This is a genomic window from Bacillus sp. z26, from assembly GCF_058313635.1.
Map to the genome: position 1 here is coordinate 592,508 of NZ_JBZFQM010000002.1, position 115,343 is coordinate 707,850.

100 protein-coding genes, 1 tRNA gene and 1 riboswitch (2 of these 102 running past the window's edge) are annotated in these 115,343 nt (G+C 37.8%); of the genes, 17 read left to right on the forward strand and 84 right to left on the reverse strand.

All coding sequences use genetic code 11. The features are described from left to right. The 5 genes from AC4G3K_RS08080 to AC4G3K_RS08100 form a co-directional block, all read right to left on the reverse strand. Nucleotides 1–204 carry the 5' portion of an ABC transporter ATP-binding protein gene (locus tag AC4G3K_RS08080; RefSeq protein ID WP_491132980.1) on the reverse strand. Its footprint begins 501 nt before the window's first position, so only the first 204 of its 705 coding nucleotides appear in the window; it begins with the start codon at nt 202–204; the stop codon falls past the left edge of the window. Beyond that, on the reverse strand, nt 201–1,013 hold the full coding sequence (locus AC4G3K_RS08085; RefSeq protein WP_491132981.1) for an ABC transporter permease: 813 nt from the start codon (nt 1,011–1,013) through the stop codon (nt 201–203). Before AC4G3K_RS08085 ends, AC4G3K_RS08080 begins: the two co-directional genes overlap by 4 nt. Nucleotides 1,014–1,075: 62 nt before the next feature. Next, nucleotides 1,076–1,582, reverse strand: coding sequence for a nitrous oxide reductase accessory protein NosL (locus AC4G3K_RS08090; RefSeq protein WP_491132982.1), 507 nt, complete (start codon nt 1,580–1,582; stop codon nt 1,076–1,078). After that, on the reverse strand, nt 1,579–2,856 hold the full coding sequence (locus AC4G3K_RS08095) for a right-handed parallel beta-helix repeat-containing protein (protein ID WP_491132983.1): 1,278 nt from the start codon (nt 2,854–2,856) through the stop codon (nt 1,579–1,581). The genes AC4G3K_RS08090 and AC4G3K_RS08095 overlap by 4 nt, the downstream gene beginning before the upstream one ends. A 491-nt stretch (nt 2,857–3,347) precedes the next feature. Beyond that, nucleotides 3,348–4,547 (reverse strand): helix-turn-helix domain-containing protein, encoded by a 1,200-nt coding sequence (locus AC4G3K_RS08100; RefSeq protein WP_491132984.1) that lies wholly within the window; start codon nt 4,545–4,547, stop codon nt 3,348–3,350. Between the two features lie 152 nt (nt 4,548–4,699). On the opposite strand from AC4G3K_RS08100, the gene AC4G3K_RS08105 reads away from it, so the two are divergent. Then, a complete protein-coding gene (locus tag AC4G3K_RS08105; protein WP_491132985.1) occupies nt 4,700–5,968 on the forward strand; it encodes an MFS transporter in 1,269 nt (422 codons plus the stop codon). Between the two features lie 398 nt (nt 5,969–6,366). Here the strand turns inward: AC4G3K_RS08105 and cdr are convergent, their stop codons facing one another. The 3 genes from cdr to gntK all read right to left on the reverse strand — a co-directional run bounded on the left by cdr (nt 6,367) and on the right by gntK (nt 11,681). After that, nucleotides 6,367–8,013 carry a CoA-disulfide reductase gene (gene cdr / locus AC4G3K_RS08110; protein WP_491132986.1) on the reverse strand — a complete coding sequence of 549 codons (1,647 nt, stop codon included), beginning with the start codon at nt 8,011–8,013 and terminating at the stop codon, nt 6,367–6,369. Between the two features lie 243 nt (nt 8,014–8,256). Continuing rightward, complete coding sequence (locus tag AC4G3K_RS08115; RefSeq protein ID WP_491076682.1) at nt 8,257–9,747, reverse strand: amino acid permease; 1,491 nt, start codon at nt 9,745–9,747, stop codon at nt 8,257–8,259. Between the two features lie 90 nt (nt 9,748–9,837). Further along, nucleotides 9,838–10,042, reverse strand: a riboswitch (Lysine riboswitch). A gap of 100 nt (nt 10,043–10,142) precedes the next feature. Continuing rightward, complete coding sequence (gntK, locus tag AC4G3K_RS08120) at nt 10,143–11,681, reverse strand: gluconokinase (RefSeq protein ID WP_491132987.1); 1,539 nt, start codon at nt 11,679–11,681, stop codon at nt 10,143–10,145. Nucleotides 11,682–11,854: 173 nt separating this feature from the next. On the opposite strand from gntK, the gene AC4G3K_RS08125 reads away from it, so the two are divergent. Both AC4G3K_RS08125 and AC4G3K_RS08130 read left to right on the forward strand, forming a co-directional pair. Further along, nucleotides 11,855–12,403 (forward strand): TlpA family protein disulfide reductase, encoded by a 549-nt coding sequence (locus tag AC4G3K_RS08125; RefSeq protein ID WP_491132988.1) that lies wholly within the window; start codon nt 11,855–11,857, stop codon nt 12,401–12,403. Nucleotides 12,404–12,531: 128 nt separating this feature from the next. After that, the gene (locus AC4G3K_RS08130) at nt 12,532–12,711 is read left to right on the forward strand and encodes a hypothetical protein (protein WP_491076679.1); all 180 of its coding nucleotides are present in this window, start codon (nt 12,532–12,534) and stop codon (nt 12,709–12,711) included. A 47-nt stretch (nt 12,712–12,758) separates the two neighbouring features. Here AC4G3K_RS08130 and AC4G3K_RS08135 read toward each other — a convergent pair whose 3' ends face one another. From AC4G3K_RS08135 to AC4G3K_RS08235, 21 genes are all read right to left on the reverse strand, one after another. Continuing rightward, complete coding sequence (locus tag AC4G3K_RS08135) at nt 12,759–13,823, reverse strand: lactonase family protein (RefSeq protein ID WP_491132989.1); 1,065 nt, start codon at nt 13,821–13,823, stop codon at nt 12,759–12,761. Between the two features lie 140 nt (nt 13,824–13,963). Next, nucleotides 13,964–15,634: a glycerol-3-phosphate dehydrogenase/oxidase gene (locus AC4G3K_RS08140; protein WP_491076677.1), complete on the reverse strand. Its 1,671-nt coding sequence runs from the start codon at nt 15,632–15,634 to the stop codon at nt 13,964–13,966. A gap of 168 nt (nt 15,635–15,802) precedes the next feature. After that, a complete protein-coding gene (gene glpK / locus AC4G3K_RS08145; RefSeq protein ID WP_491076676.1) occupies nt 15,803–17,296 on the reverse strand; it encodes a glycerol kinase GlpK in 1,494 nt (497 codons plus the stop codon). A gap of 60 nt (nt 17,297–17,356) precedes the next feature. Beyond that, entirely contained in the window at nt 17,357–18,196 is an 840-nt protein-coding gene (locus tag AC4G3K_RS08150) for an MIP/aquaporin family protein (RefSeq protein WP_491076675.1), read from the reverse strand. A gap of 185 nt (nt 18,197–18,381) precedes the next feature. Beyond that, nucleotides 18,382–18,933, reverse strand: a complete 552-nt coding sequence (locus AC4G3K_RS08155; RefSeq protein WP_491076674.1) for a glycerol-3-phosphate responsive antiterminator — start codon at nt 18,931–18,933, stop codon at nt 18,382–18,384. 102 nt (nt 18,934–19,035) lie between these two features. Continuing rightward, nucleotides 19,036–22,014, reverse strand: a complete 2,979-nt coding sequence (locus AC4G3K_RS08160; protein ID WP_491132990.1) for a YhgE/Pip family protein — start codon at nt 22,012–22,014, stop codon at nt 19,036–19,038. Between the two features lie 266 nt (nt 22,015–22,280). After that, entirely contained in the window at nt 22,281–22,895 is a 615-nt protein-coding gene (locus AC4G3K_RS08165; RefSeq protein WP_491076672.1) for a flavin reductase family protein, read from the reverse strand. 15 nt (nt 22,896–22,910) lie between these two features. Next, nucleotides 22,911–23,519: an alpha/beta hydrolase gene (locus AC4G3K_RS08170; protein ID WP_491132991.1), complete on the reverse strand. Its 609-nt coding sequence runs from the start codon at nt 23,517–23,519 to the stop codon at nt 22,911–22,913. Nucleotides 23,520–23,863: 344 nt separating this feature from the next. Beyond that, the gene (locus AC4G3K_RS08175) at nt 23,864–25,102 is read right to left on the reverse strand and encodes a cation:proton antiporter (RefSeq protein ID WP_491076670.1); all 1,239 of its coding nucleotides are present in this window, start codon (nt 25,100–25,102) and stop codon (nt 23,864–23,866) included. Continuing rightward, nucleotides 25,103–25,606, reverse strand: coding sequence for a cation:proton antiporter regulatory subunit (locus AC4G3K_RS08180; protein ID WP_491076669.1), 504 nt, complete (start codon nt 25,604–25,606; stop codon nt 25,103–25,105). A gap of 304 nt (nt 25,607–25,910) precedes the next feature. After that, nucleotides 25,911–26,831, reverse strand: a complete 921-nt coding sequence (locus AC4G3K_RS08185; RefSeq protein WP_491132992.1) for a C40 family peptidase — start codon at nt 26,829–26,831, stop codon at nt 25,911–25,913. Nucleotides 26,832–26,846: 15 nt separating this feature from the next. Then, a complete protein-coding gene (locus AC4G3K_RS08190) occupies nt 26,847–27,929 on the reverse strand; it encodes a mandelate racemase/muconate lactonizing enzyme family protein (RefSeq protein WP_491076667.1) in 1,083 nt (360 codons plus the stop codon). Beyond that, nucleotides 27,916–28,857 (reverse strand): S66 peptidase family protein, encoded by a 942-nt coding sequence (locus AC4G3K_RS08195; RefSeq protein WP_491132993.1) that lies wholly within the window; start codon nt 28,855–28,857, stop codon nt 27,916–27,918. The genes AC4G3K_RS08190 and AC4G3K_RS08195 overlap by 14 nt, the downstream gene beginning before the upstream one ends. 701 nt (nt 28,858–29,558) lie before the next feature. Then, a complete protein-coding gene (locus tag AC4G3K_RS08200; RefSeq protein ID WP_491132994.1) occupies nt 29,559–30,557 on the reverse strand; it encodes a glycosyltransferase family 2 protein in 999 nt (332 codons plus the stop codon). 14 nt (nt 30,558–30,571) lie between these two features. Continuing rightward, complete coding sequence (locus AC4G3K_RS08205) at nt 30,572–32,260, reverse strand: DUF6044 family protein (protein ID WP_491132995.1); 1,689 nt, start codon at nt 32,258–32,260, stop codon at nt 30,572–30,574. Nucleotides 32,261–32,609: 349 nt separating this feature from the next. Beyond that, nucleotides 32,610–33,398 carry an HAD family hydrolase gene (locus AC4G3K_RS08210; RefSeq protein WP_491076663.1) on the reverse strand — a complete coding sequence of 263 codons (789 nt, stop codon included), beginning with the start codon at nt 33,396–33,398 and terminating at the stop codon, nt 32,610–32,612. 123 nt (nt 33,399–33,521) lie between these two features. Continuing rightward, nucleotides 33,522–34,883 carry an aspartate kinase gene (locus tag AC4G3K_RS08215; RefSeq protein ID WP_491076662.1) on the reverse strand — a complete coding sequence of 454 codons (1,362 nt, stop codon included), beginning with the start codon at nt 34,881–34,883 and terminating at the stop codon, nt 33,522–33,524. Between the two features lie 490 nt (nt 34,884–35,373). Then, entirely contained in the window at nt 35,374–35,904 is a 531-nt protein-coding gene (locus tag AC4G3K_RS08220) for a tetratricopeptide repeat protein (RefSeq protein WP_491132996.1), read from the reverse strand. A gap of 321 nt (nt 35,905–36,225) precedes the next feature. Further along, a complete protein-coding gene (locus tag AC4G3K_RS08225; RefSeq protein ID WP_491132997.1) occupies nt 36,226–36,759 on the reverse strand; it encodes an RNA 2'-phosphotransferase in 534 nt (177 codons plus the stop codon). Between the two features lie 417 nt (nt 36,760–37,176). After that, nucleotides 37,177–37,464, reverse strand: a complete 288-nt coding sequence (locus AC4G3K_RS08230) for a hypothetical protein (RefSeq protein WP_491132998.1) — start codon at nt 37,462–37,464, stop codon at nt 37,177–37,179. Nucleotides 37,465–37,519: 55 nt separating this feature from the next. Then, the gene (locus AC4G3K_RS08235) at nt 37,520–37,699 is read right to left on the reverse strand and encodes a hypothetical protein (RefSeq protein ID WP_491132999.1); all 180 of its coding nucleotides are present in this window, start codon (nt 37,697–37,699) and stop codon (nt 37,520–37,522) included. 482 nt (nt 37,700–38,181) lie between these two features. On the opposite strand from AC4G3K_RS08235, the gene AC4G3K_RS08240 reads away from it, so the two are divergent. Further along, nucleotides 38,182–38,913, forward strand: a complete 732-nt coding sequence (locus AC4G3K_RS08240; protein ID WP_491133000.1) for an NAD-dependent protein deacylase — start codon at nt 38,182–38,184, stop codon at nt 38,911–38,913. 149 nt (nt 38,914–39,062) lie between these two features. On the opposite strand, the gene AC4G3K_RS08245 is transcribed toward AC4G3K_RS08240, so the two are convergent. From AC4G3K_RS08245 to AC4G3K_RS08260, 4 genes are all read right to left on the reverse strand, one after another. Next, on the reverse strand, nt 39,063–39,626 hold the full coding sequence (locus tag AC4G3K_RS08245; protein ID WP_491077179.1) for an NAD(P)/FAD-dependent oxidoreductase: 564 nt from the start codon (nt 39,624–39,626) through the stop codon (nt 39,063–39,065). Between the two features lie 443 nt (nt 39,627–40,069). Continuing rightward, on the reverse strand, nt 40,070–40,609 hold the full coding sequence (locus AC4G3K_RS08250; protein WP_491076658.1) for a helix-turn-helix transcriptional regulator: 540 nt from the start codon (nt 40,607–40,609) through the stop codon (nt 40,070–40,072). Next, complete coding sequence (locus AC4G3K_RS08255; protein ID WP_491076657.1) at nt 40,606–41,448, reverse strand: sialate O-acetylesterase; 843 nt, start codon at nt 41,446–41,448, stop codon at nt 40,606–40,608. Before AC4G3K_RS08255 ends, AC4G3K_RS08250 begins: the two co-directional genes overlap by 4 nt. 234 nt (nt 41,449–41,682) lie before the next feature. Then, the gene (locus tag AC4G3K_RS08260) at nt 41,683–42,876 is read right to left on the reverse strand and encodes an MFS transporter (protein ID WP_491076656.1); all 1,194 of its coding nucleotides are present in this window, start codon (nt 42,874–42,876) and stop codon (nt 41,683–41,685) included. Between the two features lie 1,003 nt (nt 42,877–43,879). On the opposite strand from AC4G3K_RS08260, the gene AC4G3K_RS08265 reads away from it, so the two are divergent. After that, the gene (locus AC4G3K_RS08265; protein ID WP_491133001.1) at nt 43,880–48,595 is read left to right on the forward strand and encodes an Ig-like domain-containing protein; all 4,716 of its coding nucleotides are present in this window, start codon (nt 43,880–43,882) and stop codon (nt 48,593–48,595) included. Nucleotides 48,596–48,742: 147 nt separating this feature from the next. Here AC4G3K_RS08265 and AC4G3K_RS08270 read toward each other — a convergent pair whose 3' ends face one another. Beyond that, nucleotides 48,743–49,810: a DUF3626 domain-containing protein gene (locus AC4G3K_RS08270; protein ID WP_491133002.1), complete on the reverse strand. Its 1,068-nt coding sequence runs from the start codon at nt 49,808–49,810 to the stop codon at nt 48,743–48,745. A 224-nt stretch (nt 49,811–50,034) separates the two neighbouring features. On the opposite strand from AC4G3K_RS08270, the gene AC4G3K_RS08275 reads away from it, so the two are divergent. After that, nucleotides 50,035–51,258, forward strand: a complete 1,224-nt coding sequence (locus AC4G3K_RS08275; protein ID WP_491076653.1) for a NupC/NupG family nucleoside CNT transporter — start codon at nt 50,035–50,037, stop codon at nt 51,256–51,258. A 308-nt stretch (nt 51,259–51,566) separates the two neighbouring features. Here the strand turns inward: AC4G3K_RS08275 and AC4G3K_RS08280 are convergent, their stop codons facing one another. Then, on the reverse strand, nt 51,567–52,856 hold the full coding sequence (locus tag AC4G3K_RS08280) for a C40 family peptidase (RefSeq protein ID WP_491076652.1): 1,290 nt from the start codon (nt 52,854–52,856) through the stop codon (nt 51,567–51,569). Nucleotides 52,857–53,399: 543 nt separating this feature from the next. Between AC4G3K_RS08280 and AC4G3K_RS08285 the strand changes: the two genes are divergently transcribed. Next, on the forward strand, nt 53,400–53,552 hold the full coding sequence (locus AC4G3K_RS08285) for a hypothetical protein (RefSeq protein WP_491076651.1): 153 nt from the start codon (nt 53,400–53,402) through the stop codon (nt 53,550–53,552). 365 nt (nt 53,553–53,917) lie between these two features. Here the strand turns inward: AC4G3K_RS08285 and AC4G3K_RS08290 are convergent, their stop codons facing one another. The 4 genes from AC4G3K_RS08290 to AC4G3K_RS08305 all read right to left on the reverse strand — a co-directional run bounded on the left by AC4G3K_RS08290 (nt 53,918) and on the right by AC4G3K_RS08305 (nt 57,835). Then, the gene (locus AC4G3K_RS08290) at nt 53,918–54,427 is read right to left on the reverse strand and encodes a DUF1643 domain-containing protein (protein ID WP_491133003.1); all 510 of its coding nucleotides are present in this window, start codon (nt 54,425–54,427) and stop codon (nt 53,918–53,920) included. A gap of 98 nt (nt 54,428–54,525) precedes the next feature. Beyond that, a complete protein-coding gene (locus tag AC4G3K_RS08295; protein WP_491133004.1) occupies nt 54,526–55,803 on the reverse strand; it encodes a DUF4179 domain-containing protein in 1,278 nt (425 codons plus the stop codon). Beyond that, on the reverse strand, nt 55,796–56,314 hold the full coding sequence (locus tag AC4G3K_RS08300) for a sigma-70 family RNA polymerase sigma factor (protein ID WP_491076648.1): 519 nt from the start codon (nt 56,312–56,314) through the stop codon (nt 55,796–55,798). The genes AC4G3K_RS08295 and AC4G3K_RS08300 overlap by 8 nt, the downstream gene beginning before the upstream one ends. A 618-nt stretch (nt 56,315–56,932) precedes the next feature. Continuing rightward, entirely contained in the window at nt 56,933–57,835 is a 903-nt protein-coding gene (locus AC4G3K_RS08305; protein ID WP_491133005.1) for an AEC family transporter, read from the reverse strand. Nucleotides 57,836–58,027: 192 nt separating this feature from the next. On the opposite strand from AC4G3K_RS08305, the gene AC4G3K_RS08310 reads away from it, so the two are divergent. After that, entirely contained in the window at nt 58,028–59,284 is a 1,257-nt protein-coding gene (locus AC4G3K_RS08310) for an MFS transporter (RefSeq protein ID WP_491133007.1), read from the forward strand. Between the two features lie 150 nt (nt 59,285–59,434). On the opposite strand, the gene AC4G3K_RS08315 is transcribed toward AC4G3K_RS08310, so the two are convergent. Further along, on the reverse strand, nt 59,435–59,746 hold the full coding sequence (locus AC4G3K_RS08315; protein WP_491133008.1) for a hypothetical protein: 312 nt from the start codon (nt 59,744–59,746) through the stop codon (nt 59,435–59,437). Between the two features lie 293 nt (nt 59,747–60,039). Here AC4G3K_RS08315 and AC4G3K_RS08320 point away from each other — a divergent pair, with 293 nt between their 5' ends. After that, nucleotides 60,040–60,804, forward strand: a complete 765-nt coding sequence (locus tag AC4G3K_RS08320) for a DUF4931 domain-containing protein (RefSeq protein WP_491133009.1) — start codon at nt 60,040–60,042, stop codon at nt 60,802–60,804. A gap of 122 nt (nt 60,805–60,926) precedes the next feature. On the opposite strand, the gene AC4G3K_RS08325 is transcribed toward AC4G3K_RS08320, so the two are convergent. From AC4G3K_RS08325 to AC4G3K_RS08435, 23 genes are all read right to left on the reverse strand, one after another. Continuing rightward, nucleotides 60,927–61,922 carry a glucosamine inositolphosphorylceramide transferase family protein gene (locus tag AC4G3K_RS08325; protein ID WP_491133010.1) on the reverse strand — a complete coding sequence of 332 codons (996 nt, stop codon included), beginning with the start codon at nt 61,920–61,922 and terminating at the stop codon, nt 60,927–60,929. Nucleotides 61,923–61,938: 16 nt separating this feature from the next. Continuing rightward, nucleotides 61,939–63,489, reverse strand: a complete 1,551-nt coding sequence (locus AC4G3K_RS08330) for a lipopolysaccharide biosynthesis protein (RefSeq protein ID WP_491133012.1) — start codon at nt 63,487–63,489, stop codon at nt 61,939–61,941. A 26-nt stretch (nt 63,490–63,515) separates the two neighbouring features. Next, complete coding sequence (locus tag AC4G3K_RS08335) at nt 63,516–64,709, reverse strand: glycosyltransferase (protein WP_491133013.1); 1,194 nt, start codon at nt 64,707–64,709, stop codon at nt 63,516–63,518. After that, nucleotides 64,706–65,767: a glycosyltransferase gene (locus tag AC4G3K_RS08340; RefSeq protein ID WP_491133014.1), complete on the reverse strand. Its 1,062-nt coding sequence runs from the start codon at nt 65,765–65,767 to the stop codon at nt 64,706–64,708. Before AC4G3K_RS08340 ends, AC4G3K_RS08335 begins: the two co-directional genes overlap by 4 nt. Before the next feature lie 39 nt (nt 65,768–65,806). Then, nucleotides 65,807–66,142, reverse strand: coding sequence for a helix-turn-helix domain-containing protein (locus tag AC4G3K_RS08345; RefSeq protein ID WP_491133015.1), 336 nt, complete (start codon nt 66,140–66,142; stop codon nt 65,807–65,809). 33 nt (nt 66,143–66,175) lie between these two features. Beyond that, the gene (locus AC4G3K_RS08350; protein ID WP_491076638.1) at nt 66,176–67,321 is read right to left on the reverse strand and encodes a DegT/DnrJ/EryC1/StrS family aminotransferase; all 1,146 of its coding nucleotides are present in this window, start codon (nt 67,319–67,321) and stop codon (nt 66,176–66,178) included. Further along, on the reverse strand, nt 67,302–67,964 hold the full coding sequence (locus tag AC4G3K_RS08355) for an acetyltransferase (protein ID WP_491076637.1): 663 nt from the start codon (nt 67,962–67,964) through the stop codon (nt 67,302–67,304). Before AC4G3K_RS08355 ends, AC4G3K_RS08350 begins: the two co-directional genes overlap by 20 nt. A 5-nt stretch (nt 67,965–67,969) precedes the next feature. Then, nucleotides 67,970–68,566, reverse strand: coding sequence for a sugar transferase (locus tag AC4G3K_RS08360; RefSeq protein ID WP_491076636.1), 597 nt, complete (start codon nt 68,564–68,566; stop codon nt 67,970–67,972). 161 nt (nt 68,567–68,727) lie between these two features. Further along, nucleotides 68,728–69,918 (reverse strand): glycosyltransferase, encoded by a 1,191-nt coding sequence (locus AC4G3K_RS08365; RefSeq protein WP_491133016.1) that lies wholly within the window; start codon nt 69,916–69,918, stop codon nt 68,728–68,730. Nucleotides 69,919–69,929: 11 nt separating this feature from the next. After that, the gene (locus AC4G3K_RS08370) at nt 69,930–71,045 is read right to left on the reverse strand and encodes a glycosyltransferase family 1 protein (RefSeq protein ID WP_491076634.1); all 1,116 of its coding nucleotides are present in this window, start codon (nt 71,043–71,045) and stop codon (nt 69,930–69,932) included. 5 nt (nt 71,046–71,050) lie between these two features. After that, nucleotides 71,051–72,118 (reverse strand): EpsG family protein, encoded by a 1,068-nt coding sequence (locus tag AC4G3K_RS08375; protein WP_491133017.1) that lies wholly within the window; start codon nt 72,116–72,118, stop codon nt 71,051–71,053. A gap of 36 nt (nt 72,119–72,154) precedes the next feature. Continuing rightward, on the reverse strand, nt 72,155–73,048 hold the full coding sequence (locus tag AC4G3K_RS08380) for a glycosyltransferase family 2 protein (RefSeq protein WP_491133018.1): 894 nt from the start codon (nt 73,046–73,048) through the stop codon (nt 72,155–72,157). Further along, a complete protein-coding gene (locus AC4G3K_RS08385; RefSeq protein WP_491076631.1) occupies nt 73,032–74,180 on the reverse strand; it encodes a glycosyltransferase family 1 protein in 1,149 nt (382 codons plus the stop codon). The genes AC4G3K_RS08380 and AC4G3K_RS08385 overlap by 17 nt, the downstream gene beginning before the upstream one ends. Continuing rightward, a complete protein-coding gene (locus AC4G3K_RS08390; protein WP_491133019.1) occupies nt 74,165–75,319 on the reverse strand; it encodes a glycosyltransferase family 4 protein in 1,155 nt (384 codons plus the stop codon). Before AC4G3K_RS08390 ends, AC4G3K_RS08385 begins: the two co-directional genes overlap by 16 nt. 4 nt (nt 75,320–75,323) lie before the next feature. Further along, the gene (locus AC4G3K_RS08395; RefSeq protein ID WP_491133020.1) at nt 75,324–77,150 is read right to left on the reverse strand and encodes a polysaccharide biosynthesis protein; all 1,827 of its coding nucleotides are present in this window, start codon (nt 77,148–77,150) and stop codon (nt 75,324–75,326) included. A gap of 354 nt (nt 77,151–77,504) precedes the next feature. Further along, nucleotides 77,505–78,149 (reverse strand): CpsD/CapB family tyrosine-protein kinase, encoded by a 645-nt coding sequence (locus AC4G3K_RS08400; RefSeq protein ID WP_491076628.1) that lies wholly within the window; start codon nt 78,147–78,149, stop codon nt 77,505–77,507. Further along, nucleotides 78,146–78,856 (reverse strand): YveK family protein, encoded by a 711-nt coding sequence (locus AC4G3K_RS08405; RefSeq protein WP_491076627.1) that lies wholly within the window; start codon nt 78,854–78,856, stop codon nt 78,146–78,148. Before AC4G3K_RS08405 ends, AC4G3K_RS08400 begins: the two co-directional genes overlap by 4 nt. A gap of 59 nt (nt 78,857–78,915) precedes the next feature. Beyond that, nucleotides 78,916–80,685, reverse strand: coding sequence for an ABC transporter ATP-binding protein (locus AC4G3K_RS08410; protein ID WP_491133021.1), 1,770 nt, complete (start codon nt 80,683–80,685; stop codon nt 78,916–78,918). A gap of 16 nt (nt 80,686–80,701) precedes the next feature. Beyond that, nucleotides 80,702–81,850, reverse strand: coding sequence for a nucleotidyltransferase domain-containing protein (locus AC4G3K_RS08415; RefSeq protein WP_491133022.1), 1,149 nt, complete (start codon nt 81,848–81,850; stop codon nt 80,702–80,704). Then, nucleotides 81,850–82,320: a lasso peptide biosynthesis B2 protein gene (locus tag AC4G3K_RS08420; protein WP_491133023.1), complete on the reverse strand. Its 471-nt coding sequence runs from the start codon at nt 82,318–82,320 to the stop codon at nt 81,850–81,852. The genes AC4G3K_RS08415 and AC4G3K_RS08420 overlap by 1 nt, the downstream gene beginning before the upstream one ends. Before the next feature lie 12 nt (nt 82,321–82,332). Beyond that, complete coding sequence (locus AC4G3K_RS08425; protein WP_491133024.1) at nt 82,333–82,632, reverse strand: lasso peptide biosynthesis PqqD family chaperone; 300 nt, start codon at nt 82,630–82,632, stop codon at nt 82,333–82,335. Beyond that, a complete protein-coding gene (locus AC4G3K_RS08430; protein ID WP_491133026.1) occupies nt 82,629–83,558 on the reverse strand; it encodes an aldolase in 930 nt (309 codons plus the stop codon). Before AC4G3K_RS08430 ends, AC4G3K_RS08425 begins: the two co-directional genes overlap by 4 nt. 75 nt (nt 83,559–83,633) lie before the next feature. After that, entirely contained in the window at nt 83,634–83,729 is a 96-nt protein-coding gene (locus AC4G3K_RS08435) for a paeninodin family lasso peptide (RefSeq protein ID WP_491076621.1), read from the reverse strand. Nucleotides 83,730–84,256: 527 nt separating this feature from the next. Between AC4G3K_RS08435 and AC4G3K_RS08440 the strand changes: the two genes are divergently transcribed. Next, a tRNA-Val gene (locus AC4G3K_RS08440) sits at nt 84,257–84,329 on the forward strand. 387 nt (nt 84,330–84,716) lie between these two features. On the opposite strand, the gene AC4G3K_RS08445 is transcribed toward AC4G3K_RS08440, so the two are convergent. Further along, nucleotides 84,717–84,917, reverse strand: coding sequence for a cold-shock protein (locus tag AC4G3K_RS08445; protein WP_491076348.1), 201 nt, complete (start codon nt 84,915–84,917; stop codon nt 84,717–84,719). A 486-nt stretch (nt 84,918–85,403) separates the two neighbouring features. On the opposite strand from AC4G3K_RS08445, the gene AC4G3K_RS08450 reads away from it, so the two are divergent. Continuing rightward, the gene (locus tag AC4G3K_RS08450; RefSeq protein WP_491133027.1) at nt 85,404–86,015 is read left to right on the forward strand and encodes a DUF6944 family repetitive protein; all 612 of its coding nucleotides are present in this window, start codon (nt 85,404–85,406) and stop codon (nt 86,013–86,015) included. Between the two features lie 636 nt (nt 86,016–86,651). Beyond that, nucleotides 86,652–87,143, forward strand: a complete 492-nt coding sequence (locus tag AC4G3K_RS08455; protein ID WP_491133028.1) for a hypothetical protein — start codon at nt 86,652–86,654, stop codon at nt 87,141–87,143. A gap of 200 nt (nt 87,144–87,343) precedes the next feature. Here the strand turns inward: AC4G3K_RS08455 and AC4G3K_RS08460 are convergent, their stop codons facing one another. The 3 genes from AC4G3K_RS08460 to AC4G3K_RS08470 all read right to left on the reverse strand — a co-directional run bounded on the left by AC4G3K_RS08460 (nt 87,344) and on the right by AC4G3K_RS08470 (nt 89,303). After that, nucleotides 87,344–88,207 (reverse strand): cation diffusion facilitator family transporter, encoded by an 864-nt coding sequence (locus AC4G3K_RS08460; protein ID WP_491133029.1) that lies wholly within the window; start codon nt 88,205–88,207, stop codon nt 87,344–87,346. Between the two features lie 271 nt (nt 88,208–88,478). Further along, nucleotides 88,479–88,679 carry a cold-shock protein gene (locus AC4G3K_RS08465; protein WP_491076348.1) on the reverse strand — a complete coding sequence of 67 codons (201 nt, stop codon included), beginning with the start codon at nt 88,677–88,679 and terminating at the stop codon, nt 88,479–88,481. A gap of 315 nt (nt 88,680–88,994) precedes the next feature. Then, on the reverse strand, nt 88,995–89,303 hold the full coding sequence (locus AC4G3K_RS08470; protein WP_491076612.1) for an HIRAN domain-containing protein: 309 nt from the start codon (nt 89,301–89,303) through the stop codon (nt 88,995–88,997). A 333-nt stretch (nt 89,304–89,636) separates the two neighbouring features. Here AC4G3K_RS08470 and AC4G3K_RS08475 point away from each other — a divergent pair, with 333 nt between their 5' ends. After that, nucleotides 89,637–90,236, forward strand: coding sequence for a hypothetical protein (locus tag AC4G3K_RS08475; RefSeq protein WP_491133030.1), 600 nt, complete (start codon nt 89,637–89,639; stop codon nt 90,234–90,236). A 318-nt stretch (nt 90,237–90,554) separates the two neighbouring features. Here AC4G3K_RS08475 and ulaA read toward each other — a convergent pair whose 3' ends face one another. From ulaA to licT, 6 genes are all read right to left on the reverse strand, one after another. Further along, a complete protein-coding gene (ulaA, locus tag AC4G3K_RS08480; RefSeq protein ID WP_491133031.1) occupies nt 90,555–91,811 on the reverse strand; it encodes a PTS ascorbate transporter subunit IIC in 1,257 nt (418 codons plus the stop codon). 1 nt (nt 91,812) lies between these two features. Further along, entirely contained in the window at nt 91,813–92,085 is a 273-nt protein-coding gene (locus tag AC4G3K_RS08485; protein WP_491133032.1) for a PTS sugar transporter subunit IIB, read from the reverse strand. Between the two features lie 11 nt (nt 92,086–92,096). Next, nucleotides 92,097–92,546, reverse strand: coding sequence for a PTS sugar transporter subunit IIA (locus tag AC4G3K_RS08490; RefSeq protein WP_491133033.1), 450 nt, complete (start codon nt 92,544–92,546; stop codon nt 92,097–92,099). Nucleotides 92,547–92,869: 323 nt separating this feature from the next. Further along, nucleotides 92,870–94,309 carry a glycoside hydrolase family 1 protein gene (locus AC4G3K_RS08495; RefSeq protein WP_491133034.1) on the reverse strand — a complete coding sequence of 480 codons (1,440 nt, stop codon included), beginning with the start codon at nt 94,307–94,309 and terminating at the stop codon, nt 92,870–92,872. Between the two features lie 159 nt (nt 94,310–94,468). Then, a complete protein-coding gene (locus tag AC4G3K_RS08500) occupies nt 94,469–96,382 on the reverse strand; it encodes a beta-glucoside-specific PTS transporter subunit IIABC (RefSeq protein WP_491133036.1) in 1,914 nt (637 codons plus the stop codon). A 220-nt stretch (nt 96,383–96,602) separates the two neighbouring features. Continuing rightward, nucleotides 96,603–97,463 carry a BglG family transcription antiterminator LicT gene (gene licT / locus AC4G3K_RS08505; RefSeq protein ID WP_491133037.1) on the reverse strand — a complete coding sequence of 287 codons (861 nt, stop codon included), beginning with the start codon at nt 97,461–97,463 and terminating at the stop codon, nt 96,603–96,605. A 531-nt stretch (nt 97,464–97,994) separates the two neighbouring features. Here licT and AC4G3K_RS08510 point away from each other — a divergent pair. Both AC4G3K_RS08510 and AC4G3K_RS08515 read left to right on the forward strand, forming a co-directional pair. After that, the gene (locus AC4G3K_RS08510; RefSeq protein ID WP_491076607.1) at nt 97,995–99,626 is read left to right on the forward strand and encodes an FAD-dependent oxidoreductase; all 1,632 of its coding nucleotides are present in this window, start codon (nt 97,995–97,997) and stop codon (nt 99,624–99,626) included. Between the two features lie 106 nt (nt 99,627–99,732). After that, nucleotides 99,733–100,185: an SRPBCC family protein gene (locus AC4G3K_RS08515; RefSeq protein WP_491076606.1), complete on the forward strand. Its 453-nt coding sequence runs from the start codon at nt 99,733–99,735 to the stop codon at nt 100,183–100,185. Nucleotides 100,186–100,260: 75 nt separating this feature from the next. Here AC4G3K_RS08515 and AC4G3K_RS08520 read toward each other — a convergent pair whose 3' ends face one another. From AC4G3K_RS08520 to AC4G3K_RS08545, 6 genes are all read right to left on the reverse strand, one after another. Further along, nucleotides 100,261–100,890, reverse strand: coding sequence for a TetR/AcrR family transcriptional regulator (locus AC4G3K_RS08520; RefSeq protein WP_491076605.1), 630 nt, complete (start codon nt 100,888–100,890; stop codon nt 100,261–100,263). Between the two features lie 295 nt (nt 100,891–101,185). Then, entirely contained in the window at nt 101,186–101,956 is a 771-nt protein-coding gene (locus AC4G3K_RS08525) for an ATP-binding cassette domain-containing protein (RefSeq protein ID WP_491133038.1), read from the reverse strand. Nucleotides 101,957–101,976: 20 nt separating this feature from the next. Then, nucleotides 101,977–102,744, reverse strand: a complete 768-nt coding sequence (locus AC4G3K_RS08530) for an ABC transporter permease subunit (protein ID WP_491133039.1) — start codon at nt 102,742–102,744, stop codon at nt 101,977–101,979. A gap of 16 nt (nt 102,745–102,760) precedes the next feature. Continuing rightward, complete coding sequence (locus AC4G3K_RS08535) at nt 102,761–103,738, reverse strand: aliphatic sulfonate ABC transporter substrate-binding protein (RefSeq protein ID WP_491133040.1); 978 nt, start codon at nt 103,736–103,738, stop codon at nt 102,761–102,763. A gap of 23 nt (nt 103,739–103,761) precedes the next feature. Then, nucleotides 103,762–104,571, reverse strand: a complete 810-nt coding sequence (locus tag AC4G3K_RS08540) for a VOC family protein (RefSeq protein WP_491133041.1) — start codon at nt 104,569–104,571, stop codon at nt 103,762–103,764. Then, a complete protein-coding gene (locus AC4G3K_RS08545; RefSeq protein WP_491076600.1) occupies nt 104,558–105,769 on the reverse strand; it encodes a M20 metallopeptidase family protein in 1,212 nt (403 codons plus the stop codon). The genes AC4G3K_RS08540 and AC4G3K_RS08545 overlap by 14 nt, the downstream gene beginning before the upstream one ends. 283 nt (nt 105,770–106,052) lie before the next feature. Here AC4G3K_RS08545 and AC4G3K_RS08550 point away from each other — a divergent pair, with 283 nt between their 5' ends. Next, a complete protein-coding gene (locus tag AC4G3K_RS08550) occupies nt 106,053–107,375 on the forward strand; it encodes a hypothetical protein (RefSeq protein ID WP_491133042.1) in 1,323 nt (440 codons plus the stop codon). A 137-nt stretch (nt 107,376–107,512) separates the two neighbouring features. On the opposite strand, the gene AC4G3K_RS08555 is transcribed toward AC4G3K_RS08550, so the two are convergent. The 5 genes from AC4G3K_RS08555 to AC4G3K_RS08575 form a co-directional block, all read right to left on the reverse strand. Further along, a complete protein-coding gene (locus tag AC4G3K_RS08555; protein ID WP_491133250.1) occupies nt 107,513–107,983 on the reverse strand; it encodes a CueP family metal-binding protein in 471 nt (156 codons plus the stop codon). A 275-nt stretch (nt 107,984–108,258) separates the two neighbouring features. Continuing rightward, the gene (locus AC4G3K_RS08560; RefSeq protein ID WP_491133043.1) at nt 108,259–109,626 is read right to left on the reverse strand and encodes a glycoside hydrolase family 3 protein; all 1,368 of its coding nucleotides are present in this window, start codon (nt 109,624–109,626) and stop codon (nt 108,259–108,261) included. Next, nucleotides 109,572–111,113 carry a TcaA 3rd/4th domain-containing protein gene (locus AC4G3K_RS08565; RefSeq protein WP_491133044.1) on the reverse strand — a complete coding sequence of 514 codons (1,542 nt, stop codon included), beginning with the start codon at nt 111,111–111,113 and terminating at the stop codon, nt 109,572–109,574. Before AC4G3K_RS08565 ends, AC4G3K_RS08560 begins: the two co-directional genes overlap by 55 nt. Before the next feature lie 232 nt (nt 111,114–111,345). Then, the gene (locus AC4G3K_RS08570) at nt 111,346–112,995 is read right to left on the reverse strand and encodes a catalase (RefSeq protein ID WP_491076596.1); all 1,650 of its coding nucleotides are present in this window, start codon (nt 112,993–112,995) and stop codon (nt 111,346–111,348) included. Between the two features lie 419 nt (nt 112,996–113,414). Further along, nucleotides 113,415–113,954, reverse strand: a complete 540-nt coding sequence (locus tag AC4G3K_RS08575; RefSeq protein ID WP_491076595.1) for a PadR family transcriptional regulator — start codon at nt 113,952–113,954, stop codon at nt 113,415–113,417. A 622-nt stretch (nt 113,955–114,576) separates the two neighbouring features. On the opposite strand from AC4G3K_RS08575, the gene AC4G3K_RS08580 reads away from it, so the two are divergent. Beyond that, nucleotides 114,577–115,343 carry the beginning of a multicopper oxidase family protein gene (locus AC4G3K_RS08580; protein ID WP_491076594.1) on the forward strand. 775 nt of this gene lie beyond the right edge of the window, so the window shows 767 of its 1,542 coding nt (coding positions 1–767); its start codon is at nt 114,577–114,579; its stop codon lies off the right edge, out of view.

Genomic DNA, 115,343 nt, shown 5'->3' on the forward strand with positions numbered 1-115,343 from the left:
TACCATATGAACCTCATCTAGAATAACTGAACCAGATGATGGCGAAGAAATACTCGCCAAAATATTCAGAATCGTACTTTTACCTGCTCCATTCCCGCCGCATAAGGCAATGCATTGCCCTTCCTGTACAGATAATGAAAATGGGTGCAGCGCTGTTTTCGTTTTATAATGTTTTGAAATATCAGTCACATCCAACTTTGTCATTGTGCTCTTCTCCTTTTCAAGAACCAAATAGAAATAAAACCGAGCGCAGCGATATACACAAAGGCATATAGAAAGAGCACTCCCCATACAATCCCTTCATTAAATAACGGAACCAGTCCATCATAGGATTGACCAAAGATTGATCCTCCGTCCAGCCTGATTACCAGGAAAAAGCGCAGAAACTCTGCCGGATTAACGATCATCGCTATTTTCATGATGGGACCAATCATCTCATAAGGTAAAGCTCCTAAAATAGCCATTAAGGCAGTCGGCCAGATCATGATCAGAAAAAACCACAGTGCAACAGATAAAGTAAGTGCCTGCCATCTCGTGCTTACAAGAGATCCTATGAATAGACCAAGTGTCAAAAAAAATAAGATTAACAGCATGCTAAATAAATATAAAACAAGCATCCATGTTAATGAAATATCAATCCCCGTCAGTAAACCAATGATCATACTAAGCCAGTACGCAAGTGAAAAGCAAACTGCCTGTGCAGTAAATTGGCCTCCAAGTTTCCCGAAAAAATAAGATACGCTGTCTAATGGATATGTACATAATAATCTCCACTGACCATTTTCCATTTCGTTGGCTATTGAAAATGAACCAAAAATCAACATAAACAGTGGCAATATATATAACATAATATTAACTACTGTACCGGTAATATTTGTATACCCTGAGATCGCTCCATTTGTGCGTTCTAAAGCCAGCAATAAAGAAATGACAATAATCCAGAGAATAGCAATCGAATAATAGGAACGGCCGCGTGCGGTCATTCTCCATTCAGAGCTCCATATGTTCCACATTTTCCTTCCCTCCTATATTGATATCTACATAAAAGGCAACCATGTTGGTTGCCCGTTTTACTTTACATTTCACTTTGTCCATGACTCTCTGTTTTTTCATGATTCATCTCTTTATGCTGTTTCCATTCATGTTTTTGCAAATCATCATAGGATAATAAATCTGCTCCTGATTCTTTTGCAAACTCTTCAGCACTAGATTGATCTTCAAAAGAAATAACATGATAAGACATTGGTGTTTTGATATCATCGCCATATACGAAATAAGAATCTTTCACATCTATCCATTCTTTGGAATGATAGTCACGTACAAAGGTCTTTTCGATTTCCTTATCTTCATTTTCATCTGTCCAATTAAACATACAGCCAATGTCGTCAAACACCATCGTTTTTCCATTAGTCAGGATAATTTCTGTTGCATGTTGATTATCCGCAACAGACATATTGCAATTCGCACATGTATCATTCTTTGGATCAATTTCTACAGGTTTAGCTTCATCTTTACTGCATGCAGACAAAAGCATGAGCGCCCCTATACCAACTAACGCTGTTTTCCATAATGGTCTTTTCATCCTTTTTTCCTCCCTTTGATAAACAAATATAAACTGCAAATGAATAACAATCCGCTGACAAGCCACACGATTAGATCAGCTTGATTCTTTTGTTTATTTGATTGGATGGGCTCCATTAAAGGAGCTGAATCCGTTAATAACCCTTCATCTGTGCTTTTCAGCATTTTTTGCAGAATCGTCATTCCCGGAGCTTGAAAAAAAAGTTGATAATCGGGAACTTCCTCTGTTAAAGCCAAAAAATAAGGATCTGCCGGGTAGATTAGTTCACTTCTTCCATCACCATCAGTATCTATCCTAGAAGATGCATCCCAGTAGTTTGCATCCACTTGATTCCTTTCACTATTGATGGCTTGAGCATCATTCACATTTCCGAGAAAATCATTGTGATAGATTAGATTATCCTCTGAATCTTTAAACTGCACGCCTACAAAATTGGATTGCAGATTGTTTTCTTTTACGGAATTGGAACTTGAGTTTTCTATAAATATACCGATTCGATTATTTTGAATCTCATTTTCTTCAACCACTACATTTCTTGAATCATAAAGTAATAATCCTTGAGAGTTCACATTTTCATTATTTTCAGCGAATGTATTCTTACGGACAATCGCCTCTTCTGCCCCCATGATCATTGCTCCGGTATAATTATTGACGGACTCATTTCCTTCAAGCAAACAGGAATTCGAATACATCAAATGCACGCCATAATGGGCAGCGCGAATATCATTTTGTTCAAATGTATTATGATGACTGTATTCTACGTAAAACCCATCCTGAACATTTTCAATTGAATTATTACTGAACGTGTTATGACTCGACTCCCATAAATTTATAGCATGACCTTCAGATGTCCCAGTAAATGAACTTTCTTTAACCAATACATAATTTGCTTCATCCAGCTTAATACCAGTTCCAACAGACTTTATCGTTAAACCGTTTAGTTCATGGTGGTTTCCAGATAGTACAATGGCAGCTTCATCTAGCGGTAAGCTGTTTGCTTTAATTTCAATATTTTTTATCTGGACCTTTTCACCTGCAATTGTTATAAAGGATTGCTCACCCGTATACGTCAAAATGGTATTCTCTGTTCCTTTAATCGTGATCGGCTTGTTAATTTTAATTTGCTCTTCATAAGAACCACTTTTAACAATTAAGGTTCCCCCAGCGGGTGTTTGGTCAATCTGCTGTTGAAGAGTAGAGTCTGCCAAAATACTCGGATTATGAATAATCCATAACACGATAAGTAATAAAACAATGCGTAAACCCTTCCTCATAAGACCACCCTTTTATCAATCATCATGTATTCAACCTAGTACAGTTGATGAATAATAACATGGATTTTATTTATATAATTATTTTACTTGAATAACAATTCTGAATTCCAGCAAAAAGGTACAACTATTTTTTCAAATAACTTAAAAGTCTGTTTTATAGGATTTTTTATGAGTGGAAATTTGATAGATCATAGATGGAGAGAAGAAACTTAGAAGGATGATGGAAGAGGGAGAAATACAAAAGCAATCGCTTTCGCAATAAAGAATGGATATGTTTAAATCAGTAGATAGGGGCTCATTCAACAACAGCAGAACAAAACTTGGATTGCTCTTAGGAGGATTATGGAAAGTTATTTCTATCTGAGAATCTTTAGAGTACTATTTTCTGTAAAATAATCACAGATGAATTATTCCTGTAAGAACAACTGGATAGAATCAAAACAAAAGGAACTGATTTTTAGAAAGGTTCATCAAATGATGGAATTCATTATTCAGTTCCCTTTTTCTTGTAACAATTTACTTCTAACCTCAACGGCTAATTTATAATAGACAGATTTCGGCATTCTCCTTAATAAATCACCTGTTCTATTAATTTGTTTCAAGGCTTCATCCTTATAACCCTGTTGATTCAAGCATAAAGCGATATATACCCCGGCGGAATGCACCATTGCTACATCAATTGGATGGACCAAAGCATTTGATAGCTTGCATTTACTCAGACTTTCCATAGCTTGATCTATTTTACCCAAGCCAAATAAAGCCTTTCCTTTCTCCAAATAATAGAGTTCTTCTACCTTTTCTGGCATACCTGCGTATTCTTCTATATAGTTTAACGCTGCTGCATAGTCCTTTGTTATTTCATTATGATAAACCGCATATAAAACTGGAAACATCATCAGAGCTATCCTATTCTCAGAAAATACCGCATATTGCTCAGACTTTTGTATTAGTCTAAGAAACTCCCTATCATCCTCCATCATAAGCGGATAATTGGCAGCAATCCTGTATATATCGTCCATACGATAATATACATTCGTATCATTTGATAATTTTATAGCTTCCTGCATCTTCAAATAGGCTTTTTCATATTCCTCCAATGCCATTAGGTCGATCCCCTCATCCAATAAAAGCTTTAACTGGAAAACAATATTTTCTTCCAAGCCATTACCAGTATATTGCTTTCTGATTTCATTCAAAATGGACAATGATTCATTCCATTTCCCATGCCACATACAATATTGATGATAGAACCATAAGGTTTCAGCACTGTCTAAGAATAAGGAGTTCTTCTGAAAATAGACAACAGCCATTTCCATATATTTTTGCATATTGGGTTTATCCATTTGGAGACCTGCCTCTGCATACAAGCTGTATAATTTCGCTTCCATTACACCCCGGGGCATATTATCGGAAACGACTTTTGATAATTTATTGTATATAGCTGAGTAGTTTTTTTTATTTAGATTATCCTTAATTTCATTCAGTAAGGGTAAATAATCCTCTTTTTCATTTAGAAGGTCTCCGGGCTCACAACCAAGTTTTTGAGCAATATAGGTAAGTACGCTCATTGAAGGAGTGGCTTTGTCGTTTTCAATTTGACTTAACATTCCTTTTGTCAATCGATCTCCAGCCAATTCAGATTGAGTAAGCCCCATCGCTTTCCGTAATGTTCTTATTTTATTTCCCAGCATGAATTCTCCCTCCTTATGGAAAGTATACGGTACTATATTCATATTCACAAATAAAAGTTTAATTATTTTAAACTTTCTATTGACTTACCAAAATATGTATTTATATAATAAGTTTAATAATATTAAACTTTTAAACCAAAGGAGAAAAGTCTATGAGTGTAGGTTATACGGAAGCAGAGCAAGATCGATTAAGCGCAAGAAATATCTTATTGTTTGTCTTAGGAAAATTCATCTCGCTGTTTGGTTCAAGTATCTATTCATTTGCCATTGGATTATATATTTTAAAAGTTACCGGTTCAGGTACGAGCTTTGCCCTTGCTCTTGTATTTGCGTCTGTACCCCGGATTATTTTCGGTCCGATTGCCGGAACACTTGCAGATCGCTTTAATCGAAAGACCATCGTCATTGCATCTGAGATTTCAAGTGGATTACTCATGTTTTTCATGCTTGGCTATTCTCATTTTTTTGGGCTTCCGCTTGCATTACTGTATAGCTCTGAAGTTCTGTTAGCCATCTTTTCTACCTTCTTCTCTGTGACTGCATCTTCAACCATTCCCTCGATGGCTGGGGACCATTCCATACAAAAAGCAGGTTCTTTAAATCAATCGGCTTCATCCCTTGCCGGCATTCTTGGTCCAATCATTGCCGGTATTCTATACGGTTTCATGCCTATTGAAGGAATTATTCTCCTAAATGGAATTACCTTTACCATCGCTGGTGTAATCGAGTTATTTATTATTTTCAACCTGTATGCCGAGAAAACGATAGAACAAGAAAAACAGCGATTTCTGAAAAGCATGACAGAAGGATTCTCCTATTTGAAGGAAAATGTTTTTTTATTCTCCCTGCTGAAAGTCTCTCTTTGGATTAACTTCTTCTTTGCAGGTATAAATGTAGCTATTCCCTACATACTTAACACTTCCCTGAATTTTTCCTCACAATCATATGGAATTGCAGCTTCAATGGTATCCGTCGGAGCACTCCTAACCTCTCTAATCATCTCACGACGTCCGGAAATAAAGGATAAATTAAAGAAAATCCGCCTAGGTTTAATCGGAATGGCTTTATTGGTTATTATGATAGGCATACCGCCTATGCTCGAAATAACTTCCGAAATGGCGAATGTCAGCTACTATATTCTCGTCCTTGGACTAATTGGTTCCATCATTATGGTTGTTAATATTCCGATTCAAGTATTAATCCAGCGCACAACCCCAAGCCACTATCTTGGACGTATATTTGGATTAGTCGAAACTATTGCATCCGCCATCTCCCCGCTTGGGATGATATTATTCGGCATCTTACTTGATCACATTCCATCCTATTTTATACCGCTCATTACCGGATTTTCATTGCTCTTAATTGTCTTCCTTGCCATGCCAAAAATAAAAGAACCAAAGGAAGTCGAATTAGCAGGTTAATGAGGAAAGAAAAGCACCCAGCTGAAGTTGTCCAGCTGGGTTATTTTTTATGCTTCCATATCCATATAAATATTTAATTATAAGGAGATTTTACCGATTTTCAAGATCCATACAGCAGATTTCATCCTTGAACCAGCTGAGTTCTCCCTTATTGATACAGATTAGAGTGGTCATTTAGCTTGAATCCAGCCGTACTCAGTCATAATCCAGCCAATCTAAGCCTTATTCCAGCCGTACTCTCTCTTAATCCAGCCGATCCGGGTCTTAATCCAGCCGATCTCTGAAGTTGGCTCTCTCTCCCTCCCTTTTTAACCTAATGAGTCTCTTCCAAAATAAAAAAGCTCCCTTCATGCCGCGAAATCACTAGCAAGAAGAGAGCCTTCACCTCTTATTTTTTATTATTTCTCAGGAAAAGCTTTAGAGTATAAATTGTACCCGCCATCAAGATTTTTAACTTTTATGCCATTCCCTTCAAGTATTCTGGTAGCTAAATAGCCTCTCATGCCAACTTGGCATGTAAGATACAAATCTTTATCAGCAGGAATCTCTGATAAACGATCTCTCAGCTCATCTACAGGAATATTAATCGATCCGGCAATCGCTCCTTTGGCAACCTCCTGTGGGGAACGAACATCAATTAAATAGCCTCCGTTTTCTACAATCTCATCAATTTCATGCCATTGTACGGTGCTGACCATTCCTTCTATAATGTTTGTTGCTGCATAACCAGCCATATTAACCGGATCTTTTGCGGAGGAATACGGAGGAGCATACGCTATCTCGATATCCGGAAGATCCAATGCTGTTAACCCACCTTTTATAGCTGTGGCAATGACATCAATTCGTTTATCTACACCGTCTTTTCCAACAGCCTGTGCTCCGTAAATCTTCCCTGTTTCTTTATCAAAGATCAGTTTTAAATGTAATTGGGAAGCACCTGGATAATAACCTGCATGGCTGCTTGGCGCTACATGGACAACTTCATAAGGGATATTTAAACGCTTCAAAGTCTTTTCATTGCTTCCGGTCGAAGCGACAGTTAACTCAAATACTTTTGCAATCGAAGTACCTAAAGTCCCGTTATAAACACTCTCTTTTCCATGAATATGATCGGCTACTAAACGACCTTGACGATTGGCTGGCCAAGCGAGAGGTACATAGGTATCCGTACCGTTAATGTAATCTTTTACTTCAATTACATCACCAACCGCATAAATCGAAGGATCTGAGGTTTGCAGATGCTTATTGACTTTAATCGCCTCACGTATTCCAAGCTCAAGACCGGCATCTTTCGCTATGGTACTTTCCGGTTGAACACCAATCGCCAAAAGAATCATATCAGTCTCAACTTCCTTGCCACTTTTCAAGCGAATGACACTGCCGTTCTTCTCAATAGCTGAAACACCATCTTCAAGGATTAACTCGACACCATTATCTCTCAGATGTGTATGGACGATTTGAGCCATTTCCAGGTCAATGGGCGTCATTACCTGATTGCCCATCTCAATGATTGTTACATCTATGCCGCGTTCCTTTAAATTTTCGGCCATTTCAAGTCCAATAAACCCACCGCCAATAACGACCGCCTTCTCTGGTTTTTCCTGATCCACTTTTTCTTTAATACGATCAGTATCGGGTACATTTCGAAGCGTATAAATAGATTTGGCCTCCTCAATACCCGGAATAGCTGGCCATATCGGTTTGGAACCCGGAGACAAAATTAGCACGTCGTAGGATTCCTCATATTCTTCTCCTGTTAAAACTTTCCTGGCTATTACAGTCTTATTCTCACGATTAATCTTGATGATTTCTGTCCAATTACGGATATCTAAATGATAACGCTGTCCCATTCCTTCAACCGTTTGAACCAGTAGTTTATTACGGTTTTGAATCACATCTCCTATATAATATGGAAGACCACAATTGGCAAATGATATATATTCACCTTTTTCAAACATGATGATTTCATCTTTCTCACTAAGACGACGAAGTCTCGCTGCTGCAGACGCTCCGCCTGCCACACCGCCAACAATCAAAATCTTCATTTTATATGACCTCCAGTCATTCATTGATTATGCTAATCGTAATATACCCTTTGGGGTATGTCAATTTTTCTATACCACATTGAACTAGATGATCCCACTTACAGTAGATAATTGGATTTATTTACCATTCCTTCTTTTCAACATGTATTGCTGCTTTACAGGATTCCACTAGATGACCCTAATAAAAAAGCAAACCCTATTCTTAATGAAAAGATAAAGGATTTGCCTCACCATGCATCATATTTAAAAAGCCTTTTTCAAATAATATTTTTCGTGTTGTTTAACTTCTTCCATATTTTTAGGAAGATAGCGATAGAAAAGGATTCCACTTGCAAGTAGGATAACTCCGAATATAAACGTTTTTAAATCAGCGGTTCCTTTGATAATCACCCAAATGGAGTAAGCTGTTGCCAATATAGCTATAGTGCCGTCAAAAATTCGGGATCGCATTTCTCCTGATTTATACGTCTCACCTGTCCAAACTAATTTTAACTGGAATGAGGAAGAGATTAAATAAGGGACTAAATAAGAAAGCGTCGCTATATAAATAATGAAGTCAAATGCATGGGCAATTGAATTTGAAATGGTTGAAAAGATAAATAATTGACCTAATCCATTAGAAACTACCATAGAAAAAACAGGGATATTATGCTTATTAATCTGCATGAATTTTGGTATAAATAATCCTTGTTTGGCTGCCTGATACGGTATTTCAGCACTTAATAATATCCAACCGATCGTTGAACCAAATAAACTGATTAGCCCAATCACAGCTAAAGCTTTTCCGCCAATCGGTCCCAATACCGTTTCGATAGCATCAATTAAAGGTTTTTCAGACTGAAGAAGCGCATCCTGTGTTAATAATCCCATAACAAGCGTACTAATTCCCATGTAAATGGCCAACGCAATCAATAGACCTAATATAGTCGCTCTCTTTACATCCGCTTTTTTCTTAGCCCTTGATGCGAATACAACTGCGGATTCTACACCGACAAATGCCCATAAAGTAGAAACAGCCGCAAAATTTACCTGACTAAGCAACCCTCTACTTTCCCCATCTATCACACGAGTTTCTGCAAAAGGTAGAATATTAGACTGCTCAAATGCGAACAGCCCTATGATAATGAATAATCCAAAGCCCACCACTTTGGCAGCAGTCGCAACAAAGTTTAGCTTACCTGCACTCTCCATGCCCTGCATGATAAAGAAGTGAACGCCCCAAAGCATGAGGGTACATACCAGGAATGTTAGAGCATTACCAACTTTCAGAGTAAAACTCCCTATTGTAAACAGTTCAGCTGTACTTGTCAGGCTTGGGAAAAAGGTGGATAAATAGCCAGCAAACGTAGTAATAATCGCAATATTACCAGCAAAATTACCAATCCAATAACCCCATGTTGACATAAAGCCTGATAATCTTGAAGCTAATGAATCTTCCTTAAACAATTCCTTTGCATAGATTTGCGGACCACCTGTTAAATGTGGTTTCCGTATAGCTAGATTACCAAATACTAAGGCAATCGTCAGTACACCTAAACCTGTTAATCCCCATGCCATGATTACTCCGGCAGGACTCGCTACTTCTGCTAATGTTCTCGGCAGCATAAAGATACCGGATCCCACCATATTGCCAACTACAAATGCCGTTAAAACCCATAAACCTAGTTCCTTCTTGTTGTCCACGATAATTCCCCTTCCAAAGCTGTCATAATACTCTCTCTTTGAATTATCCATTTCCGTGTCTCTTTCCGTGTAAGTAAACAAAATAAAAAACACACCTTATCATGAAGGTGTGCAACATTTATGTATAGCCACACCAGACAATAAACGGATAGTTCTCCATGGTATTCATACCCAGAGCGGTATGTCTATATTCCCATGACAGTCCTGCACCTGTTCGGATACAGTCCCAGCTGCTCTTTTCGGAAAAAAAAGAACGCTTCGGCAAATTTCCCTTTCAACCATAGTCAACAAGCTTTCCGGCTCTCTTTTTGGTTTACTAATAAAATCCGCGACCTCTACCTCATCTTGGTCTGATGAGGATTTATATTAAATTTATTCCTGTTTAAAGGATACAGGGAAAATTAGAATGTTGTCAACAAAAATCGACACGGCTATACTTTAGCGCATTATTTCTGCTCAATCCATTTATTCTGATATTCTGCGATGCTTTTGTATTCTTCCTCCAGTTTTCGATATATGCTGATGTAGATAGGGATTAACTCCTCATATCTTTCTACATTTGATTGGATTGGGCTGTGAACATATGTAGTTCCTACATATTCAGATACAATGGATAAATCATCAATTTCACCGAGTGCATACCTGCCGAGTACAACTGCCCCTAAGCATGAACTTTCAATGCTTTCAGGTACATCCACTTCCTGATTAAAAATATCCGCCAGCATTTGTCTCCACAAAGCTGAACGGGCAAATCCTCCAGTTGCTCTGATTTTTTTCGGTACTCCTATTAATTCCTCTAAAGCCAATAATACAGTGTAGAGATTATAAATGACTCCCTCAAGAACTGCTCTAATCATATGTTCCTTTTTATGATGAAGCCCCAGGCCAAAGAACGATCCCCTGGCATCAGGATTCCATAAAGGCGCTCTCTCTCCTGCTAAATATGGATGAAACAATAACCCGTCTGCTCCTGGCGCCACTTCCGATGCAATCTTAGTAAGTACATCATATGGGTCTATTCCAAGACGTTTAGCTGTTTCCACTTCAGCGGAAGCGAGTTCGTCCCTCAACCATCTGAATGTCATGCCTCCATTATTTACTGGTCCGCCAACCACCCAATGCTTATCTGTCAAAGCATAGCAAAAAGTTCTGCCCTTTTCATCCGTAATTGGTTTATCAGTCACCGTACGAATGGCTCCACTGGTTCCAATGGTAACTGCCACGATGCCCGGATCCATTGCATTTACGCCCAAGTTGGATAAGACGCCGTCACTGGCACCAATCACAAAAGGGGTATCCGGCAATACACCCATTTCCGAGGCATAACCAGTATCCATACCTGATAGATAATAAGTAGTTGGGACAGGCTTAGATAAATGGTCAGTTGTAATACCGGCAATCGAAAGAGCTTCCATATCCCATTCCAAATTCTCAAGATGGAACATGCCTGTTGCAGAGGCAAGCGAATAGTCTATTAAAAATTGTTTAAATAGCTTATAAAAGACATATTCCTTAATTGAAATGAATTTATAGGTCCGATTCTTTAATTCAGGATAATCGTTTGTCAGCCACGTAATTTTGCTCAGTGGGGACATCGGATGAATCGGTGTTCCTGTCCTATAATAAATCTCTAGTCCATTCTCTTCATTTTTTATATAGTCCGACCACTTTTTCGAACGGCTGTCAGCCCATGTAATACATTCCGTTAATGGGAGTCCATTTCGATCAACGGCAATCACGCTATGCATAGCCGAACTAAAAGATACTAATGATAGCTGGTCAGGACTTATCTTACTTTCGTCCATTACTCCTTTAATGACTTCCAGAACAGCATGAAAAATCTCATCCGGATTCTGCTCAGCGATAAGAGGAGTAGGACTGTTTAATGGGTACTCTCTATGATGGGTACTAATCACAGTTGAATTATCCGAAAATAAAACGGCCTTTGTACTGGTAGTGCCAATGTCCACACCTATATAAAACATATCTATCTTCCCTCATTTCCCTAAAAACTCAATACTAGATTCTTACCTTTAATCATATTTTTATAAACAATGTAACACGTTTTGATATTAATGATTATTTTTTTCATGACTAGTAAATACTTTCTACTAACTAAAACGAACATATAAACCATAAGGGGTAGGTGACGCTTACATTGAAAAAAAACCAACTAGTTTTCCTCTTACCATTCATTCTATTCATTGTCTTTTTTATTTACATTACGTTTCACAAAGAGCCTTTATCCGAGGAATCCATTACGGTAATGACTCAAACAGGCATCAAAGAAGGCCAATCTGCACCGAATTTTGAGTTAAAGACGATGGACGGTCAAAACGTTCGTCTCTCTGATTATCGCGGTCAAAAGATTCTGTTAAATTTTTGGGCATCCTGGTGTCCTCCCTGCAAATCTGAGATACCAGATCTAAATGGATTTTATAAGGAACATAAAAAAGAGAATATCACTGTATTGAGCATTAATATGACCCATGCAGAGAAAAACAATGAAGTCGTAAAATCTTTCCAAAATATGTATAAGATTAAATATCCTATATTACTTGACCAATCGGGTAATATCGCAAAAATATATGGGATTATGACCATCCCAACTAGTTATTTCATTGATACTAACGGTTTTATTCATAAACGCATCATTGGACCTTTAGAAAAGAAAAATATAGAAAACATGATCAAAACGATAAATTAATGTTCTAATTTATAAATATACTTAAAAAACACAAATAAGACAAAATTTTACTTATACTTCCAGAAAATGCATAGTATAATGAAATCTATATAAAGCTTAATTCTAAATCAAGGGGTGTTGTTTCACGAATGAAGGCATACAATATTTTAATTACATTGATGCTTGTCCTAATCAGCTTATTGTCTATTAAAAATCTGTATACGGGTCAATGGGACATACAATATTCCATGACAAACGGTGGAATGGCAATCATAGTTTTAGGAATCTTTACAGCCTATAGACAATCCATAAAAGAACAATCCAATTAAATAACAGCTGGTATGGACTAATCCAAACCAGCTTTTTTTATTGGGCATCATTCACTTTTTCTTACTATTGCCTGAACACAAACAGGTTTCGGTAAAGGTACGCTATTTCCTGTATAAGTTGGAATCCCATCCTTATTGATTTCAAATAATACTAATGAATCAGTTTGCTCATTTGCTACAATAATAACTTTCTCTTCAGCTATTAATGTAAAATTCCTAGGGCCTTCTCCCTCAGTATGTGTGAAAGCAATAATCTCCGGAATACCTGATTCTGATACTTTATATGTGACAATACTGTCATGTCCTCTATTCGTGGCATATAGGAATTGACCATCAGGGGTAATATGCAAATCAGCTGCCGTATTTTCATCTTTATAATCATCTGGCAAAGTAGTAATGACAGCTAACAAGGACTCCGGAATATACTGTTCATTTAGTTCAAATACAGCGACCGTATTACTTAATTCCTGGATGACATACATAATAGGCATTGTCGGGTGAAATGCAAAATGCCTTGGGCCTGATCCCGGAATAGTAGATATTTCCCCCATACTGGTAAAATCATTTGCATCATACATATAAAGTTTATCGGTACCTAAATCAGCTGCTACTACAACAGATGAATCCGGTACAGGTACGATAGAATGAGCATGTGCAGCATCCTGCCTATCTGCCCAAACCCCTGATCCGATATGTTGATTTGTTATAGTATGTTCTCCAAGTGATCCATCCTCCTGGATAGCTATCTTTGTTACTGTGCCGCCATAATTGCTGATGTATAAACAATCGTTGTTTTCATTAAGACTCACGAAACAAGGTGCCATACCATTAGTCGACTTTCGATTCAGCTCCCTTAGCTGATCTGTCTGCCGATTGATCGCGTAGGAAACAACCATTCCGTACTCTACTTCACTTACCGCATATAAATGTGTTTGAGCTTTATTTATAACCAAATATGAGGGGTTTTCTATCCCCGTATATTTCTCGATTAGATTCAGCTTATTTTCTTTTAGATTCAATTTGAATAAATGAATTCCGGCACTGCTTTCATCTGCATAGGAGCCCGTATAAATCATCCATTCCTGTTGAGAGTTTTTCTTTATATTACTCATCTTATCTGCCCCCGATTCATGATAATCCATCTATTAGTTTTCTGCTTCTTCTCTATTCCCTTTTTTCAAGATATTGAATCTCAAAAAAAATCCCCACAACCGATATTTCATGGATTGTGGGAATCTTGCTTGTATTCGCTTTAGTTCATAACTGGCTCAGATTCCGGATGAGCTGCATCATGCAGCTCAGTTTCAAGCTCTTCTGTATAAGCTTCTGTCTGCTGATCCGTCCAGTGCAGGACTTGTTTCATATAGGAAATCACTTGGTTTTTATATTCATGTACATGTGCAATATCGAATAAAATCATACTCGTTCTGCGATTAAAGAAATCAAGTGGTGTATACGCTAATTCATATTCAATCGCATAGCACAATTTTGTGAACACTGATAATGGCAAACCAATCTCTTTAGCTTTTTCTTTATTTTTGCGTGCTATTTCAAAAAGGAGTGGTGCATTGGATCCATATTTTGAAATAATCTCTCTTGCTTCCTCATCTGATAATCCAGTGCCGACTGCTTTTTCTTTTGTTTTGCTTATATAGGAATTAAATTTTGATGAACCGCCAACCCGGCCTCCGGATATTGGCATTTTTTCTGTATAACAGCTGCTGAAATGTTTATACCCTTCATCTCTGAATTGTTTAGCTACCAAATCTAATACCATTTCTGCCATTTTTCGATATCCTGTTAATTTGCCGCCTGCAATGGTAATTAATCCAGAATCAGATATCCAAGTTTCATCTTTCCTGGAAATTTCCGAAGCATCTTTTCCCTCTTCGCTGATTAAAGGACGAACACCAGCCCAGCTGGATTCAACATCCTCTTTGGTTACTTTAACGGAAGGGAACATATAGTTAATGGCATCCAATATATAATCCCTGTCTTGATCTGTCATTTTCGGGTTTATCGGATCTTGATCATAAAATGTATCTGTTGTTCCAACATAGGCTTTACCTTCACGTGGAATTGCGAAGACCATTCTTCCATCTGGTGTATCAAAATAAACCGCTTGTTTCAGTGGGAAACGGGACTGGTCAATGACTACATGTGCACCTTTAGTAAGCTGCAGTACTTTCCCTTTTTTCGAATGGTCTTTTTCACGTATAAAATCTACCCATGGACCAGTCGCATTAATAATTTTTCTCGCTTTAATCTGGAAGGTACCCCCGTCCATCATATCCTTTACATTCACACCAACAATCTTTCCATTTTCATAGATTAAATCCTCTACCTTGGCATAATTCAGCAAGCTGGCTCCTTGATCGAACGCTTCTTTCATAACTTCCATTGTCAGGCGGGCATCATCTGTTCTGTATTCAACATAATAGCCACCGCCCTTTAACCCTTCTCTTTTAACCAGTGGGGCTTTTTCAATCGTTTCTTCTTCTGTTAGCATCGTGCGGCGTTCTTCTTTTTTTACTCCAGCAAGAAGGTCATACATACGCAATCCAATGGAGGTAGTAAATTTACCAAATGTACCCCCTTCATGGAAAGGCAGTAACATCCATTCAGGTGTAGTCACATGAGGGCCGTTTTCATACACGATAGCTCTTTCTTTCCCAACCTCTGCCACTACTCCTACTTGCATTTGTTTTAGATAGCGCAATCCTCCGTGGACCAGCTTAGTCGAACGGCTTGATGTACCGGCTGCGAAATCCTGCATTTCAACGAGTCCAACCTTCATCCCTCTCGTAACGGCATCCAAAGCAATCCCTGCTCCGGTAATTCCTCCTCCGATAACAAGAACATCAAAATGTGTATTCTGTAATTTACTTTTATATTCATGTCTATTAAAACTATTTAAACCCATACCCTTATTCCTCCTCTGTTGATAAACCTATCTATATGTAAATAAAAGAGACCACAAAATACATTACCCTATTTTAAAGGAATGTACTCGTGGCCTCTCGATTTCTCTAACCAATTATTAACTTAACTTCAGTATATCATCTTTTGAAGAAAATTCTACTATATTAAATTATGATTTAAAGCTTCTTGTACTTGCAACCGCTCTTTCCCAACCATCAACCAGTTCAGAACGTTTCTCTTGGTCCATTTTAGGTTCAAATGATTTGTCGATAATCCATTGGGAAGCAATTTCGTCCTGGTTCTCCCAAAAACCAACAGCAAGTCCAGCTAAATAAGCAGCTCCAAGTGCAGTCGTTTCGTTAATTTTCGGTATTTCAACAGGTACATTTAAAATATCACTTTGGAATTCCATCAAGAACGAATTCTTAACTGCACCCCCATCGACACGCAATGTTTTCAACTCAATTCCAGATTCCTCTTCCATTGCATCAATGACAGCTTTTGTTTGATAGGCCAATGATTCGACGGTTGCTCTGATAAAGTGATCCTTTGTAGTCCCTCTTGTCAGACCGAAGACTGCTCCTCTTGCATCACTATCCCAATATGGAGTTCCGAGACCTACGAAGGCAGGAACTACATAGACTCCATCCGTAGAGTCCACTGCCCGGCAATAGGTCTCACTATCAGCAGCATCCTTAAGCATCCTTAATCCGTCGCGCAGCCATTGGATAGCGGAACCAGCTACAAAGATACTTCCTTCCAGTGCATATTCCACTTTACCATTTAATCCCCAGGCTAAAGTCGTCAATAATCCTTTTTCTGATTTAACTGGTTTTTCACCCGTATTCATCAGCATAAAACAGCCTGTTCCATACGTATTTTTAGCCATTCCTTTTTCAAAGCATGCTTGTCCAAACAATGCTGCCTGTTGGTCACCAGCAATACCTGCAATTGGGATACTCTTACCAAAGAAGTGATAATCAATCGTTTGTGCATATACTTCAGAGGACGGACGCACTTCTGGAAGCATGGATTTCGGAACATTCAATATCTCCAATAATTCATCATCCCACTCAAGGTCATAAATATTGTACATCATCGTTCTTGACGCATTTGAATAATCCGTTACGTGTGCTTTACCGCCGGATAGCTTCCAGATAAGCCAGGTATCGATTGTTCCGAATAATAATTTTCCTTCATTGGCTAAATCACGGGCCCCTTCCACATTATCCAGGATCCACTTAACCTTTGTCCCCGAAAAATAGGCGTCTATTAATAAGCCAGTTTTGGTATGAAAAAGATCATTATGGCCAGCATTTTTCAATTCCTCACATATATCTTTTGTTTGGCGGGATTGCCATACAATCGCATTATAAATAGGTTGACCTGTCTCTTTGTTCCAAACTACTGCTGTTTCACGCTGATTGGTAATTCCAATTCCTTCTATATCTGTGGCCTCTATACCTGATTCTGATAGACAGCCTGCAATTACAGCCAGCACTGAACCCCAAATTTCATTGGCATTATGCTCCACCCAGCCCGGCTTAGGAAAGTACTGCGTAAATTCCTTTTGAGCACTATGTACAATTTCCCCTTTTTTATTGAATAAAATAGCTCTGGAACTAGTTGTCCCCTGATCAATTGATAAAATATATTTCTCCATTTTTTTCATCTCCCATCTACTAATTTTTATATTATAATCGATTTCTATAAAGTTAGTAACTTATAACCTCGCTTTTGCAGGATTATTAGCCTGTCGTAATGCTAGTTCTGAATCTTTGTTAGTCATAAAATAAGCGATTACCAGGATAACCACAGTGCCAGCTAATACTGCCCAGAAAGCTCCTGTCAACGTATTATTGAAGACCGCTTTATGGAACAAAGCACCCAAGGATCCGCCAAGAATAGGCCCTACAACTGGAATCCATGCATACCCCCAATTAGACGGTCCCTTCCCGGCTATCGGAAGAATCGCATGTGCAATACGCGGACCCAAGTCACGTGCCGGATTGATGGCATACCCAGTTGTCCCCCCAAGAGCCATACCGATTCCTACGATTAAAAGACCGACTGCGAATGGATTTAAGCCTTCCGTAAAATCATTCGCTCCAATAAATTGCAGGCCAAGCAATAAGATAAATGTTCCTATTACCTCACTAAGTAAATTTGAAAATGTATGTGGAATAGCGGGACCAGTTGCGAAAACACCTAATTTTGTCCCTGGATCTTCAGTTACTTTCCAATGCGGTAAGTATTGTAAATAAATAAGTGTCGCTCCAATAATTGCCCCAATCATTTGCGCTAATATATAACCAGGTACATCTGCCCAAGCAAAATCTCCACTAAATGCAAGACCAATTGTAACAGCAGGATTTAAATGAGCACCGCTAATACCGCCGACCGCAAACACGCCTAATGTAACACCAAGACCCCAAGCTATGGTGATAACAATCCATCCAGCATCTTTTGCATAAGATTTAGTTAAGTTGGCTCCGGCACACACCCCTGCTCCAAAAACAATCAAAATTATTGTTCCTACTAATTCACCCCAGAATGGTGTCATTGCTTCCATCTCCCTTTTCATGAAATGAAGAAAAAAATGGAGATACAGCACTACCAAAATATTCCTAGCTATTAGGAATACGGCCACCTGTGTCTCCATGTCTTTCACATACTTATTAACTTAAACAAAGTGTAAATCTAATTGTAAACGCTGTCAAATAAAATGAAAAAAATAGGGAATATGACTTATTCCCCTGCAAAATACTGCCAAAGTTCTCTTTTGGACGAAGTTATAGACACAGCTCCAGCTGCAAGTGCTTCTTTCGCTTCTTCAACGGTTCTGATTAATCCCCCTGCAAAAATCGGCAAATTGATTTCTTTCGCCACTTCTTTAACCATGTTTGGAAGTGCACCCGGAAGAACTTCAATATAATCCGGCTGTGATTTTCTGACCATCCTATAACTGCGCTCGAGCGCATGGCTATCAATCATAAAGATTCGTTGTACAGCAATTGCCTGATGCTTTTTTGCCTCTTGAATAACCGCTGATTTTGTGGATATGACACCATATGGTTTAAATTCCTGACAAAGATACTGAGTACCATATTCATCACTTTTAAGTCCATTGATCAAATCAACATGAAAAAACAGTTGTTTATTAGCCATCTTGGCCATTTGCGTAATATGTTTGATTTGTCCAAGATGAGTATCTAAAATAACCCCTGTTTTAAATCCTGATTGTAAAAACTTTTCAAAGTCCTTCATAGTCGAAGTTGCCGGTAATATTTTTTGATTCATCTTATCTCTCCCGTCCGGACCCCTTATTCAAAAAAAATCCCATTCAATATAGAATACAATTAATTTTTGCATTCTTCTACTAAAAGGGATTAACATTATTATTTACAAGACTAATTCTGGATCATCTGCTGATTCATTCTTTTTGAAAAAAGATAGACCAGCAGAAAGACCAGCAAATAGAACCAGGAACACTACCAGTATTACTCCATTAGCAAACATCATACCGAAGTCATCGAGTGATACTAACGCACGGAAGCCCGCAATAGAATACGTCATCGGTAAGAAATTACTTAGATTACGCAAGTATTCAGGAAGCATATCGATTGGTAAGGCAGAGCCCGTCGTAGATAGCTGCATGACGAGAAGTGCCACACCTATAAATAAACCAATGTTGCCTGCAAGCATAGCCAGGAAGAATACAATCGACATAAATGATATACTCGCCAATACAGCAAACAAGATGAGGAACAGACTATTCGCAACCCCTGAATTTATAAAGAAAATGGTAAAGACGGAAAGGAGAATGGCTTGACCTGCCACCAATAAAGCGAGTAATCCATATCTTCTTGCATACCATGCGAAGCCAGACACAGCCGCAGCATCCGCCGGCTTTCTAACCCCAACAACTAATGTCATTAATAACACACCTACAAATAATGCTAATGATAAAATATATGGTGCATTTGCGTAACGATAATATGGGTAGCTGTTAATTTTTGAATCTACCAGTTCAACCGGAGAAGAGAACATTTTAATCGTATCATCGGTTGCATTGATGCCAGATGTTTTTTCGGCCCCATCACCTAAACCGCTTGACAATTCTAGGGACCCGTCTTTGATTTGACCGACACCGTTATCAATTTCAGTTACCCCATCTTTCATGGTTCCCCAGCCCGTATTTACAGTTGCATTTCCATCTGCCACTTGCTTAGAGCCATCATGTAACTGTTTGGATCCATCAACAGCTGTTTTCCAGCCTTCATTCACCGTGGCATTACCATCTGCTACTTGGATAGCACCATTATTCAACGTATTTAAAGATGTAGATAGCGTTCCCCACGCATTATTCACGGTTGCCGTACCTGCTGACACTTGCTTAGAACCATCATATAGCTGTTTGGATCCATCTACCGCAGTTTTCCAGCCAGCATTTACAGTAGCATTACCATCTGCCACTTGGACAGCACCATTATTCAACGTGCCTAAAGATGATGATAAAGTTCCCCAAGCGCTATTGACTGACCCAGTACCTGCTGATACTTGCTTGGATCCTTCATAAAGCTGTCTAGAACCGGTAACTGCTGTTTTCCAGCCATCGTTAACTGATTGATTTCCGGCAGCTACTGTGGTGAGGCCATTGTTTAATTTCCCAGCACCGTCCTTAAGCTCTCCCCATTTTGTATTAATTAGATTTGTTCCATCTTTAACTTTCTTTGCTCCGTCTACTAAATCTACTAACTTGTTAGAAAAATCTGTTTGGCCAACTACCAGACTATTTACTCCATTCAATAACCCAACTTCACCCTTAGACTTGTCTATAACTGCATCAGATAAACCTAATGATAAATCTTTAGCTCCAGCAGCTAATGCCGGAATTTGTTGATTCATCTTTGCTAAGCCATTAGATAGATTCTCAGAACCTTGAATTAATGCTTGGATATCTTTAGTTTCAGTAATACCAGGACGCAACTTTTCTAATTCTTGTACTAGCTCAGCAATACCATTTTTCAAATTTGTTGCACCATCAGAAAATTGTTGTGTGGCATTTTCCACACTGTCTAAATTAGTTGATAATTTTTCACTTCCCGGAAGAAGTTTATTTTCAATACCGCTTTGGACACCCTTTAAACCATTTAATATTGCATTTGACCCATCTTGTGTTGCTATTGTTCCATTATATAAAGTTTCGCTACCAACTGCTAATTCATTGATGCTATTAGTATTATCATCTATCGTATTATACAGAGTATTAGATCCAGCTTTTAGCTCTTGAGTCCCCTTTGCAAGTGCCTCAATATCCTTCGCCTTCCCACCAAATGTTCCTGATAAGGTCCCTAATCCATCTTCTATTGTCTTCGATCCATCTGCCAGCTGTTGAATTTCAGCTGACTTCCCACTTACTGTGGAATGAATTAAGCCGGATCCATCTCTGAGATCAGCTGCTCCATTCGCTAGTTTTGCAATATCAGCTGATTTCCCTGCCATTGTACTGTTTAACTGGCCCACACCATCTTCAACCTGCTTCGCCCCATCTGCAAGCGTATTAATATCACCGGTCTTACCACTTACGGATGAATAAATAAGGCCGGAGCCATTACTGACCTGGGCTGCTCCATCGGCTAATTTTGCGATATCAGCGGATTTCCCTGCCATTGTTCCATTCAATTGACCGAGCCCCTGTTCGACTTGCTTTGACCCGTCTGCCAGTTTTTGAATATCTCCTGTTTTTGTTGTTAATGAATCTAGTAGGGTTCCAGTACCTTCCTGAAGTTTAACAGAACCTTCATGGAGCTTTGTTGAACCTTCTGCGCCGGATTTAAATCCTTCCGCCACTTCACCAAGCTGGGCAAAAACTGTACTTGTATAGGTGGCTGTGATTGTATCAGCCAACTGCTCCTTAATTGTTCCTATAGCTGTTTTCGTTGCAGTTGCCGCTATAAAATGCAATCCTTCATTCTGGGTATACTTTAGTTCAGGTCTCACTGGATTTTCGTCCATTACCGTCGATACCTTTTGCGAAAAGTCTTCTGGAATTTCAATAACCATATAATATTCATTATCATTAAGTCCGCGTGTTGCTTGTTCCTTACTCACAAATCTCCATCCCAGATCATTTCCTGCTTTAAGTTTGGCAACCAAGTCTCTTCCTACATTTATTTCCTTACCATCTGTTACTGTACCTGCATCGTTATTCACAACTGCGACCGGTAAGTTTGATAGATTATCATATGGTCCCCAACTTGGTGTCAACATAATAAGACCATAAACTAATGGCACCAGTAAAACGGCAATTAATGCTACCCAAAAACCTCTCTTACGGCTTAATTCTGACATCCGATTCTTGTTACCTAAAGCGTTCATGTATTACCCCCACTTGTCCGATTTATTTATATAAAAGCGGTTATGTAAGCGCAACCACTCTTATATAGGTATATATTCTGAATATTTAGTCAAACTCCTTCTCATAATTTAAAAATTTTGTAAAATACCTAAATATATCGCACTATTTCTAATGTTAATAAGAAAAAAATTATGACGTTAATTAAAATAAACATATCGAGAGTGATTATTTTGAACCATAATACAAAAAAAACTTCCCTATTCGTAGTGGGAAGTTAAATCATCTATCATTTAGGTCTTTCTAAAACAAATTGTTCTCCGACCTTCATATATTTTTGTCCAGCAAGTCGCGAAACCGGCTTAAGTGATTCTGTATCGATCATACCATCCTTGTAAATAGATTCATCTATATGATAGAGAACGATATTTCCTATTAACAAATCACAACCAGCATCTTCAGCTGTATGCCCTCCTAGTGGAATGACTTTATGAATTGTACATTCCATCCGTATTTTAGCAGGAGTAAGGCCCGGAACTCTGACACTGACACTATCGATTATCTGAAAAGGTGACCCATCAAGCTCACTTTTTTCCGATGGCAATTCTGCAGCTGTCCAATTTGCGCCTTCCACATTATCCTCATCGGTTATATGAACGACAAATTCTCCTGAATCAATTGCATTCTTTGATGTATCCTTTCTTTCACCGTTCTTTCGCTGGATTGATACAGCAATCAGCGGAGGATTTGAACTGACAATAGTGAAATAACTAAAAGGTGCAATATTTATAGTTCCTTCGTTAGATATGGTAGATATAAGGGCAATAGGTCTTGGAATGATTGCTCCTGTTAAAAATGTATAATTCTCTCGTTCGCTCATTTCGGCTGGATTTAAAGATATCATTTTATCATCTCCATTTTATCGAAACTCTTGAGAAAACCACGACACTGCAGCATCTACTTCTGACTGTGTCAGCTGGTGTCCATTATATTCCCAGTGTACTGTTACATGGGCACCGGCAGCCCGCAGCATTTTATCTAATTCTTCAGTTTCTTTTGATGAACAAATCGGATCATTCTTTCCAGCACCAATAAAGATTGGGAGCTCTGTCATTTCGGGTAGCTTTAATCCTCTGATTGGAACCATTGGATGATGCAAAATGGCCCCCTTAAATGTATTTTGATAATGGAACAGCATACTGGCTGCTATATTAGCTCCATTAGAATAACCAACAGCTACAATGTTATCACGGTCAAAACCATATTTAACAGAAGCTTCATCTAAGTAATCACTTAGTTCCTTTGTGCGAAATCGTAAATCTTCTTCATCAAAGACACCTTCTGCCAATCTTCTAAAGAATCTTGGCATTCCGTTTTCTGAAACATTCCCCCGGACACTTAATATGGAGGATTCTGGTGAGATCATTTTTGCAATCGGCACCAAGTCGTTCTCTGTTCCACCTGTACCATGCAGCATAAAAAGTGTCGGTATTTTCGAATTAATCCCTTTAAAGAATAAGTCTCTCATGCTTAAATCCCCCCCAAATCATGATCATGAAGCGTCCGATTTTTTTCTCTATGAATCCATTTCATTCTTACACTAACAGGTTTAAAATTCCACAAAACAAAGATCGTTCTTAGAAGTATAACCATAAAAATTATCTTGAAACTAGTATATTATACAACTCAATTTATTACAAAATTAAAATAAATGATGGTGGCTTTAAAATATACGTTTCCATTTATTTCAATTTGTTTTTCTAACTATTTAATCATTGGATGGATCACTTGGAAATAACCAAGCAAAAGGTCCTGATCAACTTTTTAAATAACATTGATCAAGACCTTCTTCATGTAAAACCAGAATATGATTTACAAATTTTCATCTAAACCTTCTCTTAGTCTTTTTTTATCTTCTTTCGGTACAGTCCACTTAAATAGCTTATTTAGCTGTTTAAATATAGTTTTAGAGTTCTTGGTTAATATAGGACCAAGTATGGCCAATATTAATACATATAACGCCGAAAAAGGTTTTAACATATCAGAAAGCCCGCCGGCGATTCCGATATTGGCTAGTATAATAGAAAACTCACCTCTTGATACAATCGTCAAACCGATATTCGCAGAGGATTTATGTGATAGTCCCGATTTGCGGCCTGCAATCATACCGGCAATAAAGTTTCCGAGTACCGTTAAAATAACAGCACCGAGTGTAAACCAAACTGCTCCGCCAAGTGTATATGGATCTATACTTAATCCAAAACTAAAGAAAAAGATAGCTCCAAAGAAATCTCTGAATGGTACGACAAGCTTTTCAATACGATCACTTTGTTCAGTCTCAGAAAAAACTAAACCTAGAAGTAATGCCCCAATGGCTTCCGCAACGTGGATTGTCTCGGAAAATCCTGCAATAAAGAAGAGAGTAGCAAAAACGACAATGATAAAAATTTCATTCGAGGTTATATTTAATAGTTTGTTTAAAATAGGTGTAGCTTTTCTTGCCATGATAAAAAATAACAACATGTACCCAAAGGCAATTAAAACGGAGATTAATGTAGAACTGACAGAAGTGGAATCACCTAATACTAATCCTGAGATAATAGAAAGATAGACAGCCAGGAAGATATCTTCGAACATAATAATACCCAGAATCAATTCGGTCTCAGTGTTCCCTGTTCTTCTGAGATCAACAAGTACTTTAGCAACAATCGCACTTGATGATATGGTGATAATTCCTGCAATGATTAAGACATCCAAAATGGAAAATCCTGTAATAAATGCGTATAAGAAACCTAAAGTAAAGTTTATTAAAATATAGATGGTTCCGCCGACCACTATAGATTTACCTGATTTAATCAACTTGCCAACTGAGAATTCCAATCCAAGATAGAATAGCAAGAAAAGAATGCCCATTCTACCCATAAATTCGATTATCTCGGCACTTTCAATAAATCGCAAATCAATAATACCTATTTTTGGTGCTTGCGGTCCTACCAACATTCCTAAGATGATTAAGAAAGGAATAATAGAAAATTTCAGTCTACCCGCGAGGACAGCCGCAATAGCAACAAGCACCAGGGCTGTTCCAACTTCAAAAATCATATGATCCACTTATAACGACTCCCCTTCAGCAAAGAGAGCTTGCTTCATAAAGGCATTAACATCTTTACGGTCTCCTGATAATACAAGGGTGTCCCCGGCAGCTATAATAGAAGAAGGCCCTGGATTTAATATTTTCTTATTAGGTTTATGCAAAATAGCGATGATATTTACAGCAAACTCTTGTCTAATATTGCTTTCATCAATCGTTTTGCCTGCAAGCTTAGAATTCTTCTTAACTTTGACCCACTCTATTTTTAAATCGTCCAAAGCCAATTCAATGGATTCAATTGCTTGCGGTTTATAAACCATACCACCTAATATGGCCGCAATTTGTCTGGATTCAGCATCATCGAGCGTCACACTGGAAATACTTTCATCCAGATCATCAAAATCATAATGATACATATCCCTTCTTCCATCATCATGCACAATAATAACGATCTTCTCATCTTCCTTTGTCATGATTTCAAACTTCTGCCCTATACCCGGCAGGGCACTCTCGCGTATTCTCACTCTAATTCCCTCCTCCAATTTATAAAAAAAAGAGGCCTATTTTTATAGGTCTCTTCATTCATTTTCTATAATTAAATTGTATCTTTTTTCACAAATATTTTCAAATCATATGATTTATCAAACTAATCTATCTGTTCGGTAAATTGGGTATGAACCTGATAATTTACATGTTTCTAACCTAAAATGGGCTAACTATTTACTAAATTAATACGATTGTCACCGTCTAAATAACAGAATAGACATCCTCATTTGGTTCATTTTATTATTGCAACAGAGACTCCTTTTTACTATTCATTTATTGACATCACTCTGTCCAGTACCGTCTCGCCATACATAGCTCTTCTTCATATACAGTCCCTTCCATCTCGATGATTTCAATTGATTTTCCTGTATGCGGTGAGTGAAGAAGTCTGCCATTTCCATAGTAGATCCCCACATGATGAATGGCTCCTTGTCCTTTCTCGTATGCAAAGAAGAGTAAGTCACCCGGTTGCACTTCAATTACCGGAATCTCTTTCCCATACTTTGCCTGCTCTCTCGCATCACGCGGAATTAGATAACCGTTTGCCTTACACATTGTATAGACGAAACCAGAACAATCATAGCCATAACTGCTCATTCCGCCCCATAAGTAGGAGAGGTCAATAAATTGCTCTCCACATGTAACAATGTCCGTACCGCTTCCCAGTTTTCTTGTTTCATGTATGTTGAATAAAGTTGTATCATTCTTTTGTAAAAACCCAGTACCTAACGGGGTTCCCACCTGAATCTGTCCAGCTTTTTCACCTAAAAATGGCAATTTTGTTTGATAACTGAGCAATAGTGTTTCTTTTGATTTCTCGAATGAAAGGAAAGCTTTTTTACTCGTTATGACCGCAACGGTTTTAGTTGAAAATGGCACATCATTTTCTAATTGGCACAAAGGCACCCAACCCGGATATCCTCTCGAATCTTTTCCAGTGGACTGCTCGATAGCAATGATAGATCCCCAGTCATTTTTGCATTCCAGCAATAAAACTTGTTCCCCAAATAATAATTGAGTCTGAATTCTGTTCGATTCACATAAATCAAGCTGCTCGGCTTCGTTCATAGATAGAAGCCATTCTTCGAATCGTACCGGATGGCTAATGGCTGGTCTATCCACTAACGCTCTAAATGACTGGTTAGTAGTCCAAACGGTGGCTACTGCTACATTTACGCTCATTATTTTACCATCGTGTGCCACTATGAACCTCCACTCTTACTTCAACTGAACCTGCCCGATACCTAAGCCCGCCTTTTCCGGCAACGTAAATGTACTGCCGTTATATTGAATTCCCCCCTCAATCAGGGAACGGGATAGCATGAGAGGAGCATCAAAATCATAACGGGTAATGTTGCGTTTACTTGCAGCAAAATGGGCAGCTGCCGTTATCCCTAAATGCGTTTCAATCATACTGCCCATCATACATTCCATCCCAGCTGCTTCAGCTAATTGATTAATATGATGCGCGTAAAAAATTCCGCCTGTTTTCATCAATTTAATATTAATAAGGTCAGCGCTGCGCGTACGAATCACTTCTAATGCCTGTCTTGGAGTAAACACACTCTCATCTGCCATAATAAACGTATCCACATGATGGGTCACCTGTCTGAGCCCTTCCAAATCATCTGCTTTCACTGGTTGCTCCACCAATTCGATTTGTAAGCCCATATCCTCCATATGGTGAATCGCTTGAATCGCTTCTTTCGCTGTCCATCCCTGGTTTGCATCCAGTCGAATCGTAACTTCGTCCCCTACACATCTTCTGATTTCTCTCACCCTGGAAATATCCTCTTTTATGTCTCCGAGACCCACTTTAACTTTTAAAATAGAGAATCCGTTTTTTACATAACTCAAGGCCTCCTCACCCATTGTTCCAGGTGCATCCACACTTACCGTAAAATCCGTTTCAAGCCGAGAGCTGCTGCCACCTAAATACTGATATAATGGCAACTTACTATTTTGGGCCAGACAATCATAAATGGCCATGTCAATGGCTGCCCTCCCGCTAGAATTCCTAGTCATTAATAGGGATAGATCATGAAAGATCTCTTCAAAATTCAATATATCTTTCCCTACTAAATAAGGCTTAAAATACTCTTCGATGGCCGTATCTATTGAATGTAATGTATCCCCTGTAATAACGGCTGTCGCGGGGGCTTCTCCCCACCCAATCAATCCATTGTCACATTGAACTTTTACATAGATTGATTCGGCTGTGTTCACGACCCGCAATGCCGTTTTAAAGGGTTTTAATAAAGGAACTTGAATACGGAACGTTTCAATACTAGTAATTTTCATTTTCTAGCCCGCTCTCAATTATAAGTGTCTTCTCCACTGTATTCATCCTCGCATTCACACCAAGAGGTATTCCAACATGTGGGTTGCAATGGCCAATTTTAAATCCACTTATAGCAGGTTTATTGATTAGGTTAATATAATGGGACAATACCTCATCCAAAGTCAGTGTCTGCTTACTACTTGGCTCGCAATCCGCAAAATCACCAATAACCAAACCAGCAATTCCATTTAACTTTCCAGCCAACCATAATTGATTTAAATAGCGGTCAATATTCCTTGGCTCTTCATGAATATCTTCTATTAAAAGAATCTTTCCTTTTGTATCTATTTCATAGGGAGTCCCCAAGGCTGATGTTAGCAAGCATAGATTACCACCCACCAATTCTCCTTCCGCCTCTCCCTCGACAAATGTATGTAAAGGTGATATTTCCTCTGTATACATGACCTGACCTGCTTTAAATAATTGTTTAAAAGATTCTTTTGATCGTAAGTGGACATCGTCATTGCCTATATCAGATGCAAGCATAGGCCCGTGAAAGGTGACTAATCCCGTTTTCTGGCGGATTGCCGTATGCAGATATGTAATATCAGAGTATCCCCAAAAGATCTTTGGATTGTTTTTGATTACTTCATAATTAATGGCCTCTGCGATTCGCGCCGTCCCGTATCCCCCACAAGCACATATGATGGCTTTCACCTCTTCATCCTTAAACATCGCTTCAAGATCTTCCACTCGCTCCGCATCTTCTCCAGCAAGATAGCCATATTCTTTATAGAGGTGGTTGCCCATTTTTACAGATAGCCCTAAATCCTGTACCAAAAAAGATAGCCCTTTTTGAAGTGTTTCCTTATTTGGAGGACTTGCAGGAGCAATGACCCCGACCATATCTCCTTTTTGTATCCGTTTTGGTTTAAGTTGTTTCGGCATTCTTCTCACTCCCCCATAAATAAAGGATGCTCCATTGAACATCCTTTTAAAATTACTGTATGATTGATCCCTGATACCAATCTTTAACTATAAGAAACTATGTCTGTATCTTCATCATAAGGAACATCCTACAAATCATATGTATGTTAATTTAATCGATCCTATTCAATAAACAATCTACCTATAACTATACAATATTAACCTTAAGTTTTTTGAATTATCTAATAAATTAGGTTGTAATTTTTTTCTTTAAAAGTTCCCCAAATACTTGATTGCGCTATTCCTACTTAAGGATATCTTATCATTAGCAAGCAAAATGGTTAGAATCAATTGGTAAACTGATGCACAAGAGTATTCCGACTCAGATAGGTAATACTTTTGTTTAAACAACTTTGTACACCAAATAAATAAATGGATATCCCACCACAGGTAAATAACATCCAATATTGGCACCTAGCAGGGCCTCACTATTAAATCAGTTGAAATTAAAATTTTGCTCAGCAACAAAGGCACCATTTAAAATAATAAACATTTCTTCAGACGCAGGAATTCCTACAAATCCGTAAAATAAAATAATCACCCAATACCCATATAGCTGTAAATAATGTGTAACAACATACCGCCTCTTTTATTTTTCATCCTGCTTTCAAACCTATTTATACGTATATAGTCCGAAAAACGATGGCTCTTGAATCAGGAACTTAACGAGATTTATATTCATTTTCCTGTTCAGTTTCATTTTTTTGATCTTCCGTATAGTTGTCCACATCTATGGCGTAAATAGGCCTTTGTTTAACCTCTTTAAAAATTTTTCCAATATATTCTCCCACTATTCCAATACCGATCAACTGTAAGCCTCCAATAATCCACAGCGAAATCATGATGGAAGTCCAGCCAGATTGTGTATTCCCCAATGTTTTTTGAACCAGTGCATAGCTACCTGCGACCACACTGACAAACAGCGTCAGAAAGCCAATATAGGTAACACAGCGTATAGGTGCCACACTAAAGGATGTTAGACCGTCCAGCGCAAAAGATATCATTTTCTTTAGGGGGTATTTAGACTCCCCTGCTTCTCTTTCCTTCCGATCATATAATACTTCAGTAGAAGAAAAGCCAATCATAGGAATCATCCCTCTTAAGAATAAATTACGTTCCTTATATTTTAACAGTTCCCCCAATGCACGCTTGCTCATTAATCTGAAATCAGCATGATTGGGAATTAGTTTGATTCCCAATTTACCCATCATCCGATAAAAACTGCGTGCTGTCGTACGCTTGAATAAGGTATCCGTTTTCCGCTGACCTCTGACCCCATAGACAATATCGTATCCTTGATTATATTTTTCAACCATCTCTTTTATGACATGAATATCATCCTGTAAATCAGCATCAATGGAGATGACACAATCAGAATGCTTCCCAGCCGTTGCGAGACCAGCAAGCAATGCATTTTGATGACCCACATTGCCAGCTAATTTCAGACCTTTTACAAATCTATTCTGTATACTCTCCATTTGTATTAAATCCCAAGTATCATCTACACTGCCATCATCCACAAATAAAATCGCACTTCTATTTGAAATGGATCGGGAATTCAGTAACTCTTTTAAGATGGATGAAAGCTCTTCTGATGTTTTAGATAATACCTCCTGTTCATTGTAACAAGGTACAACGATCGTTAATACAGGCAGATTCATTATGATTAACTCCTTTACAAGACATGATAGAGATAGATCTTCCACGCTGAATCCTCATGCTCAAAGATATCCATCAATTCAAGGTTATTCTGATTTGCATTCAAAATAGGTACAGCTGAGATAATATATTGACCGCCCATTTCTTTCAGGACGTACGTATTCAACTCTAATTTTTTAATTGTTTTCGAAGAATCTTTCCTATAGTCATACTTCTTTCCAAGCTCATCCACGAAAATATAACAACGGCCGCCCCATTTATCAAAATATTTTTTTAGCTGGGCATTCTTATCAAGCTCTGCCGCAATAATTTCTCGGAACTGATGCTTGTATGCCAATGGATAGTAATTGTTATACGTATCCAAAGTATAGAAGCCATTATACTGAGCAATGGCTGGATGTAATCCGATGCTTACCACTCTGTATGTATCCTGAGGTTTGTCAATATAATCTTTGATTTCAGTAAATTGGTCAACAGCATAAAATTCTTTGAATGTCGGTGCATCAAGCCTTCCATAATACACCTCCGGATTGTACATAAATAAGACAATCAACTGAGCAACAATGGCCCCTTTAGATAAAAGCTTCCATCCCCCTCCATATTTCCAAAGAATACGGCAGGACAGAGCAAACAATACGTATAAAACCAACGGTCTCAGAAAATGAAAACGGGCAAAATTGAAATTATTTAAAAGTGAAATTTGTTCTTTCAAGGATGCCCATCCCTCATAAAACCAAAATGCATACCACGCTGACAAAATAAAATTCAAGATAAACAACTGCACATAATGTTTTTCACTTTTCCAAAGCTTGTTTCGATAAATAATCCATAAAGCTATAAATGATAGTGGTAAAATAATATATTGATGAAGCGTTAATACATGATTATGTCCAATTATGTAGTTTTTAAAAATGAGACGGGTTGATCGGGCAAATCCTAAAGCAGAACTGAAATATTCATCTCGGCTATTTGGCTCCTCAGGAAAAACCAAAGAATACACCAAGCGATATTCGATCAATAAGTAAATAAAAGTCATTAAGGCGATGCTGCCGAAAAATACCCAATTCGGATCTTTTTTCTTAATCCAATCATATAGCCACAGTAATCCCATAGCTGCCAGGAAGAAAAAGAATCCTAATACAAAGCTTGAATAGAACGGCAGAAGAATAAGAATAAGCCAATCTGTCCACCGACTATCTCTTCCTCTAATATTTAAAAATGCATACAAAGCTAGCGGATGGCCTAAGGTAGCCAGCATTCCCGATGGCCAAAATGGCGTCAAAGCAAAGGCCAGTGCAACAAACACACGGATAAAACCGTGCTCCTCTTTTCGAATAAAATGCTTTTTAAGTAAAAGATACATCCCTAGGAAGGCAAAGAATCTTGTGATGGTCTGGCTGATTGAATACGCAGTCATAGATGGCAATAAATAATGAAGCCACTCAATTCCGCTAAATTCAGTTCCAATCGAGTTCCTCGGCAAACCATTGATAATTTGAGGAATGGTCTCATTAATTGGGCCGAACAGCATTTGATTATCCTTCAGGACCTTATACCACGTAATGTTGGAATCTAAGTTGTCATGTACCCGTATATGCGAATTTTCACCAAGGATAAACATCGGGGACAAAAAAATGATCAGTAACACTAACGCAGCGGTCAATAATTTAGTTTCCCCAGTCCATTTATTTCTTAATTCCCCCACTGCTATACACCGACTTTTCAAGAAATATTTAAAATTAACCTACCAATAATTGTAAAATTATAACAATGTTTTTATGGTATCTGTTTAAATATTCATTGTCAAGGAATGGTTGGGATAATATGGATATTGAAATCCTCCCTCTTACAGGGGTCAGGCGTTATATAGCAAATATAGAGAGATGCACGAAAGCTCTACTTTCTCTCAGCTTTCCGCTACCTTTCGTAAACTTTCGTCAAAAGATAGGCACAAATTTAGCTGTTTGTTTCTATGACTCTAAAAAGTACACAAAAAAACCAGCTCATCAACTGAACTGGTTTTATAGTTTTGTTATCTTTTATATATATAAATCTTATGACTGGATTTCATTTAGCAGCTGAATTAAATCTGTCAGCTTTTTAATTTCATAAGCAGGCTTTACCTGATCGGTTGTTTTTTGATGGCGATTTATCCATACAGATTGAATACCTGCGCTATTGGCACCGAGTATATCTGTCATGAGATTATCCCCGACCATCAGAATATCCTTTTTTTCAACATCCATTAACTTAACAGCATGATCAAATAGTTCGGGAGCCGGTTTACCCTGTCCAAAATCTCCCGATATCACGATATGATTAAAATAGGGAGCTATTTCAGGTGTTATTTCAAGCTTGGTTGTTTGTAATTGCGGTGATCCATTTGTCAATAAAAGGAGTTTGTATTTTCCCTTCAAGTGGTCCAGCACTTCAAAGGTATCTTCATAAATGAATGGATGTTTTCTTCTTTCCTCGGGAAACGTATCTGCCAATATTTGTCCAAAATGCGCATCATCTATCCCTAATGCTTTCAGCCCATTCGTCCACACATCTTGTCGATAGACCGGCACAATTCGAGCCATCCTCTGGAATTGCTCATGGCTATCCTGAAAATCTCCCCATAATCCCTCAAAAGGATTAATTCCAATCATTTGTGTGAAAGGGAATGTTTCATACGAGCTGTACAATTTAATAGCTTCTTCCCTGACAGATGCCTCAAGCTGCTCTGGATCTATCCGATATCTTTCCTGAGCCAGTTTGCAGGTTGCATGGAAAGCTTCCTGCACGCTTTTCTGATCCCATAACAATGTATCATCGAGGTCAAACATGATTGCCTTTACCATTATCGATTCCTCCGACTTCCATCCATAACTTTTTCATTTATATCGCTTAATCCACTGCACTGGCTTTCTATTTGATTTTGGAATGAATACCCTTTATACCTGTACTAGATTTACCACTGTCCCTTATACAATAACACTGGTAAAAAATTCATTATAAAGAGCGGCTACTGCCTGTTTTTCCTGAATTTCTTTCACACCAAACATCATACTGACTTCAGAAGATCCCTGATTAATCATTTCGATATTGATATCAGCATTGGCTAAAGCCTTTGAAGCCCTGGCCACTGTACCAACATGGGAGCGCATTCCCTCTCCCACAATCATAATCAGGGATAAATTATGTTCTATTTTCACCTCGTCTGCCTGTAATTCTTCCTTAATCCGGCTGACAATAATCTCTTCAAGCCTGATGTCTAGTTGGTTCTGTCTTAATATAACAGTTATATCATCAATTCCTGAGGGAACATGTTCATAAGATAACTGTAACTCTTCAAGAATGAGAAGAAGTTTACGTCCAAAGCCTATTTCTCTGTTCATTAAATATTTACTCACATATATACTGCAGAAATCATTATCATTTGCAATCCCGACTACTGGCCCATTTACCAATTCTTTCTTACTGACAATCATGGTTCCAGGTGATGAAGGGTTATTCGTATTTTTAATATTTACCGGAATACCTGCTCTAAAGGCAGGAATCAATGCTTCGTCATGCAAAACACTAAATCCGGCATAGGAAAGCTCACGCATTTCCCGATAGGTCAATACACTGATTTCCTTTGGCTTATTCACAATCGTTGGATTAACTGAATATACAGCATCGACATCGGTATAATTTTCGTATAAATCAGCTTTAACTGCGTTAGCCAGAATAGCACCGGTGATATCCGAGCCGCTCCGCGGGAATGTCATCACTTTTCCTTCCTTTGTATAACCAAAGAACCCCGGAAAAATGACGATTCCTTGTTTGTTTCTTAAATGAAGCAGATTCTCGTATGATTCTGCTAATACTTGAGCGTTTCCAGGCTCATCGCTGACCATTAACCCCGCCTCACGGGGATTCATATATTCAGCTTCCACACCTCTGGCTTGGAAAAAAGCAGCCACCAATTTGGCGTTATTGTCTTCTCCACTGGCTTTAACCGCATCCATAAACTGATCCCTATCACTCATATCTCCATTGAGGATTTCCAATAAATCAGCTTTGATTGTATCCACGATTGGACCGATAATGGATAAATCTTCTGCTATAAGTCGATAGCGTTCAATAACCATATCAAATAAATATTCATCACAATTTCCCGTTAACCAGCTTTCTCCACATGCAATGAGCAAATCTGTCACTTTTGTATCAGAAGAAAATCTTTTACCTGGTGCAGAAACTACGACGATTTTACGTTGTGGGTCTGAAACTACAATCTCAAATACTTTATTCAGTTGTTCTCCAGATGCAAGAGAAGTTCCCCCAAATTTAACTACTTTCATTCTGCATATCCCCTATGTTTAATTTTCAGATAATATTAACTATTATCACTTCTCAGCACTAAAGTTTCAAGAGAAAATATGAAAATTTTCAAATAATATCCATTATGATTTCATAATTTTCCTTCTTAGAAAGCAAGTCTATCCACATAATCATTTAGGAAGGCCAGTTGGCTCATTTAATGAAAAACCAAGACAGGCCATTTCATACAGGTGGCAGATATTTTATCCAATCTAGTAACTTTGTTAAAAGAATCTAATTACACAATCGTACACAGAAGTGCTGGAGTATATAGAGAGCATTTCTAAACGACGCTTTTCTTTCACTTATTGAAACATTAAGGAGCCTCCGTCTTTGGAGACTCCTTTGATTTGCGAAATTAGAATCATTATTCAAAAAAACTCGGCTGCATATAGATTCTTTGGTGGACTTCAAAGTAAAAAGATTAAATAAAGTTAGCTTATTCAATGAACAGGATGGGTTAATTCCGATTTAAGGATTGTCTAAATCTACAATTTCATCAAGGTGCTGGGCATAGTAAGTAATACCACGCTTAAAGAATTGTAGTGGTTCATCATTTGTAGTTTCCATTAAATTCATTAAGACGATTTCCATTGCCCTTTTATATTCCCCTGTATTATATAAAGCCATAGAATAAAAGACTTGTAGGGCTCGATGTTCAGGGAATTCGGTCACACCACGGTGAAGGATGCTAACTGCTTCTTTATAATGCCCCAAAATCCGGTAACTGCTTCCGAGACCAAGGAAACATCTTTGTAGATCTGAACCGGATAGACCTTGTTCAATTGCTTTAACATAATAAGGAATTGCTTTGTTGCATAATCCAGAATTATCATAGGCAATCCCTATTTGATAATTAATTTCTGCGTTTTCCGGGTCATTTTCTGACAGATTTATAAGAAGATTAAGTGCATGATTTAAAATAGCCGAATCCTCTTTCGCGCGACCCTCTTCACGTAGTGCGATAGCATGTTCCAGAAGTTCACGTGGATTTTTATTCATTTGTACCCACCTCATTTACCTTGTAATTTACTACCACCGTATTTTTATTTAAAGTCCTTATGTCCTACATTCGACAATATGGAATAAACCCCCTTTTTAGAAGTGTACAATCAGAAGCACATTTCTAAAGGAGTTGTTTATGTTATCAGTGACGCAGAGGGCGAAGGGGCAATAAACATATTAATGAATTTTATTAAGAACTCTGTCTAACAAGTATGATTCGAATATCATGATAAAATTCGAGTTGAAAGATGAAAAGAAGAATAAGTAAGGAGGAAAAAGAACAAGGTCGTTCTTAGTGGCAGTCCCTTTTTTATTTCCTCATTGCACCTCCAAAAACTCAACCGGTACTGTTTTCGTTAACCAAACATTATTTTTTGAACGATAAAACACATATCCTTGTTTCATCATTTCGCCACTTCGTACACGATACACAACCGGTCTCCCGTGTCGTTTTCCTACATTGATTGCTATTTCCTTATCAGGTGAGAGATGAACATACAAACGATTCTTTGGAATTAGTCCAATACGTTCAATGGATTCTGTATACTTTTCTCCCGTACCATGCCATAAAAACTCCGGGGGCTCCACGATTTCCAGCTCTACATCAACTGAAATGGAATGTCCTTGGTTTGCTCGAATAAGAGTCTTATCCTCATTAAAAGAGTATCTCTGCTTATCATCGGTTCGTACAATTTCCTCTAGGATATTCATATCAAAAGGATATTTTTTAGAAATACCTTTAATTAATTCCTCAACATCCGCCCATCCATGCTCGTCCAGGGTAATTCCGATTGATTCTGGTTTGTGACGAAGAATCATACTCATGAACCTGCTCGCTTTAATCAAACTCATTTGCTTGTTCCTCCTTTACAAAATAAAAATTAAAAGAGAATAGAAGCTCCGGATTCAAAGCTGCATCTCTCGATTTTTCGATCTCTTATACTTTTTTAGGTGGTTTTCTTCTATTCTCTCATAATAAGTGATAATTTCACGAAACCAATAATTTAGAATAGCCAATTGGCTCATGATATAATGATGAAATAATCTTGTACAGAGGACCTAAACAGGAGGCAAATATTTTGTCCAAACTAGTTACTTTATTAAAAGAATCGAATTACACAGTCGTATTTACAGGTGCAGGCATATCGACTGAAATAGGCCAGTTACACCCGATTTGTAAATAATTCATTAATGATATAAATATATACTTTAAATAAGTATAAAAAAGAGGAGTCCTTATGACGATGGCTCCTTTTCTCATATCAATGATTAAATTTGATTATTATCTTTTAAATACTGTTCTCCATCTCTTGTAATGTGCGCATCACTCCACCAAATAGCAGCAACATGGTTATTATATTTTTCATCTCTCATTCCGCCTGTATGAAGTACAGTTCCTTCGAATGAAAGATAGCCATCACGTTCTAAACTAGCTAAATAGAACCCGCCTTCATTCGAGCTTTCCAGATCGAATAATGTAGCATCGATTTCGATATTCTTATGTTTCCTATCATAGTATGCTTTTAAAATTTGTAATTCCTTGACTTTAGTCCTCATTTCAATCATCTCCTCGTTATCTCCTATATTCGACGGCAAAGTTAGCAACAGACAATTAAAAGTGGCTATTAAAAATGATATCTTTATAACCAGAATATAACCCGATAGAAACATAATTTCCCGGGTTTCCATAGTTTCCTATATTCCCATAGTTGCCGGATATACCGAAATTCACAGATTTGTAAGGTGAATTATTATAATAGACTAATCGATCTTCATGAATAATTTCGCCCAAATAATTTCCTCTCATATCTATAAATATTTTTTGCTGTCCGAGATAATGACCAATATTTTGTCCACCAGGTGAATAAAGCTGGTTATTTACAAAATTAGCAATATGCACGCCTTACTATTGAATAAAAAATCCACGTTGTTCACCTCCTTCATAAGTACCATATTCAACAATATACCAATAAATCCCTTTTAGTAGGGTAGAGATAAATATACTTCTAGAGAGGAGATGTTTCACAGCATGGATAAAGAAGAGGAGAAAACAGAGGGCTAAGTAATGAAGTCTCGCATTGAAGAAGTTATGTCTAGAATATTTTCGGACAAATACGACGCGAAAATTAAGATAAAGTTTGTCCTTTCTGTAAAAGTTTCCTCATAAAGGAATATGTAATTTTCGCGAAATCAATGATTTAGAATAGCCAATTAGCTCATGATATAATGATGAAATAATCATGTACACAGGACATAAAATAGGAGGCAGATATTTTGTCCAAACTATTAACCATGTTAAAAGATTCCCAATATACAGTCGTATTTACAGGTGCAGGCATGTCGACTGAAAGCGGCTTACCTGATTTCCGCTCTACTAATAACGGATTATGGAAGAAACAAGATCCAGGCACTATTGCCAGTACAGATGCTCTTAATCAAAATGTCAAAGAGTTTTTTGAATTTTATCGCAATCGTGTGGTAGGAGTGAAGGAACACGGCCCACATAAAGGGCATTCCATTCTTGCTAAATGGGAACGTGAAGGTATGATCCAGAGTATCATCACGCAAAATGTGGATGGATTCCACCAGGAGGCCGGCAGTAACCAGGTGGCAGAATTGCACGGAACCTTACAAAAGGTGCACTGCCAAACATGCGGTAAGGAATATGGCAGTGAAATGTATTTAAATGAATCCTATCAATGCGAGTGCGGGGGCAAACTCCGTCCATCCGTCATTCTATTCGGTGAAATGCTGCCTGAAAAACCATTTCTGATGGCGGAAGAGGAAAGCGAAAAAGCAGATTTGTTTATTGTTCTTGGATCATCTTTATCCGTTACACCCGCCAATCAGTTCCCGTTAATCGCTAAGCAAAATGGTGCCAAGCTGGTGATCATTAATTTGGAACCTACTGCTTTCGACTTTTATGCAGATCTCGTGATTCAAAACCGTAAAGCAGGGGAACTTTTAGCAGAAATAGATGCTGAGTTAGTTAAATATACTGAATAAATTCAGGTCAATCTTCTTACCCGAAGATTGACCTTTTTTTGTATGCAGTTGCCATCCTTCTCAGTACCTATCAACTGTACGGATTGGCCCTAAACAAAAAAACGACCCACTAATGAGCCGTATAGATATCAGTCTATTATTCATCTAATTTATGACTTCAGAATATCATGATCTACATAGCGCTCACCATTCAAAGAACTAATAACATTAATGGCTACTCTTGCTCCGTCCCCTGCTGTAATAATTGTATGCATACTCACACCTGCAACTGTGCCGGCTGCCCAGACATGGTCAAGATAGGTTTTACCGGTATCGTCAGTATCAATTATTTTTTTGATACGTGGTTCAGTACCGGGTTTTGTTTTAATACCTGAAGCTTCAGCGAGATCCACTAACATACCTGAAGCCAAAATAACTTCACTGGCTAGATAGCTGGATTCATTCGTTTGAATGATAACTCCATCATTTGTCACTTCAATGTTCTCAGCGGTTTCATTCTTGAATTCAGCTCCAAATTTCTCGGCCTGTTTTTTACCGATTGAAATAAGATCAGGTCCGGTTATTTCTTCTACACCGTAATGGTTTTCGATCCAGGCACGTTTAGTGACACTTTTATCATTATCTAATACCAATGTCTTCTTGCCTGCTCTGGCAGTGAATAAAGCAGCACTTGCACCGCTTGGACCCGCTCCTATAACGATAACATCATACATATCCTCGAACCTCCCAGCCATATTTTCGTTCACCTCTTATTATAACGGTAATAATTACCAAATTCTATTGAAGTGCTTTTTCGAAAATACATAAAAAAATCCAGGTGAGTAAGAATTAATATAGGGTAAATAGTATAATAAAATAAACCTATGCGGATTTACAACGTTAAGATATGCAGGATTTTATTCAGTAACAATTATGACGCCGCAATCATCCTTTGCAAACGTCTAAACCATTACTGGTACTGGAATTTATCAAAAGTGCATAAAAACCTGTATAAACAATGTTACACCAAAAAAGCTACAAACACTGATGTACAGCGTTTGTAGCTTTTTTCAATATTTCTAAACTTTTGTTTGGAACTTTATTTGTATTGGAGCTGTATATGGTACTTATTGGTGCCTGATTTTTATTTTCTGATGTTAGTATGGTTAGTTTTTATTTATACAGTATCTTCTTCTATATCTGCCTTCAATTCTTTAAACCATTTTAAGTTCACTAAATGGTGGGAACGAGAATTTTCGTTCATGCGACGAAAATAATCAATTTTACCAGGTAATTCTTTAGTGGTAGCTAGGTATTCATTCAGAAGAGCAATTCTGGCTTCAGTTTGATTAATTTGTGATTGGATTAATTCTAATAATTTATTTTTATCGAATTCATCTGCAAAGAGCAATGTCCCATAGAATTGTAAGTTTACATAATCGGATTTAGTCCCATATCTGGTCATTAATTTATCGAATTCTTCTCTTCCTAAAGATGTGATTTTAAAGGTATGAATTTCACGACCATTATTTGGATTTAATTGACGTGTTTGCTCAATCAATCCTTTTTCTTCAAGTTGTTGCAAATTGTAATAAAATGAACCTTTAGTAAAGTTAACGATATATTTATAATGTCTTTTTTCCATTAAACTTAATAGTTCGTATCCATGAGCGCCAGGGTTTTGAATAAGTAAGCCAAGGATAAGCAAGGGAATCAAGGTTGCATCACCTTCGCCATTTGTGCTTCAAATTCAGCGTATGTGATTTTCCCTAGAGCCAAATTCATACTGTGAATATAAATTTGTTCAGTTTTCGAATAGTTATTGTTTATTTTTAGTGATTGATTTTCATCTGAAAGAGGCTCTAAGATATGACACTTTTTCGAAAATGCTTCGAAATAGCGATAACCGAATTTCCTCTGGGAAACGGCGTTCAAATGAATACCATCTGGATTGGCAGTTAAACCTTCGGCTGATACAAAATAACAATATTGCTGCTCATGAGCGAATCGACGTAATTCTTCGTTGATCTCTTGAAACTCTGTTGAATACTTTCCAAAACCTGTTTTTCCTAGAAAATCACCAAGCTCACCAATGATTAATGGGACATTTTGAAGGTTTAATTCTTTGCGTAAAGTTTCAATGATAAGAGATAACTTTTCATAATACGTTTCATGTAAAGAATTATTACTATCACTTTCACCTTGATGCCAAAGTATGCCACAAATTTCACTAGTTTCAAGTGCAAATCGAGCTTCAGACAAAGCATGTTGAAAAAGTGTACCTTGTGGATGCCAATCGTTCAAGGAACTGCCACCTTCCGCACAAGGAATCAAACCAATTTCTTCATCCGGGTTAGCTTTCGACCATGCCTCTGCAAAAGATGCTGCTAGACTTACACCAGCAACAGGGCGGTCATAATTAATCGGCTCTGTCATCATTTGCCACTGACCATTGCGAAGCATTTTTATTTTTTCATTATAGATAGGTTCTACCTCATGCAAGAATCCACGACCTGCCATATTTGATTGTCCTAACATTAAAAAAGATTTTATCATTTAAATTCAATCCTTTACATAATAGTCTAATTAGACTTCTAATTATAGAGTCTAATTAGACTATTATCAACTCACTATAATTAGTCATGACGGGACCTCGTATATACGAATGCATCCATAGATGTTTATATATAACTACAATAAAAAAGGTACTACATCATTAAAATGTAATACCTTTTTAGTAGTTTCATAGTAATATTTCACCCTAGGTAAAAGAATTGCGTAATTAAATGATCAACGAACTGCCCTCTCCCGAGTTAAGAGAACATATAAAATCATTGAAATAAAAACAGACACAGCAGCCGTCATATAAATACCGTTATAGCCAAATGAATGTCCAATTTGTCCAAAAATCATGGCTCCCACCCCTATACCTAAGTCGAAAAATGAATAGAATGTAGCATTTGCCATTCCTTTTCGATTTTGAGGCGCCTGGTCAATTGCCCATGCCTGCAAGGCTGGCTGAACACTTCCAAAGCCAAATCCATAAAGGAAAGCCGCAAACAGCATAACGCCCATACTAGGTAACCACGATAATAATATCATAGCAATAAAAATCAATAAGGTTCCCGGTATAAATACAGCTTTATGCCCTTTTCGATCATATAATTGCCCTGCAAATGTTCTCGTTAACATGACAGACAAGGCATAGATTACAAAATACCATTGAATCCCTTCAATTCCCTTTTGCGCCGTATATAAAGGAAGAAAAGTTGCTATTCCTCCAAAAGTAAATGTAATGAAAAATGCCAGTACAGATGGTTTCAACGAACTTTTTTCATACAGATCCAGCGTTTTTTTGCCACTTGGCTGTACAGTCACTTTCTCAGCCTTCTTGAATTTAATTTGCGTTGCTACTAAAAGAGCCATTATTCCAAGGACAGAGCAAATCAAGAAAAATTGATTAAACGGCAACAGAACAACCAATGCCAGGCCAAGGGATGGCCCAATTGCCATTGCTACATTTCCGGATAGCCCAAAGTATCCCATCCCTTCACCCCGTCTTGATGCCGGAACCAGGTCAGAAGCCACCGTACCTGTAGCTGTCGTTAAGGCACCCCAGCCCAACCCTTGAATAATCCGCATCATAAACAGTAAAGCAATACTTGCCATAAATCCAAATGATCCAACTGTCAGGATAACAACAATCAAACCTCCAAAATAGACAATTCGTCTTCCCTTTGTTTCCAATGCCTTTCCTGCAAAGGGTCTGATCAGTAAAGCTGAAAATGTAAAAATACCAACTACTGCTCCAATAAGCTGGTCACTTCCACCGAGATGTTTAACATATAACGACATAGTCGGCAATGTCATTTGGAAACTTAAAAAAATCAAGAAGTTCGTGATACAGATGAAGACAAAATCTCTTGTCCATATTTTTTCCTTTTTTATTTTCTGTTGTACACCTTGTTGTACTTGATCAATCATTTTATACCTTCTTTCTTGTCCTATACATTCATTAATCTTATCGAATCCCAAACTATCTTTCTATGGAAATTTTGTTAATAAACAAAAAATCCTCCCTTTTCTGTTGGCAAGAGAGTTATATATTGTTATTCCAATCCACATAGTTTTACAGAGCGTACTAATACTAAAATGTTATACAACATTCATATTTATAGCTTGGAGTATACAAAGCTTATGAGCCTCTTTTGGAGCGTTTCGTCATATGACATCTCTTTTTTAATCATTAATCTGTCACTCTTAATTATGAACATTTTGTCTATTTTTAACAAATATAATACTCACTTAAACTGGTATATTTTAGGTGGAATGAGGAGAGAATATAGTAAGCTATGAGTATAATTCCAAAAGCCTGATAACCAGAGGATTAGGAGTAATTACGCAATATTTAAATAATTATTTACTACCTGGAGCATACGTCAGTTTAATTGCGAATATCCCCGCTAATCGGCTCTATCAAAAATTCGGGTTTGAATATACTGCTCCCCAATTCTGTCGGGATGTACCGGAAAATATAACTAATCCATTGAAAATAACAGCCAGTACCCTTTGATAAAATATAAATAAATTTGATCATCCATTATTCTTAATAAATATCTATCATCCAAATTAGTAAATTATTAATGATTTCACTCTGAGTTTTTTGTCATTCAGATTTTGATTATACGTGTCGATAGCTCATCTTATATGACCTCCCATCACCTTAAACTGAACATGTAAACTGATATATTATCCTCATAAGTATTTCTACCTACTCCCACCCTTTTTCATGTGCAAATACGAAAATTAGGCAATACTTTTTAACTATTTTTAGAAAAATCTAAATATTCAAAAGACTATTTATAACCGGGGTGTTAAATTTAAAGTGTGGTAGATACCAAGTTATTTACCAAAATTCTATTTTCAATAAAAAAAGGGGGGATTTTGTAGGTTTCAGGTTTTGACAAATGAAGAGGAGGTTGGAGCTTTGCGTTACAAAAATACTAAAAATGTAGTTTTTGCTTTACTGTCACTGCTATTACTTTTATCTAACTTATTAATTGGTATAGGAACAGCCAGCGCTAATACATATGAAAACACCAATCTTAAACCCATCAGGAACACTGTAAATAAGAAACTGGATGTAAGTAAATATGACCTAGATGAAAAGGTACGGGTTATTGTAGAACTCGAAGGAACCCCTGCGATTGAATACGCTACTAAAAAAGGGGTTATGTTTAAAGAACTTTCCAAAACAGAACAATCGGAATTACAAGCAAGTGTTAAAGATCAGCAAACCGATTTCCTATCATCTGTTAATAAGAAACGTGTAAAATTCGATGTTGAAAACTCCTTCACAGTAGTTGCAAATGGGATCAGCGGTGAAGTGAAGGCTTCAGACATTTCAAAGCTTGAAAGTATCTCTACTGTTTCGTCTGTGCATATTGCCAATGAATATAAGCGACCAGAAGTAAAACCTCAAATGGTAACGAGCGGGGATATTGTTAAAGCAGAAGAAACATGGGTCAGAGGATACAATGGTACGGGTACAGTTGTCGGTATTATTGATACAGGAATCGACCCAAGCCATAAAGATATGATTTTAACCGATGAAAGTAAGGCTAAATTGAAGAAATCAGATGTAGAATCAGCTTTAACTAAGAACAAACTCTCTGGAAAATATCACACTGCAAAGGTCCCATACGGATATAACTATTATGATAAGAACCAGGAAATTTTAGATTTGGGACCAGATGCATCCATGCACGGAATGCACGTGGGCGGAACTGTTGGTTCTAATGGTTCTAAAGATAACGGCGGTATAAAAGGGATTGCCCCCGAAACGCAATTATTAGCTTTAAAAGTGTTTGGTAACGATGCAGCTATGCCTTCTACTTGGGGCGATATCTATATTAAAGCCATTGATGATGCCATTTTGCTGGGTGCAGATGTGCTAAATATGAGCCTTGGATCAACCGGAGCATTTCAAAATCCTGAAGATCCTGAACAAAAATCCATTGAACGTGCAGTCAATAATGGTGTGTTAATGTCGATTTCGGCAGGTAATTCAGCTCAATTTTCTGATGGATATGCAGATCCCCTTGCAATCAACCCTGATATTGGACTTGTCGGTTCACCAAGCGTTTCCAGGGATTCGATTTCTGTAGCCTCTCTTGAAAATACACATGTATTTGTAGACAAGTTTGAATTAACAATAGGAGGGGCAACTTACCAAGCTGGGTATAAAACACAATCCTCTCCCCTTCCATTGGATGTTTTTAATACTAGCGAGAAGGATGTTGTTTATGTTGGAGACGGACACCCTGATCGATACAAGGACAAGGATGTAAAAGGAAAAATCGTCTTTGCTGTAAGAACAGGCGCCACTCCGAACTACGGGGAAATACAAAAGCAAGCTGAAACAGCCGGAGCTATTGGTGTTATTGTCAGAGGTACTCCAGCACATGGCGACTTTGTAAGCATGGCCTTGAATAACCCTACGATTCCTCTAGTATCATTGCGTGTAAGTGACGGTACCATGTTCGAAGAGAAATTTAAATCTGCCGGTGAAGTCGGCAAGGTTAAATTCACTGGAGAAATGATTCAACTTGAAAATAGTACAGCAGGTCAATTATCCACCTTCACATCTTGGGGAGTGACACCTAACCTAGACTTTAAACCGGAAATTACAGCACCTGGCGGAAAAATCTATTCCACCTTAAATGATAATAAATATGGTGTCATGAGTGGTACATCCATGGCTGCACCTCATGTTTCTGGTGGATCAGCACTTGTGTTGGAATACGTCAAAAAAACCTTCCCGAACCTTACAGGTAAAGATAAGGTTCAACGTGCTAAAACAATATTGCTAAACACGTCTGAAACCATTAAAGATTCTACAGGTACAACCTACTATTCACCACGCCGTCAGGGTGCAGGTTTGATGCAATTGAATTCTGCTGTCACTTCACCGATTTATGTTGTCAATAAAGGAACAGATGAAGGAAAAGTAACTTTGAAGGAAATTGCAACCGATAAGTTCTCCTTCACACTGACAGCTACTAATTTCAGCAAGAAAGATGCCACCTATACAGTAGATACAAGCGTGCTTACTGATGCTCTCTATGAAGCTGGTGGACATACATTTAATGATCTAACACCTCAGGAAATTAAAAAAGCGGTCGTCTCATCGGACAATGAAATAACAGTTGAAGCTGGTAAGTCTAAAGATTTCACAATCACGATTGATTTAAAAAATGCAAAAGCTGATTTAGAAAAAGCGATGAAAAACGGATACTTTGTTGAAGGCTTTGTTTTCTTAAAAGCTAAAAACAAAGAAGATTCACTTCCTACTATTTCCGTACCATTTGTCGGATTTAAAGGGGATTGGAACAAAGCAAACATAATTGATCCAATGAGTAATGATGCGAACTCTTTCTACGGAATGACTGGTCTCGCCAATGCAGATACTGGGGAATTTTACGGAGTCAGTCCATTTGATAAAAATGAAATTGTCGATCCAGGTAAGATAGCCTTTTCACCAAATGGCGATGGACATAATGATTTAGTAGCACCCGCTTTATCCTTTTTACGAAATAGCAAAACGGTGGAATATAGTATTATCGATACAGATGGTAAAACCCTGCGTAAAATAACTACAGATAAATACCAAAGAAAGAATTATGCAGCAGACTCTGTCGTCACATTTGAGCCATATACTACGGAATGGGATGGCAAAGTAAATAACAAACAGGTTCAAGAAGGACTATACTATTACGAAATTAAAGCAACAATTGATTATGAAAATAAAGACCCTCAAGTATTTAAGATGCCTATCCTGGTTGATAACACAGAGCCAACTGTATCTGATCTTAAATATGATGACTCAACTAAAACAGTCACATTTAAGGCAGAGGATACAAAAACCGGTGCAGGACTTAAGTACATTGAGCTTTCCATCAATGGTAAAACACTAAAGAATTATGTAGCACCTAATACCACGAATACCTATAGTGTTATATTAACAGACCAAAAGTATTCAGATGATGCTCCTGTGGAAGTGAAGAACGGAGATAATATCAATGTTATAGCACATGACTATGCCGGAAACCGCGACGCTATATCATTATTGGATAAGACAATCCCTTACATCATTTCTGAAGAACCTGCACCACTTGGAGTTTATAGAGATCTTGAAGTATTGGTCGAAGGTTATGTAACGGACGATTCTGAGATGGATTATGTTTGGGTTGAATATGAAGGAAAACGCCAAAATCAAGTTCTTAAATGGGATAAAGAAACAAAACAGTATTATTTCTCGGATATACTCGAATTCTCAAAAGAAGGAAAACATGACATTCGTTTCTATGGATCTGATGTAGCCGGCAACAAAATTGATTTCAACAGAGAAATATTCATAGATACAAAGGAACCTACAATCGATATTGATTATAAAGCTTATTCAGCAGGCGAAAACCAAAAGGTTACCGTCAAAGTTGGAGATAATTATAATGCGCTTCGATTACTTGTAAATGGAAATGAAGAAATAAATACTTTTAATGAGTTGGGAGACTTACCTGTACATGCACATTATTCAGTGACCGAGGATATAGAGCTACAATTAGAAGATGGCATAAATGAATATGAATTCGTCCTTGAAGATTTAGCAGGCTATCAGGTTAAGAAGAGAATTGAAATTAATAAAGTTCCTGTACCTGTTCAGCCATCCGTTAATGCAGTATCGGATGCAAGCACAAAAATCACAGGTACAGCACCAGATTCAAAAATAACTATTACAGACAAAAAGAACTTAACATTATCTACAACTGCGAAAAGCGGTAAATTCTCAATAGATTTAAAAACCAAACTAAAAGCGGGTACTAAATTATACGCTACTGTTACAGATCCAAAAACTGGATTATTGAGCCAAGAAACAACGATCACAGTTACAGACAAAACTGCTCCTTCTGCACCTTCTGTCAATGCCGTTTCAGACAATTCAATAGCTGTCACAGGGAAAACCGAAGCAGGTGCTGAAGTGACGGTGAAAGCCGGGTCTAAAACTCTTGGTACCACTACTGCCAACAGCAAAGGAAACTATACCGTTAAAATCAGCAAACAAAAAGCCGGCACTTCCCTTTCCGTAACTGCGAAAGATAAGGCTGGCAATACAAGCAAGGCGAAAACGGTTAAAGTGGCCGATAAAACAGCACCTTCTGCACCTTCTGTCAATACGGTATCTGACAAGTCAATAACCGTAGCAGGTAAGACAGAAGCAGGTGCTAAAGTGACGGTGAAAGCCGGGTCCAAAACTCTTGGTACGGCTACCGCCAATAGCAAAGGAAACTATACCGTTAAAATCAGCAAACAAAAAGCCGCCACTTCCCTTTCCGTAACTGCGAAAGATAAGGCTGGCAATACAAGCAAAGCCAGAAGCGTTAAAGTCACGGATAAAACAGCCCCATCCGCACCTTCTGTTAATACGGTAAAAGCAAGTTCTACAAAAGTCACAGGGAAAACCGAAGCAGGTGCTAAAGTGACGGTAAAAGCGGGATCCAAGACACTTGGTACTGCTACGGCTAACAGTAAAGGGAACTATACGGTCAAAATCAAAAAACAAAAAGCCGGCACTTCCCTCTCTGTAATTGCGAAAGATAAAGCTGGAAATACAAGCAAAGCAAAAACGGTTACGGTAAAAAAATAAGTATACGAAAAGGTGCTCTGGCAGGAATACAGAGCACCTTCTTCTTAGAGATTAAAAGCTCGAATACCCTGCTCTCATAATAGGAAAGAAAGGTACTTGGGATTTCGTTCCTTTTCTTTATTTAGGACACTTGTCATCCACTTTAATTCACCCATACCTCACCAGCACATGCCAAAGTAGCTTTAATTCCTGAAGCATATTTTTGATAGACCCATAATCCTTCCACTTTTCAGGATGCTGATATAAGTCCTTTACCGCAAGGCCAATTGTCCTTGCATCAATATAATCGCTTTGTGCAATCCTTTCTGCCAAATAAGGCATTTTGGGCCCTCTAAAATCGGCAGGCACATCTTCCACACTAAGCTTATACCCCATTCTCCAATACATACTTATTGAATACTTGCTGCATATTTGCTCTAGCATTTCTCCTATATCAGTACCTTGGTAAGAACAATCAGCCACAAGCGCTACCACATCATTTTCAAGCGAAATATCCCCATGAACCTGCGCTTCAATATAGGAATCAAGATTTCGAGTAGGTTGCAGTAAAGGATTTATCGGTATTTTGGAAAGATTAGTTAAAAAGTGATGGATTAACTGAGGCGGCCGCATCTCTCTTTCACCAAGTACAAATTCTCTTGAAAATGACTCATCTAAAAGCGCTGCTATCAGTAAATCAAACTCTTGATACGTTCCTTTTTGCTTTAAATTAAGGTGAGAGTCCATGTATGTATAGGTAGAACGGTATGAAACGTTAGGGGAAAGCAGAAAATAGCAGGATCCAAAGCGGGGTGCCGGTCCATCTGAATGTAACATCAAATTTAATGCACCGTATTTAGGTCGTTCTCTATTTAATGTGCCATTAAATTGAAAGGCACCTCCAAACATTCTTTCTTCCCAAAGGTCACGTTCTCCCCCCTGGTGAGCAGTTACACTTCCATTCGAGATCCCAGTCTCAAATTGACTCTTATATACACCATCTTTCATCAAAGACTCGGCTACACTTACCATCTGATAATCAAGTCGGTCCGGATGAAAATGCAAGCTGATCCTAGCATTGGCTTTCATAGCCTTCATGCTATTTCCATAAGTTCCCGGTGATATGTTTGACATCTCCAGCACATGATTAATGGTAAGTTGTGCTTCCTTTTGAAGGCTTCTCGCATAGTTATTAACATGTTCAATTGCCAGGCGCTGGGGCTTCGATAATTGCATATTAATCCAGTCCTCCTTCAAAAAAGTCTATTAAATGACTTTATTATTACTATACAAATTTTCCTATATTCATGCCATATACTCTGCTAACACTACGATTTCAGAATGAAATTCCTTTGAATACACTCTGCTTGCATAATGAGCATATGATTGTTATATTAACAACTTGTATAAAAGTAACAATTTTCTTTTTTTATGTAAAAATACAATCATGAGGTGACATAATGAATTACCTATGGGGTTTGTTAGGGATTATCTGTATTTTAGGCATTGCCTTTCTCTTCTCCACTAACAAACGTAATATTAATATTCGTACTGTGATCGTGGCACTAATGATCCAAATTTCTTTTGCTTTTATTGTTTTAAAATGGCCACTTGGACGAGCTGCTTTTCAAAAAATAACCGATGTTGTAAACCATACGATTGGGTATGCCAATGAAGGAATCCAGTTCCTGGTAGGCGGTCTTTATACACCAGAATCCGGCATTACAACGGTTTTCTTATTTAATGTGTTAGGAATCATCATTTTCTTCTCAGCCTTGATCTCTGTTTTATATTATCTGGGGATTATGCAATTTGTCATCAAATATGTTGGCGGCGCCCTATCAAAACTATTAGGTACTAAAAATGCAGAGACATTTAATGCTACTGCCAATATTTTCGTCGGTTGCACTGAAGCTCCTCTGGTTATAAAACCATTCATTGAAAAATTGACGAAATCGGAATTATTTTCTGTTATGGTCTGTGGGTTAGCTTCTGTATCCGGGAGTGTATTAGTAGGATATGCTCTAATGGGGGTACCCTTGGATTATTTACTTGCTGCAAGTGTTATGTCGGCACCTGCCGGACTATTGCTTTCTAAGATTATGATTCCGGAAATGGAAGAAAGTCAGGAAGATGCGGAAGGCTTTAAGATGACTAAAGATGAAGAATCTGCAAACGTAATTGACGCAGCTGCTAACGGTGCCTCAACAGGACTTCAATTAGCTCTCAACGTTGGAGCTATGCTGCTTGCTTTTATCGCCTTAATCGCTTTATTGAACGGAATCTTAGGTGCTATTGGCGGTTGGTTTGGCTATGATCAATTATCGATTGAATTAATCTTAAGCTACATATTTGCTCCACTGGCTTTCGTTATTGGTGTTCCCTGGAATGAAGCCCTGCAAGCCGGGAACTTCATTGGTCAAAAACTCGTTATAAATGAATTTGTTGCTTACAGCAACTTTGCCCCAATGATTGATACATTATCTGATAAAACAGTTGTCATTATCAGCTTTGCACTCTGCGGGTTTGCCAATCTTTCATCTCTCGGCATATTGCTCGGAGGACTAGGAAAGCTTGCACCAAGTCGCAGACCGGATATTGCTCGTTTAGGTTTAAAAGCAATTATGGCAGGCGCTTTGGCATCTTGTCTAAGTGCTGCTATTGCCGGAATGATTATTGGATAATAATAATGGACCATCAATAACGATTAAAAAAAAATGAGGCCGCCTTTAAGTCATTTATTGACTAATCGGACGGCCTCATTTTTTTAGGTAACATCCATCCAAAAGAGTGGTTGTAGCCATATGAAAGGAGAATTTAAACGTTTAAATAGACTTCAACTGATAGTCGATAAGGCTGGCGAATTATCTAAGAGATTAAGCATAATAAGATAGCACTCTTTCACTCGAAATTACGGTTAAACCGATAAAAATTAATCAAAAAAAAAGAGACATCATAAAATGTGACGTCTCTTTCTTAATCTTTTTATCTATTAATGAACGCGCACTACACGTCCATTGAATACTGTTTTCCAGTATCCGCTTGTAAGACTTGCTTTTGCTACACCAGTTGAGCTTTGAGAACCGATGAATTTTCCACCGCCAACATAAATGCCGACATGGCCGTCTTTCTTATACGTATCGAAGAAAACCATATCTCCTGGTTGCATTTGGCTTCTAGGAATCTGTCTCCCAGCATTTTTCAAAGCATCTGTGCTTGCCGGAACAGAGTATCCGCCTTGTTTAAATGCCCAGCTAACGAAACCGGAGCAATCGAAACGGCCTGCTGCAATATCAGCTTGAGTTCTTCCGCCGCCGAATACATATACAGAGTTACCGATATATTTATTTCCTGCAGTGATAACGGTTTGAATATTTTTATTTTGGGTATTACCAGTAGTATAGATTGGCTTATTTGTAGAAGAACTATTGTTTGAGCTTGGTTTCTTATTGGAAGAATTAGCTGGCTTAGAGCTTGTTTCTTCTTTCTTAGTAGTGCTTACAGTTTCTTTACTAGAGTTGCTTGTTTTAGAATCAGCAATTTTTTCTACCTTTTCTTTTACATTGGAAGTTTGTGTAGCAACAACCGGCTCAATTACAATATCGATGTTGTTCGCTTTAGCCTCTGCCAATTTTCGTTGACTATCTTCTTCCTTAGCCTTAAGCTCTTCCTTTAAGGAATTTGTTTGATTCTGTTGTTGCATGATATCCTGCTGCATTCCAACAAGTTCTGTCTTCATATCCTTTAAACTAGCAAGCTTTTCTTCCACAGTTGTTTGCTTTTCCTCAAGGTTTTTCTGATCTTCTTCAAATCCATCAATTAATTCACGATCCGCTTGAACAATTGTGGAAACAGCTCCCATACGTTCAATAAAATCTCCAAAACCAGTAGATCCAAATAAGACCTCAAGATAACTAGCAGTACCACTTGTTTGTTGGTACGCAACCGCACGTTGCTTTAAAATTTCCTGGCGTTTTTCGTTCTTTTCTTCCAGCTCTTTAATTTCTCTATCCAGAGCCTTTACTTGTTTTCCCGTTTTGACAATTTCTTCTTCTGTATTATTAATTATGTTTTGATTATCTTTAACAGCCTTGTCGATCTGAGCAATACGATTATTAAGTGTAGAAATTTCAGCTTGTACCTCATTTAGAGCAGCCTGCGCTTTGTCTACCTCTGCTTGTTTGACTGGATCTTTTGCGGCACTGGCTGATGGAATTCCTATGTAGCTGCTGAATCCAATTAATAGAGCTGTATTAAACGCTATAATTCGTTTCTTTATCATTTAGTGTTTCCCCTGCTTCCTTGTTTGTTTAATCTATCAGGTCTTTCCTACCATTTCTATTTATCTATTAACTAATATGGATTAGTATATCATTCTAATTTAACAATTAAGTTATATTAATATTACAATTGTGTTTCAAACACATTTTTATTATTACATATCGTTAAAATACAACACTCTCGATATCTATAATCCACATAATAAATCACATATAGTAATATAATCAGATGATTTAGTATAAAAGTCCTACCAATAAAAAGAAAACGTATACATTTTTAAATATTATCGGTCCAGTCTAACTATCCGCCTATAATATAACTTAAATAACGTGTAGAATATAAAGGATTCAGGAGAAATAATTGCTGAAGAAATTACCCTAAAAGCCCCTAAGATCATTTTGATAGATACCGTATTAAAAACCCTTTATCATTACCAAAAATCTCTTAATCTTCCAGTTATGAAAGTGCATTTGAAAAAATGTGAAAGAATCTATCCATACCAAATATGGGAATGGAAATCATAAATCATAAATAATACTAGATTATGACAAATTCTCATGCCTCATTTATCGACACTGCTCGGGGGTATGATTATGTTTTCATTTTACCAATCATGGGTGGTATTATCATCGAATTATGGGGGATTCCTCTGCATCAGTTGGAAGCCGTATCCGAAAGTGCAAAAGAAGAAGAATAAAAATAAAGAGGAAACTCCTAAGAAGGAAAGGTGATGATATAAAACGTATAAGCCTTTGTTTCCAGTACAGGCAGCAAAATGAATATAAGAAGGTAGAAGGATGAAAGGATTTACAAAAAACGATTAAGAATGAAGATGATGAAAATATAAATGAGACAGAGGATAAAATAGAAGAAGACAAGAAAGAAGATGAGGGCAATCCAGCTGGTGAGCAGGGAGAAAAAGCTTTTCCTGTAGAAGATGACTCGGATGAGACTGAACCTGATCCTTTAACGACGCCTCCTGCCTCCTAGAGAAACAAACAATCACATACATGAAATATCAAACAAGAGCTGCCGAAACCATAGGGCAGCTCTTAACTGGTTTTATGACGGTGTCTTAAATGAACTTACATTTGGAAAGAGATAAGGTTGAATTGTGGTATCGCTTCTTACAAAAAGTGGATGCCTGGGATGGCCGTCTCTTGTTGTACCAAGGCAGTTTGGAACATACCCTTTAAACCATTCGGATAGTTCCTGATAATCATGGTGATGAATGGTACAGTTTTCTCCCCAGCCAACTATGATTTCAGAACCGCTGTGCAGGGCATTTTCTAAATAGAACCGGTTCTCTGGACCTGTCGCCTCCTCTAAAGACAAATTGCTGAGCTCTCTCCAGTCCCTGCTCCGATAAGCAAATACATTTACCAATTCCAAAGAGCCGCAATCTATTTTCTTAGCAAACGAAATACAGCGCATTGTTGTACGGTCATCCACCCTGTCATCAGCTGTGCTTGGATTTAAAAGAACAAAGACAGCTTTCCTAAGATTGTAATCATCCCATTCCCTCTTTAGGGAGTATCGATAATTCCCTTTAATGATTGCACTCTTTTTCAACCGATTTCCCCCTTTCCATTCCTATTATTATGTATAAGCTCATCAGATGACATTTATGATAAACTCTGCCAACAATCATGCTGGCAGAGTTTATTCATTTATTTGATCCGTAGTTTGACTTGTTGTTTGTGGGTGAGCGGGTACGTATCATATTGAAGCTTAAGAGGACCTTTAATCACCTCATCTGGTTTATAATTGAAGCTTATGATTTCACCCCCCTCTATCTCACGGTAATGGATTTCCCCTGTTGAAATATCTTTACCAGTTCCGTCAGTGATCGTCCCCCCTGCCATAGCAATTTCCGTATCCTTAGGGATTCTTATAAAAATATTCACCATATCCTCTATTATTTCAGAAGATTGCACAATCCCGTCTGTCGGATATTTTAAGAGCCTGCCAGTTTTTTCATCCACTTCAATGATCAACTCATCCTTATTAAGAGCATGGATCCCATCAAATAGCAGATACAGTTTCTTTGGCTGCCGAAAATAATTACTTTCAATATAAAGATGGCTTCCTTCTTCACTCGTGTAACTACCGGTAGCTCCCCATATTTCACCACGCTCATCCATTATCCTAACATGGCTCAAATCGAAAATTTTCTTTGTGTTAGCAGGGTCATAGTCTACCTCAATTCTAATGCTCAATGGATCTATCTCAACTTTTCCAAACGTAATATTTTGTTGATCAATCGTTACGGTTTCATTAATATCTATCTGTTTATGTTGATCCTTATACAAGGAATGATCTATTTTGAGAGGAAACTTAAATGGACCTATTAAGCTCGAGCTATTTTGAAGATGGAATAAAAGTTCGACTTTTTCTCCCTTTGTTAACTGTTGATGTAAATCAATATCCAAAGATCCATCCCCATCATCATGGGCGGAATACGATATCGATTGTTGATCATCATCTTTTCCATCAATCAATAATTTTGGGGATTCGATTTGTAAGTCTTCTGCAGCTCCAACGATATGATAAAAAATCACCAACCTGTGTCTATCAACTATTAAGGATTCAATCGTAACCTTATATCCACCCTTCTCTTGCGTCTCACCAATAGGTTGTAAAAAATCATTTTCTACTGCAGACATATATCCTTTATCGTCTCTGATTAGATTAATAATTTTTTCTGCACCGGGTATAGCAGAGAGAGCATTTGCAAAAGCTGGCGATACACGAACCAGACTAATGCAAGACAAAAGTATAAGTGCAGCGGCTGCGAGTCCCCAATATCTCATCCGTCTATTTCTTCGCTTGTGCTTGGCTTTTCGAAACCCCCTTTGAATGACTGCGGCTAATTTTTCATCTGGTGTAGGTATGTATTCCATTTGCTTTTTTAGCTCTAACAAATCCTGCCTCTCTTTTTCATACATGGCTGGTACCCCCAGTCTCTTTCATTAGTTCCTTTAGTTTCTGAAGACCTCTGTAAAGCCTTGTTTTTACTGTACTTTGTGGGCATTCACAAATGGTCGCAATTTCCGTTATAGGCAAGTCCCGTAAAAACTTTAATATGACGATTTCACGCGATGGCTCATCCAGATGCATAAGGGCCTCTTCTATTTCTAATTGCCTATAATTATCCGTATAGGCAATTTCTTGTCCAATAAATTGATGGTACTTTTTCTTTGTTCTTAATTCATTTGAACAAACATTTAATAAAATTCTTACAAGCCATGTTGAAAAATAGGAAGGTTTCTTTAGCTTTCTAATTGAACGGTAAGCTCGATAAGTCGTTTCCTGGATAGCCTCCAGGGCTTCCCCTTCATTTTTCAAATAGACAATAGCCATACGATACAATTGCTCCTTATGTTGTTCCAATAAGGTTAAAAAGGCATCATCATCGCCTTTTATAGCCTTTAGAACCAAAGAAGTCTCTTCTTCCATCCGGCTCCCCCCTGTTTTCTCTCTATCTATTAGACTATAAACATAAGTAAAAAGTTTCAATTATTTTATATTTTTTACATAAATAGACAAAAAAACAGTACACCTATTTTGTTAGAAGGATCTTGTTCATAAAATTGTTTTGTAAGGATGTTTACAAGAAAATTCGGTTAAGTACCAGGGAAACTTCCTTTACAGGCAAAATAAAAGACCTCTTAGATGGAGGTCCTTGTAGCAAAACATATCTATAACGAGAGTATAAAATACAGAAGGGTAAACAATGGAAAAATCATAAATGCTACGTTCATTATTTGAATAAACCCGAGGAATACAGTCTTTTGTTCTGCATTTTTATTAACATATAAAAAGGAAAGAATACCGATAAGACAAGGGATTAAACCGAATAAAGGATATCTTTGAGGATCAGAGTTGGCTGACTGCATAATAGCCATTACACCTAACACCAGACTTATTCCCATCAATAGAATGGGGAACCATATTTTACTTTTATGCATTTACTCTATCCATCCTTTCCTACGACATTTCCTATTTAACATGAAATCCATTTGATTAGCTGAATTAATTTTATGTATTCCACTAACCTAACATTCTTTGTATCTTCTATAAAACAAAATAGAAGATGATCGGCAATGTGATTAAACTCAATATGGTGCTTATAAATGTACAGACCGAAACAAAATCTGGTTTTGTATTAAATTGAATCGCATACATCGTTGTATTCGCTGCTGCAGGCATTCCCGCCATAATAACCATTAATTGTTTGAGCAATGAATCGATAGGCAATAAGCATGTAATTCCCCATGCTATAAGTGGCGCGACAGCCAATTTAATCAATAAGGCGTATGTAACCTTTTCATATTCAATCCTCTTTAGGCTAATTTTTGCCAATTGCATACCTAAAACGAGCATAATCGTCGGGATGGCTGCACTTCCCACTAAATCAATCGTGGTCATCAAGGAAGGGCTTATGGAAAGACCACTATACTGAAGTAACAGCCCTAAAACTGCTCCATACATAACGGGCATACGAATTACGACAGCCAGGGTATCTTTAATCCCACCACCTATATCACTCCCTCGTGCTGCTACAAAAAGCCCAATGGTTGCCATCACTATACTTTGTGTAACCATTAAGATGATTGCATAATCAAATCCGGAAGCGCCAAATAGCAATAATGCTACTGGTGTCCCATAATTCCCATTATTCATAAATACAGAACCAAGAATAAGTCCGCAAGTCTCCTTCAGATTGTATTTTTTAATAAAGGAAATACAATATACAATCAATATAAGTACAAAACAGAGGCCGAATGCGTAAATCACGATATAGAGATAATCCATCGATAGTTTATTTGTATAAAACGTTTTAAACACAAGGACAGGCGTCATTAGATAGAGGGACATGGTTGAGATGGCTTTGGTATCAAACCCAATTTTCTTCTCCCCTATATAGCCTAAAGCGAATATGACAAATACCGGCATCAATACATTAACAAAATCCACTCTGCTACCCTTCTCTCTCGTTGATACGATTATGTAATAACATTTTTATATCATTATACCAATTCATCCCAGCAATCTATCTATTTAAATCTATTAATTTTAAATTTTCAAAAAATAGATATTCATTTTCTGCTTATTTATCTGTAAAATAGAAATTATTGGAAGAAAAATCAAGTGGAAACAGGAGGCTTTATGCAGTCGATCAAGAATTTATTTATTCCTTACCAGGGATTGCCGAAAGAAATTTATATCATTTTCATTGCGCGGATTATTAATAGTTTAGGAGGCTTTATACAGCCTTTACTTGTTCTGATTCTAACTCAAAAGATTGGCATGGATAGCGGGAAAGCAGGACTTTATATTACATTATTAAGTATCATTTCTGTACCAAGTATGATCTTGGGCGGGAAACTGGCAGATACTTTGGGCAGGAAATTTATCATTGTCGTTTCACAAACTTTAGGGGCATTTACCGTTATTGCTGGAGGTTTTATAGAGCCTTCTATGACCATGACCTATTTACTCATGCTTTCATCCCTTTTCTTTGCCCTATGTTCACCTGCCTACGACGCCCTCTTGGCAGATTTAACCACACCAGAGAATCGGAAGGGTGCTTATTCGTTAACCTATATGGGGTGGAATTTAGGTTTTGCCGTTGGCCCTATCATTGCGGGTCTACTCTATAAAAATCATTTAAACCTTATTTTTATCATCGACGGAACAGCTACACTCTTAGCTACATCAATGATTTTAATTTTTATAAAAGAGACAAAAACGAAGCATGTTTCGATAATAGATGAACCGGAAAGAAAACTTGAGCAGCATGTAGAAGGTTCTGTTTTTAAAGTACTGATGGCGAGGCCAATATTAATTATGTTCGCCTTTATCTTATTGTGTATAGAATTCGAGTACGCTCAATGGGCATTCACCATTCCGCTTCATTTAGAGGAATTATTTAATGATTCAGGTGCAGCTTATTACGGAACACTCGCCGGCTTTAACGGCATATTGGTTATCATTTTTACGCCGATCATTACTAAACTGACAAATAAAACAAGGCCGATAAAAGTAATAGCCGGTGGAGCTTTATGCTATGCTGTCGCCTTTGGAATGCTCGCCTTCACCACCCTGCTTCCCTTCTTCTATGTTTCTATTTTCATCATGACAATTGGGGAAATCATGATTGCGATAAATGCGTCAACCTTTATCGCAAATCAAACACCTGCTTCACACAGAGGAAGAGTAAGCAGCATACTCCCACTTGTGATAGGAGCTGGGTACGCATCAAGTCCACTGGTCATGGGTAACTTTATCGAAGCATATTCGATCACTTCTGCCTGGATGCTGATTGGTTTCCTTGGAATCATATCGACAGGATTAATGTGGTTGCTGCAAAAGAAAGATTTAACAAATCAGTCTGACTCAGACAATGTGAAGGTTGGGGCTTAATCTATATGGTAAAGGGGCCGATCCGATAAGTCTCCAAAATATAACAGATAAAGAAAGTTAATATGATATGCTCCCTATTAGGTAGACAGATTAAAAAATAAATCTGTTTATCTGTAGGGAGCTTTTTATGTATAAATTCATAGTTGATAATTAGCTAATCAATACTTCTTCTTTCGAAACAATTCGCCACCCATTTGCCGTCAACTTCGCTATGTAGTCGTCAAGACTAATTTCCTCCATTTCAATAGCAAGTGGATGAAGCGATACATAGCATTCATTTTTCTCATATTGAACAGTCACTTTAACAACTTCATACCCATTATGAAATCTCGGGTCAAAACCGGGATCCTCCATAATATCTCCTTTAATGGGGCGGGAAGCTGATTCAAATGTTTTCATTACTATTTCACTTCTACCATGTTCTTTTGTAGATGTTAGAAAGATTAGCAATTTGATTTTCATACTTTCGCTCCTTTTTAAAACTTTTGCTAAGCGTATCACTTCAGTAGAGCTAAAACAACATATCGTAGCTTTCTCCATGCTTTGCGAACATTCTATAATATAGTGGTGAATTGGAAGATTCGATTTGCTGAATCCAAACCTTGTACGATAATATATATGGTTACTAATGGTTCATTGTAATGTATTTTTAACGTTTCTAAAATATGGTCAAAAAGATACAATCCCTTTTATCTTTAATCTATAATAGAAGAGATTGAACTTTCTTTTTAACAAGATCGTAAGGTAGGTGCAGTATGGATCAACAGCAATTATATTTTTCAAGTGCAATTGGCAGTCAAAAACCAGAAACCATTCGAAATAAAGCAGCAGCCTGCCCCTTTTGCCATAGAGACGAGCTTACCGATATTATTGAAATGAAGGGAAAGATCATTTGGTTAATGAATAAATATCCCGCCCTTCAAGATACCTATCAAACGGTCATTATTGAAACGGATCAATGTAACGAGGATATAAGGGGATATGAACAAAAGCATATGCGTGAATTAATACGCTTCAGTATTGCCAAATGGCTTGAGGTGGAGAAGACGGGTGAATACGAATCTGTTATCTTATTTAAAAACCATGGCCCCTTTTCTGGAGGCAGTATTCAACATGCTCATATGCAAATAATTGGAATGAAGCATGTGGATTATCATAAGAATATGGCTATGATTGATTTTGAAGGCTTAGAGATCTACAAGAAATCCGGTATAGAGTTAAATGTTTCAAAATATCCTATCATCGGTTTTACCGAATTCAACTTAATATTACATACACTAGATGAAATGAATGATTTTGCTGATAAACTACAAATCCTTGTTCGTTATATTTTAAATGGGTTCCATAAGGGATGTACCAGCTATAACCTTTTCTTTTACCATTTTCATGACCTGGTTATTTGCAAAGCCATCCCGCGCTTTGTGGTATCCCCTCTTTTCGTTGGATATAAAATTCCACAGGTTCTTATGGAGGACCGACTTAATATAATTAAGCAGGATTTATCCAGGTTGCTCGTCTAGGCAACCGTAAGTCTCCCTTTTTTTGGGAGGCTTTTTTTCCGCTAGCTTAGCATCCCATTACTAACAGTACGACTGTTCTAAACTGCCAATCGAAAAATCTGTATACCCGGCAGCTTCAAACGTTAGATGACAACAAAGGCAGCAACACTTTTCCAGAGCCAACTCCCATATTTACACCGTATGTAATCTAATTTCCATAACAGATACGGACGAGTCTCAAGTCTGTGTCCATCGACGGCGATCAGCCACTTGTCCTCTTCCGTTTTCACCTGATCAATACTATGCATTCCATCCCTGCGCCAGTCATTTTCCTTTGTGCCTTTCAGCACAAGATTTATTTCATTCTCCTGATAACTGCTCTCAGTCAAATCCGTAATCTCAAAAACTCTGACAGCATGTCCATACGTTGGCTGCCCATCCTGCGTATATCGGTAAATCCTTCCATTATCGACAATCACTCTTCCGCCCAGTCTCGTAACATGATGGTTATTGCGGATAAGAGGGCTTTTTGGGTGCTCAGTCCAATGTTCTGTTAATGAATTGGAATGAAATAGATGCAATTGTCCCTGTTTACTCGCAAACATCCACCATTTCTGGTTGTAATAAAATAAACTTGGATCCGCATATTTACCATCAACCATTTCAGAAACAATCTCCCATTTATCCGGAAATTGCTTTGCTTTATACAGCAGGATTTTTCCCGCTTCGATTGTTTCCGGAATCATGTAACTCTCCCCTACATGCTCAAAAACATAAGGATAGGATAAATGATAGCTTTCTTCTAAAACCATCCGTCCATATTTCCAGGAATGTCCATCCCCACTATGCGCAAAGCTGATAACGCCCTTCATGGTAGTTTTATCCAACACCTCAAAAAACATATAATAAGATCCGTTTCGATAAAGAATAAACGGATCTGCAATGAATTCAGCAGGAATATCCGTAACATCCTCTGCTTGTAATGTCGGTGTTTTAAGTACTTTTTTGGCCGGCTCCTCTGTTACAAGCTCTGTGGAAGTAAATACTTTGATAGACCACACCCCTACAATAATCTTCCTTTTCCATAAAATTAAGCTGCCCAGCATGATAAGCAGACAACAAACAGATACCCAAACCAATACAATCACCTTTTCTTTATTTTTCTAAAGAACTCCGTTGACTAACCCCCTTCAACCTACGGAGAAAATGAAGCATTACATTTTGGATGTAAATAAATTCATCACGTTTATAAAATAGCACGGTATATACCACACAAGGTATGAGCGCACTAATACACCCTTTCGCCATTAATGAAACAAAATTTTCTCCGTGGACCACGAGGTTTGCAATCCATACCGTTAGCGTACCTGTCCCTATCGTTAAACAAGCGTAGAGTGTGTATGTTTTAAAATAGGTAAATACCTCTTGATCGAACAGATATTTATAAACTAGTCTAGGTGAATTCCAAAACACAGTGGTTAATGTACTAATAAGGGTTCCTAGAAATATTCCTGGCAAACCCATATACTTCACTAATACACAAGATGCTATTAAATTAACTCCTGCTTCCAATAATGTAAAATATTGATCTTGGACGAATATACCTCCCTTCACCTTAAAAATTAAGACGGAAGCTCTCATTCCTGTTACATAAAAATTTATCAGAATGATCCAGTACGTCAAAGGATCCAATAAGTACCCACCGCCAAGCCACCAATTAATAAATGGTTCCAACATACAAAACAAAAAAATGACACTGACAGAATAAATCCAAAAGTTTAAAAAGTAGGTTACCTTGAATATGTGATATCGCTTTTCTTTATTCTCGAGGGCGATTAAATGCCCAACACTGGCACCGAAACCATCTAAGAGAGGCGCAAGGATGGTCCCCAATTGCCCCATAATCATCGTATAGTTTGAATAAATTCCTACAACAGTAACTCCTATAAAGGCCGAGATTAATAAATGATCGGTACCGGTTACACAAAAGCCTGAAATATTATGAAGAAACATGGCTTTGATATTTTTTATCAGCTGCTTCTTTTCAAGAGCATCCAGTGAATAGCGGATCTTGGTTTTAATATAGGGATAGCGCTTAGTGACGATATGTCCGTTTAGCATGGTTTGGATAAGGAATAATCCAACTTCTACTGCTAAATAAAGAAGATAGTTATGGGTCCATAGTAGAATCATAATCTTTCCTGCATATCCGAGCAGCTGAAAAAGGAAATTAACGCGCATTAAAACATACTCTTTCTGATCAGCGGCAATTAAGGATATTTTATGAGCATTCAAATAGGCAATTGCATTTTTGGCTACGAATAGAAAGTAGGCAATGGTAACCGTCATGCCCACATCATGTTCTTTTAATAAATTCCCTAATAAAGGATAAAAGATAAGGCTAATTACAATTATAATGATGGCTAAAATCGCATAGGCTCTCTTATACAGCTGAATGAGCGCAATAATTTTAGGACGATCAGATAGGGCAAGTGGTTTATATAAACTATAAACAATGCTTGCTCCAATACCGCTCTCTACCAATGCCAGCATGGCCAGTACATTTGTCAGCAAGCCATTTATACCTAGATAGGTAAGACCTAAACTGTCCAAAAAGACCTTTCTTGAGACAAAGCCAAGCACGGCAATGATGATTTGCGTGCCCATTCCAATGTACATATTTTTTATAGAATGCTCCGTTCTCATTTGTCCCATCCTTTAATGGTCGCGGCTTAGTCAATCAACTGATAAAAACGATCAATATTTTCACTGCTACCCTTTTTCTCTTTCTGCAAGTTTCTAACTATCTGTTCCCGCAACATGGGATTGATCATTAATTGCTTTATCCCTTCATATATAGCTTTCGGATCCAGCTCCACAATCAACCCATTAATTCCATGCCTTATTTGGAGATGTACGGATTCGAACCTAGTTGAGACAATAGGAATATTCAGATGACGTGCCTCCGCTATGGCCAGCCCATACCCTTCTGACCGAGACGTTTGCACATACACGTCAGCATGCTTTATATAGGGATAAGGATTTTCCGTGACCCCAAGCAGGACAACATAATCCTCCAGTCCATTCCTCTTGATAAATTGCTCCATATCTTCCTGCAAAGGACCTTTCCCAAGAATATACCAACGGAAATCCATGCCATCTCCCTTTAACAGCTTACAGGCTTCAAGCGCAAGATCAAATCCTTTCAAATAATCCATGCGTCCGATGGTTAACAGAGAAAAACCCTTTTCGTATGGATAAACCCCTTTGACGGGTTCCTCTGCTCTCCTCTTAATTTCTTCATAGTCAATCAGATCGTAAACAACCTCCACTTTATTCTGAAAGTGAGGAAATGTTTGAATATAGGTGCTCTTTGCTGAATCAGATACGGCAACAATTTTTTCATAACGATCATAAAATTTATTCTGATATGCTTGTTCTTTCGGTTCAAGTTCATAACTGGCATTTACCCAGCTGAATTTTTTTGTAGCCTCGACCTTTTCAGCTACATAAAAATTTGGAATTCCCTGTGCATAACTGATCGCAATATCATATTTTCGTGTATTTAGTCGAATTCGCTTTGATACACTCTCCCAAAAAATTCTCGCTATTTGAGGATTGTTATAGGACCTCACCCTCAGGCGTACAGAATATACGATCCTTGACCAAAGCATTCGATATTCTCTATGTCGTATGGCGTACTTGATAGCTTCGATAAAGCTGAGACTTGAAAAATACATATACGGCAGCGGCGGCTGCAGCTTTACTTCAGCCGGTACCAATTTTTCAAGAGGGCCTCCATATGCAAACAATAGCAAATCAACCGAGTACTTCGAATAATCGAGCAATGATAATAATGTAATCAAACTTTTTTCAGCACCTGCGCAGCTTAAGGAATCTATTACAAACAAAACGTTCTTCTTCATATACTTACCTCTCCAGTTTTCTCCGTGACCATCATTCGCTCGAGTCCTATGGGTTTCGGAAGAATATGCATCATGCGCAACCCTTTTTTTACTAGTAAGAAGGCAATATATAGATAGGGATCGATATGAAAAAACATTAACTCTCGCCTGAGCCCCTTGTCTTTCTGCACTGCTTTATATAAGAAAGAGAAATTTTCTCTTATATATAATTCGATTTCAGCACGATACATCCCAGCTGGATCTTTCTTTCTATTTCTAAGTAAAAGCTGATAATGAATCAGATGAGCTTTAGCAATTTCTTTATAAGATTCATCTGACAAGTCGCTGTAATACTGTTCTAAAAATTCATGGCGTTGTTTTAATCCTTTCAGATAATCCAAATTCTTCTTAGAATAGGAAGCAACAATGCTATCTGCATGCTGATAATAATAATAGAGGGGTTCATGTGTAATCACATACGTATCAACTTTTTGCATAACTAGATGTGACCAAAATACATCCTCAAAAAAAATACCCTCTTGAAAGGGAGTATCTCTAATGAGTTCTGTTTTATAAAGTTTCCCCCAGGCAAAATTTTTCACGACTTGATTGAGAACAAGCTCTCGCATTAATTGTTGATTATCCAAAACGACCGGCGGATTATCCTGTTGCTCAAATCGATGGTCATATAGAAAATAATCCTCATAGGCGTAATAATGAGCTGTTTGTATAACATCAGCGTGAAACTGTTCCAATCGATCAACCAAACCATCTATTAAAGCAGGAGCAATCCAATCATCGCCATCCACAAAGAACGTGTACTCACCACTGGAATAAGCCATTCCGGTATTTCGTGCATCTGAAACACCGCCATTTTGTTTATGAACCGGAATAATTCTTTGATCGTGGTCGGCATAATAGTCTATAATTTCCCCACAGGAATCAGGTGACCCATCATTGACTAAAATGATTTCGATATTTTGATAGGTCTGGGAAATCAGGCTTTCAACACAGCGTGGCAAATATTTTTCCACCTTATAAACTGGTACAATAATGCTGACCTTTTTCTTATTCAACATAATTCTTCAATCCTCTTCCTTCAAATAAAAATGGCCATTTTACGCTTTATTTTTCCACTTAATATACTGAACTAATGCCCGATATTCATCCATTTGCTCTTTATCAACAACCGTTGTCTTTAATTCCTCAATTAATTCTATTAACTCCTGATTCAGTTTGTGATCAGGTTCAGTATTTTCCTGTACACGCAATAGCGTTTTCAAGTCAGCATTTAAGACAACCGCCAGCCTTTTCAGTACTTCAATAGAGGGGTTTTGATTCACTCCTCGTTCTATATTGCTTAAATAGGATTTGGATATTCCAGCGTTGGCTGCGAGCTGAGTCAGTGTCAGTCCTTTACGCTTTCGAATTTCCTGTATATTTCTCCCTATCATTTCTTCACCTCCTTCTGAAGACCAGGTTATTGACTACTTTAATGTCATCCGCAAACAGTCAATAACTCTCTCCATATCCTCTTCTGTCATATTGGTACCTGATGGAAGACAAATGCCTTTCTCAAATAATTGTTCAGATACAGGCAAATCATCTTGATGGGCAAAAAAATCAACATCTTTAAATAAAGGCTGCATATGCAATGGCTTCCACATCGGTCTAGCTTCAATATTTTCATCTGCCAATGCCTGTAAGCATCGTGTAACATCTTCCTTATGTTCCAAAGTGAGTACCGTCAGCCAACGATTCGATAAGGTATGTTCCAGTTCAGGCAAAAAGTTCAACCCCTCAATCTCAGACAGAGCTGCCCGATACGTTTCATAAATCATCCTCTTCTTTTCAATTCTGTCCGGCAAAACCTCCAGTTGTGCCCTGCCAACCCCTGCCAGAATATTACTGAGCCGATAATTATAACCGACTTCTTTATGTTCATAATGAGGAGCGATTTCCTTTGCCTGCGTGGCCAAAAATTTTGCCCTCGCCAGAGCCTCAGTATTATTCGATATAAGCATTCCTCCACCAGAAGTAGTAATAATTTTGTTCCCATTGAAGGAGAAGATACCAAAATCACCCAAGCTTCCGCATGATTGGCCATGATAAAAGGAACCAAGGGCTTCAGCGGCATCCTCCAATATAGGTACTCCATATTTGGAACAAATGGCACAAATCTCATTCATCTTGGCACTTTGCCCATACAAATCTACAACAATAACAGCCTTAGGAAGTTTATTGCTTTTCGCCGCAAAATACAGTGCCTGTTCAAGAGCCTCTGGTGACATATTCCACGTATCCGGCTCTGAATCAATAAAGACAAGCTCCGCTCCCTGATAAATCACTGGATTTGCACTGGCAATAAAGGTAAGGGATGAACAAAAAACGACATCCCCTTTCCCCACATTCATCAAAGATAGCGCTAAATGAATTGCTGCGGTCCCTGAATTAACAGCCACCGCCCCCTTCACCCCTGCATATTCAGCGATTTCTCTTTCAAACGCATCAATATGCGGACCTGCAGGAGCAATCCAATTATCCTCAAGAGCTTTATGAATAAAAGCCATTTCTCCACCACTTAGATGAGGGATCGCCAGAGGTATTCTTTTCTTAAATGCCACCGTCTGCACTAGCTCCACCCCCTTCTTTATTCTCAATGTTTCGGGCAGGTACACCCATTGCCTTACAATAGTCAGGTACATGTTTAACAACCGCTGCTCCTGCTCCAATTTTTGACCATTTACCAATGTTGATTTCAGGGATAATAGAAGCTCCTGCTCCAACCAGGACACCTTCTTGAAGAGTAACTGAACCAGTTAAACATACCCTTGGAGACACATGGGCATAATCCCCTATCTCACAATCATGATCGACAATAGCTCCCGTATTAACAATCACATGCTTTCCAACCTTTGAATCAGCGTTAATTATGGCTCCCGGCATTACTACGGACCCTATACCTATTTGGGTACTTGGGCTAATGATGGCTTTCTGGGAAATTAGTGTACAATAGCGCTCGTCAGATAGATTTAATTTCTCAGCAATTGCTTTTCGGGTCTCATTATTCCCAATCGCAATGACTACTTTAACGTCCGGATATTGCTTCAAAATAAAATGAATAGAATGAATTGGCCCAATATATAAATCTAAAATGGCATCCAGCAATTCATACTTATCATCCAGATAGGCAATAATTTGACCACAACCGCTGGATTCTATTAATTCTTTAATCACCTTACTGTGCCCTCCATGGCCAATAACCGCATAATTCATTTCAATCACTCCTTCAGCGGACGTTTAAAATAATCTACTGTCGCCATCCCTTGTTTTGTAATGCCTTCAGAATGAATAACTTTTTTGAAGGTGAAGAATATAATCTTCAAATCCAGCCAAAAGGTACGATGGTTGACATACCATAGATCGTACGCAAATTTTTCTTCCCAGCTAATGTTATTACGGCCATTGATTTGTGCCCAACCTGTAATACCGGGTACCACCAAATGCCGTTTCGCTTCTTCTTCCGAATAATAGGGTAAATACTCCATCAATAAAGGCCTTGGACCAACAAAGCTCAGTTCCCCTTTTAATACGTTATATAATTGCGGCCACTCATCCAGACTGTATTTTCTCAACCATTTCCCAAATGAAGTCAGCCGTACTTCATCCGCTAATAAATGACCGTGTTCATCGCACTCATTTGTCATTGTCCGAAATTTATATAGTTGAAATGGTTTTGTATATAAACCGGGTCGCTGTTGCATAAAGAGGACAGGAGATCCCAATTTAAATTTGATTAGAATCGCTAAAATAGACAAAAACGGCCATAAAAAAATCAGCATGACGAGTGCCAAGCTGAAATCAAATACTCTTTTCAATTAGATACACCTCACTTGTACGGGATTATGTGTGAAAACCATTGTTCACATAGTTCGTTGGAAACTTGCTTATTTTATTAAGAAAGTAAACATATCATGGCTCCATCATCGAGGAAAAGTCTCCTAAATGGTATTAAAAAGAGAATATTTTAAATGACTGTCTATCTATCATCCAATAAATTTACCAAGGGATGGACTTTCTCCAATCCCTGTTTGTTTCTCCTTGCCAAATGATTCTTGAGTAATGTACGCCCTTCAGCAGAAATCAATAGTTGTTCAATCGCATCCGCCAACCCCGTTGTCCCGCTTTCAGCAATCATTCCGGTCTCCCCATTCCTGATTTGCCCACGAAATGATGGAATATCAGTCACCACAACTGGACATCCAAGTGTAAGTGCTTCTTCTACCGCGACACAATGGGCTTCTGTTCGAGAAGGCTGTACATAGATCATAGAGTTTTTTATGTAAGGATAAGGATTTGCTTTTTCACCCAGCAAATGAAAGCATTTCTCTAATCCATACTCCTTCACTTTCTTTTCCAGGGAGTGTAGCTCAGGCCCATTTCCAATCCAATACCATCGAATTTTCACTCCACGCTCCACAAGCATTTTGCAAGCGTCCACGGCTTCCCAAATTCCTTTTTCCTCGACCAATCTGGCAACCGTCACGACAGAATTCGCCTCTGCAAACTCCTCTTCCATCGGCTCCTCTGCCTGCAATCGTATCGATGCGGGTGATACCATATTATGAATGACTTTTATCTTTGAGGAATTCTCCGGGAAGTATTCTTTTAATGAGCGACTGGCTGATTCAGATACACATACAATCCAATCGCTTTTTTCAAATACTTTTTCATCGAGTTCCGGTGCTGGCCAGCCCTGACCCATGCTGTAATGATAGTCCATATGGTTATAGACGATTTTCCGTTTTGCTTTCACCTTCTCAATCACATAATAATTGCAAAAGAAATCGAGGTAACTGACAGCTGCATCATACACTTTTTCATTCGCCGGAAGTGTCGATCGATAAACAGACCACCTTCTAGCAGTACCTACACCTCTAGATAACCTGCCGGCCAGGGCGGACAACAGCTTAGCGGCCAGCAAAGAATATTGTTTGCCTCGTACCAATTGTGGGATTGCCTGTCCAATCGGCAGTGAAAATGTTTCAAATAATGGAGGCAATAGGTTCACCTCACGAGGAACTTGCGAAAATAAAACACCACTATAATCAAATAAAAGCAAATCGACTTCGTACTTTTCATAATCCAATTGATGAAGCAGGGCCAGGAGACTTCTTTCCACTCCACCAGTTTGTAAATACTGGGCCATAAATAAAATTTTTATCTTCATTCTAAAATCACCTAACTCGCCGACATGTATAACTTTGCCCATTGTCTAACGCTATTTTCCACATCAAAACCATTCTGTAAAAATTGATCATGTATTCCTGATAAAGATGGTTTTTGCAGGGAGGCAGTACCCATAATTGCATCTGTCCAATTTTCAATCGGTTCTTCAAGCCCCAAATAAGTAACTAATCCTACTCCCGTATCCACTGCAGCAGGAACACGATCTGACACGATACATGGCGTTCCCGCACACTGCGCTTCAAGGGCGGCAATTCCAAAGCCTTCGAAAAGGGAAGGAAAGACAAAAACATCAAAGAGATACATCCATTTTGGAATATCCGGCTGTATGCCAAGGAAATGAACCGATTTTTCGACCCCTAATCTCTCAGCCTCAATCTCTACTTCCTGCTTTAACGGTCCATCCCCAACAAATATGGCTGAAGCTTTTACACCTCTATGGTGAAGATGTTGAAGAAGGCTCAGAATAAACGATTGGTTCTTAGATTCTGAGAAACGACCTACATGTCCGATTATCAGATCTTCCAATGGAATACCCATCTTCTTCCTTTCTGCTTGCCTATTTACTTCATTCAGTGATTGATAGCTTGTTATATCAACCGTGTTATTCATAATTTTTAAGTTTCGGGAATTCTCCCCAAACAAGAAGCGGCCCGCTTCATCACTGCAGGCACAATATTGATTGGCAAACATATGAATCATTCCTTTTAAAGCCCTCAGCCCCAATGCCTGCATTCCATATTCTCTTCTATTCCAACTCGTGCAATGTGAATGGCAGATGCGGATTTTCACCTTTGATAAAAAAGCAGCAAACGCCACGACGCCTCCCTGAAAATCAGTATGAACATGCACCGCATCATACTGTCCATCCTTCATGATAGATACTAATGTTTTAATATAAGGTGCAGGACCTGCCCTTCCAAGACTAGTAATTCGGAAAACCTTTCCCCCCAGTTGCCTGATTTCTGCTTCAAATTCTCCCTCTTTTAACCCATGGGAAACAAAATCAAATTGCAGCTCTTCATGGTCGATTCTGCGATATACATCCATAATCAACATTTCCGCTCCGCCTCTCTCCAGAGCACTTACAACATGCAACACTCTTCTCATTCTCATCACCCGCCGAAAAAATGACTTTTATATTCAATACCGAGAGAAATAACTTCCTCATAATAAAAGAAAACAAAATAGAAGATTAAGATTCCAAAGTAAATCAGCTTCCGATCCCTTTCTCTGAATGATTGTACAACCCACGGAATCAAGATCAGCTGATAAAGCCCGAAATAATAATAAAATCTGGCAAATATCCAGTTCTGAGTGGAGATAAGCATAAACACCAATCCTAAAACGGACATATTTATAATGACATCACTTTCAGGAAAGATTTCTCTTATCCGCTCTCTTCCCAAAAAAGCCAACAATAGAGGTACGGAGGTGACAAGCACACGCACCATGCTGGCTCCTCCTTCAGAAAAGCTTTGATAATGTCCGTATTGTGTCGATTCCAGTGCGGAGAAAAGCAATTCTGAGAATTGATTGAATCCTAGTATAAGAATTACGGATAAAAAAAGAAGCAAAAACGTCGTTTTAGACCACGCCTTGCTTCTGACAAGAAAATAGATTGGAATCATAATAATCGCACTCATATGGATGCTTGAGGCCAGCAACACAACAAAGCCATATTTTTTCCAGTTTCCTTTTATTAAAAAGGTTGTCCCCGCAAATAAAATGGCTGCTGCCAGAAATTGACGCAGCCCATTCATAGAGGTTAAAAAGAGACCGCTTGTGATAAACACATACAAGCCTATTTCGATTAAGCGGCAGTATCTATAGAGCACTATCAGGATAAGACCGTTGGTAAGCAAGGCTGTCACAAAGATTAACAGCTGCGGATTCATAGAAATGCTCTGCAGCAGCATTTGCAACATTCCAAACCCAATGTCTTTATTTTCGAAAATATACGCCCAATCTATTCTATTTATTTTGTAGGCATGCATATAGAAAAAAGTATCCCCGATATTTGAACGTAGTCCTGAAACACATACGAGTGTCAAAAGAGCGAGCAGAGCGAACAACTTGTTTGGTTTGATCGACATCGAACCAAACCCTATATCAAATGAATAAAATCTTGCCATCAAAGCAAACATCATCACTAACGCTAAATTTAAATATAATACTGTCATAACAGTCTCCCTTCCTCAACTGAAAGACAGTCCAGCCTAGGCTGCTGTTTTTCTTCTTATATAGGCGTAGAGCAAAAAACCCGGAAATAGGGCTAATCCAGTCAGCCATTTTTCAGGCGTATCCTGAAGAAATCGTTTATTCCCATCCAGCAAACTACTAGACACATAATGAATAGCCTGCCGGAATTTAAATTGCTTTCCAGCCATCGGAAGCTTCATTAATTCTGTTCGATAAAAGGCAAACCCTTTGGGATTCCGGCGATATTGGCGCAGCATATTAAGACTTGAGCCATCCGCTAAATATTCAACACAGCAAAGGACTTCATTCATCAATAGCATGTCATACTCACAATCAAGCCGGTAATACTTATAATCGAGACCGACATATCGTTCATTTTGAAATAAAGGATATGGGTATTTTTTTGTAAGACTTGTCCGATATACAAGCTTTTTATCACCTTTAATCCCATGCTTATGATAGAGATTAAATAATGTGGATTGTTCCAGATCATCAGGAAACCTAGTTCCAATGATCGTTCCATCTGAAAAGGCATCTAGCCCAATGATGCCGCCCACATGCTCACCGCCATGACACTCCCAAAAATTGAGTATTTTTCCGACCGCGTCCATCGGCATATAATCATCTGAATCAATACATACATTCAATTCTGAATTCATTAGACGATATGCTGTATTATGTGCTCCATGCATCCCTTGGTTTTCCTGATAAACATAGCGGATGTCGACAGCTCCTTCCTCTATCCAGGAGCTGACCAGTTTTTCTGTCCCATCATTGGACCCGTCATCAATTATGAGCCAGCAGAAATCCTGACATGATTGTTTTTTCATACTATCGTAACAGGTGCCTAAACAATAGGCTCGATTGTACGTTGGGGTAAATACAGTCAATCGTTTAGGAGGTACGGTCACCGACAGCCCTCCTTTCTTCAGCAGAGTTAACAAGATTGATATAAAAGTGATTCATCCACTCCGCAGTAGAACGGATATCATATCCTTTGGCAGCCAGAGTACTCGCCGGAATTTCTCTTTTAAAATCTATCTTGGCAAAATAGCTTATCTTAGTCAGCCATTCTTCCACTTTACCCAATCTGGCATATCGAATTAAATCAGCACCCAAATCTACCTCCTGAGTGATATGTTCAGACAAAATACAAGGAAGGCCAGCAGCCTGCGCTTCTATGATTGTGACCGGTAATCCCTCATGAAAGGAGGGAAATAACATGAGGTCAAACGCCCTTAAAAGATCAGGAATATCATCTCGAATCCCAAGAAAAAGGACTTTATCCCTAATCCCTCTTCTGACAGCCAGTCCTTCCATTTGCTTACGCAGTGGTCCATCTCCTACTAATATAAGTCGAGCTTCAGGAAAAGACTTTAATGTTCGAACGAACACCTCAATCAGGAAAGCATGATTTTTTTGAACATTAAACCGGCCTACATGACCAAGCAACAGCGCATCATCTGCAAGATTTAGTTTTTTTCGAATGCGTAGTCTCCTACCCTCTGAAAATAAGAACTTCTCGCTCTCTACTCCATTTTTAATAATATTCACTTTCATGGAAGAGTTGCCAAACAACCAGGCTGCTGCCTTTTTCGAGCAAGCCGCATAATGAGTAGCGTTTTTTTGAATATGGGTTCCTGAATACCACTTATACGATTTGATTGCCCAACTTCCTTCACTTTCTGTATTATGACTATGCGCAATACGAATGGGAACTCCACTCTTTTTCGCTGCTTTACATACCAATCCGCTCATCTTATCCAGATGGGAATGAAGTATTTTATATTCGGGATGACTTAAAAAAAATTCTTTTAAAAGAAGCTGGTATTTAAATGGACCTACCTCAGAAATATAAGGAACTCGATGAATCATTCCTCCCATACCTTCAATTTCCTTGTCAAACACCCCGGGCTTGCATGTCAAAAAATCAAATTGAATACGGCTTCGATCGACATTTCTATACAAATTCATAATAAATGTCTCCGCACCCCCGCGATTCATATTCACTACTGCATGCAAAACTCTTATTGGGCTGTCCACGCTTCTTCCTCCATTTCATTCATATATTTTTGATAGATTCGGCTCACTTGCTGCAACACTCTGCCAACACTGTACGAACTTTCCATAATTTCTCTTCCATAAGCACCCATTTTAGATTCCATGGCAGGATCCATATAAAGCACTGCCAGTTTATTTACCATACTCTCCATATCATTTTGTTCCACAATCCAGCCGTTTTGGCAGTCTTGAATCAGTTCATTATGACCCCGGTTCCGTGTAGCAATCACTGGCAACCCGCAAGCCATCCCTTCCATTACATTAACTGGCAGCCCTTCACGCTGGCTGGCTGAGACCACAACATTACAAATTGGCAAAAGGCTATCAATATCATTCCTGAAACCCAGGAACTCCACTTGAGTAGATATCCCCAACCGTTTTGTCAGATTTCGGCAGTCTTCCTGCAACTCTCCTTCACCTGCAAGCAGGAGCTTTATATTCGGAATGCGTTCTATTAAATGGGCAACCGTATGAATCAGAAACTGGTGATTTTTATTTCGATTGAATTCGGCCGCATAAAACAGGAGATAATCTTCCTCCGAATAACCGAAATTCTGTCTTCTATCTAATTTTTCCACCTGAGGGATCGGTTTAAATTTTTCTATATCGACACCGACTCCATTAATTTTCTCGATTCTCCCAGCATTAAATGTATGCTCTTGCAACAGTCCATAATCCTCATCATTAATCGTAATCAGACAATCTGTATAATTGGCAAGCCATTTTTCAATCGGATAGTAGACCAGCCAATTTAAATAAGGAGCGTGTTTATAAAAATGAAACCCATGTACGGTATAGAGTACATGGGTTCCTTTTTTCCTCGCTTTTCTGGCTGCCAGCCGGGCAAGTAAACCACCCATAGGTGTATGGCAGTGAATGATTTCGTAATTTTCCTGGTCAATAATGGATGCTAGTTCAAGATAAGCTGCGCGATTTTGGAAATGGAAAGGAGACCGATGAACAGGAATGGTATACTTTTTATCCACATAAGGAAGAGTAAGATCCCCACTGGCTGCTACATGAACCATCCATCCATGCTCCTTGAACCATCTCATAACCGGCTGGTGAAAGGCCTTGAAATGATAATCTACCGTGGCGCAAAAAAGAATTGTTTTTGTCATCCCTTCATCCCCCCATGACCAATCCGGCAACCCCAGATCTTTTATAATCTGTCAGCATAAATAATCTCTCTTTTAATTGCTCTCCATTAAACCTCGCATATTCCTGAATAAATAGGTCAATTACTTCCATATCAATTGGCTGTGAGCTACCAATATAAATATGTTGAAACACTTGCTCTCCATTTATCTCATCCTGATCCAATAATTCTTCTACTAATTTCTCACCCGTCCGAATGCCTGTATATTGAATTTTAATTTCTTCCAGAGTGTATCCTGATAACGTAATTAGCTTCTTGGCTAAATCGACTATTCTAACCGGTTCACCCATATCGAGAACAAATATTTCACCGCCACCCGCAAGAACAGCTGCCTGAATACACAATCGGGACGCTTCAGGAATTGTCATGAAATAACGAACCATATCCGGATGCGTAACGGTAACTGGTCCCCCTTCCTGGATTTGCTTTTTAAATAATGGAATGACACTGCCTCGTGAACCAAGTACATTACCAAAACGTACAACCACAAACTTTGTTTTACTTTCATGATTCATATTCTGGACTACCATCTCAGCCAACCGTTTCGTTGCTCCCATAACACTAGTCGGATGAACAGCTTTATCACTTGAAATCAATACAAATGTTTGGACCCCATGCCAGTTGGCAGCTCTAGCTACATTCATCGTGCCAATTAAATTATTTTTAACCGCTTCATCTGGATTCCGCTCCATTAAAGGAACATGTTTATGAGCAGCGGCATGGAAAACGAAATCGGGCAAATACTTCCCCATCACATACATCATCTTATTGAAATCCTGAATATCTGCGATTTCGGTAATAATCTCTATATCTGAAATATCTTCTGAATGAGCTAATTCCATTTCAATATGATAAATACTCGTCTCCCCATGTCCAAGGAGTATCATTTGTTTAGGCTCAAATTTGGCTAATTGCCGGCAAATCTCTGAACCGATTGACCCTCCTGCACCAGTAATCAGGACGACCCGATCTTTGATGGTCTCTTCAATCTTTTCCAAATCCAATTGAACTGGATCCCGTCCCAGCAAATCTTCAACCTTAACATCTCGAAACTCACTGATTGGAGCATTTCCTGACAAAATTTCATCCAAACCAGGCAATATTTTCGTCACACAATTCGTACTTAAACATAGTTGATAAATTTGTGATAAGGTTGCTTTTGGCAAAGAAGGAATTGCCAATATAATTTCTTCCACTCCCCATGCTTTTACGATAGACTGAATATCTTTCGCTTTTCCTAAAACCGGAATACCAAAAATATGCAGATGCTGTTTGGCAGGATCATCATCAATAAACCCGACCGGCTGTATTTGAGAATTGATATTTTTTAGCAAATGACCGGCAACCATCCTACCTGCAGAACCGGCACCAACAATTAAAATCCGCGTTTTTTTCTGACGCGAATTCAAGACAGAATCCCTGAATAATCGCCAGCAAAAGCGCGCGCCTCCCATGAACGTTAAATTCAATAGTCCTACAGCAACGAACAGACGAACGAATACATTCTGCATCAAGATGGATTGAAGGATAGCTACTGTTACAATAGAACAGGAAACCACTTTGAAAATGACAAACCATTCTTCAATACTCGCATATTCCCATGCTTTTCTATATAACTTAAACACCATTGAAAAAACCAAAGTAACGATAATTAACATGACTGCAAGTATTATTAAATAAGTCATTTCCACCGTTATATACGCGTTTACTAAAAATGTGCCGTAAAGAATAGCTGTCAGGATGATAAATGAATCGATTAGAGCGAATATCCAAAAACGCTGTTTATAACTCATGGTTTTCTCCTCCTTCTTCGTGTACTAGTTCATAAAACCCTTACCTATATGCCGCTCTACCATATAAGTAAAGGCTTTACAATTTAAAATTGATTGATCAGTGTCTATTAAAAATTTACTCATGGACACGCTGCGGAGTAAATCATCCCATACAAATATGGATACTATATAAATTAAAAGGGCATCTAACCCCTCCTCACATCACCTCCTTGACGACTGGCGTCTAAGGCTATTCACCCACAAGATGACCGAGTGTCTCCATTGATAATGGTCAGGAGACATCACCACAACTATAAAAATCTATTAAAAGCACATTTTGTTCTATATAAAGAACTAATTGGTTAAAAAAAATACTTATTTATTTAAAACTCCTCCAATAATCGTTGCTTTCGCCATTTCCAGCATTTTACGAGCATTGGTTGCATCTTCTATGGAGGTACGATCCTTTTGAATAACCAGCAAGACACCATCACACATATGAGCCAGCAATTTAGTATCGGTAGCTTCTAAAATTGAGGCTGAATCAATAATGACCTTGTCATACTGTTCAATAGCTTCATGTAAAATTTTTTTCATCACATCAGAGCCTAACAATCCTGCTTTTGGCACCTTCCCCCCACTCGTCAAAATACCTAATGTTTCCAACCAATTAGGATAAACCGATTGCCCTAATGTCGCCTCTCCCATTAATAAATCAGCCAACCCTATTGTATTACGGATTCTAAACAAAGAATGGATTGCCGGTTTACCTAAATTCGCATCAATCAGCAAAACCTTTACTCCCTCCAATGCCATAGAGATTGCCAGATTAGAAGAAATGGTCGTTTTACCTTCTCCTTCTGATGGAGAGGTAACCAAAATAATGCGAGAGTCAGTCCCCTCCTCTGAAAAATAAATATTTGTTTGAATTTCTCTAAACTCCTCCGAAATAAGCGCTCGTTTCACCGAAAATGGCCATATTTTTTTCCATGCCGATTTAAACATTATTTTTCTGTTCATAATGAAGATTCCTCACCCCTGTGGGTCACCAAGACTCTTTGTCCGTTTATACCTGTTGGACTTCGTTTCACGCGATTAATCTTTGATACTCTTCCGATAACCGGTATACCAATTATGGACTCAATATCTGCAATACTTCGGATGGAACGGTCAAGTGAATCCAGCAGAAAAGCAATTCCAATACCCACGATCACTCCCAGGCCGATTGCAGCAATTAACAGCTTGGTATGGTTTTCGTTGATGGGAGTTAAATCTTCTTTTGCATTTGAAAGAAAATGTACTTTATCAAAGTTCATTATGGAAGGTACTTCCTCTTTAAATATTCGTGCTGTTGTATTGGCAATGGCAGTTGCCTGTTCAGGATCGGAATCAACTACGCCAATATTGACAACCTGTGAATTATCAATGCTCGTCACTGTAATCTTCGCAGCCAAATCCTCCGGACTCATTGAAAGCCCAAGTTCACGACCTACCTTCTCCATGACATTCGAATCCTTAATAATTACCTGAAGTGTATTCCTCAATTCAGCTTCTGCTTCGATGATAATTGCTGCAGAAGATTGATAAAGCGGTGTCGTAAACCATTTGATATAGAATAAACCACAAATAAATGTAAGAACGGTAAAGATGGTGATAATCCATAGCCTCTTCTTTAAGACCCTAATCCATTCCCTGACATTAATTTCTTTTGAATTCCCAGGATTCATCCAATCCCCCCAATCTCCTGTATGCTACTTTATCCTCACCCAACTACTTCACCAAGAGTTTAAGAACCAAGCAGATGGCTAAATACCCCTTTCTTCTCTGCGGCAAGTTGATTGTACCGTCCTGTTTGTACAATTCGACCTTCATCGAGAACAAGCACTTGATCAGCATTGCGAATGGTTGACAGCCTATGGGCGATAATGATGATTGTCATCTTGCCTTTTAATCGATCGAGTGCATCTTGGATTTTGGCTTCATTTTCTTGATCCAAAGCACTTGTCGCTTCATCCAAAATAAGCACAGATGGTTTTCTGAGTATCGCTCTTGCCAACACAAGTCTTTGCCTTTCTCCTCCAGAGAGACGAACACCCCGATCTCCGATTAACGTATCCAAGCCATTCGGCAATTTACGGACAAACTGGGCAGCTGCCGCGAATTCCAGCGCTTCCCACAAATCCCCCTCTTTTGCATCCGGGCAGATTAACATAAAATTATCTCGAATACTTCCATTAAATAGGAAAGGATCCTGTGGCACGTAACTGATATTTTGCCTGAACAAGTATCTGTTCTCTTCATTCACCTCAGTCCCACCAATAAAAATCTTGCCTCCATCTGCTTTTAATAGACCCATCAATAAATCGATTAACGTACTTTTACCTGCACCTGATCTCCCAACAATGGCCGTCGTTGATTGAAACGGTATGTTAAGATTAATCGTTTGCAAAGCATAGCGTTCCGAATCTGCCTGATAGCGATAGGAAACATTTTGGCAAGTAAGATCGCCTTTAAAGTAAAAATGATTCCCTTGAACTGTCGGTGCCTCATTCGATGATTGGCATTCCTCCAATAGGTTTGTTAATGAATCAAAAGCAGGAAGTGCCGAAGCAATTTGTTCCATACTGTACTGGATGGCTGTAAACCTTGGCCACAATCTTGAAAAAATCAAAACAATCACAATCAGTTCCTCAGGTGCAGAATGAAACATATTAAGAGATAAATAGATAAAAAGGGCAACTAATAAAGCTTGGGAAGATTTATAAAAAAATTGCGATTGTGCCTGAACATGTGCATTTTGCATACGTTCATGTTTATACTGATCATTGAAATTGTTTAACCACTTGCTCATCGAGTGTTCCAATGAATTACTTTTAATTTCTTTCATACCATTTAAATGATCCGATATAGATCCATAATAGGACCGGGCAATTTCCGTTGTCTGATTCCCTATTGCTTCTGACTTTTTAATATATCTCCTTGAAAACAGAGCCAGCACGCCTCCGCAGCACAAAACGAAAAATGTAATTTCAGGAGACAGCCACAAAGCAATTCCAATTTGAATAATCGTGAAAACGACTGAAGTAGCCAGGAGCAAGAATTGACTGATACCCACACTCACTCTGTTCAATTCATCGGTGAGGCTGTTCAATAAGTCAGAACGCCGTTTCTTCAAAAAAAACAACCAATCTGCCCATAGTAAGGATTGATATATTTTTGTGCGCAGATGATTGGTGTACCCAACATAAATCATTCTGTTCTGAATCGTTAATTTCTTTTGAAACCAGTTCTGCCCTGTAATTATAAGTACATAGATAACTAAAATGATAGCTAACCCAATGGCAACTGGTATCTCTTCAACAAATGCAAACCATTCGCTAAAGGGCATAGCCTTACCCGCCTGGTCAATCATACCGCTCATCTCAATCATCGGTATAAGCAGGAGGATGCCGATACTCTCTATAAAACTAACGAGTACCATCCCAAGTAAATTCACATATAGGATTTTACCTGCATACGTCCGCAATTCCTGGATAAACATCCATAATGATTTCATCTGTGCTCTCCCCCAACTAAACGAGCTGCCTCCACATCCACAAAAACGGCCGCAGCGGAAAATATAAGAAATGCAGTGCTTTAGGCAATGGCAATGTCTTGGCATCATCAATACAAGGATAAAGAGCTCCAATCATTCGAAAGGCCTTTTGCCTTCTCGTCATGATAGATTGATAGTAGCCATTGGCGTTTTTGGCAAACCGTCTTGAAAGTTTATCATCATGGATATCAATCTCATTCATAATTAAAAAGAGGGCATCTTCAGCTAATTGATACGATCCTACCGTCACATGACTGACGAGTGGAAGCTTCTGATCTATTAATTTTTCTGCCAATAATTGCACCTGGGCAGCGATATGGGTTACCTCATATCTCCGCTGCATCTTTTTTATCACTTGCCAATCTTGAATTTGCTTAGACAAATCTGCAACATCAAGCAACCAACGTATGCGGAACCATCCATGACGTGCACCATGAATCATCAAAAATAAATAAAGATCTTCTGTACCTAGTAAATAAATTGGTTTTTTGGTCAAAGAACTGATATTCCTCCGGTTCCAAAGTTGGTCAAAACTCGGTTCTTTCGCTCCACCTGGATGCAGCTTCCAATGAAGCTCTATTTTTTGAAAGGTTTTGGGATGTTTGTATTCCACATGATGGTTTTTCCATTTCCAATCTCCTAAAACCGATCGTTTATACCCATCCCTTTCATAGCCTCTTTTAAGGAGGATGGCATCTGCCTTTTCAAAGTCCTTTAAAGGAATTAATAAATCTAGATCATTGGAAGTGCGCATCGATAAGTTTCCATATAGTTGAAAAGCAAGTGCAGGACCCTTCAGAAATAAACAACGAATCTCACTCTCTTGAAAAATACTTGATATATGTTCCATTTCAGCACTCAATTTCATCATTTGAAAGGTATTTTGCTGATAAAGATTCCGGAGCAGAGCCATCGTTTCCTGAGGAATTTCTTCACCCAAACCACCATTTAGTTTTTTATAAATAATCGGATACAGTCTGTGGTGCTTGACAACCTCCAGAAATACATGCCAATTAATCGAACTCTTCATTAACTGTTGAATGGAAGTCCCGTCATTTTTGATCAAGGCGAGCATCAGATTCAGCTCTTTGGAAAAACCAGTTGTTTGCAAAGTCTGTTTATCCATTATTTCTCCTCCTTTTGATCGCCCATTCTTTTAGCAAAAGTCCCCACCACCGTATATCTTTCCTTCCCATTTGCCCCAGTCACAAAGTATAATCCACTCCGCAGCCAGGCATGGGCTTTCATCTTACCTTCCTCATCTCTTGCTGTTGCCATATAGAGAGTACTGTCAATGCCACGACGCTCAAGCATTCTCATTCCTGCAATCGCCATCACAAGACATTTACTTTCCCAAAATGTATATCTGCTCATTGTTTCCAGACTTTTAGATACGGACTGCAGGATCTCAGTATGGGCTGGCACATAAGACAGAGGTGTCTCCTCCATTTTACTGCCGAGGGTTGGGGCAACCTTGGAGAAGGGCAAGCTCTTTTGTATCCGGGCCACTCCTAAAAAATAATATGCTTCCAAATACATCAAGAAAGTTTTACCATCTAAAGAGAGCAAGGTCCGTGCTTTCTGAATGAAATTCATGAACAAAACTCCTTAGGATGTAATGGTTTGATTGATTAACTCTTCTTTTATTAACAGTTCCAGGAATGTATGAACCTGACTTTCACATTCTTCACGGCTCACGTCATATTCTTCTCTCAATCGATCCACAAGCTCCTTGATAGATTTAGGTTCCTCCAACAACTCCCAAATCAGTCCGCCGACTTCACCCAAATTATAATATTTACCATTATGGACACTTAGCATTACTTTTTCTCCATCCATATCACTGACCATATTACCTTCCTTTTGAACAAACTTCTCGGCTGTCACAGCTTTTACTTGACTACTCATTCTTTCCTCCCCTTCCCTGTTATATATGTAATTTTTTCAACTAGTTCATACACGGAAAATGTTGAAATCGGCCGTTTTAACTGATAAATAGTCAGTTGATTACTTAATTCAATCGAACGAGCGAAATGCCAATCCATTAATCCAAGCGGTTTTAAAAAAAGATTACGATATGTGTGCCTATACAAGGTATGCAGCCGTTCCAGTCCTTTCACCGGAGTGATGGAAACAGCACTCTCATCGACAGGCAATAGCTCGATAACACCGGCAAGCGGTACAGATTTTTGCAGAAAACCCTCACGTACCGGTACGGAAAATTTCGTTTCCCTTCCATATAAAGGTTGATAATCTGAGGATTTCATTCCAAAATGATCCAATGATTCCTGCCAAAGCTTTTGGGATGGATAAGATGGAATGACCATTGGGCGATCCCCGGTAAAACAAATTGGAATAACATCATCGCTTAACAATTTAAACCCCTGACCCATAAAGGCCGAAGCCAACGTGGATTTTCCGGCACCCGACTCACCGACTATGGCATATGCTTCACCATCAAGCACGATGGCACTTCCGTGAAATGGAAATAGATGATGCTGCATTAGAATAATTCCCATACAGGTTCCCAATACATAAAGCCTGATCTCATCTTCATCTGACCCCAGTAGCGGAGAGATGCTGATGGTTTTTCCAGCTTCAACAGCAAAGACGGCTACCTCTTCAATTTCAAATAAAACACGATTGCCTCTAACCGAATATCCTTTTTCTTTATCTAAGGTCTGGTTCCATTCATCTAGTAAATGTTCATACTGTATGACGATATCTAATGGAGAGCTTGATTGTTCAATCTGAATTAACTCTGGCAGCTTCATCGCACTCGAGATTGTAAAACCAAACGCTTGATACATCATTTGTTTCAATACCTGAACCAACATCATCACTCCATTTTTTTAAAAAAAGCCCTTATACGCTAAATTTGTATAAGGGCACTTTTCTTTTCAGTACAATCAGCTTCCTCTATGTCCGCCGTTAAGCTCTCCACCACTAAAAGTCATTTTTACATCAAGAACCTGTAGATTCGGTTTTTGCCATTCCTTTTTCATTCCTTCACCCCCTTATATGTATATATGTTCTTTATTTAGAACAACACAGGCATAATTAGCCTATATGATTCTAATATTGCACTGGATTATGCGATATTTTCATAAGGATAATCCAAATTACAACCAGTCTTTCAAACTTCTTAAACTATTTTATAGATAAATAGTCACTAGTTCTTTATAGAGAACTAATATAACCTAAAAATATCATCTCTAGTATATTCTGTCAAACAAATTTTTCAAAAAATTTAAAAAATGTTTTAAAAAACAAAAAAGACCTTTTAACTGACAAAATTCGCATTGAAATGCGCCGGATATTTACAGTATGATCCTTCAGCTTAGGTGCGGTATCTTTTTATTGGGAGTAAAAGGAATGGAAAGAATTTATTAATTGTTTCTATATGAGGATGATAGATTTATATTTCTTCAGCAGTGAAATCACATTAAATACCTACCCAACAACCAAAATTCATCTTGACTTTATTTGTCTAACCCTTTATATTAAATATTGTTCCATTACATATTATTCTGATTCCGTAGCTCAGCTGGGAGAGCACCACCTTGACAGGGTGGGGGTCGCTGGTTCGAACCCAGTCGGGATCATACTTTTCGAGAAGGCTTAAACCTAAGTATATTAAGGGTTTGAGCCTTTTTGCAGTTTTACGGTAAATGCCCTAATGTTAAAAAGTTAATTCTCCTTATGAAATAAGAAACCTATTTACTTACATTCATCAAAGGAATGCTGCCTCATTATTTTTTGATGGTCTCTTTTTAAACTTCAATCATTTATGGCGGTTACAGTGCGAATCTCTGTTTTAAATTAGGGATTATTCAAACGCTATGCTATACTTAGCCTACCATTTGATTTACTAGTTTCATATATTTGTTGCATCAGCTTTATTCATTTATTGAATAGGGCTTTTTTATTGACCAAATTTATTTAAATACAAAAATAGACCCTGCATATGCAGGGTCTATCATTAGCTTTTATTAAGCTTTTTGAACGTTTGTAGCTTGTGGGCCACGTTGTCCTTGTTCTACTTCAAACGTTACACTTTGACCTTCGTCTAAAGATTTGAAACCATCGCTTTGGATTGCTGAGAAATGTACGAATACGTCTTCTCCGCCTTCACGTTCGATAAATCCAAAACCTTTTTCTGCATTAAACCATTTCACTTTACCTTGTTCCATAATTGTTGCCTCCTAGTGTGGATGTCCACACAATGTATTACTATCCTTGCTCAAATACCTTAGACGAAAATCAAAATCTCTTCTCAATCTGAAACCGAACAAAAATAATTCTTCTTTAGAATAACAGATAAGTTTCAGAACAGCAAATAATAAGACTCTTACCTTTCATCTTCAACTTGTTTTAATCTTTCTAAGTGTTGGTTTTTGTTTTACATTAATTTGTATACCATTTCTTCGTATACGAACAATAGACCTAAATATTTCTTGAAATTGAGTTTTAGATCTATTTCTATTTGTTGTTTACTTTTTAATAGATTTGCTCGTGTTAAAGTAAATCTGAAAAATCGGCATATTGATGTTATTCAACAAACAGTTATCCTCTAAAGACAGTTATTCACTTTTTTTTAGGACAAATAGCATCAATCTATACGAAAATACCCATTAATTTAACAGAACATAAATATTCTGATTTGAATACAATGTTGTATGACTAAACTAAAACCACAAATTAAGTTGGTGATTCGAATAGAGAACAAATCAGAGATTACAACAGGCGCAACGTGGGTAGGAGCTGTTGGCAGGATTGTAACTGCCATTGGAAATACAGCACCTATATCACTCAATAATAAGGTCTCATCTGATATTAATTTAGTTGGTTACAATCTTCAGCTTGCGGCGACAGCAGTACTGGTTGACATGGAGAGGGGCCTTTCACTAAATAAGGTTGGTAATATAATTCAAACGGGCGGATTGTCTGCCGAAGTGGCCGGGTATATCCTTCCATTTAATGATTCAAACTCACAACAAACCATATTCAATCTAGGAAATGAAGGACAAGCATTAGGGACCGCTTTGTCTTTTATGTATACGGTGAAAAGAAGCATTACTCTTGTTGATCTATATAATGCCTTCGGAGGTCTATTGCAAACAATTGGAATTAATATGTTGGTAATAGCAGGATATTTGCCTTCAACCAGCTCAATAAAACAGCAGTTTAACTCAATAGGCAGCTGGTTACAAGCCATTGGTGCTATCATCCAGGCAATTGCTCAGAGTATGAGTGAACCGGGTCAGCCCGAATATCAGTATATTAATTAGTTGAAAGCAAACTACAGATATAATTCTATTTCTATCTCAATAAAGTTTCCCAAAAAATGTAACAGATTTATGGGGAGCCCTTATCTATTAGGCAGACTATTAACAATACTTAAGTGCTCCAATAGGAAGAACGCTTTTCTGTAGTCACAGTAGCAAACCAGATTCTATAATTTTTTACATGGAACTTCTTTTGCCATTGGGCATATATTGGTTTAACTTAATTATAGATTTACGGGGGAAATGAAATGGTAAATTGCAGGTGGTAATTTAGTCTATATATCAAATAAAATTTATCCGAGATTTACCGATAATGGTTTAATCATAAATCCAGAACAATACTATTTAGATTTAAAAAATGCTGCGATTGTTGCACGAACTAGCGTTCATTGTTTAGAAAATACAATTCCTCCATCATTTTTAAACAATGAACATAGTCAATTAGTGTCTTCCTTCCAAGGGATTTTAAATTGCTTAAACGACGTATTTAATACTGAAAGTATGGATCAGTTTTTTGAAATAAATGAAACAAAACTAGAGAAAGATTTTTTATCTTTAAAAAGGATTCAAGAGGATTTAAATCAAACTATTTTAAAAGTAATGGAGAAAATCAGACTACAATCAAGTAGGTGATTATAGTTGATTAAAAAGGACTTGGAAAATCAATTTATCGAATCTTTGCCGGTAGAGTTTGGAGATAAAGTAGATTTATTTGGCCAAATGATCGTCACAATAGGTAACCTTTTTACAATCCTCGGCATCAGCTTTGAAGCTGGCGAAATTGGAGAAATTGAAGAAGAAGAGCAAATAGAAAATACAGCAGATTACCCTCTTTCACCTGACCAAGACGATGAATCTAATTTAGGCTTTATCCTAGCATTAATTGGGGCTAGTACTATAACAATTGGTGATTTAGTATCAATGGGCGGAGCCTTTCTAGATATAAAGCAATCAGAATTAAATGAGTTAAATGAGCAAGAATACAGAAAAGAACAAAACAAACAATTTAGTAATATCGAGAATCAAATCACCCTATTACAAAATGATATGAACACTTTATTTTCATTGTTTAATTCATTAAAAAATGAGGTTATTTATATACAAAATTTTTTGTACACTAGATATAATTGAATGTATTTCACACATCTCCTTCCCCTATTGTTCTCTTTTACTCGTAGATTTATATACCTCATGCTAGTTTCTTCCGAGAAAAAAAAGCATTTATATACTTATCTTGTTACACTAACCTGCCCTTTACTACCATAAGAAGTTCATTATAAAAGGACATTAATCCTGCTTATGATTAATGTCCTTGTTCGTACAATGAGTACCTATCTTGGTTCAATATGAATATGAACATTTTGTATATGATGTTTTTCCAGTAAACTGTTCTCTATTTCTTCAGTGATTTGATGACTATCAAAAACAGTGAGATTGTGGTCGGTTACAATAACAATATCCACAAATGTTTGATTTCCGTGGGTTCGTGCTTTAATGCTTTTCACTTTTTCTATATTAGGATTCTTTTTAACGGTTTTCTCTATCGCTTCTAATTCTTCAGTTTCAAAACCGTCTGTAAGTTCAAGTGCAGAATCCTTAAATATTTCGATAGCAGTTTTAATAATAATTAACCCCACTATAATTGCGGTAACCGTATCCAGCCAGTGAAAACCAAATCGAGAACCAATAATACCAATAAACGCTCCAATACTAACAAGTGCGTCAGATAAATTGTCCTTTGCTGCAGCTTTCACTGAAGAACTCTTAATTCTCTTGGCTAAATTGCTGTTATATAAATAGACAAGAAACATAATTAAGGAACTGGCTAAAGCAACCCATCCAGTAAACAGATCTGGTACGTCATTACCTGCCGTAGTTAAACTTTTAACACCTTCGACAATAACCTGAATACCTACTGTAATCATTATGAATGCTGCTACAAGTGATGCAATTGTTTCTGCACGATAGTGCCCATATCGATGGTTATTATCAGGTGGCTTTCTAGCTATTTTCAATCCGACTAAAACGGCTATTGATGCCACTACATCTGTTGAATTATTTAATCCATCAGCGAGGAGTGCTTCAGAATTCCCAAAATAACCAATGATCAATTTAGAAATAGATAAAATGATATATGTGATAATACTAAGCCAGGCACCTTTTTCACCGGCTTTAAGGTTATCGTATGACTCCATCAATAGTCCTCCAATATAGAAAAGGTCAAGTCTATGTATTATACATTTCAATAGTAAGCGTGTCTATAACTCCCATTTTCTCTCACGCCCTTTTTAAATCAGGAATTACTCAAGTGCTGTGCTATACTTAGCCTGCCATTTGCTATTACAGTTTCATTCGTTTGTTACACAAGCTTTATTCATTTATTGAATAAGGCTTTTTTATTGACCATTATATTGATTAAAAAACAAAAATAGACCCTACAGATGTAGGGTCTATCATTAGCTTTTATTAAGCTTTTTGAACGTTTGTAGCTTGTGGGCCACGTTGTCCTTGTTCTACTTCAAACGTTACACTTTGACCTTCGTCTAAAGATTTGAAACCATCGCTTTGGATTGCTGAGAAATGTACGAATACGTCTTCTCCGCCTTCACGTTCGATAAATCCAAAACCTTTTTCTGCATTAAACCATTTCACTTTACCTTGTTCCATAATTGTTGCCTCCTAGTGTGGATATCCACACAATGTATTACTATCCTTGCTCAAATACCTTAGACGAAAATCAAAACTGCTTCTCAATCTGAAACCGCCGAACAAAAATAATTCTTCTTTAGAATAACAGACTTATTTCATAATAGCAAACAATAAGACTCTCACCATTCATCTCCAACTAATATTGTGAATTAATCTCCTCCAACAGAAACTATTTGGTTAAGTTTCATTTAATTAGACTCGTCATACAAATACGCCTTGGAGGAACGTAGCATCCCTGGCGTATAGATCCTATTAAATTTGGGGACATCCCCTTTAAACACTCTCAACACCCCCCAATATTTCAACAATGATCGTATCCTTTACAATAAAGACTACTTGCCCCATGCATACATCCTCGAACGTATCATAAATTCTGCCTGCACTGCGTGTTCCTTTTGCGACTGTCTGATAATTATTAGCCACATAGCCAACCTTGCCAATTGTATCAAGCTCAGCTTGAATTGCCTCATCATCATACTTATTATCCAAGTCTTTTCTTAAGATAATCTTCTGTCCCACCTTAAAAATATCTGCCCCAAAATAATGACCAACACCTACAATTGATATATATTTCTCTGCCATTCCTAACCCCTCCAAGCTACACTTTTTATTACTTTACTCTCTATTAATATACGAATTTTACTGAAATTAGTTTCAATATTTCACTCAGAAAGATACTTTGACCTCGATGTGGAGAATGCCTATAACTTTATCTCAAGTTAAGCAGCACTAACATGTTTTTGATTTTTTAGAGAATGGATTTATAAGTAATAATTTGTCTCTATACAAAATGATAACCAAGAAGGTAAGGTTAATATATGACCATTCTTTTTTTGATACATCTAAGTTCTTTTAAAACAAATTTCCAGTATAGCTGCCCTTATTTTAAAACCTATATGAAAGAAGGAATGCAAAATGGAAAAGCTAGAAGTGATAGTGGAAATGAAAGAAGGAAACTTGATTCGTCTCTATGCCAATAAAATATATAATACATTAGGAGAAACCTATCCCGGCGATATCTTTACGACAAAAAGCGAATTGTTCATGCATTACCCAGATTGTGAAGTGATAACAGGGTTCGGTTTAACAGACCCACAAACCAATCTTTTAATCTCCGGAACAAAGAATTGGTTTGATTCGATAGAAGAAGCGGTGACAACGCTCCAAGCATTACATCACAAGCAAGAGCTGGATGCTTTATATGAAGAGATAGCAAGCTTTTATTATCTGCTCAAATCAAACGTGAAATTAGCAAGTATAATAGAAGAACTGGACAATCGTGATACCACCTCATTCCCCGAGAAAGTAATTTCATTATATATGATTACAGGTTTTGCAAATGAGTGGTTCCCGGATGAAATCGCAGAAGAAAAGTGGCAAGAGGTCAAAAATGTACTGGACCAAGCACATGAAAAATGCTCAAACATTGTATTAGCGCATCAACGAGCAAAGAAAGCTCTAATTATAATTATGGCAACTGAATACCTAGGTCTACGCAGAAAATCTTATTCATAGCATTAAAGGAAACGCAACTACAAAATTAGTATATTGCTTTTTCCTTATACCCCACTTAAAAATTTCTGTAGGTAAGGAAAGAAAGAAATTATTCTTAAATATACTATTCGGATCAATATAACTAGCTATTGATACAATGAATCCCAATAGCTCTTTCTGTATGCTAGTTTCTATAACTATTGTAAGTAATTATAATAAACCACATTAAAAACAGAAGAAGTTTCATCCCTCCTTCTGTTCCTAACACTTAAGTGCACGAATATTTGAAAATTCTTAAGAGCAGATATCATGATCCTCTTCTCTCTCTATCTTATAAATTTACATAAATAGTTCCATTAACTTACCCAGGAAAATACCTACTATACCGAAATCGGTATCGCCAAATGTTGTCCCTTCAAAACCTAAGTCTCCCAACACCGGTAATAATAATGCTGGCAAGAAGCTGATAAGAATACCGTTAACAAATGCACCTAACATTGCTCCTACCCTGCCGCCAGTTGCATTACCGAATACACCAGCTGTGGCCCCACAGAAGAAGTGTGGAACTAAACCAGGAACGATTACTTTCAAGCCAACTAACGGAAGTAAAAACATACTTATAATACCTGCGAGAAAGCTAAAAAGAAACCCAATTATGACGGCATTTGGAGCGAAAGGAAATACTACTGGTACATCTAATGCCGGTTTAGCATTAGGAACCACTTTGTCCGCTACCCCTTTAAAAGCAGGAACGATTTCCGCTAACAACAAGCGAACACCAGCTAACACGATATAAACACCTGCCGCGAAAGTGATTGCTTGGATAATGCAAAATACAATAAAGTTCTGACCGCCGCTCAACTCTTGCTCGACATAAGCTGGACCAGCAGCAATCGACACAATAAAGAACATAATTAACATAGTTAATGAGATTGCTACTGATGTATCTCTAAGGAACCCTAAGCTTCTTGGCACATTAATATCTTCCGTTGACTTTCTTTTATTACCTGCTGCTTTACCTACTAATCCAGCCACAAAATATCCGAATGAACCAAAGTGACCAATCGCAATGTCATCAGTACCTGTAATCATTCTAACAAACGGTTGTAATAGGGCTGGACTTAAAACCATTAATAATCCTAGAATAAGTGACCCCGTAATAATTAAAGCTGCTCCATCTAGTCCGCCTGTGGATAATACCACAGCTAACAAACAAGCCATAAACAGGGTATGATGTCCTGTTAAGAATATATATTTAAATGGTGTGAAACGGGCTAATAGGATATTAACTAACATACCGAACAACATGATTAAAGCAGTTTCAGTACCGAAAGTATTTTGAGCCATCGCAACAATAGCTTCGTTGTTCGGAATCACACCATCTATATCGAAGCCTTTCTCAAACATTTTCCCAAAGAAAGCAAGAGAACCCGTGATGACCGTTGCACCAGCAATAATAATAAGAAAGCCCATAATCGTCTTCAATGTTCCAGATACAACCTCTGTGGCTCCTTTTTTCTGCAGCAATAAACCAAACAGCGCGAATAAACCTACTAAAATCGCCGGTGTACTTAATATATCTATAATCAAATCCATTTTACATGTCCCCCAAATGTTTTTCTAAAACAGTTTTGATTTCATCGACATTGAATAGATTAATAAGCGGAATGACATTTCTTCCCTTTCCATCTAACTGTTCCATGATTTCAGGTGAACCAATATAGTAATCTACTGTTTCTGTTTTAGCGGTAGTTAAGTCGGTATGACTTACATCTGCTTCCAAATTCATTTCCTGCAAAGCTTTCTTTACATTCATTTCTGCGATGAAACTACTACCCAAACCATTGCCACATACAACTAATATTTTCATACTATATCCTCCTATTGGACCGATGTAATTAATTGGTTTAAAAATTCTTCTTTGGATTTGGAATGGATTAGTTTGTTAACATTCGTTTCGTTACCTAATACAGCAGCCAATTCAGATAGGGCTCCAAGATGTGATTGATGATTGACTGCTGCCAATACGATGATCAGTTGAACTTTATGATGCTCTTTATCCGAAAACCATACCGGCTCTTTCATAACAAGAATGCTTAATCCCATTTGATTCACACCAAATTCAGGTCTTGCATGGGGCAAAGCGATATTAGGGGCGAGTACATAATAAGGACCGATTTCCTTAGTAGTGCTGATTATTTTATCTACATATGTCTGTTCAATAGAACCATTGTCCAACAAGGGAGCAGCGGCAAACTGAATAGCTGCTTCCCATGTTTCTAATCGATCTTTAAATTGGATTAAATTTGTATTTAGAATCTGATCTAACACCATTCACCTTCTTTCTTAATCAGTTATTACTATTCATATAATTCTACTCGTCGATATATTCCCTCTATCTTTCTGTGAATTATTTAGATTCCGATAGTGCTCCAAGTTACATTTCTATAAACTAACTTGAGAAGTATGAGTCTCAACTATTCTTTCCTTAGTATAGGAAAAGTACAGAAAGCAACTACACTTGTATAAAAGATAGAACGATGTTTTTGCATGATAATTAAAAAAAGCCAGTCTTAGACCGGCTTTTTAATTTAATGATTTTCATATTATATTAAAATGAATCAGTGAGATAATACCCCACTGATTGAAATCAATTATAAATTTTCTCCATTTGAAGAGATAACATCTTTATACCAGAAGAATGATTTTTTGCGACTGCGTTCTAATGTGCCGCTTCCGTCGTCATGCTTATCCACAAAAATAAAGCCGTAGCGTTTAGAATATTGACCGGAAGAGGCGCTTACTAAATCGATACATCCCCAGCTTGTATAACCGATCAAATCTACACCATCTTTAATAGCCTCGCCCATTTGTGCAATATGCTCACGAAGGTAATCAATACGATAATCATCATTGATAGATCCGTCTTCCTCTACTTTGTCGTAGGCTCCCAATCCGTTTTCTACAACCATTAAAGGTTTTTGGTAACGGCCATACAGTTCATTTAAAGCAATTCTTAAACCTACAGGGTCTATTTCCCATCCCCAATCACTTGCCTTTAAAAATGGATTTTTAACGCCGCCGATTAAATTTCCTTCACCTACTTCTTCAGGTGTTTTTTCTATTTTCTCTGTTCGTGACATATAGTAACTAAACGAAATAAAATCAACAGTTCCTTCTTTAATCGTTTCTAGATCGCCTTCTTGGATATCCAGCTTCACATTATTTTCTTTAAAATATCTTTCAATAAAGTAAGGATATCCCCCCCGCACTTGTACATCCCCGCATAAGAAATTAAAGATGTCTGCTTCCCTTTTCGCATGCATAATATTTTCTGGATTGGAATCAAATGCATAAACCGGAGCATAAATCAGCATGCATCCAATTTGTGAGCCAGGGATGATCTCATGTCCGATTTTAACCGCTTGTGCACTTGCAACGAATTGGTGGTGCAGACCTTGAAAGCTGTCCTGCATACGAGTTTCTTCACTTTCAGGAGAAAAACCCAGCCCCAACAATGGCATATGTGTTGCACCGTTTATTTCATTAAAAGTCAGCCAGTATTTCACCTTACCTTTATAACGAGTAAAAATAGCTCGTACGTAACGCTCAAAGAACTCTACTAATTTACGGTTTCTCCATCCGCCATATTCCTTAATCAAGTGCAAAGGTGTTTCATAATGTGCGATTGTTACCAATGGTTCAATTCCATATTTATGTAGTTCATCAAATACACGATCATAGAAAGCCAAACCTTCTTCATTAGGCTCTAATTCATCGCCTTTGGGGAAAATACGGCTCCAGGCAATACTTAAACGAAATACTTTAAAGCCCATTTCTGCAAAAAGAGCAATATCTTCTTTATAACGATGATAGAAATCAATTCCCTCATGGTTTGGATACGTATATTTTGATTTATCAATTTCAAAATCAAAGCCAATTTGCGCTAATAATTGTAGTCTTGCTTTGCCGCCAGGCAAAACGTCTGCAAGATTCAGTCCTTTTCCACCTTCCTGATACGCACCTTCAAATTGATTGGCAGCTGTTGCACCGCCCCATAAAAATCCTTCTGGAAATATCTTTTTGTCTGTCATCCTAATAACCTCCTAATTTTATACAGAAAATTAAACTTTACCAGTTTGTGAATACCTTTAACATTTGAAATAGAATTCTTTTTTATTTTTCTTCATTTATACATAGAGAAGGAAAGGCGCTCCATTTTTCATGGAAACGCATTTCCTATTAAGCTTTTATTATTTTGCTTTTAATTCAATTAATAAATCCTGAGCTTTTACTACTTTCTGATTTACAAATGTAATTTCATATTGGTTATGGTTAGTAACAACGACTGGTGTCGTCAGTTCATATCCTGCTGCTTTAATTGCATCAATATCAAATTCTATTAATAGTTGACCTCTATCCACACGACTTCCTTGTGTAATATGAGCATTAAAATGTTTACCATCCAATTGAACCGTATTCATCCCTACATGGATCAAAATTTCCGCACCTTCATCTGATGTAATTCCAATGGCATGATGCGTTGGGAATAATGCTGAAACCATACCAGATACAGGAGCAAATAATCTGCCTTCAGTAGGTTCCATTGCAATCCCTTTACCTAATGCACCGGATGCAAAAGCTGTATCGTCAATGTCTGCTAAATTTTTTACAACCCCATTAAAAGGACTTACAATAACCTCATTTTTCAAAGTTAATACTTCATTAGCTGCGGCTGGTTGAGCTATTCCTAGCGCTTCAGCTTTATTTTTGTTAATACCGCCGAAGAAATATGTTAATACGAAGGCTAATACCAAACCAAAGACAGCAGCTATACCTGCACCTATTACTGACATATCTATACCATCTTTAGGAATAAAACTAGGAAACTGGAATATACCAAGACCACCCATTGCATATCCTACAGAACCGAAAAATCCTAACATAGCTCCACCGATGGCTGATGAAATCAGGGTGAAAATAAACGGTTTTTTAAGCGGCAAAGCAATACCATACATAGCTGGCTCAGTTACCCCAAACATAGCCGATATGAAAGCTGGTGCACTAAGTGTTTTGGTTTTTTGATTTTTCGTTTTGATCCAAACTGCCAGGATAGCACCTGCTAAGGCAAAAGAGTGAACAAACATTAATGCCAGGATTGGGTCCCAACCTTGACTTGCAAAGTTGTTGATTCCGATTGGAACCAGTCCCCAGTGAAGGCCAAACATAACAAACACTAACCAGAAACCACCAATAACAGCTCCTGCTATAATCGGGCTTAAATCATAAACCCAAACAGTTGCCGTACCCAAAAGCTGACTTGCCCATGTAGCGATTGGGCCAATCACAATGAATGTCAAGGGAATGATGATTAACAATGTAAACATTGGTACTAAAAACATTTTGACGACATCTGGAATTACTTTTAATAAAAATCTTTCTAATTTTGCTGCAAAGAATGCAGATACAATGATTGGAATAACAGACATCGAATATGTCATTAAAATGACTGGTATACCAAAGAACTCAATATATACTGGTGATTCAAACAAGGTTCCTGCAAATAATGTATATAAAGGTTTACCTGCTCCAGGAATTCCTTCAAGCGCTGGGTAAACCAAAGCCATTGCAATAGCCATACCTAAGAATGGTGTTCCACCGAATTTTTTCATTGCTGTATATCCTAATATAATCGGTAAGAAATAGAACAGGGCATCACCTATAGCATTTAAAATTTGATACGTTCCACCTGTTTGATCTAGCCATCCAATAGCGACAAACAACGCATTAAACCCTTTAATCATACCGGAAGCTGCTAATACACCAAGAATTGGAGTGAAGATTCCTGATATCAAATCGATGAATCGGTTAAACAAATTGCCTTTTTCACCACCCTGTTCTTCCACAGGCTGTTCCGCTTCAAAACCACCTTCAGCTACAACCGCTTTGTATACATCTGACACATGGTTTCCAATGACAACTTGATATTGGCCGCCACTTTTCATAACGGTTACTACACCGTCCATATTTTTTAATACTTCTGTATTCGCTTTACTTTCATCCTTTAGCTTAAAACGAAGACGAGTAATACAATGAACTACACTGTTAACGTTTTCTTTTCCGCCAACATTCGAAATAATATCCTTAGCTAATTGACTGTATTTCATAATTATCTCCCCTCTTTTCGTTAAATTTTTGCAAATAAAAAACCTGAAACGATCAGGGACAGACACACATAGATAGTGTGATCCATTCTAATCGATTCAGGTTATGCCCAAAATAGGTAACATTCCTAAATGTGAATATATAGTTTTTGTTAACATTAACACCCTAAATTTACCATGACTTCTATACTATGTCAATAAAAAAATAAAGCGTTTTCAAGCATTAATCATTTTCTATCATAGCTTGCTGACGATACGTTACCCGATGGATATGCACAGTTAAATAGACTTTTTCATCCTTTGATAAGGGCCAATTAAAATACTCATTTAAGTAAATATCTATTTTTTGCGTACAAGCATATGCTTTTTCGTATTTATGCTGAATTTGTTCATAAAGGAAAACGTCAACGGTTTCCTCCATCTTCTCTTTCCTTGTAAAACGAATGGAAAAATAACGAAGGTGGGTTACAAAACGTTCATAGTTAATGGACGTTTCATCCAACTCCATCTGATAATGATATTTTACGATATTCAAAATGTTATTAACCATATCTGTCACTTGTACTGCAACCTGCATGTTTTCACCAGATATTTGGCTATTCACTAAGTGCAATGCAATCGATCCTGCCTCATCTTCACCTAAACGAATAGCTGTATGTTTTTCTATCATATCTAATGCCTTTATCGCTATTCTAAATTCCTTACTATAGTATTTCCGAATTTCATATAAAAGATTATTCTTTAATTGAATGCCTTGTTCACTTCTTGCTATAGCAAAACTTATGTGATCGGTTAATGCTACATATAAATAATCATCTAATTGGTATGGAAGATTTGCTTGAGCATACTCTAAAATTTCAGTAGATATATCTAAATATTTCTCAGAAGTGTGCTTTAATAATTGATTCAGTTTTTCTGATATTCCTCTATTTTGCAATACAAATGTTTTCTCTATCTTGGACTCCTCAATGGAATGCCCAACCTTTTTCTGAAAAGCGAGCCCTCTCCCCATCACAACCATTTCCTGATTTTTCTCATTCTCTATTATAACTACGTTATTGTTTAAAACTTTCTTAATCTCCATTTAAACACAACCTTAGTTTATTTTTACCAATATAACCTTTTTTTAACACAGCTTCAATCGTATAGTAAAAAAGATATATTGGGTTGATTCTTTTTGAAGGTTAGGAATAGACAGATAACTACCATTTCTCAGAACAACGAAACTACTATTACAATACGGCAGTTCAATTATATAGACGATGTAAACTCCCATTACCCACTTGCAAATTCTGAAGCCTTTTGTGTACACCAAATAGATTCCAAGAGATCTACTTACGATTGGATTTTTCGAGATCCGTCTTGTGTATCCTTTAGGAATTTCCAATTAAATTTTCGGTAATTTTCTATTATTATGTAACAGGTGTTTAATAGAAAATGCTGCGTATAGGATGATGTCCCTCTTTTTAATAATCTTGAAGTTTTGTATATTAAGATATTTTATATTCTAAAATTTTTCTAAAATTAGACAATTGACTTGAAATATTTAGAATAATCATAGATAATAAATTTATTGATAGCGTTACTATCAAAAAGCAACAAAGGGGATGAATTAATGTCAAATTCAATACCAACTCAGTGGGATAAAGAAGTAGATGTGATCGTTTTAGGTACTGGTGGTGCTGCATTGACAGCTGCTGTGGCCGCTTCTGAAAGCGGTTCCAGTGTTCTTGTATTAGAAAAAACCCATCAAATCGGGGGTACAACTGCATTTTCAGGAGGAGTTCCTTGGATTCCACTTAATCCTTATATGAAAGAACAAGGATACGAAGATAATCGTGAGGATGCAATTACTTACATCAAACGTTTAGCACTTGGCCGAGCGGATGATCATATGATTGAAACGTTCGTAGATAAGGGGCATGAGATCATTGAATTTTTACGTGACCATACGCCTGTTAAATTTGTTTCTCCAAAATCCTATCCAGAATATTATGCACGTATGGATGAGGCATTAAAACACGGAACACGTTCCATGGATCCTGCTCCATTTAATTTAAATGAGATTGGTGAATGGGGTCCGTTAGTACGTCAAAATCCTCTCTTCCCTCCTTTGACATTAGAAGAAGGCGGAGCTGTTGGAGGAATTGACTTCCAGTTAGTTGCAGAGCGTATGCAAAATAACATTGTCACTATGGGTCGTTCATTAATTGCTTCTTTATTTAAAGCCTGTTTGGATCGAGGGGTAGAAACCTTAATTGAAACAGCTGGAAAAGAATTAATTATGGATGAGGATGGACAGCGGGTAATCGGAATTGTCGCTGAAACAAAAGATGGTGAAGTTTTACGTTTTGGTGCACGCAAAGGAGTTATTCTTGCATCTGGCGGATTTGAATGGAACAAGCAATTAGTCAAAGCCTTCTTAAAAGCGGAGTTCACTCATCCTGTCACACCTCCTGGCAATGAAGGTGACGCACTGATGATGGCAATGAAAGCTGGCGCAGCGCTTGAAAATATGAGTGAAGCATGGTGGTATCCAGCAATGGTGGATCCAACATTTGAATATGAAGATAACGTAATGGCACAGCTCGGTGGCGGACGTAATGGTCCAAACTCTATTATCGTCAATAAGTACGGACGCCGATTCGTACATGAAGGCACAACCTATAACGATATGCCAAGAGCATTCTTTAATTATGATCCAGTAAAAGTCGAGTTTCCAAACAAAGGACCAAACTGGATGATATTCGATCAACAACTGAAAGACAGCCAACTGATTATTACAATGGCCCCTGGTGAACCTGCACCGGAATGGCTCGATCAAGCGGATTCCATCCGTGAACTGGCAGAAAAGATCGGTATCGATCCTGATGGTCTGGAAGATGAGATTCGCAAGTGGAACGACTATTGCGAGCAAGGGGAAGATCCTGATTTCCACCGAGGTACTATTCAGTTTGAAGCCTTAACAAGTGGTGGAGGAAGCCCTGAAAACAATCTAGGCAAAATTGAAAAAGGTCCATTCTATGCATTACCAATCTACTTAGGTGCGCTCGGTACGAATGGTGGACCTAAAATCAATGAAAATGGACAAGTTGTTAACTTTAAAGGTGAACCAATTAAAGGATTATACGCTGCCGGTAATGCTTCAGGCAATCCACTGGGACCCATTTATCCGAGCGCCGGCGGAACCATCGGACCAGCTATGGTATTTGGCTTCCTAGCAGGACAACACGCAGCCAATTCATAAAATAAATGTAAACAGCGTCTTATTATAGTTAACTACTTATTTGTTAGCAATAGCGCAAGCGCTGCCAATTAAAACCTATCAAAATAGAACTGGGAAGGTGCAAAAAATGCCACAAGGAACACATACAGTAGAATTACCATTAGATATTCAAACAATTTGGGAGTTTGTTCATGATATGAATAACTGGGCTCCGCTTGTTCCAGGATATATTGACCATGAGATTTTAAGTGAACGCCAATCTACCTGGGCTTTCAAAGGTGACTTAGGATTTATGAAAAAAACAGTTAAGCTGCAAATTGATATTAAAGAATGGAACGAGCCATCTGAAGTCATTTTTGATTTAAAAGGCTTATCCGATAACTTTAATGGCGGAGGCTATTTCCGTGCTGAAGTTATTGATGAAAAGACAACAAAAATGTCAGGTCACCTTGATATCACTGCTGGCGGGATGATGGGCGCAATGGTAAACCAAATTTTAACAAAATTTGTCCCACAAACAGCGGAAGAACTGACAGACGCGATTGCAGAAAAACTACTTGAGATAAATACAGTAAAATAAAGAAAAAAGCGGTCAATTCAGCGTGGACTGCCCCAAAGTAATTTCGGGACAGTTCACAGCATATGACCGCTTTTTTTATTGTTTCACATGTTTTAAGTAGGATAGGATTATATCCTTTATAATTAGTAAATTTTCTTTTTTAGGGGCTGGGATAAAAACATCTTCTGGTATTAAAGAATATAAAGAATATTTCTTTACAGCCGTTCCGAACATATTCATGATTGTACTCATTAACAATTCATTCGTTTGCGAAAGCTGTATGCTGCCATCACTCTTACCTTCATTAATAATGGTAAAAATAATACCGCTAATCTTTCCATAAGCCTTATGTATTTCTTCTAGCAGTCCAACTTCAATTGGCATAAAAGCAATATACACTTCAAAAGCCTCCAACAACTTAGATGAAGTACTATTTTCTTCATTTATATAGTTAACATACGCCGTTAACACATCATCCATTTTTTCTATGCCCATTTTGTTCGATTTAATAATTTCCTCAAAGATAGGTACCTGTTGTTCGATTACTTCTTTAATAACTTCAATAATTAAATGCTCTTTCTTCGGAAAATAGCGAAATAGAGTCGCTACTCCTACATTAGATTCATCTGCAATCTTTTGCATGGTTGTTTTTTCAAACCCGTGCTCAGCAAATAATTCTCTCGCAGATTGGATCATCCTTATACGTCTTTCGATTTTTTTATTCATATTATCACCTACTAAATAACATTATACTATTTTTCAAAAAAAGATGTGGGTAACGTTCAACACAGACGTTAGATAAACTGTTCCCAACACTCTATTTAAAATCCTATTAAGGATGCCTTAGATTCTTATTACTTACGGTAGATGAGATTTAACTAAACTATCAATATCTCCTACTGATACCTATACATAAAAAAGAGTGAGCAGCCCTTTTCTGACTCCTCACTCTCCCAAACTGTTTTAATCTTACCATGTTTATATCCCGAAATTACACAGATACCTTGTTTTTATTTCTTCATCACTTCTCCTGCATAATCCGCTGCAACACTTTGTCTTCCAGTAATGTTAACTGATTATCAGTGAAGTGTCGCGGTCTGGGTGCTTCTACTTTTACATCCATCGATATATGACCATCTTGAATAAGGATAATTCGGTCTGCTAAACGTATTGCTTCCCTCACATCATGAGTAACGAGCAAAGCTGTAAATCCTGTTCGTTGCCAAAGGGTTTCAATCAAGTTTTGCATCTCCAGTCTTGTAAATGCATCGAGAGCACTTAATGGCTCATCGAGCATTAGCAAAGATGGTTCATGGATGAGAGCCCGAGCTAAGGCAACGCGTTGCTTTTGTCCTCCCGACAAAGTGGAGGGCCATTGATCCTTGAACGATAATAAACCAACTGCATCCAGCACTCGTTCCGCCTTTACTTGCCAATCCCCATCAAGACCGAGTCCTACATTATCCACAACTTTTCTCCAAGGCAATAATCTCGAGTCCTGGTACATCATTGTGACATTGGCAGTTGATCGATTGGAGTCAACTCCATTAAATAGCAACTTACCACTGGTTAAAGTCTCAAGTCCTGCGACTAGCCTCAAAAGTGTGCTTTTTCCACTGCCGCTCTTCCCAATAATGGCCACAAACTCCCCTTTTTCAATGGTTAGCTGTATATGCTTTAATACCTCTTTGTCTCCAAATCGCTTGCTAACATCGATGATTTCAATTTGAATTGCCTGATTATTGACTATTTCAGTGCTGCTCTCCCACTTTACAGCTGCCAGCTTACTCATCCTTGCCACCCCCCTCACTTTTACTTGTTATAGCTTACATTCCACTTTAATGCCTTCTTCTCACCAAATTGGGCAATGATATCAGCCAGCTTTCCTAATAACGCGTAAATCACAATACTTAAAATAATCACATCTGTTTGCATAAATTCCCTTGCGTTTGTTGCTAAATAGCCAATCCCGACTTGTGTAGGAATGGTTTCAGCAACAATCAAGGTTAGCCACATCACGCCAAGTGCATATCGTAAGCCTACAAAGATAGAAGGTAGTGCACCAGGCAGCAATATTTCTTTAAATAATTTCCAGCCCTTTAATTTATACATTTTCCCCATTTCAACTAGCCCTGGATCAACATTACGAATACCGTGGAATGTATTGACATAGACAGGAAACAAAACCCCTAATACCACCAGAAATATTTTTGAACCTTCATCTATTCCCAGCCAAACAATTACAAGCGGTAATAGTGCTAAGTGTGGGATATTTCGTAACATTTGAATGCTCGTATCTGTTAAACGGTATGATCGTTCAGAGAGACCATTAAATATGCCAAGCGCAAAACCTATCAGACCACCAATAATCATCCCAACAACGGCGCGCCCCAAGCTTGCCATGATGTGGGTGACCAACTCCCCGCTCGAAAGCAGTTCCCATCCACTAATCAATACACTAATTGGAGCAGGAAACAGCGAGGCATTCACAATTTCTAATCTGGCAACAACTTCCCAGACAATCAGGATGAGCACAGGTATAATCCATGGCTCAAGTTTCCAAAGTATTTTTTGATTCATTGTTTTTCATTCCTTTTTAGTTGATTGGCATATCTTTAGAAACATTAAGTTCTTTTGGTATTAACCCAATTTCAAAATATTTATCAGCTTGTTTCTGCTGTGTATCAACAATTTCCTTGGTCAATTTCGTTGCTCCGAATGTACGTCGCTCCAGTTGTTTTTTCACGATTTTCTCATCAATCCCTAAAGCTTTGGACATAATCTTAACCACTTCATCTTTGTTTTCATTCGCCCACTGATCTGATTTATCCGTTGTTTCCAAAATAATATCAACCAAATCGGAATGTTCTTTTGCAAAGTCTGGTGTGGCAAAGTAAAATGTACGGTTTGGGTATTGATAATCCATATTTTCTGTAAAAGTGATGGTATCTAATTCGACTTCAGCCGCTGCAAAAAATGGGTCATAAGATGCGAGGGCGTCAACCTTCTTCGTTTCAAAAATCGACCTTCCCTGTGCAGCGTCTTCCGGATATACCCATTCCACATCATCAACCGAAAGGCCGGCCTTTTCAATTGCCAGAACAGCTAAATAATGATGATTGCCACCTTTTAATACGCCAATCTTTTTCCCTTTTAACTGTTCAATTGAACTGATTCCCGAATCCTTTAAAACCATCATTCCAACACCTTCAGGATTCGGTGCGTCTGCCCCAACATATACAAGGGGTTTACCAGAGGCTTGTGCAAAAATTCCAGGTCCATCAGCAGCATGCCCATAGTCAATCGCACCGGCATATAGCCCTTCTAACAATGTTCCACCATGTGTGAACATTTCCCATTTCACTTTATAGCCTTTCTCTTTAAGTGCTTCTTCCAAGTAGCCGGATTCTTTTAAAATATGTAGTGTGTTTCCTTTTTGATAGCCAATTGTAATCACTTTATCTCCATTTGTTGAAGAAGCTTTTTCTGACCCTTCTTTTCCGCAGCCGGCGATGAATAACACGCTAACCAGTAACAGGATTCCGATTATATAGTTAGATATTCTCTTTTTCATTAGTCCCTCACCCTTATCTTTACTCATTTTGAAAATCTGTAGATTGCTGCTGAAATTTGGATTTCTTCTTCCTGTCCGGCACCGCTAAATTGAACTAAAAATGGCTTTTCTCCTCTATTTTCTATGACTTCAGAAACACGGCCTTTTCCATTTGGACTGAATAATACAATATCTCCGCCATTTAAATGCAGTCGTTTTCCGGTAGCGTTTAATGAGGAATCGAAGAATGATTCCCCTTCTTGCAACTCTAAATAGTCAGCCCATCTTTTTGCTGTTTCTTCAAGATTTTGAACAGCAAATCCAACATAGGAAAGATGAATATCACCTTTATCATGGTTTGCGATGACAGATCGTTCTATTAAATCCTGCTTGCGTTCTTCGTCTCTTTCATCCCATTCAATAAAGAATGGCAAATTCAGATTTTCACCTTGTTTCCCTGCGTATAATAGCTTCCAACTCACGATACTTCCATCGGGTCTTTTTCGGCTCATCGGATGTGGCCCATATACTTCCAATCCAAGTTGTCGAAACTTTCCAGCAACCCTCTCCAAATCATTAGAACCAAGGGCAATCCGCGATAATCCTTCTGTGAATTGGTCGTTTTTTAACGATTCTCTTAAACTGTATTTCATGTCAGCAGAGCCCTCTGCTGCTTTTTTGTCATAGACACCAATCAACTCTATGTAACTTAACCCATAATAGCTAAGTGCATTATATGTACCCAAGCCTTCGTGTTTACCGCCTTCAACAGCGTGTAAACCAATAGCATGAAATTGTTCTATTGCTTCTATCGGACTAGTAACAAAATGAACAAGATGGTCAAATTGAAACACGAACCTCTCCCCCTTCTATAGAGTCTGTACCTAAATAATGATTGGCTACTTGTAAAAATACCCGTGCTAATTGCAGTAATGCCTGCTCATCAAAATCAAATTGTGGATGATGGTGAGGGAACTGTGTTTCTGTTTTTTTATTAGATGCCCCAACATAAAAGTACGCTCCAGGTTTCTGTTCCAGGTAATAAGCAAAATCCTCTGCCCCAAGAGAAATTTCTTTTTCAACAAAAGCATCTTCAGAAACCGTTTCTTTTACGATCTTTTCGATTAATAAAGCTTCCTCCTTATGATTGACTAAGACAGGATAACCGTGCGTGTAATCTAATGAATACTCTATTTCGTCAGCCACTGTCATCCCTTCCAGAATGGCACGTATCTCTGTTTCTATTTGTTTACGAACTACTGAATTCATCGCACGGACGGTTCCTTCCAGCACAGCAGAATCCGCAATGATATTAAAGGCATTCCCGGCATGAAAACTCCCAACCGTGACGACAGCCGGTTCAATCGGATTAATACGTCGACTGACTATTTGTTGCAGATGAGTAACCAACCTGCTCCCGTTTGCCACCGCATCAATGGTTTGATGTGGTCGTGCCCCATGCCCGCCTCTTCCCTGCAAAGTAATTTTAAACGCGTCAACAGATGCCATGACCGGCCCTGTTTTTGTGGCAATCTTTCCAATCGGCAATTCTGTCGCAAGATGACCTCCGAAGACAAGGTCTACCCCATCCAAAACTCCATCCTCAATCATAAATTTCGCTCCGCCCGGAGGCTTTTCTTCAGCATGTTGAAATAGCAAAACTACTTTGCCCTTTAATTGATTGCGATGATGGTTTAATATTCTTGCAACTGCAAGTAAAGCTGAAGTATGCCCGTCATGTCCACAAGCATGCATGACTCCCTCTATACGCGATCTATACTCAACACTTTTTTCATCATGAATAGGTAACGCATCAAAATCTGCTCGAAAGGCTATTGTTTTCCCGGGGTGACTTCCCTCAATAACACCAACTACCCCATTCCCTCCAACCTTTTCTTTCACGTTGATTCCAAAGCTTCGCAGCTTATCTGCAATGAAATTAGCAGTATGGGACTCTTGAAATGATAATTCGGGATGTTGATGTAAGTATCTCCTCCATAACACCATTTCCTCAAAGTTTGTTTTTAGTTCTTCATAATATCTTTCAGCCATCTTATCACCTCAAAAACTGCTCAAATTTTAATTCCGAGTATTTTTATCAAATAATGGTTAAGAATAATTTTACAGTTTATCCAAACATTGCGTCAATAGTTAATTCCGATTAATTATCTATGTTTTATATGAATTAATAAAAACTAAAGTTATACAAGCAGGTATAAGACCTGAATAAATCCAATCCACCTTGAAAGTAATAACCAGATACATCATTCCCTGTATAATTAAGGTAATCAATAATCTCTGAACTATTAGTTTTCTAAAAGAAAGGTAGTGGGATATGCATTCGTTGATAAAAGAATTAATTGATTCTACAAAGTTACGTTTTGGTTTGAATAACTATTATCTAGGAAGACATTCATTATCACGAGAATTGAACATTTTAAATGAAACTGAATATACACTGTGTATGGAATGGTTCCCTAATCATGTAACGGAACAAGAGGATGAAGATCTTAATCCTGAAGGGACAGCTGTTATTGTATTAGATATCAACAGCCTAAAATATGAGAGTATTATTTTTGTAGGAGGAAGATCTTATGCAGAAGGGATTAAATTTGATGAAATACATATAGACTCGATAATAAACTGGATTGAACAGGAAACAGGGTTGTCATATGGGGAGCAATTTAAATTGCATAAAGAAGAAAATGGAGAGTTTTATTTTAAAGCATGTGTTGATGATATATATATTTCTCCTTCCGGTTCTATAGAAGTGAATGTAGACCAGAGTGGTAATCTGTTCTACTACTCTAAACATGGTCATTTTCCGTCCAAAGAAATGATAAAGAAAGAGACATACGCACTTTCTCTAGAAAAAATAGAACACCTGGCATGGAAACAATTAAAATTGATTAATTTTCCATCATCTAAACATGAGACACTCATTCCTATATACGGAGTAGATGAAACTTATATAACGAATGATGGTTTATCTACTCTACCATATGAGTTCACAAGAAAGATAGGAAACTTGCATATAGATAAAACGATGGATTGGGATGAGACGGTACATAAACCATTTGAAAGAAAGGAATTTAATGTGGATTGGGATGCAACAATTGAACAAGCTTTACCAAATGAGCCTAGTCCTGATTCCTTCCCCATAACCGATACTGAGAGAGAAAAGTGTATAGATATAGTCACTGATTTTTTGCGTCGGGAATATTCAAAAGATACAGGAAGATGGGTACTTAAAACTTTGCAGCGTGAGGAAGGGTATATCCATGCTTCATTGCGATTAAATCAAGAAGATACGAGTATTTTTCATAGAAAGCTTACGATTATAATCGATTTAAAGGATCTTCAAGCTATCAACTTTATTGATAATAAATCATTGATCGATCACTTTGACCAATTATCTTCTTCTGAAGAAGTTACTATCAATAAAAAGCAAGCTTATCAAAAAATAAAAGATCATTTTGAGCTAATTCCTCGTTATGTCTTTGATTCTCAGCAAAACAAATATAGATTATGCGGCCTATTAGATTGTCATTATGGAATACGCGCATCAAATGGGGAGATTATTCTTATAGGAAGAAATGAAACTTGTAGAGCTTATAGATCCTCCTTAGTCTACAAAAGGATTTTACAGCAATTATGAAATAAAAAGACTAATCGTTAAAGATTATATTTTATCTTCAACGATTAGTCTTTTTTCAAATCATTCCTCTCGGGAATTAAAAAGAGGAGTCTTAACGAATACCTAATGAAACAGAAAAAACAGTCCAAATATGACAACTAGATTAATTGCATCGTCGTGATACATGTATTGTCGCCTTTAAAAGTAGAAATGCTAGATTCCGATGTTTTTTCACCATATTTTATTTTCACCTTGAATTTTTGATCACGTGGTAACCATACGTCTATAAAGCCATTTTCTAATGATGTCATAGTCTCATCCATAATTACCTGACCATCTTCATCCTGAACCGTTATTTCAAAATCCTTATTAGTCAATTCCCCCTGGCATCCTGTTAAACTGTGGGTTTCACATGGATGCGTATTTTTTACATAAGGTGCAATGGAAACAAAGAATTCTTCCTCAGAAAGATCATAAGACTTCTCTTTATTATGATTATCTTTTACGATAAGCTCCTCTGATGTTATGGACGCGGAAACATCCTCAAAACTACCTGCACTATATTCTTGAACCACTTTCCTTATATCCTGTGCTTCTTTTTTACTTTGCTCATCTGAATTACACCCCATCAATAAAGAAATGGACCATAATCCAATTACAATTTTCCTCATCCTTTTCAACTCCTGTACGTCATCTATACAGGAATATTTTAACATACTGGTAGATTAATCTTTCCTTAATTGTTAACATTTATAGACAATTGGGAAAGTTACCAGAGAAAATGTTAGAACAGTCTGAAGGGTAGGGTGAAGCTTTGCCGAGTCTAACGATAATAGAAGTGAACCTAATAATTAGCCCAAACATATAACAAGAAGGTGCTAAGTAACTAGCACCTTCCCATCTATCATTTATCTCCAACTATCTCTGCTGCTTCATCAGCATTTACCTTGATATCCGTTATATTTCGATATTTATGTGTCAGAATACGTTGAACTGCCTCATCAATTCTCTCTTCTGAAATCTTTCCTGAATGTACTCCATTCAAGATTCCATTAAATACTTTCTTTTGGTTTTCTTCCGTATGACAAACGAGCAACATATCCGCACCCGATGCAACTGCCTGACAGCCTAGATCTTCATACGTGAAATATTTATTTACTGCTCCCATTTCTAAATCATCCGTTACAACAATTCCCGTATATCCCAGCCTTTTGCGCAACAAATCATGCATAATAATAGACGAAATACTTGCCGGATTTTCCTTATCATAGGCTGGATATTTAATATGAGTAACCATGACAAAAAAATCATCATGATTCAATTCTTCAATCACTTTTTTGAACGGATAGATATCACTATTCTCTAATTCTATTTGATTAGCTTCTACAGAAGAAGTATCTTCATGCGGATCCACATTACTGCGTCCATTACCAGGAAAATGCTTGACGGTTGCTGTGACACCGCCCTCTACTAAACCTTTTATTACTTCAGTTCCATACTGCCCTGTTAAATGAGGATCATTTCCGAATGAGCGGCTATCCGTTTCGGATAAATCGAGTACCGGGGCAAAATTGATGGTGAAGCCCATTGCTGCCAGCTGTTCACCCGTACGAACCGCTCCATTCCTAATTTCCTCTTCATCTCCCTTTTTCCCTAGTATCTGCTGAGAAGGAAGCTCGGAAAATGACTCTCTCATTCTAACAATCGATCCGCCCTCTTGGTCTACACTGAAAGTTAACGGAATTTGAAGGTCAGTTGAATACGCCATATCTTGTAATTGATTCGTCAATTCAGCCACCTGTGATGGTGAATCCATATTCCGATCAAAGAGGATAACCCCTCCAACATGATAATCTTTAATCATTTTTTCTATATGTTCATCCGGATCACTGGATTGAAATCCCACAACCATCAGCTGCCCAATCTTTTCTTCAAGTGTCATATTTTCTAACATAAACGAAACCTTATCATCAATCGTTCCGGAATTTTGATAATAGCTCACAGGCTTTGTCTCATTTTGATCTTTGCTCTTATCCAAAACGGATTGACTATTCTTTTCTGTTTGATCCTGCTGATTTGGTTTTTCAAGATTTTTTGTATCATGATCCTCTGCTACCAATGTCTGATACGCCGTGTAAATGACTCCTCCAACTAATAAAACAACTATCAAACTCAGAAGGAATCTCTTTAAGACATAGTGGTTTTTCTTTGGCTGTCTCATGATTCTGTTTTGGTACTTAGCTTGGATAGTTTTGCTTTGCTTAGATACCAATTTCCATTTTCCTTCACTAAATACCAGTCCCCTCCCCACTCTTGAACTAAAGTTGTGCCATCTTCATTCTCATCGTAAGAAGTCATCTCGACATAAGCAACGGCTGTGTCGGCATTTACTTCTGTCACATTTAAAACATTTACTTGATCTGCCTGATTAGCTTTTAATCCATTTGACCAATCACCCAGGGATAGCTCACTCCGCTTTTCAGAGGAAAATAATTTGTACGCCGCTTCGAAATCATCATTCGTAATATTTTGATAATGCGAATAGATGACACTTTCTATTTTCGAAGCTTCCACTCTTTCATCTTCTTCATCGGATTCTTCCCCTCTACTGTTCTCGCTACCTTCTGGATCGTCTTTCTCTGTACTGTTCTCGCTATCTTCTGGAACGTCTTTCTCTGTACTTTTCTCATTATCTTCTGAATTCTCCTCAGAAGCATATACCTCTTCTTCTGCGAAATAAAGTTCAACACCATACATTCCATCTTTAATGGTGACTGCATCTGATTTGATTGTTTTCTTTCCTGAACTCTTCTCAGCATGTACTTTTACCGATCCATCCAATGCAACAGGCCCTAAACGATCTAAATCTTTAAGGGTCTTGTTGGTGCTCTTTCCATTTACAAATAGAGTTGCATCTTCTTCATTTGTATAGATTGTGAAGAAATAATCAGACCAGTTAAACTTCACAGAAGTTGTACGATCCTCCAAACTGGAATCACTAAATACCATACTCTGCGAAACTTTGCCGTATTCCCCATTAATAATTGCCTTTATTGAATGTTCACCTGGTAAAAATGGTCCAAATGTTTTTTCTTGATCTTCAGCTACGTTTCCGATTTCTTCTTCATCCACTTGGATAGTCGTATTTTCATAGTTAGAGATTACATTCACATAGTAAGGTTTTACTTCAATCACATAATGATCGAAAATCCCCCATTTCTTCCCATTTTCTTTTAGATTCGCTATTGCGCTTAATTCAGATGAATTTTCGGAAGAAGTCACTAGGTTATTAAAATAACTCACTTCTGAATGGAGGTTTGTATATAAGTCTGAGTATACTTTTGGATTATTATGTAGATAGTTAATGAATGTTTCAGTTTGCTTGTCTGTTGCTTTCATCTCCCGCTGTCCATCATTAATATATGTTTTAACCTGATGAATATCTTTGGCATCTATCGCATTGGTAAAGCCCTCAAACACCTTATCAGGAGAATAATATATTTTATCCAAATAATAATAAGTGCTAGCCAGTATTATAAAAGCAATCAAAGCTATTATCCATTTAAGGTTTGTTCGTTTCCTTCTTCCATTGGAATTACGTGCATCTTTTTCGGCTGGTTCTGTATTAGTAGAATCTGTTGCCGTTTCTTTGTCAACAGGCTTCGAAATAGTGCCAGACCTTGTAACTGGATTTCCGCACTCTCTGCAAAAATGAGCATCATCTTTCAATTCAGTCCCACAATTCTTACAATAGCGCATTTGTCTATCACTTCCTCTTATATAATTTCAAAATATTTTTTCAACTCATATTATACCTTTCAGAAGTAGATAGATAAACTCTTTTGATATATTAATATAATTTTAGCGTAAAAGGATAAACGATTATTAAGAGGTAAATAAGGTGTGAAGGGAATTCCAATAAAGAAGAGAACACAAAAAAGCTGCCAATCAAATTTTATTGACTGGCAGCCCTTTTTGTTTATTCTATCTATTAATACGGATCAGCCTCATGGCTTTTCTTCACAGCATCCTTTGTTGCTTCGGTTGCTGCAGCCGTACCTTGACCAAATCTAGTTTGACCTGCTTCACGACCTGGCACTGTATATTCTTCTTTCATTTCTGCTAATTCTTTCATCTTCATATCAATGCCTTCTCTTACACGGCGTCCATACTCTTCATCAGCTTGAGTGAAATGTTCAACCATAGCATCTTGAATACGTTTATCACAGATGGCAAGCGCATTAGAAAGGTTTTTAATCAATTCATCGCGTTCCCAATCCTCAAAACTGCGGTATGTTTCACCAGCTTGACCATAGTTGTTAGGACGGTCAATTGGCTCACTCATTACGGCAGCATTGTAAGAAGGACGGTGTTGTGGACGTTCTTCCTTACTTGCTTCTTGGAATCCGCCAACCATAGATGGCTCATAGTTAATATGTGGATTGTCTCCAGATTCTCTTGGATCACGAGTGTCCATTTGACCGCGATGCTGATTAGTGCGAACAGGAACTTTTGGTGCGTTCACTGGTAATTTAAGATAGTTTGGACCTACACGATAACGTTGTGTATCAGAGTAGGAGAACGTACGTCCTTGCAACATTTTATCGTCAGAGAAGTCCATTCCGTCAACAAGAACTCCAGTACCGAAAGCAGCTTGTTCGATTTCAGCATGATAATCGACCGGATTACGATCTAATACCATTTTACCAACCGGCAACCAAGGGAATTTATCCTCTGGCCATAGTTTCGTATCGTCAAGCGGATCAAAATCAAGTTCTGGATGATAGTCATCCTCCATGATTTGTACATATAGCTCCCATTCAGGATACTCTCCGCGTTCAATTGCTTCATATAAGTCTTGTGTAGCATGAGCAGTTGTTTTAGCCTGGATAGAATCTGCATCTTCTTGAGTCAAGTTGCGGATACCTTGTTTCGGCTCCCAGTGGTATTTTACCAACACTGCCTCGCCTTTTTCATTAACCCATTTATATGTGTTTACTCCTGATCCCTGCATATGGCGGTATGTAGCTGGAATACCCCATGGAGAGAATAGGAATGTAATCATATGTGTTGCTTCCGGTGTACGGGATACAAAATCAAACATCCTTCTAGGATCTGCAACATTGGATGCTGGATCCACTTTAAAGGCATGAATCATATCCGGGAATTTCATTGCGTCACGGATAAAGAAAATTTTAAGGTTGTTCCCAACCAAGTCCCAGTTTCCGTCTTCTGTGTACATTTTTACAGCAAATCCACGTGGGTCACGAGCAGTTTCTGAAGAATCCTTAGATCCTGCAACTGTAGAGAAACGAACTAATAATGGAGTCCGTTTTCCAGCTCCGGAAAATACTTTTGCACGTGTATATTTTTCTACTGGCTCATCGCCAACTTTTCCATAAGTTTCGAAATATCCAAATGCTCCAGCACCACGGGCATGAACGACACGCTCAGGTACTTCTTCACGGTCAAAATGGGAAATCTTTTCAATAAAGTGATAATTCTCAAGTGTAGTCGGACCACGATTTCCAACTGTGCGGACATTTTGGTTATCCGTTACTGGATGGCCCTGACGAGTTGTTAATGTCTCGCGTTTCACATCTTCATTCTTTGAACCATTCATATCTTTGTTCTCTGCCATTATGAAAACCCTCCTCATTCTTCGTTCACCGTTTATAACCTTGTATTTTGAAAAATACGGTTTTAAGGGCGCAACGTTTTTGGAATTAATTTCAATCGATAATTATTACAATCTATCTATTTATTACTATAAATATTATTTAAAAATATTGCAAATGATATGGTATTTCTAAATTTTAAACCTATTATTAAAGAATATTTTATGAAATTTTATCCTTTTTTTGCATCGGGAATATTATAAATAACAACGACTATTTGCGATATTGGCTTTATGTTTCTCACTTTACTTTATTCTAATTGAGAACCAACTCACAAAAATTAGTAGACAAACAAAAATGCACCTCTATTATTAATGATAATAATTGAAGTGCATTACAAATTTTAATTCTTTTTAGATAACATATTTTTGATGTTATCTAATTAAATTTTCCCCTGCTGAATCTGTTTGATTAACTCCTCGAGCCAATAGACAGTATGATCTACTTTAGCGGTCACATATTCCCCTATAAACTCAACAAGATTCTTATTTTCTTCATCTATCTGAACCTTATTTTCAAAATCTTTAATATGCATCCATTGTGAACGAATTTTCTCTGATTTCTTGTTAAGTATTTTAAGAACCTGATCTCGTTCGACATACTTGATGTTTCCTAAGCCTATCACCATATCAGTAATGTTATTGGCATTTTCAAATAGTTTGTATATTTTCCTGGGTAGTTCTTCGCGTCCCTTCTCCGTAATCGCATAAACTTGTTTATCCGGTCGGTGTTCCTCTTTTATAACCTCAACTTGTTCGACTAATCCCTGTTTAACCAATGATTCAAAATGATAGTATAACTTGCTTTCTGTCAATCCACTTAATTGATCCAATGGTATAGGATCTGAAAGCTGCTTTTTTAATTTATAAGGATAATTATTATCCTCCATGAGCTTGCTTAATATAAAGATTTGGATAGCCATTCTCTAAGCTCCTTCAGCATAATTAATACCTTATTTTAACAAAATTAAGCAGGCATTTCAGCAGTATTTTTATTTCCGTTTTCAGTGATTGCTTCTTCATTCTCTACTGGTACTGATTTATGCAAGAATATCACAATTAAAATATTAAACAGCATATAAATTGCTCCAACTGCAACCATTAGATTAATTAGTTTGAAGTGTTTTTATAGCTTAATGGATTCTTTTGGCAAACTCAATTTTAAAATACATGTTTCACTCTTTATAAGTCTACTAGTCCTTAAATATATTTCTTCTCTAACATTTAAAATAACGATCCGGCCTCTATAGCCATCATGTCCACCAAATATTTTTCAACACAACTGTGATAGATAAATGTAGAATTTTTCACTCTATAAAAACTATACTTCTTCATTTATTTACCATGAAAGGGATATAAATAAAAGTTTAATTCATTCAACAATAGAAAATAGAGAACAACTGAATACATCTGTTGTTCCCTGTTTTTTGTATTCTTTAAGAATATACACCACTAATTTATCTCTATACCTAATCTAAATGACCATTTCAAACTAACCTGTTCAGCATAGTCTAATGTATATCTGTGATAAAGGAGTTTGAAAGCATGAGTCCAAAACTAGAAAAGTTCGTGGATCCTCTCCCGATTATGAACACCTTGCAGCCTAAGGAGACTGGGCCGAATGAATCTTATTATGAAGTAAAAATGCAGGAGTTTACCCAAAAACTGCATCGTGATTTACAACCTACTCGCTTATGGGGATATAACAGCCAATATCCAGGGCCTACTATAGATGTCAATCAAGGAGAGTATGTGAAGGTTAAATGGAAGAATAAGCTTCCCGAAAACCACTTTCTTCCGATTGATAAAACCATTCATCATCTAGAACATTTGCCAGAAGTCCGTACAGTTACACACTTGCATGGAAGTGAAACCCGCCCGGATAGTGATGGATATCCAGAAGCCTGGTTTACGAGAAACTTTAAGGAAGTTGGAGCTTCATTCACTAGAAAAGTATATGAATATCCCAATAATCAGCGTGGAGCTACCCTTTGGTATCACGATCATGCTATGGGAATCACCAGATTGAATGTCTACGCCGGTCTTGCAGGTTTTTATATCATTCGAGATGAAAAGGAGAAATCGTTGAATCTGCCAAGTGGTCCGTATGAAATTCCTTTACTGATTCAGGATCGAACATTCAATGAAGACGGCTCTTTATTCTATCCAAGCCAGCCGAACAATCCCTCAGCTGATTTGCCGAACCCCTCTATTAGACCATTCTTTCTTGGAGATACCCTCCTTGTAAATGGGAAGGTTTGGCCATTTCTTGAAGTAGAGCCTCGCAAATATCGTTTTCGAATTTTGAATGG

Bases quoted from the DNA above. Each gene is read 5' to 3' on its own strand.
- AC4G3K_RS08100 (WP_491132984.1), bottom strand. From the start codon at position 4,547: ATGCTGGGAAATAAAATAAGAACATTACGGAAAGCGATGGGGCTTACT.
- AC4G3K_RS08450 (WP_491133027.1), top strand. From the start codon at position 85,404: ATGACTAAACTAAAACCACAAATTAAGTTGGTGATTCGAATAGAGAAC.
- AC4G3K_RS08565 (WP_491133044.1), bottom strand. From the start codon at position 111,113: ATGCGCTATTGTAAGAATTGTGGGACTGAATTGAAAGATGATGCTCAT.
- AC4G3K_RS08435 (WP_491076621.1), bottom strand. From the start codon at position 83,729: ATGAAAAAGGAATGGCAAAAACCGAATCTACAGGTTCTTGATGTAAAA.
- AC4G3K_RS08315 (WP_491133008.1), bottom strand. From the start codon at position 59,746: ATGAAAATCAAATTGCTAATCTTTCTAACATCTACAAAAGAACATGGT.
- AC4G3K_RS08460 (WP_491133029.1), bottom strand. From the start codon at position 88,207: ATGGAGTCATACGATAACCTTAAAGCCGGTGAAAAAGGTGCCTGGCTT.
- AC4G3K_RS08445 (WP_491076348.1), bottom strand. From the start codon at position 84,917: ATGGAACAAGGTAAAGTGAAATGGTTTAATGCAGAAAAAGGTTTTGGA.
- AC4G3K_RS08130 (WP_491076679.1), top strand. From the start codon at position 12,532: ATGAAGGCATACAATATTTTAATTACATTGATGCTTGTCCTAATCAGC.
- AC4G3K_RS08530 (WP_491133039.1), bottom strand. From the start codon at position 102,744: ATGAATCAAAAAATACTTTGGAAACTTGAGCCATGGATTATACCTGTG.
- AC4G3K_RS08270 (WP_491133002.1), bottom strand. From the start codon at position 49,810: ATGCAATTATCGAAGCCCCAGCGCCTGGCAATTGAACATGTTAATAAC.
- AC4G3K_RS08495 (WP_491133034.1), bottom strand. From the start codon at position 94,309: ATGACAGACAAAAAGATATTTCCAGAAGGATTTTTATGGGGCGGTGCA.
- AC4G3K_RS08520 (WP_491076605.1), bottom strand. From the start codon at position 100,890: ATGAATAAAAAAATCGAAAGACGTATAAGGATGATCCAATCTGCGAGA.
- AC4G3K_RS08545 (WP_491076600.1), bottom strand. From the start codon at position 105,769: ATGGCTGAAAGATATTATGAAGAACTAAAAACAAACTTTGAGGAAATG.
- AC4G3K_RS08555 (WP_491133250.1), bottom strand. From the start codon at position 107,983: ATGGGGTGTAATTCAGATGAGCAAAGTAAAAAAGAAGCACAGGATATA.
- AC4G3K_RS08245 (WP_491077179.1), bottom strand. From the start codon at position 39,626: ATGTATGATGTTATCGTTATAGGAGCGGGTCCAAGCGGTGCAAGTGCT.
- AC4G3K_RS08575 (WP_491076595.1), bottom strand. From the start codon at position 113,954: ATGGCTATCCAAATCTTTATATTAAGCAAGCTCATGGAGGATAATAAT.
- AC4G3K_RS08370 (WP_491076634.1), bottom strand. From the start codon at position 71,045: ATGAGAAGAGTGTTGCATGTTGTAAGTGCTCTGGAGAGAGGCGGAGCG.
- AC4G3K_RS08170 (WP_491132991.1), bottom strand. From the start codon at position 23,519: ATGAGAGACTTATTCTTTAAAGGGATTAATTCGAAAATACCGACACTT.
- AC4G3K_RS08400 (WP_491076628.1), bottom strand. From the start codon at position 78,149: ATGAACAGAAAAATAATGTTTAAATCGGCATGGAAAAAAATATGGCCA.
- AC4G3K_RS08330 (WP_491133012.1), bottom strand. From the start codon at position 63,489: ATGAGAACGGAGCATTCTATAAAAAATATGTACATTGGAATGGGCACG.
- AC4G3K_RS08085 (WP_491132981.1), bottom strand. From the start codon at position 1,013: ATGTGGAACATATGGAGCTCTGAATGGAGAATGACCGCACGCGGCCGT.
- AC4G3K_RS08300 (WP_491076648.1), bottom strand. From the start codon at position 56,314: ATGGAAGAAGAGACTTCTTTGGTTCTAAAGGCTATAAAAGGCGATGAT.
- gntK (WP_491132987.1), bottom strand. From the start codon at position 11,681: ATGTTTTATATAGGTGTGGACATTGGCACTACCAGTACAAAGGCCGTT.
- AC4G3K_RS08475 (WP_491133030.1), top strand. From the start codon at position 89,637: ATGGAAAAGCTAGAAGTGATAGTGGAAATGAAAGAAGGAAACTTGATT.
- ulaA (WP_491133031.1), bottom strand. From the start codon at position 91,811: ATGGATTTGATTATAGATATATTAAGTACACCGGCGATTTTAGTAGGT.
- AC4G3K_RS08275 (WP_491076653.1), top strand. From the start codon at position 50,035: ATGAATTACCTATGGGGTTTGTTAGGGATTATCTGTATTTTAGGCATT.
- licT (WP_491133037.1), bottom strand. From the start codon at position 97,463: ATGGAGATTAAGAAAGTTTTAAACAATAACGTAGTTATAATAGAGAAT.
- AC4G3K_RS08375 (WP_491133017.1), bottom strand. From the start codon at position 72,118: ATGACAGTATTATATTTAAATTTAGCGTTAGTGATGATGTTTGCTTTG.
- AC4G3K_RS08220 (WP_491132996.1), bottom strand. From the start codon at position 35,904: ATGAATAAAAATCCACGTGAACTTCTGGAACATGCTATCGCACTACGT.
- AC4G3K_RS08280 (WP_491076652.1), bottom strand. From the start codon at position 52,856: ATGATAAAGAAACGAATTATAGCGTTTAATACAGCTCTATTAATTGGA.
- AC4G3K_RS08285 (WP_491076651.1), top strand. From the start codon at position 53,400: ATGACAAATTCTCATGCCTCATTTATCGACACTGCTCGGGGGTATGAT.
- AC4G3K_RS08515 (WP_491076606.1), top strand. From the start codon at position 99,733: ATGCCACAAGGAACACATACAGTAGAATTACCATTAGATATTCAAACA.
- glpK (WP_491076676.1), bottom strand. From the start codon at position 17,296: ATGGAGAAATATATTTTATCAATTGATCAGGGGACAACTAGTTCCAGA.
- AC4G3K_RS08095 (WP_491132983.1), bottom strand. From the start codon at position 2,856: ATGAGGAAGGGTTTACGCATTGTTTTATTACTTATCGTGTTATGGATT.
- AC4G3K_RS08190 (WP_491076667.1), bottom strand. From the start codon at position 27,929: ATGAAAATTACTAGTATTGAAACGTTCCGTATTCAAGTTCCTTTATTA.
- AC4G3K_RS08410 (WP_491133021.1), bottom strand. From the start codon at position 80,685: ATGAAATCATTATGGATGTTTATCCAGGAATTGCGGACGTATGCAGGT.
- AC4G3K_RS08500 (WP_491133036.1), bottom strand. From the start codon at position 96,382: ATGAAATACAGTCAATTAGCTAAGGATATTATTTCGAATGTTGGCGGA.
- AC4G3K_RS08395 (WP_491133020.1), bottom strand. From the start codon at position 77,150: ATGAGTTATAAACAGCGTTTTTGGATATTCGCTCTAATCGATTCATTT.
- AC4G3K_RS08415 (WP_491133022.1), bottom strand. From the start codon at position 81,850: ATGGATAAACAGACTTTGCAAACAACTGGTTTTTCCAAAGAGCTGAAT.
- AC4G3K_RS08340 (WP_491133014.1), bottom strand. From the start codon at position 65,767: ATGTTGAATAAGAAAAAGGTCAGCATTATTGTACCAGTTTATAAGGTG.
- AC4G3K_RS08230 (WP_491132998.1), bottom strand. From the start codon at position 37,464: ATGAGGACTAAAGTCAAGGAATTACAAATTTTAAAAGCATACTATGAT.
- AC4G3K_RS08510 (WP_491076607.1), top strand. From the start codon at position 97,995: ATGTCAAATTCAATACCAACTCAGTGGGATAAAGAAGTAGATGTGATC.
- AC4G3K_RS08320 (WP_491133009.1), top strand. From the start codon at position 60,040: ATGGATCAACAGCAATTATATTTTTCAAGTGCAATTGGCAGTCAAAAA.
- AC4G3K_RS08335 (WP_491133013.1), bottom strand. From the start codon at position 64,709: ATGAAGAAGAACGTTTTGTTTGTAATAGATTCCTTAAGCTGCGCAGGT.
- AC4G3K_RS08405 (WP_491076627.1), bottom strand. From the start codon at position 78,856: ATGAATCCTGGGAATTCAAAAGAAATTAATGTCAGGGAATGGATTAGG.
- AC4G3K_RS08550 (WP_491133042.1), top strand. From the start codon at position 106,053: ATGCATTCGTTGATAAAAGAATTAATTGATTCTACAAAGTTACGTTTT.
- AC4G3K_RS08295 (WP_491133004.1), bottom strand. From the start codon at position 55,803: ATGTATGAAAAAGAGAGGCAGGATTTGTTAGAGCTAAAAAAGCAAATG.
- AC4G3K_RS08485 (WP_491133032.1), bottom strand. From the start codon at position 92,085: ATGAAAATATTAGTTGTATGTGGCAATGGTTTGGGTAGTAGTTTCATC.
- AC4G3K_RS08210 (WP_491076663.1), bottom strand. From the start codon at position 33,398: ATGGTAAAGGCAATCATGTTTGACCTCGATGATACATTGTTATGGGAT.
- AC4G3K_RS08140 (WP_491076677.1), bottom strand. From the start codon at position 15,634: ATGGGTTTAAATAGTTTTAATAGACATGAATATAAAAGTAAATTACAG.
- AC4G3K_RS08345 (WP_491133015.1), bottom strand. From the start codon at position 66,142: ATGATAGGGAGAAATATACAGGAAATTCGAAAGCGTAAAGGACTGACA.
- AC4G3K_RS08535 (WP_491133040.1), bottom strand. From the start codon at position 103,738: ATGAAAAAGAGAATATCTAACTATATAATCGGAATCCTGTTACTGGTT.
- cdr (WP_491132986.1), bottom strand. From the start codon at position 8,013: ATGAAGATTTTGATTGTTGGCGGTGTGGCAGGCGGAGCGTCTGCAGCA.
- AC4G3K_RS08200 (WP_491132994.1), bottom strand. From the start codon at position 30,557: ATGAATCTGCCTGTATTAACGATCGTTGTACCTTGTTACAATGAACAG.
- AC4G3K_RS08570 (WP_491076596.1), bottom strand. From the start codon at position 112,995: ATGGCAGAGAACAAAGATATGAATGGTTCAAAGAATGAAGATGTGAAA.
- AC4G3K_RS08215 (WP_491076662.1), bottom strand. From the start codon at position 34,883: ATGAAAGTAGTTAAATTTGGGGGAACTTCTCTTGCATCTGGAGAACAA.
- AC4G3K_RS08090 (WP_491132982.1), bottom strand. From the start codon at position 1,582: ATGAAAAGACCATTATGGAAAACAGCGTTAGTTGGTATAGGGGCGCTC.
- AC4G3K_RS08135 (WP_491132989.1), bottom strand. From the start codon at position 13,823: ATGAGTAATATAAAGAAAAACTCTCAACAGGAATGGATGATTTATACG.
- AC4G3K_RS08195 (WP_491132993.1), bottom strand. From the start codon at position 28,857: ATGCCGAAACAACTTAAACCAAAACGGATACAAAAAGGAGATATGGTC.
- AC4G3K_RS08310 (WP_491133007.1), top strand. From the start codon at position 58,028: ATGCAGTCGATCAAGAATTTATTTATTCCTTACCAGGGATTGCCGAAA.
- AC4G3K_RS08260 (WP_491076656.1), bottom strand. From the start codon at position 42,876: ATGATTGATCAAGTACAACAAGGTGTACAACAGAAAATAAAAAAGGAA.
- AC4G3K_RS08255 (WP_491076657.1), bottom strand. From the start codon at position 41,448: ATGATAAAATCTTTTTTAATGTTAGGACAATCAAATATGGCAGGTCGT.
- AC4G3K_RS08365 (WP_491133016.1), bottom strand. From the start codon at position 69,918: ATGAAGATAAAAATTTTATTTATGGCCCAGTATTTACAAACTGGTGGA.
- AC4G3K_RS08425 (WP_491133024.1), bottom strand. From the start codon at position 82,632: ATGAGTAGTCAAGTAAAAGCTGTGACAGCCGAGAAGTTTGTTCAAAAG.
- AC4G3K_RS08165 (WP_491076672.1), bottom strand. From the start codon at position 22,895: ATGATATCTTTAAATCCAGCCGAAATGAGCGAACGAGAGAATTATACA.
- AC4G3K_RS08225 (WP_491132997.1), bottom strand. From the start codon at position 36,759: ATGAGTTTGATTAAAGCGAGCAGGTTCATGAGTATGATTCTTCGTCAC.
- AC4G3K_RS08155 (WP_491076674.1), bottom strand. From the start codon at position 18,933: ATGAATCAAAAAATATTACCGGCAACTTCGACTATGAAGGACTTTGAA.
- AC4G3K_RS08105 (WP_491132985.1), top strand. From the start codon at position 4,700: ATGAGTGTAGGTTATACGGAAGCAGAGCAAGATCGATTAAGCGCAAGA.
- AC4G3K_RS08355 (WP_491076637.1), bottom strand. From the start codon at position 67,964: ATGAATTATGCGGTTATTGGCCATGGAGGGCACAGTAAGGTGATTAAA.
- AC4G3K_RS08420 (WP_491133023.1), bottom strand. From the start codon at position 82,320: ATGAATTTCATTCAGAAAGCACGGACCTTGCTCTCTTTAGATGGTAAA.
- AC4G3K_RS08465 (WP_491076348.1), bottom strand. From the start codon at position 88,679: ATGGAACAAGGTAAAGTGAAATGGTTTAATGCAGAAAAAGGTTTTGGA.
- AC4G3K_RS08390 (WP_491133019.1), bottom strand. From the start codon at position 75,319: ATGACAAAAACAATTCTTTTTTGCGCCACGGTAGATTATCATTTCAAG.
- AC4G3K_RS08150 (WP_491076675.1), bottom strand. From the start codon at position 18,196: ATGACACCATTCTGGGGTGAATTAGTAGGAACAATAATTTTGATTGTT.
- AC4G3K_RS08115 (WP_491076682.1), bottom strand. From the start codon at position 9,747: ATGGATAATTCAAAGAGAGAGTATTATGACAGCTTTGGAAGGGGAATT.
- AC4G3K_RS08470 (WP_491076612.1), bottom strand. From the start codon at position 89,303: ATGGCAGAGAAATATATATCAATTGTAGGTGTTGGTCATTATTTTGGG.
- AC4G3K_RS08525 (WP_491133038.1), bottom strand. From the start codon at position 101,956: ATGAGTAAGCTGGCAGCTGTAAAGTGGGAGAGCAGCACTGAAATAGTC.
- AC4G3K_RS08160 (WP_491132990.1), bottom strand. From the start codon at position 22,014: ATGAACGCTTTAGGTAACAAGAATCGGATGTCAGAATTAAGCCGTAAG.